Annotated in this window: 104 protein-coding genes, 1 tRNA gene and 1 pseudogene; 61 read left to right on the top strand and 45 right to left on the bottom strand. The window is 66.8% G+C overall.

Annotated elements, in window-relative coordinates; translation table 11 throughout:
- From ACP7AZ_RS15085 to ACP7AZ_RS15075, 3 genes are all read right to left on the bottom strand, one after another.
- Positions 1 to 117 (bottom strand): hypothetical protein (locus ACP7AZ_RS15085; RefSeq protein ID WP_426039459.1); only part of this gene is annotated, 117 nt, incomplete at its 3' end.
- A gap of 220 nt (positions 118 to 337) precedes the next feature.
- On the bottom strand, positions 338 to 910 hold the full coding sequence (locus tag ACP7AZ_RS15080; protein WP_426039456.1) for a cob(I)yrinic acid a,c-diamide adenosyltransferase: 573 nt from the start codon (positions 908 to 910) through the stop codon (positions 338 to 340).
- Positions 911 to 914: 4 nt separating this feature from the next.
- Positions 915 to 1,118 carry a twin transmembrane helix small protein gene (locus tag ACP7AZ_RS15075; protein ID WP_425991169.1) on the bottom strand — a complete coding sequence of 68 codons (204 nt, stop codon included), beginning with the start codon at positions 1,116 to 1,118 and terminating at the stop codon, positions 915 to 917.
- A gap of 138 nt (positions 1,119 to 1,256) precedes the next feature.
- Here ACP7AZ_RS15075 and ACP7AZ_RS15070 point away from each other — a divergent pair, with 138 nt between their 5' ends.
- A complete protein-coding gene (locus ACP7AZ_RS15070; RefSeq protein ID WP_426039455.1) occupies positions 1,257 to 2,381 on the top strand; it encodes a hypothetical protein in 1,125 nt (374 codons plus the stop codon).
- A gap of 174 nt (positions 2,382 to 2,555) precedes the next feature.
- On the opposite strand, the gene ahcY is transcribed toward ACP7AZ_RS15070, so the two are convergent.
- Positions 2,556 to 3,947 carry an adenosylhomocysteinase gene (gene ahcY / locus ACP7AZ_RS15065; protein WP_426039454.1) on the bottom strand — a complete coding sequence of 464 codons (1,392 nt, stop codon included), beginning with the start codon at positions 3,945 to 3,947 and terminating at the stop codon, positions 2,556 to 2,558.
- A gap of 193 nt (positions 3,948 to 4,140) precedes the next feature.
- Here ahcY and ACP7AZ_RS15060 point away from each other — a divergent pair, with 193 nt between their 5' ends.
- The 5 genes from ACP7AZ_RS15060 to ACP7AZ_RS15040 all read left to right on the top strand — a co-directional run bounded on the left by ACP7AZ_RS15060 (position 4,141) and on the right by ACP7AZ_RS15040 (position 9,018).
- Positions 4,141 to 5,475, top strand: coding sequence for an amidohydrolase family protein (locus ACP7AZ_RS15060; RefSeq protein ID WP_426039453.1), 1,335 nt, complete (start codon positions 4,141 to 4,143; stop codon positions 5,473 to 5,475).
- A 44-nt stretch (positions 5,476 to 5,519) separates the two neighbouring features.
- The gene (bioB, locus tag ACP7AZ_RS15055; RefSeq protein ID WP_426039452.1) at positions 5,520 to 6,512 is read left to right on the top strand and encodes a biotin synthase BioB; all 993 of its coding nucleotides are present in this window, start codon (positions 5,520 to 5,522) and stop codon (positions 6,510 to 6,512) included.
- A 201-nt stretch (positions 6,513 to 6,713) separates the two neighbouring features.
- Positions 6,714 to 7,103, top strand: a complete 390-nt coding sequence (locus ACP7AZ_RS15050; protein WP_426039451.1) for a Tat pathway signal protein — start codon at positions 6,714 to 6,716, stop codon at positions 7,101 to 7,103.
- 39 nt (positions 7,104 to 7,142) lie between these two features.
- The gene (locus ACP7AZ_RS15045) at positions 7,143 to 7,778 is read left to right on the top strand and encodes a DUF4893 domain-containing protein (RefSeq protein ID WP_426039450.1); all 636 of its coding nucleotides are present in this window, start codon (positions 7,143 to 7,145) and stop codon (positions 7,776 to 7,778) included.
- Position 7,779: 1 nt separating this feature from the next.
- Positions 7,780 to 9,018, top strand: coding sequence for an FAD-dependent oxidoreductase (locus ACP7AZ_RS15040; protein WP_426039449.1), 1,239 nt, complete (start codon positions 7,780 to 7,782; stop codon positions 9,016 to 9,018).
- 110 nt (positions 9,019 to 9,128) lie between these two features.
- Here the strand turns inward: ACP7AZ_RS15040 and pyrF are convergent, their stop codons facing one another.
- Positions 9,129 to 9,848, bottom strand: coding sequence for an orotidine-5'-phosphate decarboxylase (gene pyrF, locus ACP7AZ_RS15035; RefSeq protein ID WP_426039448.1), 720 nt, complete (start codon positions 9,846 to 9,848; stop codon positions 9,129 to 9,131).
- Positions 9,849 to 9,935: 87 nt separating this feature from the next.
- Between pyrF and ACP7AZ_RS15030 the strand changes: the two genes are divergently transcribed.
- On the top strand, positions 9,936 to 10,634 hold the full coding sequence (locus ACP7AZ_RS15030) for a MarC family protein (protein ID WP_426039447.1): 699 nt from the start codon (positions 9,936 to 9,938) through the stop codon (positions 10,632 to 10,634).
- Positions 10,635 to 10,746: 112 nt separating this feature from the next.
- On the opposite strand, the gene neuB is transcribed toward ACP7AZ_RS15030, so the two are convergent.
- The 4 genes from neuB to ACP7AZ_RS15010 all read right to left on the bottom strand — a co-directional run bounded on the left by neuB (position 10,747) and on the right by ACP7AZ_RS15010 (position 13,956).
- Complete coding sequence (gene neuB, locus ACP7AZ_RS15025) at positions 10,747 to 11,769, bottom strand: N-acetylneuraminate synthase (protein ID WP_426039446.1); 1,023 nt, start codon at positions 11,767 to 11,769, stop codon at positions 10,747 to 10,749.
- Positions 11,766 to 12,434, bottom strand: a complete 669-nt coding sequence (locus ACP7AZ_RS15020; RefSeq protein ID WP_426039445.1) for an acetyltransferase — start codon at positions 12,432 to 12,434, stop codon at positions 11,766 to 11,768. Before ACP7AZ_RS15020 ends, neuB begins: the two co-directional genes overlap by 4 nt.
- 45 nt (positions 12,435 to 12,479) lie before the next feature.
- Positions 12,480 to 13,277, bottom strand: coding sequence for an SDR family NAD(P)-dependent oxidoreductase (locus ACP7AZ_RS15015; protein ID WP_426039444.1), 798 nt, complete (start codon positions 13,275 to 13,277; stop codon positions 12,480 to 12,482).
- 184 nt (positions 13,278 to 13,461) lie between these two features.
- Positions 13,462 to 13,956 (bottom strand): Rrf2 family transcriptional regulator, encoded by a 495-nt coding sequence (locus ACP7AZ_RS15010; RefSeq protein WP_426039443.1) that lies wholly within the window; start codon positions 13,954 to 13,956, stop codon positions 13,462 to 13,464.
- A 179-nt stretch (positions 13,957 to 14,135) separates the two neighbouring features.
- On the opposite strand from ACP7AZ_RS15010, the gene ACP7AZ_RS15005 reads away from it, so the two are divergent.
- Positions 14,136 to 16,115: a potassium transporter Kup gene (locus tag ACP7AZ_RS15005; RefSeq protein ID WP_426039442.1), complete on the top strand. Its 1,980-nt coding sequence runs from the start codon at positions 14,136 to 14,138 to the stop codon at positions 16,113 to 16,115.
- On the top strand, positions 16,112 to 17,503 hold the full coding sequence (locus ACP7AZ_RS15000; RefSeq protein ID WP_426039441.1) for an RsmB/NOP family class I SAM-dependent RNA methyltransferase: 1,392 nt from the start codon (positions 16,112 to 16,114) through the stop codon (positions 17,501 to 17,503). Before ACP7AZ_RS15005 ends, ACP7AZ_RS15000 begins: the two co-directional genes overlap by 4 nt.
- Before the next feature lie 216 nt (positions 17,504 to 17,719).
- On the opposite strand, the gene ACP7AZ_RS14995 is transcribed toward ACP7AZ_RS15000, so the two are convergent.
- The 3 genes from ACP7AZ_RS14995 to ACP7AZ_RS14985 form a co-directional block, all read right to left on the bottom strand.
- Positions 17,720 to 18,829, bottom strand: coding sequence for a DUF4167 domain-containing protein (locus tag ACP7AZ_RS14995; RefSeq protein ID WP_426039440.1), 1,110 nt, complete (start codon positions 18,827 to 18,829; stop codon positions 17,720 to 17,722).
- Positions 18,830 to 19,162: 333 nt separating this feature from the next.
- Positions 19,163 to 20,047 (bottom strand): peptide chain release factor N(5)-glutamine methyltransferase, encoded by an 885-nt coding sequence (gene prmC, locus ACP7AZ_RS14990; RefSeq protein ID WP_426039439.1) that lies wholly within the window; start codon positions 20,045 to 20,047, stop codon positions 19,163 to 19,165.
- Positions 20,048 to 20,818 carry an MOSC domain-containing protein gene (locus ACP7AZ_RS14985; RefSeq protein ID WP_426039438.1) on the bottom strand — a complete coding sequence of 257 codons (771 nt, stop codon included), beginning with the start codon at positions 20,816 to 20,818 and terminating at the stop codon, positions 20,048 to 20,050. It lies immediately after the preceding gene.
- Between the two features lie 84 nt (positions 20,819 to 20,902).
- On the opposite strand from ACP7AZ_RS14985, the gene ACP7AZ_RS14980 reads away from it, so the two are divergent.
- The 6 genes from ACP7AZ_RS14980 to ACP7AZ_RS14955 all read left to right on the top strand — a co-directional run bounded on the left by ACP7AZ_RS14980 (position 20,903) and on the right by ACP7AZ_RS14955 (position 24,631).
- Positions 20,903 to 22,144 (top strand): YihY/virulence factor BrkB family protein, encoded by a 1,242-nt coding sequence (locus ACP7AZ_RS14980; RefSeq protein WP_426039437.1) that lies wholly within the window; start codon positions 20,903 to 20,905, stop codon positions 22,142 to 22,144.
- A gap of 42 nt (positions 22,145 to 22,186) precedes the next feature.
- Complete coding sequence (locus ACP7AZ_RS14975) at positions 22,187 to 22,456, top strand: hypothetical protein (protein ID WP_426039436.1); 270 nt, start codon at positions 22,187 to 22,189, stop codon at positions 22,454 to 22,456.
- A 184-nt stretch (positions 22,457 to 22,640) separates the two neighbouring features.
- Entirely contained in the window at positions 22,641 to 22,853 is a 213-nt protein-coding gene (locus tag ACP7AZ_RS14970) for a cold-shock protein (protein ID WP_298158945.1), read from the top strand.
- 254 nt (positions 22,854 to 23,107) lie between these two features.
- Positions 23,108 to 23,827: a heme ABC transporter permease gene (locus ACP7AZ_RS14965; RefSeq protein ID WP_426039435.1), complete on the top strand. Its 720-nt coding sequence runs from the start codon at positions 23,108 to 23,110 to the stop codon at positions 23,825 to 23,827.
- A 13-nt stretch (positions 23,828 to 23,840) separates the two neighbouring features.
- Positions 23,841 to 24,035 (top strand): heme exporter protein CcmD, encoded by a 195-nt coding sequence (ccmD, locus tag ACP7AZ_RS14960; RefSeq protein ID WP_426039434.1) that lies wholly within the window; start codon positions 23,841 to 23,843, stop codon positions 24,033 to 24,035.
- Complete coding sequence (locus ACP7AZ_RS14955) at positions 24,032 to 24,631, top strand: DsbE family thiol:disulfide interchange protein (RefSeq protein WP_426039433.1); 600 nt, start codon at positions 24,032 to 24,034, stop codon at positions 24,629 to 24,631. The genes ccmD and ACP7AZ_RS14955 overlap by 4 nt, the downstream gene beginning before the upstream one ends.
- Position 24,632: 1 nt before the next feature.
- On the opposite strand, the gene ACP7AZ_RS14950 is transcribed toward ACP7AZ_RS14955, so the two are convergent.
- Both ACP7AZ_RS14950 and ACP7AZ_RS14945 read right to left on the bottom strand, forming a co-directional pair.
- Positions 24,633 to 25,535: an ATP-grasp domain-containing protein gene (locus ACP7AZ_RS14950; RefSeq protein WP_426039432.1), complete on the bottom strand. Its 903-nt coding sequence runs from the start codon at positions 25,533 to 25,535 to the stop codon at positions 24,633 to 24,635.
- Positions 25,508 to 26,326: a hypothetical protein gene (locus tag ACP7AZ_RS14945; RefSeq protein ID WP_426039431.1), complete on the bottom strand. Its 819-nt coding sequence runs from the start codon at positions 26,324 to 26,326 to the stop codon at positions 25,508 to 25,510. Before ACP7AZ_RS14945 ends, ACP7AZ_RS14950 begins: the two co-directional genes overlap by 28 nt.
- On the opposite strand from ACP7AZ_RS14945, the gene ACP7AZ_RS14940 reads away from it, so the two are divergent.
- The gene (locus tag ACP7AZ_RS14940) at positions 26,325 to 27,335 is read left to right on the top strand and encodes an adenosine kinase (RefSeq protein WP_426039430.1); all 1,011 of its coding nucleotides are present in this window, start codon (positions 26,325 to 26,327) and stop codon (positions 27,333 to 27,335) included. The genes ACP7AZ_RS14945 and ACP7AZ_RS14940 overlap by 2 nt on opposite strands.
- Here ACP7AZ_RS14940 and ACP7AZ_RS14935 read toward each other — a convergent pair.
- The 4 genes from ACP7AZ_RS14935 to ACP7AZ_RS14920 all read right to left on the bottom strand — a co-directional run bounded on the left by ACP7AZ_RS14935 (position 27,332) and on the right by ACP7AZ_RS14920 (position 29,386).
- Entirely contained in the window at positions 27,332 to 27,817 is a 486-nt protein-coding gene (locus tag ACP7AZ_RS14935) for a hypothetical protein (protein WP_426039429.1), read from the bottom strand. The genes ACP7AZ_RS14940 and ACP7AZ_RS14935 overlap by 4 nt on opposite strands.
- Before the next feature lie 20 nt (positions 27,818 to 27,837).
- Positions 27,838 to 28,437 carry a Smr/MutS family protein gene (locus tag ACP7AZ_RS14930; RefSeq protein WP_426039428.1) on the bottom strand — a complete coding sequence of 200 codons (600 nt, stop codon included), beginning with the start codon at positions 28,435 to 28,437 and terminating at the stop codon, positions 27,838 to 27,840.
- Positions 28,438 to 28,441: 4 nt separating this feature from the next.
- The gene (locus ACP7AZ_RS14925; protein ID WP_303696232.1) at positions 28,442 to 28,681 is read right to left on the bottom strand and encodes a helix-turn-helix domain-containing protein; all 240 of its coding nucleotides are present in this window, start codon (positions 28,679 to 28,681) and stop codon (positions 28,442 to 28,444) included.
- 111 nt (positions 28,682 to 28,792) lie between these two features.
- Entirely contained in the window at positions 28,793 to 29,386 is a 594-nt protein-coding gene (locus tag ACP7AZ_RS14920) for a DUF2975 domain-containing protein (RefSeq protein ID WP_426039427.1), read from the bottom strand.
- Positions 29,387 to 29,982: 596 nt separating this feature from the next.
- Between ACP7AZ_RS14920 and rdgB the strand changes: the two genes are divergently transcribed.
- From rdgB to ACP7AZ_RS14875, 9 genes are all read left to right on the top strand, one after another.
- Positions 29,983 to 30,585 (top strand): RdgB/HAM1 family non-canonical purine NTP pyrophosphatase, encoded by a 603-nt coding sequence (gene rdgB / locus ACP7AZ_RS14915; RefSeq protein ID WP_426039426.1) that lies wholly within the window; start codon positions 29,983 to 29,985, stop codon positions 30,583 to 30,585.
- Positions 30,578 to 31,756: a radical SAM family heme chaperone HemW gene (gene hemW / locus ACP7AZ_RS14910; RefSeq protein ID WP_426039425.1), complete on the top strand. Its 1,179-nt coding sequence runs from the start codon at positions 30,578 to 30,580 to the stop codon at positions 31,754 to 31,756. The genes rdgB and hemW overlap by 8 nt, the downstream gene beginning before the upstream one ends.
- A 37-nt stretch (positions 31,757 to 31,793) precedes the next feature.
- Positions 31,794 to 32,669 (top strand): 16S rRNA (cytidine(1402)-2'-O)-methyltransferase, encoded by an 876-nt coding sequence (gene rsmI, locus ACP7AZ_RS14905; protein WP_426039424.1) that lies wholly within the window; start codon positions 31,794 to 31,796, stop codon positions 32,667 to 32,669.
- Entirely contained in the window at positions 32,666 to 33,070 is a 405-nt protein-coding gene (locus tag ACP7AZ_RS14900; RefSeq protein WP_426039423.1) for a YraN family protein, read from the top strand. Before rsmI ends, ACP7AZ_RS14900 begins: the two co-directional genes overlap by 4 nt.
- Before the next feature lie 41 nt (positions 33,071 to 33,111).
- Positions 33,112 to 33,927 (top strand): SirB1 family protein, encoded by an 816-nt coding sequence (locus ACP7AZ_RS14895; protein WP_426039422.1) that lies wholly within the window; start codon positions 33,112 to 33,114, stop codon positions 33,925 to 33,927.
- Between the two features lie 125 nt (positions 33,928 to 34,052).
- Positions 34,053 to 35,003 carry a glutathione synthase gene (gshB, locus tag ACP7AZ_RS14890; RefSeq protein WP_426039421.1) on the top strand — a complete coding sequence of 317 codons (951 nt, stop codon included), beginning with the start codon at positions 34,053 to 34,055 and terminating at the stop codon, positions 35,001 to 35,003.
- A gap of 88 nt (positions 35,004 to 35,091) precedes the next feature.
- The gene (locus ACP7AZ_RS14885) at positions 35,092 to 36,669 is read left to right on the top strand and encodes a YifB family Mg chelatase-like AAA ATPase (protein ID WP_426039420.1); all 1,578 of its coding nucleotides are present in this window, start codon (positions 35,092 to 35,094) and stop codon (positions 36,667 to 36,669) included.
- A gap of 68 nt (positions 36,670 to 36,737) precedes the next feature.
- Complete coding sequence (locus ACP7AZ_RS14880; RefSeq protein ID WP_426039419.1) at positions 36,738 to 38,294, top strand: response regulator; 1,557 nt, start codon at positions 36,738 to 36,740, stop codon at positions 38,292 to 38,294.
- A gap of 50 nt (positions 38,295 to 38,344) precedes the next feature.
- Entirely contained in the window at positions 38,345 to 40,036 is a 1,692-nt protein-coding gene (locus tag ACP7AZ_RS14875; protein ID WP_426039418.1) for an AmpG family muropeptide MFS transporter, read from the top strand.
- Here ACP7AZ_RS14875 and ACP7AZ_RS14870 read toward each other — a convergent pair whose 3' ends face one another.
- Both ACP7AZ_RS14870 and dapF read right to left on the bottom strand, forming a co-directional pair.
- Positions 40,037 to 42,400 (bottom strand): NADP-dependent malic enzyme, encoded by a 2,364-nt coding sequence (locus ACP7AZ_RS14870; RefSeq protein WP_426039417.1) that lies wholly within the window; start codon positions 42,398 to 42,400, stop codon positions 40,037 to 40,039.
- 80 nt (positions 42,401 to 42,480) lie between these two features.
- The gene (gene dapF / locus ACP7AZ_RS14865; RefSeq protein ID WP_426039416.1) at positions 42,481 to 43,344 is read right to left on the bottom strand and encodes a diaminopimelate epimerase; all 864 of its coding nucleotides are present in this window, start codon (positions 43,342 to 43,344) and stop codon (positions 42,481 to 42,483) included.
- 99 nt (positions 43,345 to 43,443) lie between these two features.
- Between dapF and ACP7AZ_RS14860 the strand changes: the two genes are divergently transcribed.
- The 6 genes from ACP7AZ_RS14860 (at position 43,444) to ACP7AZ_RS14835 (ending at position 51,029) form a co-directional block, all read left to right on the top strand.
- Entirely contained in the window at positions 43,444 to 43,842 is a 399-nt protein-coding gene (locus ACP7AZ_RS14860) for a host attachment family protein (protein WP_426039415.1), read from the top strand.
- A 72-nt stretch (positions 43,843 to 43,914) separates the two neighbouring features.
- The gene (locus tag ACP7AZ_RS14855; RefSeq protein ID WP_426039414.1) at positions 43,915 to 44,715 is read left to right on the top strand and encodes a potassium channel family protein; all 801 of its coding nucleotides are present in this window, start codon (positions 43,915 to 43,917) and stop codon (positions 44,713 to 44,715) included.
- Between the two features lie 103 nt (positions 44,716 to 44,818).
- A complete protein-coding gene (locus ACP7AZ_RS14850; protein WP_426039413.1) occupies positions 44,819 to 46,996 on the top strand; it encodes a prolyl oligopeptidase family serine peptidase in 2,178 nt (725 codons plus the stop codon).
- Positions 46,997 to 47,062: 66 nt separating this feature from the next.
- Positions 47,063 to 49,243 (top strand): prolyl oligopeptidase family serine peptidase, encoded by a 2,181-nt coding sequence (locus ACP7AZ_RS14845; RefSeq protein WP_426039412.1) that lies wholly within the window; start codon positions 47,063 to 47,065, stop codon positions 49,241 to 49,243.
- A gap of 218 nt (positions 49,244 to 49,461) precedes the next feature.
- Positions 49,462 to 50,208, top strand: a complete 747-nt coding sequence (locus tag ACP7AZ_RS14840; RefSeq protein WP_426039411.1) for a DUF1223 domain-containing protein — start codon at positions 49,462 to 49,464, stop codon at positions 50,206 to 50,208.
- A 128-nt stretch (positions 50,209 to 50,336) separates the two neighbouring features.
- Entirely contained in the window at positions 50,337 to 51,029 is a 693-nt protein-coding gene (locus tag ACP7AZ_RS14835; RefSeq protein ID WP_426039410.1) for a hypothetical protein, read from the top strand.
- A gap of 162 nt (positions 51,030 to 51,191) precedes the next feature.
- Here the strand turns inward: ACP7AZ_RS14835 and ACP7AZ_RS14830 are convergent, their stop codons facing one another.
- The gene (locus ACP7AZ_RS14830) at positions 51,192 to 52,268 is read right to left on the bottom strand and encodes a phosphotransferase family protein (protein ID WP_426039409.1); all 1,077 of its coding nucleotides are present in this window, start codon (positions 52,266 to 52,268) and stop codon (positions 51,192 to 51,194) included.
- Complete coding sequence (gene glpK, locus ACP7AZ_RS14825) at positions 52,265 to 53,758, bottom strand: glycerol kinase GlpK (protein ID WP_426039408.1); 1,494 nt, start codon at positions 53,756 to 53,758, stop codon at positions 52,265 to 52,267. The genes ACP7AZ_RS14830 and glpK overlap by 4 nt, the downstream gene beginning before the upstream one ends.
- 67 nt (positions 53,759 to 53,825) lie before the next feature.
- Between glpK and ACP7AZ_RS14820 the strand changes: the two genes are divergently transcribed.
- Together ACP7AZ_RS14820 and ACP7AZ_RS14815 are read left to right on the top strand one after the other, a co-directional pair.
- Complete coding sequence (locus tag ACP7AZ_RS14820) at positions 53,826 to 54,830, top strand: threonine ammonia-lyase (protein ID WP_426039407.1); 1,005 nt, start codon at positions 53,826 to 53,828, stop codon at positions 54,828 to 54,830.
- Positions 54,827 to 55,294 (top strand): MaoC family dehydratase, encoded by a 468-nt coding sequence (locus ACP7AZ_RS14815; RefSeq protein WP_426039406.1) that lies wholly within the window; start codon positions 54,827 to 54,829, stop codon positions 55,292 to 55,294. The genes ACP7AZ_RS14820 and ACP7AZ_RS14815 overlap by 4 nt, the downstream gene beginning before the upstream one ends.
- Here ACP7AZ_RS14815 and ACP7AZ_RS14810 read toward each other — a convergent pair.
- The 4 genes from ACP7AZ_RS14810 to ACP7AZ_RS14795 form a co-directional block, all read right to left on the bottom strand.
- Positions 55,291 to 56,685, bottom strand: a complete 1,395-nt coding sequence (locus ACP7AZ_RS14810) for an NAD-dependent succinate-semialdehyde dehydrogenase (RefSeq protein ID WP_426039405.1) — start codon at positions 56,683 to 56,685, stop codon at positions 55,291 to 55,293. The genes ACP7AZ_RS14815 and ACP7AZ_RS14810 overlap by 4 nt on opposite strands.
- Positions 56,686 to 56,784: 99 nt before the next feature.
- Positions 56,785 to 57,369 carry a GNAT family N-acetyltransferase gene (locus ACP7AZ_RS14805; protein ID WP_426039404.1) on the bottom strand — a complete coding sequence of 195 codons (585 nt, stop codon included), beginning with the start codon at positions 57,367 to 57,369 and terminating at the stop codon, positions 56,785 to 56,787.
- Positions 57,366 to 58,304 carry a Gfo/Idh/MocA family protein gene (locus ACP7AZ_RS14800; RefSeq protein ID WP_426039403.1) on the bottom strand — a complete coding sequence of 313 codons (939 nt, stop codon included), beginning with the start codon at positions 58,302 to 58,304 and terminating at the stop codon, positions 57,366 to 57,368. Before ACP7AZ_RS14800 ends, ACP7AZ_RS14805 begins: the two co-directional genes overlap by 4 nt.
- Before the next feature lie 4 nt (positions 58,305 to 58,308).
- Positions 58,309 to 59,469: a DegT/DnrJ/EryC1/StrS family aminotransferase gene (locus ACP7AZ_RS14795; RefSeq protein WP_426039402.1), complete on the bottom strand. Its 1,161-nt coding sequence runs from the start codon at positions 59,467 to 59,469 to the stop codon at positions 58,309 to 58,311.
- A gap of 146 nt (positions 59,470 to 59,615) precedes the next feature.
- Here ACP7AZ_RS14795 and ACP7AZ_RS14790 point away from each other — a divergent pair, with 146 nt between their 5' ends.
- Together ACP7AZ_RS14790 and ACP7AZ_RS14785 are read left to right on the top strand one after the other, a co-directional pair.
- A complete protein-coding gene (locus ACP7AZ_RS14790) occupies positions 59,616 to 60,167 on the top strand; it encodes a D-glycero-alpha-D-manno-heptose-1,7-bisphosphate 7-phosphatase (RefSeq protein WP_426039401.1) in 552 nt (183 codons plus the stop codon).
- Between the two features lie 83 nt (positions 60,168 to 60,250).
- Complete coding sequence (locus tag ACP7AZ_RS14785) at positions 60,251 to 61,132, top strand: alpha/beta fold hydrolase (RefSeq protein ID WP_426039400.1); 882 nt, start codon at positions 60,251 to 60,253, stop codon at positions 61,130 to 61,132.
- Between the two features lie 151 nt (positions 61,133 to 61,283).
- On the opposite strand, the gene ACP7AZ_RS14780 is transcribed toward ACP7AZ_RS14785, so the two are convergent.
- Positions 61,284 to 61,508 carry an alkylphosphonate utilization protein gene (locus ACP7AZ_RS14780; protein ID WP_426039399.1) on the bottom strand — a complete coding sequence of 75 codons (225 nt, stop codon included), beginning with the start codon at positions 61,506 to 61,508 and terminating at the stop codon, positions 61,284 to 61,286.
- Between the two features lie 9 nt (positions 61,509 to 61,517).
- Positions 61,518 to 63,563, bottom strand: coding sequence for an NAD(+) synthase (locus tag ACP7AZ_RS14775; RefSeq protein WP_426039398.1), 2,046 nt, complete (start codon positions 63,561 to 63,563; stop codon positions 61,518 to 61,520).
- Positions 63,564 to 63,749: 186 nt separating this feature from the next.
- Here ACP7AZ_RS14775 and ftsY point away from each other — a divergent pair, with 186 nt between their 5' ends.
- The 3 genes from ftsY (at position 63,750) to ACP7AZ_RS14760 (ending at position 66,136) form a co-directional block, all read left to right on the top strand.
- Entirely contained in the window at positions 63,750 to 64,703 is a 954-nt protein-coding gene (gene ftsY / locus ACP7AZ_RS14770) for a signal recognition particle-docking protein FtsY (protein WP_426039397.1), read from the top strand.
- A gap of 3 nt (positions 64,704 to 64,706) precedes the next feature.
- Positions 64,707 to 65,390, top strand: a complete 684-nt coding sequence (locus tag ACP7AZ_RS14765) for an inner membrane-spanning protein YciB (RefSeq protein ID WP_426039396.1) — start codon at positions 64,707 to 64,709, stop codon at positions 65,388 to 65,390.
- A gap of 137 nt (positions 65,391 to 65,527) precedes the next feature.
- Positions 65,528 to 66,136, top strand: coding sequence for a MarR family winged helix-turn-helix transcriptional regulator (locus tag ACP7AZ_RS14760; RefSeq protein WP_426039395.1), 609 nt, complete (start codon positions 65,528 to 65,530; stop codon positions 66,134 to 66,136).
- A gap of 6 nt (positions 66,137 to 66,142) precedes the next feature.
- Here the strand turns inward: ACP7AZ_RS14760 and ACP7AZ_RS14755 are convergent, their stop codons facing one another.
- From ACP7AZ_RS14755 to ACP7AZ_RS14740, 4 genes are all read right to left on the bottom strand, one after another.
- Positions 66,143 to 67,963 carry a heparinase II/III family protein gene (locus ACP7AZ_RS14755; protein WP_426039394.1) on the bottom strand — a complete coding sequence of 607 codons (1,821 nt, stop codon included), beginning with the start codon at positions 67,961 to 67,963 and terminating at the stop codon, positions 66,143 to 66,145.
- Positions 67,964 to 68,626, bottom strand: a complete 663-nt coding sequence (gene rpe, locus ACP7AZ_RS14750) for a ribulose-phosphate 3-epimerase (protein ID WP_426039393.1) — start codon at positions 68,624 to 68,626, stop codon at positions 67,964 to 67,966.
- 343 nt (positions 68,627 to 68,969) lie between these two features.
- Positions 68,970 to 69,665, bottom strand: coding sequence for an endonuclease III (gene nth, locus ACP7AZ_RS14745; protein ID WP_426039458.1), 696 nt, complete (start codon positions 69,663 to 69,665; stop codon positions 68,970 to 68,972).
- Between the two features lie 65 nt (positions 69,666 to 69,730).
- Positions 69,731 to 70,981: a flavin monoamine oxidase family protein gene (locus tag ACP7AZ_RS14740; RefSeq protein ID WP_426039392.1), complete on the bottom strand. Its 1,251-nt coding sequence runs from the start codon at positions 70,979 to 70,981 to the stop codon at positions 69,731 to 69,733.
- A 168-nt stretch (positions 70,982 to 71,149) separates the two neighbouring features.
- Between ACP7AZ_RS14740 and ACP7AZ_RS14735 the strand changes: the two genes are divergently transcribed.
- The 5 genes from ACP7AZ_RS14735 to ACP7AZ_RS14715 all read left to right on the top strand — a co-directional run bounded on the left by ACP7AZ_RS14735 (position 71,150) and on the right by ACP7AZ_RS14715 (position 75,825).
- On the top strand, positions 71,150 to 72,262 hold the full coding sequence (locus tag ACP7AZ_RS14735; RefSeq protein WP_426039391.1) for an HlyD family secretion protein: 1,113 nt from the start codon (positions 71,150 to 71,152) through the stop codon (positions 72,260 to 72,262).
- A complete protein-coding gene (locus tag ACP7AZ_RS14730; RefSeq protein ID WP_426039390.1) occupies positions 72,259 to 73,848 on the top strand; it encodes a DHA2 family efflux MFS transporter permease subunit in 1,590 nt (529 codons plus the stop codon). The genes ACP7AZ_RS14735 and ACP7AZ_RS14730 overlap by 4 nt, the downstream gene beginning before the upstream one ends.
- Positions 73,848 to 74,441 carry a TetR/AcrR family transcriptional regulator gene (locus ACP7AZ_RS14725; protein WP_426039389.1) on the top strand — a complete coding sequence of 198 codons (594 nt, stop codon included), beginning with the start codon at positions 73,848 to 73,850 and terminating at the stop codon, positions 74,439 to 74,441. The genes ACP7AZ_RS14730 and ACP7AZ_RS14725 overlap by 1 nt, the downstream gene beginning before the upstream one ends.
- 101 nt (positions 74,442 to 74,542) lie before the next feature.
- The gene (locus ACP7AZ_RS14720) at positions 74,543 to 75,298 is read left to right on the top strand and encodes a creatininase family protein (RefSeq protein ID WP_426039388.1); all 756 of its coding nucleotides are present in this window, start codon (positions 74,543 to 74,545) and stop codon (positions 75,296 to 75,298) included.
- A 23-nt stretch (positions 75,299 to 75,321) separates the two neighbouring features.
- Positions 75,322 to 75,825: a phasin family protein gene (locus ACP7AZ_RS14715; RefSeq protein WP_426039387.1), complete on the top strand. Its 504-nt coding sequence runs from the start codon at positions 75,322 to 75,324 to the stop codon at positions 75,823 to 75,825.
- Between the two features lie 80 nt (positions 75,826 to 75,905).
- Here the strand turns inward: ACP7AZ_RS14715 and ACP7AZ_RS14710 are convergent, their stop codons facing one another.
- The 3 genes from ACP7AZ_RS14710 to tsaD all read right to left on the bottom strand — a co-directional run bounded on the left by ACP7AZ_RS14710 (position 75,906) and on the right by tsaD (position 78,645).
- Positions 75,906 to 76,295 (bottom strand): Rieske (2Fe-2S) protein, encoded by a 390-nt coding sequence (locus tag ACP7AZ_RS14710; RefSeq protein WP_426039386.1) that lies wholly within the window; start codon positions 76,293 to 76,295, stop codon positions 75,906 to 75,908.
- 150 nt (positions 76,296 to 76,445) lie between these two features.
- Positions 76,446 to 77,444 carry an NAD(P)H-dependent glycerol-3-phosphate dehydrogenase gene (locus ACP7AZ_RS14705; protein WP_426039385.1) on the bottom strand — a complete coding sequence of 333 codons (999 nt, stop codon included), beginning with the start codon at positions 77,442 to 77,444 and terminating at the stop codon, positions 76,446 to 76,448.
- Positions 77,445 to 77,511: 67 nt separating this feature from the next.
- Positions 77,512 to 78,645 (bottom strand): tRNA (adenosine(37)-N6)-threonylcarbamoyltransferase complex transferase subunit TsaD, encoded by a 1,134-nt coding sequence (tsaD, locus tag ACP7AZ_RS14700; protein ID WP_426039384.1) that lies wholly within the window; start codon positions 78,643 to 78,645, stop codon positions 77,512 to 77,514.
- Positions 78,646 to 78,690: 45 nt separating this feature from the next.
- Between tsaD and hemC the strand changes: the two genes are divergently transcribed.
- The 5 genes from hemC (at position 78,691) to ACP7AZ_RS14675 (ending at position 83,490) form a co-directional block, all read left to right on the top strand.
- A complete protein-coding gene (hemC, locus tag ACP7AZ_RS14695; RefSeq protein ID WP_426039383.1) occupies positions 78,691 to 79,632 on the top strand; it encodes a hydroxymethylbilane synthase in 942 nt (313 codons plus the stop codon).
- On the top strand, positions 79,629 to 80,312 hold the full coding sequence (locus ACP7AZ_RS14690; protein ID WP_426039382.1) for a uroporphyrinogen-III synthase: 684 nt from the start codon (positions 79,629 to 79,631) through the stop codon (positions 80,310 to 80,312). Before hemC ends, ACP7AZ_RS14690 begins: the two co-directional genes overlap by 4 nt.
- Before the next feature lie 40 nt (positions 80,313 to 80,352).
- Positions 80,353 to 80,428, top strand: a tRNA-Thr gene (locus ACP7AZ_RS14685).
- 391 nt (positions 80,429 to 80,819) lie between these two features.
- Entirely contained in the window at positions 80,820 to 82,529 is a 1,710-nt protein-coding gene (locus ACP7AZ_RS14680; protein WP_426039381.1) for a DNA methyltransferase, read from the top strand.
- Positions 82,444 to 83,490, top strand: coding sequence for a tyrosine-type recombinase/integrase (locus tag ACP7AZ_RS14675; RefSeq protein ID WP_426039457.1), 1,047 nt, complete (start codon positions 82,444 to 82,446; stop codon positions 83,488 to 83,490). Before ACP7AZ_RS14680 ends, ACP7AZ_RS14675 begins: the two co-directional genes overlap by 86 nt.
- A gap of 106 nt (positions 83,491 to 83,596) precedes the next feature.
- Here the strand turns inward: ACP7AZ_RS14675 and ACP7AZ_RS14670 are convergent, their stop codons facing one another.
- Positions 83,597 to 84,103 (bottom strand): thermonuclease family protein, encoded by a 507-nt coding sequence (locus tag ACP7AZ_RS14670; RefSeq protein ID WP_426039380.1) that lies wholly within the window; start codon positions 84,101 to 84,103, stop codon positions 83,597 to 83,599.
- Between the two features lie 270 nt (positions 84,104 to 84,373).
- Here ACP7AZ_RS14670 and ACP7AZ_RS14665 point away from each other — a divergent pair, with 270 nt between their 5' ends.
- From ACP7AZ_RS14665 to ACP7AZ_RS14645, 5 genes are all read left to right on the top strand, one after another.
- Positions 84,374 to 84,562, top strand: coding sequence for a hypothetical protein (locus tag ACP7AZ_RS14665; protein ID WP_426039379.1), 189 nt, complete (start codon positions 84,374 to 84,376; stop codon positions 84,560 to 84,562).
- Positions 84,563 to 84,566: 4 nt separating this feature from the next.
- On the top strand, positions 84,567 to 84,842 hold the full coding sequence (locus ACP7AZ_RS14660) for a hypothetical protein (RefSeq protein ID WP_426039378.1): 276 nt from the start codon (positions 84,567 to 84,569) through the stop codon (positions 84,840 to 84,842).
- The gene (locus ACP7AZ_RS14655; RefSeq protein ID WP_426039377.1) at positions 84,842 to 85,240 is read left to right on the top strand and encodes a hypothetical protein; all 399 of its coding nucleotides are present in this window, start codon (positions 84,842 to 84,844) and stop codon (positions 85,238 to 85,240) included. Before ACP7AZ_RS14660 ends, ACP7AZ_RS14655 begins: the two co-directional genes overlap by 1 nt.
- Positions 85,241 to 85,341: 101 nt before the next feature.
- Entirely contained in the window at positions 85,342 to 86,085 is a 744-nt protein-coding gene (locus ACP7AZ_RS14650) for an SOS response-associated peptidase family protein (protein ID WP_426039376.1), read from the top strand.
- 45 nt (positions 86,086 to 86,130) lie between these two features.
- The gene (locus ACP7AZ_RS14645; RefSeq protein ID WP_426039375.1) at positions 86,131 to 86,313 is read left to right on the top strand and encodes a hypothetical protein; all 183 of its coding nucleotides are present in this window, start codon (positions 86,131 to 86,133) and stop codon (positions 86,311 to 86,313) included.
- A gap of 109 nt (positions 86,314 to 86,422) precedes the next feature.
- Here ACP7AZ_RS14645 and ACP7AZ_RS14640 read toward each other — a convergent pair whose 3' ends face one another.
- A complete protein-coding gene (locus tag ACP7AZ_RS14640) occupies positions 86,423 to 87,025 on the bottom strand; it encodes an IPTL-CTERM sorting domain-containing protein (protein WP_426039374.1) in 603 nt (200 codons plus the stop codon).
- Between the two features lie 168 nt (positions 87,026 to 87,193).
- Positions 87,194 to 88,036 carry a hypothetical protein gene (locus ACP7AZ_RS14635; protein ID WP_426039373.1) on the bottom strand — a complete coding sequence of 281 codons (843 nt, stop codon included), beginning with the start codon at positions 88,034 to 88,036 and terminating at the stop codon, positions 87,194 to 87,196.
- Between the two features lie 481 nt (positions 88,037 to 88,517).
- Here ACP7AZ_RS14635 and ACP7AZ_RS14630 point away from each other — a divergent pair, with 481 nt between their 5' ends.
- Positions 88,518 to 88,976, top strand: coding sequence for a hypothetical protein (locus ACP7AZ_RS14630; protein WP_426039372.1), 459 nt, complete (start codon positions 88,518 to 88,520; stop codon positions 88,974 to 88,976).
- Positions 88,977 to 89,190: 214 nt separating this feature from the next.
- On the top strand, positions 89,191 to 89,526 hold the full coding sequence (locus ACP7AZ_RS14625; RefSeq protein WP_426039371.1) for a hypothetical protein: 336 nt from the start codon (positions 89,191 to 89,193) through the stop codon (positions 89,524 to 89,526).
- Between the two features lie 57 nt (positions 89,527 to 89,583).
- Here the strand turns inward: ACP7AZ_RS14625 and ACP7AZ_RS14620 are convergent, their stop codons facing one another.
- Positions 89,584 to 90,393 (bottom strand): DUF4344 domain-containing metallopeptidase, encoded by an 810-nt coding sequence (locus ACP7AZ_RS14620; protein ID WP_426039370.1) that lies wholly within the window; start codon positions 90,391 to 90,393, stop codon positions 89,584 to 89,586.
- Here ACP7AZ_RS14620 and ACP7AZ_RS14615 point away from each other — a divergent pair.
- Both ACP7AZ_RS14615 and ACP7AZ_RS14610 read left to right on the top strand, forming a co-directional pair.
- A complete protein-coding gene (locus ACP7AZ_RS14615) occupies positions 90,392 to 90,925 on the top strand; it encodes a response regulator (RefSeq protein WP_426039369.1) in 534 nt (177 codons plus the stop codon). The two genes, ACP7AZ_RS14620 and ACP7AZ_RS14615, sit on opposite strands and share 2 nt — an antisense overlap.
- Before the next feature lie 388 nt (positions 90,926 to 91,313).
- Positions 91,314 to 91,880: pseudogene (locus ACP7AZ_RS14610) on the top strand (IS5 family transposase); the annotation flags it as partial.
- A 21-nt stretch (positions 91,881 to 91,901) separates the two neighbouring features.
- Here ACP7AZ_RS14610 and ACP7AZ_RS14605 read toward each other — a convergent pair.
- The 3 genes from ACP7AZ_RS14605 to ACP7AZ_RS14595 all read right to left on the bottom strand — a co-directional run bounded on the left by ACP7AZ_RS14605 (position 91,902) and on the right by ACP7AZ_RS14595 (position 93,858).
- Complete coding sequence (locus ACP7AZ_RS14605; protein ID WP_426039368.1) at positions 91,902 to 92,543, bottom strand: exosortase H-associated membrane protein; 642 nt, start codon at positions 92,541 to 92,543, stop codon at positions 91,902 to 91,904.
- Positions 92,540 to 93,073 carry an exosortase H gene (xrtH, locus tag ACP7AZ_RS14600; protein WP_426039367.1) on the bottom strand — a complete coding sequence of 178 codons (534 nt, stop codon included), beginning with the start codon at positions 93,071 to 93,073 and terminating at the stop codon, positions 92,540 to 92,542. The genes ACP7AZ_RS14605 and xrtH overlap by 4 nt, the downstream gene beginning before the upstream one ends.
- 242 nt (positions 93,074 to 93,315) lie before the next feature.
- Positions 93,316 to 93,858: an IPTL-CTERM sorting domain-containing protein gene (locus tag ACP7AZ_RS14595; protein WP_426039366.1), complete on the bottom strand. Its 543-nt coding sequence runs from the start codon at positions 93,856 to 93,858 to the stop codon at positions 93,316 to 93,318.
- 116 nt (positions 93,859 to 93,974) lie between these two features.
- Here ACP7AZ_RS14595 and ACP7AZ_RS14590 point away from each other — a divergent pair, with 116 nt between their 5' ends.
- On the top strand, positions 93,975 to 94,250 hold the full coding sequence (locus tag ACP7AZ_RS14590; protein WP_426039365.1) for a hypothetical protein: 276 nt from the start codon (positions 93,975 to 93,977) through the stop codon (positions 94,248 to 94,250).
- A 369-nt stretch (positions 94,251 to 94,619) separates the two neighbouring features.
- Here the strand turns inward: ACP7AZ_RS14590 and ACP7AZ_RS14585 are convergent, their stop codons facing one another.
- Both ACP7AZ_RS14585 and ACP7AZ_RS14580 read right to left on the bottom strand, forming a co-directional pair.
- On the bottom strand, positions 94,620 to 95,198 hold the full coding sequence (locus ACP7AZ_RS14585; RefSeq protein ID WP_426039364.1) for a fasciclin domain-containing protein: 579 nt from the start codon (positions 95,196 to 95,198) through the stop codon (positions 94,620 to 94,622).
- A gap of 362 nt (positions 95,199 to 95,560) precedes the next feature.
- Complete coding sequence (locus tag ACP7AZ_RS14580; protein WP_426039363.1) at positions 95,561 to 96,028, bottom strand: MucR family transcriptional regulator; 468 nt, start codon at positions 96,026 to 96,028, stop codon at positions 95,561 to 95,563.
- Between the two features lie 681 nt (positions 96,029 to 96,709).
- On the opposite strand from ACP7AZ_RS14580, the gene ACP7AZ_RS14575 reads away from it, so the two are divergent.
- The gene (locus ACP7AZ_RS14575; protein ID WP_426039362.1) at positions 96,710 to 97,660 is read left to right on the top strand and encodes a patatin-like phospholipase family protein; all 951 of its coding nucleotides are present in this window, start codon (positions 96,710 to 96,712) and stop codon (positions 97,658 to 97,660) included.
- A gap of 982 nt (positions 97,661 to 98,642) precedes the next feature.
- Here the strand turns inward: ACP7AZ_RS14575 and ACP7AZ_RS14570 are convergent.
- The gene (locus tag ACP7AZ_RS14570; protein ID WP_426039361.1) at positions 98,643 to 98,849 is read right to left on the bottom strand and encodes a DUF2805 domain-containing protein; all 207 of its coding nucleotides are present in this window, start codon (positions 98,847 to 98,849) and stop codon (positions 98,643 to 98,645) included.
- A gap of 159 nt (positions 98,850 to 99,008) precedes the next feature.
- Between ACP7AZ_RS14570 and ACP7AZ_RS14565 the strand changes: the two genes are divergently transcribed.
- Positions 99,009 to 99,410 carry a DUF4149 domain-containing protein gene (locus ACP7AZ_RS14565; RefSeq protein WP_426039360.1) on the top strand — a complete coding sequence of 134 codons (402 nt, stop codon included), beginning with the start codon at positions 99,009 to 99,011 and terminating at the stop codon, positions 99,408 to 99,410.
- 420 nt (positions 99,411 to 99,830) lie between these two features.
- On the top strand, positions 99,831 to 102,056 hold the full coding sequence (locus ACP7AZ_RS14560; RefSeq protein WP_426039359.1) for an ATP-binding protein: 2,226 nt from the start codon (positions 99,831 to 99,833) through the stop codon (positions 102,054 to 102,056).
- The last annotated feature ends 730 nt before the right edge of the window (positions 102,057 to 102,786 follow it).

Below are 102,786 nucleotides of genomic sequence, written 5' to 3'. Positions count from 1 at the left end.
CGAGGCCAGCTGCACCCGGGCCTGGACCTCGCCGGTGTTGGGGTTGAACACATCGGCGAACCGGCCCGAGGCGCCGGTGAAGGACGCGCCGTCGATGAAATGGTTGATGTCGCGCATGGCTGCGTTCCCTGAAGTCTGAGTGTTCTTGATTGGCGGGCGGTTTAGCGCGGTCGGGCGAGAAACCCAATGCTTCCCTCTCCCGGTGGGAGAGGGCTTGAGCGTCCAGGAGCGAAGCGATTGGAAACGCGAAAGGGTGAGGGTTGCGCCTTACCGGTGAGGCCGAAACCTCATCCGTCCGCTTCGCGGCCACCTTCTCCCACCGGGAGAAGGAAGAGGATTATCTGGTCCCGCCCGGCACCCATTTGACATCGCCCGCGCCATTGGCGTTGGCGCGGCGGGCGGCGACGAACAGGTGGTCGGAGAGACGGTTCAGATAGCGGACCGCCTCGGGGGTCACCGGAGTTCCGGTCTCGGCCAGACGGATGGCTTCGCGTTCGGCCCGGCGGGCCACCGTGCGGGCCAGATGCAAGTGGGCCGACAGGGGCGAGCCGCCCGGCAGGATGAAGCTGTCGAGCGACTTCAGGCTCTCGTTCATCCAGTCGATCTCGGCTTCCAGCCGGTCGATCTGGGACTGGACGATGCGCAGGGCCTCCCATTTCGGCGGCGGATCGAGCGGGGTGGCGAGGTCTGCGCCGAGGTCGAACAACTCGTTCTGGATCCGGCCCAGCATGGCGTCGATACGGTCGTTCTGGCCCGAATGCAGCCGGGCGACACCAATGACGGCGTTCAGTTCGTCAACTGTCCCGTAGGCCTCGACACGGGGATCGGACTTGGACACGCGGGCGCCGGACGCCAGGCCCGTGTCGCCGCCGTCGCCGGTGCGGGTGTAGATCTTGTTGAGGACGACCACGCCCTCAGCCCCCGTGCGTGGATTTCCACCACAGACCGGTCATCAGCAGCACGATGGCGGTCGCCTGCAGCGCCACCCTTAGCCGCATAAGCTTGTTGGAGTTGGACCGTGCGTAGTCGCCGCCGCGATACAGCGAATAGATGCCGAACCCGAGGGTGATGGCGACCGCACCGATGGCGATCAGGACGAGGATGTCGAAGACGTTCATGGCGCCAACCTAGGCCTCTCCAGACGCCTGCGCCAGCGACCGACGGCGCGACTCCTTACCGCTGTTCAGCTTCGGCTAACCCTGCTTCTCGGCGCGATCCTAACCTTTGCCCTGGACTGTAGCGGGTCAGGAGCCTGAATGACCGACCGCTCGATCCGCAATCTGGACAATCTGAGGGCCTCCGCGTCGACCGCGCGGGTGCTCAACCTGCTGCGGGTCAGTCATGAGCACGGTCGCACCGATAGCTGGCGCGCGGCCCCCCTGTTCCAGAACCCGACCCTGAACCGCAGCCTGATCATCAAGCACCGGTTGCGCAGGAACGAGATCGACGAGTTCCGGGTGCGCCGATACGTCGCCACCAAGATCATCCTGCCCATCGACGGTTCGGACCTGCGAGCCGGCGGCCGCTATCTGTTCGTGGATCAGGTCGGGTTCGACGGGATGCTGGAGCAGTCGTTCGGCATCCGGCCGTCGCATCCGGACCGCAGAATCCTGTCGCTGATCGACGAATTGCCGAGCCTGGACCCCTTCCTGCTGCGCGAGCAGCTGCGTCGCAACGGCCACATGCCGGCCCCCTGCTACTTCAACGTTTCCGAAGCCGACCTGATCCGGATGGCGGACTTCGTGGCCAGAGAGATCACGCCGCTCGTCGACCTTAGCCTGGGACCAGACATCGATCTCGCGGCTGACAATCCCGTGGCGCGCCTGACCGCCAAGATCATGTCGAACTCGGCCGGCGAAGACATGAGCGCGCTCGGCCAGACCTTGATGCTGGCGCCGGAGGAGTATGAGGAGGGCGTCTTCTGCTGGAAGGGCTTCCTCTATTACAAATGGGCGCTGCAGACGATCACCGGCGACATCGGCTGGGTGGTGGACAGCGTTCGCCGCGTCCGCCCCCGGGGCCGCGTGGGCGCCGAGCAGCACGCCGCGATCGACCGCGCGAAGGAACAGGTCCGCCGTCGCATCCATCTGACCTGCGAGGCCACGGCCGACATGCTGCGGGTCTATGACGACGCCTTCCGGGGGTTGACGCTGGAGGGCAAGCCGACCGCCTTCCGGGACTTCCTGCGGGATGCGCCGATCCTGTTCGCACGGCTGGGCGAACGTCTGGGCGCCATCCAGCACATCGTCAGCTTCTGGCGTTACCGGATGAGCGGCGACAAGTCAGCGCCGGGGGCGGAGGAACTGCTCGACCTGCTCGCGGACTTCGAAACCAGCCTGTCCGGCCGCGAACGACCGGACGTGCTCGCGCTGGCGGCTTGAAAAAGCGCGCCTCCTCCCCGCTCGCCGCTTGGCGAAGGGGGAGGAGGATGCGAGCCGCCTGCAAGCAGACGGAAGGGGTATTCGTGCGCGCAGAAAGATCCCCTCCGTCACTCCGCTACGCTGCGAGCCACCTCCCCGCGCCTGCGGCGCAGGGAGGATACCCGCTATCTTTCCTTAGTAGCGGTAGGCTTCCGGCTTGAACGGGCCTTCGGTCGGCACGCCGATGTAGGCGGCCTGTTCCTTGTTGAGGACGGTCAGCTTGGCGCCCAGCTTGGCCAGGTGGAGCATGGCGACCTTCTCGTCGAGGTGCTTGGGCAGGGTGTAGACCTGGTTCTCATAGGCCTTGATGTTGGTCCACAGTTCGATCTGGGCCAGGGTCTGGTTGGTGAAGGACGCCGACATCACGAACGAGGGGTGGCCCGTGGCGTTGCCCAGGTTCACCAGACGGCCTTCCGACAGCAGGATGATCTTCTTGCCGTCCGGGAACTCGACGTGGTGGACTTGCGGCTTGATCTCGTCCCACTTGAAGTTCTTCAGGCCGGCGACCTGAATCTCCGAATCGAAGTGACCGATGTTGCAGACGATGGCGTTGTTCTTCATCGCCCGCATGTGATCGACCGTCAGGACGTCCAGGTTGCCCGTGGCGGTGACGAAGATGTCGGCCTCATGGGCCACGTCCTCGACGGTGACGACCTCATAGCCTTCCATGGCGGCCTGAAGGGCGCAGATCGGATCGACCTCGGTGACCTTCACGCGGGCGCCGCCCTGGCGCAGCGAGGCGGCCGAGCCCTTGCCCACGTCGCCGTAGCCGCAGACCACGGCGACCTTGCCCGACAGCATGACGTCGGTGCCGCGACGGATCGCGTCGACCAGCGATTCACGGCAGCCGTACAGGTTGTCGAACTTCGACTTGGTGACGCTGTCATTGACGTTGATGGCGGGGAACGGCAGGTCGCCCTTCTTGGCCATTTCGTACAGGCGGTGGACGCCGGTGGTGGTCTCTTCCGACACGCCGCCGATGGCGTCGCGGATGGCCGAATAGAAGCCGGGCTTCTCGGCGATGTAACGCTTCATCACCTTGTAGAGGGCTTCCTCTTCCTCGTTCTGCGGATCGGACAGCAGCGACAGATCCTTCTCGGCCTTGGGGCCGAGCACGCAGAGCAGGGTGGCGTCGCCACCGTCGTCGAGGATCAGGTTGGGATAGCCGCCGTCGGCCCATTCGAAGATCTTGTGGGCATAGTCCCAGTATTCTTCCAGCGTCTCGCCTTTGGTGGCGAAGACCGGCGTGCCGTTGGCGGCGATGGCGGCTGCGGCGTGGTCCTGGGTCGAGAAGATGTTGCACGAGGCCCAGCGGACGTCGGCGCCCAGGGCTTCCAGCGTCTGGATCAGGACGGCGGTCTGGATCGTCATGTGCAGGCTGCCGGCAATGCGGGCGCCCTTGAGGATCTGTTGCGCGCCGAACTCTTCGCGCAGCGCCATCAGGCCCGGCATTTCGGTTTCGGCGATGGCGATCTCTTTATTGCCGAAGGGGGCGAGCGAGATGTCGCGGACGATATAGTCGGTCATGAAGGCGGCTCCTTGAGCGCGGCAGGGTTCGAAGATTGCGCGCGCCTATAGCCCGCGAAGGGACATAGGGCAAGAATCATATAAGGATGTCTTTATATGATCCATTTCTTCACCCGCGAGGGAGGAATAGGCTCCGCCCATTCCCCTTGTCGCCTCGGCATGCCTAAACTCGTTCAAACAGGGGAGTTCGTTCATGAAGGCTGTGATCGCGGGGGCCATTTTCGCCGTGCTGACGGGAACCGTGGCGGCGGCCCAGGACGGGACCACCGCTCCGGCCGCCGGCGCCGTCACCCTGGTCCAGGCGGGCCATCTTCTGGACCGTCCGGGGCAGGCGCCGCGCGGCGCCTCCACCGTCGTCATCCGCGACGGCAAGGTCGAGTCGGTCCGGGACGGCTTCGTCGGCGTCGAGGCCTATCCGGCTGCGACCGTCGTCGACCTGCGCGACCGGTTCGTCCTGCCCGGCCTGATCGACAGCCATGTGCACCTGACCTCCGACCGCGCCGGTCAACAAGGCTTGCTGGCGAACTTCACCGACAGCCTGCCCGCCCGCGCCTATGAGGCGGCCGGCAACGCGCGCGACACATTGATGGCCGGCTTCACCACCGTGCGGAACCTCGGCGACTCGGGCGGCGTCACCCTGGCCCTTCGCGACGCCACCGCCCGGCACGAGATCGCCGGCCCGCGCATCATCGACGCGGCCGAGTCTATCTCGACCACATCGGGCCATATGGACGGCCGCCTCAGCCTCGCCGACGACGTGCGCGAGATGATGGGCGATCAGGAGAACGTCTGTAACGGTGTCGAAAGCTGCCGTGAGGCCGTGCGCATCCAGGTCGGGCGCGGCGCTGACGTCATCAAGATCGCCACCACCGCCGGGGTGAACAGCCGCATCGGCGCCGGCCTCGGGGTGCAGATGTTCGAGGACGAGGCACGCGCCCTGATCGAGACGGCCCACCTGTACGGCAAGAAGGTCGCCGTCCACGCCCACGGCGCCGACGGCATCGACCTGGCCCTGCGGCTCGGCGCAGACTCCATCGAACACGGCACCATTTTCGACGAGGACACCATCCGGCTGTTCCGTGAGAGCGGCGCCTACTATGTGCCCACGCTCTCGACCGTGAACGGCTATCGCTCGCGCCTCGCCGCCGACCCCAATGCCTATCCACCCGAGGTCCTGCCCAAGATCCTGTGGCGTATCTCGATCACCGGCCAGTCGCTCCAGGTCGCCTATCCCGCCGGCGTCCGCATCGCCTTCGGCACCGATGCGGGCGTATCCCTGCACGGCCGCAACGCCGACGAGTTCGAACTGATGGTCCAGTACGGCATGACGCCCATGGCTGCGATCCAGGCCGCCACCGTCAACGCCGCCGACCTGCTGGGCCTGTCGACGGAGGTCGGCACGCTGGAGCCCGGCAAACGCGCCGACCTGATCGCGGTCGAGGGGGACCCACTGGCGGACGTCACCGTGCTGAAGTCGGTGGGGTTCGTAATGCGCGACGGGCGCGTTTACCGGAACGAGGAAAACTAGGCCCGGCCTTGCGTCCGGTCGCAGGCTGAGTCACGACCCCGCCCATGACCGATCTCAGCCCCCCCCGCCACGACTGGACCCTGACCGAAGTCGAGGCCCTGTTCGCCCGTCCGTTCATGGAACTGGTGTTCGAGGCCGCGACCGTTCATCGCCGCTGGTTCGATCCGTCGGAGGTGCAGAAGTCCCAACTGCTGTCGATCAAGACCGGCGGCTGCGCCGAGAACTGCGGCTACTGCTCGCAATCGGCCAGCTTCGACACCGGACTGAAGGCCGAAAAGCTGATGGACACGACCGCCGTCCTCGCCGAGGCCATGGCCGCGAAGGCGGGCGGCGCGTCGCGCTTCTGCATGGGCGCGGCCTGGCGCGAGCTGAAGGATCGCGACACGCCGAAACTCGCCGCCATGATCTCGGGCGTGAAGGCGCTCGGTCTGGAAACTTGCGCGACGCTCGGGATGCTCACCGCCGATCAGGCGAAGCAGCTGAAGGCGGCCGGGCTCGACTATTACAACCACAACCTCGACACCGGGCCGGAATACTACGCTCAGGTGGTGACGACCCGGACCTATCAGGATCGTCTCGACACCCTGGAGCACGTCCGCGACGCCGGGATGTCGACCTGCTGCGGCGGCATCGTCGGCATGGGCGAGAGCCGGCGGGACCGCGCAAGTCTGCTCCACGCCCTCGCGACGTTGCCAGCGCATCCTGACAGCCTGCCGGTCAACGCCCTGGTGCCGGTCACCGGCACGCCCCTGGGTGAGCGGGTCCTGAAAGAGGGCGAGATCGATCCGATCGAGTTCGTCCGCACGGTCGCCGTCGCCCGCCTGGTTTGCCCCCGCGCCATGGTCCGACTGTCGGCCGGACGCGAGACCATGAGCCCGGAAATGCAGGCGCTCTGCTTCCTCGCCGGCGCCAACTCCATCTTCGTCGGCGGCAAGCTGCTGACCACGCCCAACCCGGAACAGGACGAGGACGCCCGGCTGTTCTCCCTGCTGGATCTGAAGCCGATGGAGCCCGCGCGGGTCGAGGCGGCGGCTTAGACGAAATCTCCCTCCCACCCCGGGGAAGGATTTTCGCGCAACGACGCGGTGGGGAGGACCGTGCGATGGGGATGCAGGCCCGTGAGGTTTGCCTTGCCGCCCCACCCGGTCTTCGCTGCGCTTCGACCACCCCCCCCCAAACAGGGAGGGAGACATTTCACGCAAACCCGCCCTTAACCGCCTCCATGTGACGAGGGGCGCATGAAACGTCGCGCCCTTCTCGTCGCCCCGCTCGCGCTCGCCGCAACCCCCGCCCTTGCTTCGAGCGGCGGCGGTGGTGGATCAGGCGGCGGCTATGTCCGCTATCCCACCGTCACCGCCACCACGATGCGTGCCGACGGCCGCCGGGGCGTGATGACGGTAGAGACCGGGGTCGACGCCCCTGACGCCGCCCTGAAACTCCGCGCTGAACAGTCACAGCCACGCATGCGGGCGGTGTTCAACATCCTGGTCCAGCGCGAGGCCAACACCCTGCTGCCCGGCGGCGTACCGAACGTCGAACGCCTGGCCGCCCAGCTGCAATCGGCGACCAACATCATCATGGGCCGCCGGGGCTGCCACCTGCTGCTCGGCACGGTGATGATCGTCTGACGGCTTGACGTCAGCCAAGGCGTGAGGCCCCTTGCGGCGATGCGCATCCTCGCCCTTACGACGACACTAATTCTGGCGGCCTGCGCGAGTACGCCGCCCCCTCCCCCTCCACCGCCCTCGGGGCCCGGCGCCCCGGTCCTGCGGGACTGGCGCAGCATCATCACCGCCATCGACCGCGACCGCTATGCCCGCAGGGACGCCGCCTGGCGCCTGGCGCTGGAGCAGGCTCGCCGCCAGCCCGGTTCGGGCGATCTCTCCTCGCTGGGAGACCTGATCGAGAAGGACGCGGCGCGCAACAGCGTCGCGCCCCCGCCCGGTGACTACCGCTGCCGCACCGTCAAACTGGGCTCCCAGGGCGGAGAGACCGGCCTCGGCTTCGTCGTCTACGGCTGGTTCGACTGCCGCATCGAACAGACGCCGCGCGGCCTGAAATTCTCCAAGACCACCGGCTCCCAGCGCCCCTCCGGCCTGCTGTTCCCCGAGGACGCCCGCCAGATGGTCATGCTGGGCTCGATCGCCCTCGCCGCCGAGCCGCCCGCCAACTCCTATGGCCAGCGCCCGGACCGCGACATCGTTGCCGTGCTGGAGCGGATCGGCGAGGCGCGCTGGCGCCTCGTTCTCCCCTGGCCCCAGAACGAGTCCAACCTCGACCTGATCGAACTGGTCCCCAACTAAGGTGCCCGGGACCGTCGCCGTCGTCGGCGCCGGACCGACCGGTCTTGCCCTCGCCCTGATGCTGGCGCGTCAGGGCCGGCGCGTCGTGGTCCACGAGCGATTCGACGAACCGCGCCCGATCGGCGCCGGCTTCATGCTCCAGCCGACCGGCCTGCATGTGCTCGACCGCCTCGGCCTGACGAACAGGGTCAAGGCGCTCGGCCAGCCCCTCGAACACATCTTCGGCCGCGAGGCGCGTCGTCGCCGCGTCGTGCTCGACGTCAGCTACGCCGACCTGAAGTCGCCCCGCCCCGACGGCGTCAACGCCCTGGGCGTCCACCGCGCCGCCATCTTCCAGGTCCTTTACGAGGCCTGCCTGGCCGGGGGCGTCGCGTTCGAGACCCGCCGGGACATCGCCGCCGCGGCCGACGGCTGCCTGACCGAGGCCAGCGGCAAGACCGGTCCCGCCTTCGACCTGGTCGTAGACGCGTCGGGCGCCCGCTCCCCCGTCGCCCGCGACCTCCTGGCGAAACAGGGCGGACGGCGACAGGAACTCGAATGGGGCGCCCTGTGGGCCACCGTCCCCTGGCCCGGCGATCAGTTCGACGCCACGGCCCTGGAACAGGTCTATCGGGGCGCCTCGCGCATGATCGGCATCCTGCCCGTGGGCGCCCGCCCCGACAATCCCGACCGGCTCGCCACCTTCTTCTGGAGCCTGAAGCCCGCCGACCACGACTATTGGCTGCGCGCCGGGATGGAGCGGTGGAAGGCCGAGGTGCGCGGCCTGTGGCCCGAGGTCGCTGGCCTGCTGGAAACCATTCCCGATCCCGAGTCCCTGACCCTCGCCCGCTACGGCCACCACACCCTGCCGTTGCCTGTCGCCGACCGGCTCGCCGTCGTCGGCGACGCCGCCCATTCGACCAGCCCGCAGCTCGGACAAGGGGTGAACATGGGCTTGCTGGACGCCCTAACCCTGGCCGAGGCGCTGGCGACCCACGCCGAGCTGGACGAAGCGTTGCTGGCCTACGCCCGCATCCGTCGCTGGCATGTGCGCCTGTATCAGGGGCTGTCGATGGGCTTCACCCCCTTCTACCAGGCCGACGGCCAGGCCCTGCCCTGGGTCCGCGACCATGTACTGGGCAAGCTCGCCCGACTGCCGTTTGCGCCGCGGATCCTGGCCGCGACCGTGTCGGGGGTGCTGCTGGATCCGCGACAGAGCCCAGGCGAACGGGACGGCTACCCTATGGTCAAGGCTCCCTGACGTCAGCGCCGCCGCCGACACGGATCGCCGGGCGCCGCCGGTCTGGATCGAACAGCATCGGCCACTCGCTTCACCTCGGACCCGATCCACTTGACCTCGGGACTGAATATCTAGCGGACGGCGTCCATCTCGGCGGCGATAGTGGCCGCCGCCATTACCGGGTTCTCGGCCGCGATCACCGGTCGCGCCACCACCAGATGGGTCGCTCCGGCCCGGAGCGCGTCGGCGGGCGTCGCCACCCTCTGCTGGTCGCCCAGGTCGCCGCCGGCCGGGCGCACGCCGGGGGTCACGATCAGGAAGTCCGGACGCCCGGCCTCGATGGCGATCTCGCGCACGCGGGCGGCCTCCAGGGGGCTGGAGACCACCCCGTCAACGCCGCAGTCGAGGGCCTGACGCACCCGCGCCTCGACCAGGTCGGCGGCCCTGGCCGAATAGCCGATCTCCTTCAGGTCCTCATCCGAGAGGCTGGTCATGACGGTGACGGCGAGGATTTTCGTGGCATGGGCGCCCCGCCCCTTGACGGCCGCCCGCATCACCTGCGGCTCGGCGTGGACGGTCAGCAGGTCGCAGCCGCCCTCGGCGACCGAGCGCGCCGCGCCCTCCACCTGGGCCCCGATGTCATGCAGCTTCCAGTCCTGGAACACCGTCTTGCCCATGGCGCGCAGTTCGTGAGCGAAGGCGACGCCGCCCGGGCGCGCCAGAAGCGTCAGCCCGACCTTGTAGCTCTCGACCCCGTTGCCGATCCGCTGGACCAATTCACGGGCCGCTTCGAGCGACGGCAGATCCAGCCCGACGATCAGGCGCGGGTCGGACAGGAGAGGCGAGGTCATCGACGGGCTCCGCGTGACCGGCTAGACCCGGCGCACAGGGGTGCGTCGGCGGACCGGCGTTCAATGATGTAGGCTAGGAACAAGGCAATGGACGCGCTCGATCTGGGGGTCAACCTGTTCGTGGCCCTGTTCGCCCTGGTCGATCCCATCGGCAACATCCCCATCTTCGCCGCCGCCACGGCCGGCGCCAGCGCCCGCCAGCGGTTGTCGGTCTCGGCCCTGATCTGCCTGTTCATCGCCGCCTTCCTGGTCTTCTTCTTCTTCACCGGCCTGTGGCTGCTGCAGTTCTTCGGCATCTCGCTGGCGGCGTTCAGGATCGCGGGCGGCATCCTGTTGCTGCTGTTGGGTCTGGACATGACGCGCGGCGACTTCCTGACCATGTTCGCCGACAAGGACGCCCTGACCGATGCCCAGGACGTGCGCGGCTACGCCAGTCGCCGGTTCAAGCGACTGATCGTCCCCTTCGCCATTCCGCTGCTGATCGGACCGGGCGCCATCTCGACCATCATCATCCAGGCCGGCGAGGCGACCAAGCTGGGCTACGCCGGGACCATTGCGGGGCTTCTGGCCATCGGCGCGGCGGCACTCGCCACCTTCATCACCTTCGCCGCTACCGGACCGATCAGCCGGGTGCTGGGCGACGTCGGAATGGCGATCATCGTGCGGGTGCTGGGCCTGATCCTGTGCGCCCTGGCGATCCAGTTCATCCTCGCGGGTCTGGGCGAGGCCCTGCCGGGCATGTTCGCCATCGGAGTGACGGCGCCCTATCCGGCAGGCGGGCACTGACCCTGTCTCTCTCCCATTTATGGGGAGGGAGAAAGCCAGCACTAGAGCAGCGAGAGCCTGATCCACGCTTTCGACAGAAGCGCGCAGCGCTTCCGTCTCAAACGATCACTCTCTAGGTCAGGTCTGACGGCTTGAGCCTGGTCCCGGCAGCGATACGCCGCGTGGCCGTCTTCCCCACCACATCCCTCTGCTTCGCCGCCGAAATCCCGTCTCCCGGACGGAGCGCGATCAGGTCGTCGGCAGCCATCACCGCCCCCGCCGCGATGTCCCGCGCCGCGAACAGACTGCGGCGGGCGACAGTCATGATCTCGCGCTCGGCCTGCACCGGGCGTTTGACGCCGTCGCCAAGCGAGGCCTCGACCGAGCGGATACCGGCGATCAGGCGGGCGAGGCCGTCCGGGTCCATCGACATGGCGTGGTCGGGACCGGCCAGGTCGTTGTCGAGGGTGAAATGCTTCTCCACCACCGTCGCCCCGCGCGCCACTGCGGCCAGGGACACTGCGTCGCCGAGCGTATGATCCGACCAGCCGATCGGCCGTCCGAAGGCTTCTCGCAGAGTATCCATGGCCCGCAGGTTCGCGTCCTTCGCCGGGGCCGGATAGTTGGACACGCAGTGCAGGATGGTCAGGGGCGGATTTCCCGCCGCCTCGATCCAGCCGACCGCCTCGGCCACCTCGTCCAGGGTGCTCATGCCGGTGGACAGGATGACCGATCCGCCGTGGTCGGCCGCCAGCCTGGCCACGCCGCGCACGAAGGGTTCGTTGGTGATCTCGCCCGAGGCCAGCTTGAACTTCGTCATCCCGATCCCGGCCAGGAAGGCGGCGCTGTCGAGGTCGAAGGGCGAGGACATGAACTCGATGCCGAGGACGCGGCAGTGGTCAGCGATGCGGGCGAAATCGGCGTGGGGCAGCTCGAACCCCTTCAGCATCTCGACGGCCGACGGCGCCCCGGCGTTGGCCTTCTGGTATTCGGCCAGGGGGGCGTCGACGGCGATCACCTTTTCGGTCGTGAACGTCTGGAACTTGACCGCGTCGGCCCCGGCCCGGTGCGCGATCTCGACCAGCCGCAGAGCCAGGCCGAGGTCCCCGTTATGGTTCACTCCGGCCTCGGCGATGAAGAAGACAGGAGCAGTCATTTCGCCTCCAGCGGCCGGGCGGGATTGCCGACGACGGTGACGCCCGGCGCCACATCCTTCGTCACCACCGCCCCCATGCCAATGACGCAGCCGCGCCCCAGCACCAGCGGCTTGTCGGGCGTCCCCTGGCGGATCATCGCCCCCGTGCCGACATAGACGTGATCCTCGACCAGGACATTGCCGTTCAGACTGACCCGGGGCGCGAAGGTGACATAGTCTCCGATCACGCAGTCATGGGCGACATAGGCGTAGATGTTGCACTGGAACTGGCGCCCTATCCGGGCGTCGGCCGTCACCGTGCTGAAGGGCTGGAACACTGCACCGGGTCCGCAGTCGAGGTCCTCGGGGAGCAGGACATTGTCCGCCTGAATCGACAGGGGCAGGCATCCGGCCGCCTCCAGCCGTTCGGCGATCGTCTGGCGCACGGCCCCGTCGCCGATCGCGAGGGCGAAATGACGGTCGCCTTCCAGGGCCACGAACTCTGCTTCGGAGAGAACGGGAACCGCGTTGACGGACTCCCCGCCGTGGCGGTCGACGAAGACGATCCGGCCGGGCTCGATCTTCAGCTCGGAACGATGTCTGAGGAAGGCGCGGGCGACCGGCAGGAGTTCGCGCGCGAAACCGCCCGTGCCGATGATGCCGAACGTGGGGCCTGTATGCGCCATCCTCCGGTGTTCCGTTGATTTGCCGCCTGACTCAAGCGACGCGGCTCAAATCCGCTTCAGCCGACGCGCATGGCCCGCCACCATGTTGAGCGCCAGGCCATCCGGCAGCAGCTTGGCGAGCGCGGCGAGGACATTGTTCATCGCCCCGGGCGTCACCCTCGGCCGATCCGCCTCGCAGGCGTCGTAGGCGACCCGGGCCACATGCTCGGCCGTCTGCCACATCCATGGGGGATAGGCGGAGGACACCTGCTCGCGCGAACCGTTGACGTCGTGGAACTCCGTCAGGGTGTAGCCGGGACACAGGGCGGTGACGTGCACCCCGGTCCCGCGCGTCTCCAGCCAAAGGCCCTGGGACGCCTTGATCAGGAAGGATTTGATCGGGCCGTAGAGGGTGTCGCCGCCGGTCGCGGGCATCTGGCCGGCGAGAGAGGCGACGTTGATGATCCGCCCGAAGCCGCGCTCGACCATGCCCGGCAGCAGAAGCCTGGACAGAGCGACGGGCGCCGACAACATGACCTGGACCATGGCCGCATGCTGGGCCGGGTCGGTGGCGAGGAAGCCCGTCGTGCGCGAGAAGCCGGCGTTGTTGATCAGGCCGTCGACGACAAGGCCGCGCGCCGCGATGGCCTCGACAAGCCGGGCGGGCGCCTCGGGCTCGGCGAGGTCGGCGGTGATCACGGTCGAGGCGACGCCATATCGGGCGACGATGTCTGCGGCCAGCACCGTCAAGGCCGCCTCCCGGCGCGCGGTCAGGATCAGGTCCCAGCCCTTTTCGGCATAGACGCGAGCCAGGGCGGCGCCGATTCCTGCCGAAGCTCCCGTAATGAGGATGGCGCGCTTCATTTCCTTCGTCACCCTCCGGCGAAGCGCAGCAAAGACCGGAGGACCCGGCGGCGCGCGTGAGCGCGAAACTGTCGCACACTGCGGCGCAATAAATCTCGCGCGAAAACTTGCCTTCGGCGCCGCGGGTCCCCCGGTCTGCGCCGCGAAGTCGCGCCTTGCCGGAGGATGACGAAAGAAAGGTTCGCTAGGCCGCCACAGCGCCGGCGGCGCGGATCGCTTCAGCGCAGGCCGGGGGCTCTTCCAGACCATCGAGGGCTGTGGACTTCTCAGCCAGCAGATCGGCGATGGTGATCTTTCTCAGCGAGTCCGACGCGGCCTGGTCGGCCAGGGTCAGGACCTTGGCCACCTGACGCGGAATATGCTCCCCGATAGGGCAGCCTTTGGCGCCCAGGGGGGGCGACCCGAGGTGGGCGCAGCCGTTTACCGCTTTCAGAACTTCATCCAGCCGGATCTCTTCCGGCTGCCGCAGCAGCCAGGATCCGCCGGACGCGCCGGGACGGGTGGCGATCAGCCCGGCCTTGGACAACAGGGCGGTGACCCGGCGGATGACCACGGGATTGGTCGGCACCGAGGCCGCCAGAATAGCGCTGGGGCAGGCATGGGCGGCGTCATACGCGCCCTTGTGGGCCAGATAGGCCAGGGCGTGGGCGGCGACGGGAAAGCGTTGACTGTCTGACATTTTTGTCCGGTTCCAGTCCTCAAGGTAGGCGCCCGGGACGGGATTCACAAATCCCGGCCGATTGCCGGCCGAACACGGTGCAACTGAAACCGTTTCCATGCGATTGAACCGACCGCGGAATGAGCCTACAGGCCCTCCGCTTTGATGGGCCCGCCGACCGCGGCGCCCGGAGGATATTCATGGCAGGGGACGCATCCCCCGGTGACGGCGCTTCCCCCGCCCCGCCTGCTCCGTCGACCGCTTCCAGGTCCGCGCCCGAGAACGGCCATGCGGGCGCCCCCGCCGCGCACGGCGTGGGCAAGGCCGGCTTCTGGGGCCTGACCATCGGCGCCATCGGCGTGGTGTTCGGCGACATCGGCACCAGCCCCCTCTACGCCCTGCGCGAAGCGATCGGCCATGCCCAGCGGGGCATAGGCGGCGAACTGGCCGTGATCGGCGTCGTCTCCCTGGCCTTCTGGGCCCTGATGGTCGTGGTGACGTTCAAATACGTGCTGTTCCTGATGCGCGCCGACAACAAGGGCGAGGGCGGCACCCTGGCCCTGATGGCGCTCGCCACCCACGCGATCGGCCGGCGGTCGGCCTGGATCTTCATCCTCGGGGTCTGCGGCGCGGCGCTGTTCTATGGCGATGGCATCATTACGCCCGCCATCTCGGTGCTTTCGGCCATCGAAGGCGTGAAAGACGCTCCCGGCGTAGGCACGCGTCTGGACGCCTTCATCGTGCCGATCGCCGCCGCCATCCTGATCGGCCTGTTCATGGTCCAGTCGCGCGGCACGGCCAGCCTGTCGAAATATTTCGGCCCGCTGACGGCGATCTGGTTCCTGTCGCTGGGGGCGCTGGGTCTCTACCACATCTTCGACGACCTCTCGATCCTGCGCGCCCTGTCGCCCCACTACGGCGTCATGCTGCTGATTAACGACGGCCTTCTCGGCTTCATAATCCTGGGCAGCGTCTTCCTGGCCGTCACCGGGGCAGAGGCCCTCTACGCCGACATGGGCCATTTCGGAAAGGCGCCGATCCGCACGGGCTGGCTGTGTTTCGTCCTGCCCTGTCTGACCCTGAACTATCTGGGCCAAGGCGCCCTGATCCTCGCCGAGCCCGGTGCGGCGGAGAACCCCTTCTGGTCGATGGTGCCCGAGTTCGCCTACTGGCCGATGCTCGCCCTCGCGACCATCGCCACCGTTATCGCCTCACAGGCCGTCATCACCGGCGCCTTCTCGGTGACCCAGCAGGCGGTCCAGCTCGGACTCCTGCCCCGCATCGACATCCGCTTCACCTCCGAGACCCAGGCCGGCCAGATCTTCGTCCCGGCGGTAAACACCTTCCTGATGATCGGGGTGCTGGTGCTGCTGTTCGTGTTCCAGAGCTCGCACAACCTGACGGCGGCCTACGGCGTCGCGGTCACCGGGGTGATGCTGATCAACACCCTGATGAGCTATTCGGTCATCACCAAGAAGTGGAAATGGCCGCTGTGGGCGACCCTGGGCGCGCTCGTTCCGTTCGGCTTCATCGACAGCGTCTTCCTGACTTCCAACCTGCTGAAGATCCCCGACGGCGCCTGGCTGCCGCTGGTGCTCGGCGCAGTCCTGGTACTGATCATGTGGACCTGGACGCGGGGGTCCCAGATACTCTCGGCCAAGTCCAAGAAGGACAGCCTGCCTCTGACCGACCTGATCGAGATGCTGCGCGCCCGCCCGCCGCATCGTTCGCCGGGGACGGCCATCTTCCTGACCTCGGACCCCGATGTCGCGCCGGTCGCCCTGATGCACAATCTCAAGCACAACAAGGTGCTGCACGAGAAGAACGTCATCCTGACCGTGCGCACCACCGACCGGCCGCGCGTGCATGAGAGCGAGCGCGTGCTGATCGAACCGATCAACGACGACTTCAAGAAGATCACCCTGAGCTACGGCTTCATGGAGAGTCCGGTCGTGCCTCGCGCCCTGAGCCAGTGCCGCAAACAGGGGCTGAAGTTCGACATCATGTCGACCAGCTTCTTCCTCGGCCGCCGCTCGGTCGTGCCCTCGGCGACGCAGGGGATGCCCTTGTGGCAGGACAAGCTCTACATCTTCCTGATGCGCAATGCGGCCAACCCGACGGACTTCTTCCACATCCCGCCCGGGCGCGTGGTCGAGCTCGGCACACAGGTTTCGGTGTGAGCGGGGGAACGCCCAAGGGCAAGAACTCGGGCGCGCGCGGGCGCCGCATGGCCGACAAGGCGCGCGGGCCTCGCCGCGAGCCGATCGTTCGCACGGCAGAACCGGACGGCGCGGCCGATATCGGCGTCGAGGCGCGCATCGCCGCCGGCGTCCTGCTGAACGCCGCGCTCGAGCGCCGGAACGGGCTGGACGAGGCCATGGCCTTGCCGGAACTGAAGTCCCTGCCCGGTCCCGACCGCGCCTTCGCCCGCGCCGTCGCCATGGCCGCCCTGCGTCGCCTGGGTGAGATCGACGCCATCCTGAATCGACGCCTGCAGAAGTCGCCGCCCGAGGCCGTGCGCACCATCCTGCGCGTCTCGCTGGCGCAGACGCTGGTGCTGGAGACCCCGGCGTTCGCCGCCGTCTCCACAGCCGTGAAACTGGCCGAGCGCGACGCCAAGACCCGCCCCTACAAGGCGCTGGTCAACGCGGTCCTGCGCGGCATCGAGCGCGAAGGCCCTGGTCTGACCACGGCCGAATCCAACCTGCCCGACTGGATCGCGGCGCGCTGGAAACAGGCCTATGGCGCGGCGACCCTGGCTGCCATCGCGCTCGCCGCCCGCGACGAGCCGCCGACCGATCTCAGCCTGAAGCCCGGCGAAGACGCGCAGGCTCTCGCCGACGCCATCGAAGGAACCGTCCTGCCCGGCGGGACCGTGCGTTCGGGGGTGCGCGGCGATGTCGCGGCTTGGCCCGGCTACGAGACCGGCGGCTGGTGGGTTCAGGATGCCGCCGCCGCCGTGCCGGCCCGCCTGCTGGCCCCCAAGGCCGGCGAGACTGCTCTGGACATGTGTGCAGCCCCCGGCGGCAAGACGCTGCAGCTCGCAGCGTCCGGCGCGACCGTGACGGCGCTCGACAGGTCCGAACCGCGCCTGCGTCGTCTGCGCCAGAACCTGGAACGTACCGGACTGATCGCCGAGATCGTGGTCACGCCCGGCGAGGACTGGAAGGACCCGCGCACCTTCGACGCCGTCCTGCTGGACGCGCCGTGCACCGCCACAGGCACCCTGCGTCGCAATCCTGAAGTCCTGCGCGCCACCAAGCCCGCTGAGGTGGCGAAGCTTGCCGATGTCCAGCACCGGCTGCTCGACGCCGCAGCCGAGCGCGTCGCGCCGGGCGGTCGTCTGGTCTACTGCGTCTGCTCGCTGGAGCGGGAAGAGGGCGAGACCCAGGTCATCGCCTTCCTGCGCCGCAACCCGGCCTTCAGGACCACGCCCGCCGATCCGGCAGCCCTGGGCGCTCCGGCCGAGGCCCTGACGCCCGAAGGCTGGCTGCGCATCCTGCCCTCGATGTGGGCCGAGAACGGGAGCCTCGACGGCTTCTTCGTCGCCCGACTGGACCGACTCTAGGCCGCCGCCCTCGATCGATCATCCTCAACCGATCCCGGGGCGCGGAGGTCGATCGTCCTGCTGTGATGGTCGCGGCAGCCCGGGACACGCGGACTCTCGCGCGGTCAGCGCCACGGCGACGACAGGCAGAACGAAGCCCATGACGCATCCTCCGGAGCCGGAGGATGCGTCATGGACGGTGTCATCGTAATCTTGAGATTGTTGTTCGCAGAGAGACTACTCGCCTTCGGCGGGAGTCTCGGCCTTCTTTCGCGGGGCCCGACGCTTGGGCGCGGGCGTTTCGCCGTCGTCCGACGGGGCGGACGCCTGTGCGACGGGAGCAGCCGAACGGGTCAGGAAGCCGGGCAGGCTCTGTGTCGTATCGGCCTGCGCCTCGGCGCGCGGCGCACGGGTGCGACGAGCCGGACGTTCCGCCTGTTCCGGCGCGGCTTCCGCCGGAGCGGCGTCGACCGGCGGCGTATAGGTCACCGGTGCGGTGGAAGCGATGAAATCGCCGCCTTCGCGCGCGTTCTCCGAACGAGGGCCGTCGGTGCGGCCCTCATTGCGTCCGCCTTCGTAACGCCCGCCCTCGGAGCGACCGCCTTCGGCCTCTTCATAGGTGCGGGTGTCGGGCGTACCGCCTTCGGCTTCATAGCGGCGGTTGCGTTCCTCGCGACGACGCTCCCAGCGTTCGCGGCGGGTCTCACGGCGACCGCCTTCGCCCTGGACGTCGCCGTCGGCGCGCGGCTGGCCGCCGTCCTGGCTATCGCGGGGCTGGCTATCGCGGGTCTGGTTGTCGCGGGGAGGACGCGGGGTCCATTCGCGGTCGCGATTCTGGCCGTCACGGTTCTGGTTCTCGTCGCGAGGCGGACGCGGCGTCCACTCGCGTTGCTCGCGCGGCTGCTGCGCCCCCTGGGCGGCCTCGGCGTCGCGGGCGTCGCTCTGCTGCTGGATGCGGTCGGCGGCCTGTTGCGCGGCGAGGAAGGCGGCGGCCTGGGCCCCCGTCTCGTCCTCGAAATCGATGTCATAGCCCTGGTTGGACAGTTCGCGCGCGGCGATCTCGCTGACCGGCCTTTGCGGCTGCAGGGCGCGCAGGACGCGGAAATAATGTTCGGCGTGCTGGAGGTAGTTCTCGGCCAGAACCCGGTCACCCGACGAACCGGCGTCGCGGGCCAGTTGTTGGTAGCGCTCGTAGACGGTCTGGGCGTTGCCGCGGACCTTGATGTTCTCGGGACCCTGCGAGTCCCACGAACGGTTCGGGTTCGCCGCATTGGCATTGCCGCCACTGCCGCCACCGGGTTTCCGGTTGCGGCCGCGCTGGCGCTTCATGCCCTTGAAATCTCGCATCGAGGCTTACCGTGCTGGTTTGGCGTGTCCCTGCGCGACTGTGGCGAGGGGGTCAGGCCGGTTGTCTGTGGTTCCGGTTCGCTTGGGGGCCAATCCCCGGCGGCGATATTATCGGAAGGGTCTTCGTCGCCCGTCGTGGTCCGCAGGCGATGAACACCGCCGACCTTCACGCGCGTCCCGGCCGAGCGTCGCTGGACCTGAGACGGTTCAACGAGATGCGGAAGGGAGGGAGACAACCAAGGACTTAGCGCGCGCCGGGGAGGTTTCCAAGAGGTTTGTTTGCGGCCTCGCCTCCGCGTTCGCCGCTTCGCGAATGGGGAGGCGACATCAACCTCAGCCCTGACGGATCGGCGTCGTTCGCGGATCCGGACCGTTGGTCACCACACGGTGCCGGTCGCCCAGGTCCTTGACCACCTTGACACCCGTCAAACCGGCAGCCTCGAACAACGCCTTGACCGCCTCGCCCTGGTCCCAGCCGATCTCGACGGCGAAGACTCCGCCGGGCTTGAGGATTCGGGCGATCTCCGGCGCGAGGTCGCGATAGGCCTGCAACCCGTCCGGCCCGCCGTCCAGCGCCAGGACCGGATCGTGGTCGCGCACCTCGGGGTCCAGGGCGGGGATATCGTCGGACGGGATATAGGGCGGATTGGAGACGACCAGGTCGAAGCTGTGGTCGCCGAACCCTGCCGCCCATTCGGTGCGCAGGAAGGCCGCGCGGCCGTCGAGGTCGAGGTTGGCGGCGTTTTCCTTCGCCACGGCCAAAGCTTCCGACGAGATATCCGTCCCGACGCCATGCGCGCCCGGCCGGTCGCCCAGCACTGCGAGCAGGATAGCGCCTGACCCCGTCCCGAGATCGATGACGCTGAAGGCCTGGGCCGGTTCGAAGGCCAGCAGGGCGACGTCGAGGATGGTCTCGGTGTCCGGACGTGGGCTGAGCACGTCGGGGGTGACGTTCAGCATGATCTTCCAGAAGCCCTTGCGGCCCAGGATGCGCGATACCGGCTCGCGGCGTAGGCGGCGTTCGACATAGCCGGCCAGGGTCGCCGACTGGTCGGGCGTCAGCGGCCGGTGCGGATCGGTCAGGATGTCCAGCCGGCTGGCGCCGGTCGCGGCCTCCAGCAACAGGCGGGCATCGATGGCCGGGCTGTCGATGCGGGCGGCCTTCAACGCGCCTTGCGCACCCTTCCAGGCGGCGACGAGGGTGGTGGGTTCGGTCATTCAGCAAAGCTCCGCGCGGTCGCCGACGGTCAGCGCGCCGCTGGTTCCGACCGAAAGATAGAGGCCGCACCAGCGGTGGCCGTAAAGGTCATGGAGAGCGGACAGCACATCGATGTCCCGCGTTCCTGTTTCGGGGCCCACATGGGTGGCGACGCAGCGAACGATCGGCTTGATCACCGTCAGCCTCGCCCCGCCGAGCGCCAAGTCGCGCCCGACCCAGTCGTTCTCGGCCCAGGCGGGCCAGCCCTCGACCCAGACGTTGGCACGGAACCGCAGGGGGTCGACCGTGACGCCCAGCCGTGCGGACAGGTCGCGCACGCTGGCAAGGTTCAGCACCGAGACCGCCCCCGCGGGATCGTCCATGAACCGATGTCCGCCGCCGCCCAGGAGGCGCAGCGGCGCGGTCGCCGCCTCGCCGAGGAAATCGGTGAGCCAGTCCTCCAGCCGCCGGTCGTCCTCGGGGTCGCCGAGTTTCACCGACAGGTTTGGCGCGCCCTCGCTCGACACATGCAGGGTATCGGTCGTCTCGTCCCACCGTGTGCGAACCCGCGCGATCTCCGGCAGTCGCGCCAGCACAGTGAATCGCATCTTCGAGATATGAGCCGGAGCCCGCGGATCGAAGCCCGATGGCCCGACCTCGACGGCGCGCAACCGGTCGCCGGGAAAGGCCTGGCCGGCCGTCAGCATCGCCCGCTCCAGCGGCTCGGGCGTGAAACCCTTGACCGGATGGCGGCACAGGGCGGCGACAGATGCGGAAGAAGTCTCGGCCACGGCCGGTCAGTGCCCCAGCGAGCGAATTCAGGCAAGGTGAAGCTCAGCCGGAACACGGCCCGCCGCTGGACCGTTGACCCGCCGATGCAACTCCCCTCTCCGATCCGGCCTTCCCCGCCCCGCACCCTCATTTCCGGCCCCTGGGCCTTCGTTGGCGCGATCGTCGGGGGTCTCGCCGCCGGGGCCGGGGCCGCGCACCTCATCTATACCCAGGGTCACAAATACGGGGTCGAACTGAGGCCCCGCCGGCCCGAACCGACGCCGCCCCGGCCGCCGACGCCGGAAGATTGCGAGGCCCGCGAGCCCGGTCGCGGGCGCATGGCCGAACGGCCCCATCAGATCCCGCACAAGGGCTGGACCGACATCGCCTGGCGTGTCGGCGGCTCCTATTTCGGCGACCGCGTCGGATTCGTTTCGGGCGGGGTGACCTTTTTCATCCTGCTGTCGCTGTTCCCGGCGCTGGCGGCGTTCGTCACCATCTACGGCCTGTTCGCCGATCCGAACGACGCATCGGGGCGGATCGCCTTCCTCTATTCGGTGCTGCCCTCGAACGTCGCCCAGTTCATCAATGCCGAGCTGACGCGACTGGCGGCGGGCTCGACCGGCCAGCTGACCTTCACCCTGGTCTGGACCCTGGCCCTGTCGCTGTGGACGGCCAACAACGGCATCAAGACATTGTTCTACGGGCTCAATGTCGCCTACCACGAGGTCGAGCGGCGCAATATCGTCCAGTATAATCTGCTGGGGTTCGCCTTCACCCTGACGGGGCTGGCGGCGGTGCTGATGACCGCGGCCCTGGTCGTGGGCGTGCCGATCGCGCTGGGGGTCTTCGGCCTGGCGGACGAGTGGGAGAGACTGGCCCCCCTGCGCTGGCCGTTACTGTTCCTCGGCTACGTCGGGGCTCTGACGGTCATCTATCGCTTCGGCCCCTGCCGCCAGCGGGCCCGCTGGCGCTGGCTGACGCCAGGGGCGCTCTTCGCGGCGACCCTCAGCGTGATCGTGTCCTTCATCTTCAGCTGGTATCTGACGAACTTCGTGCGGCTGGACTCCTACGGTCCGCTGGCGACCGCCATGGGCTTCCTGCTGTGGACCTGGATTTCCGTTCAGGTGATTCTGATGGGCGCCGAGGTGAACGCCGAGATCGAGCACCAGACCGCCATCGACACCACCACCGGCTCGCCTGCGGCGATCGGAGAGCGCGGCGCGGTCATGGCCGACAGTATCGGTCCGCGTCGCGGCAGCCCCGCCGCCCTGACCTTCACCCTGAAGTACGCAGAGGCCCTGGCCGACCGCCTGTCGCGGCGGCGAAGCCGCCCGCGCCTCTGAGCGGAGTCGCAAAATCGGTCGGTTCGCCTTATCTCTCTGTCTATGAGCAACAACTTTCGCCCGACCACCCTCGAACGCGCCTACGAACTCGCCCGCAGCGGCGAGTGCCGCACAGTCGGCGACATCAAGACCCGCCTTCAGCAGGAGGGGCACGAGCGTGTCCAGGATCGCCTGTATGGCGGCTCGCTGACGTCCGCCCTGCGCAAGCTCTGCGTCGCCCATTACATCGCCCCGGAGGGAGGGGAGGAAGCGCCCGCGTCGGCTGATCCCGACCTCGAAGATGACGAGGAGGACGGCCCGGTTCCGGCCTGACGAATCGCCGAATCAAGACTCAGGTTGTGCACAGGGCGTTTTGCGTCCATATGAGCGCCGTCGATCTCTCTGCGTAACGCCCCTCTCTCTTTGCGAACGCACCGAGTTTCTGGCCGATCCCATTCAGACCCGACAGGCTTCAGGCGCTCTTGCCTGATGCAAACTGCTAACGGAGGTCCTTAAAATGGCTACCGGCACTGTCAAATGGTACAACTCCACTAAAGGCTACGGCTTCATCGAGCCCTCGGACGGCGGCAAGGACGTGTTCGTGCACGTTTCGGCCGTTGAAGGCGCAGGCATGAACGGCCTGAACGAAGGCCAGAAGGTCTCGTACGAAGTCGAACGCGACCGTCGCACCGGCAAGGAATCTGCTGGTCAGCTGAAGGCCGCTGAATAGTCCTTCACGGATTTTTCAAGTGACCAGAGCTTGATCGGCTGAGGAGAAATCGCTTCGCGATTTTACTGATGCCGTCGATCAAGCTCCAGAGTTTAGCGAGAGCATGATTCACGCTCTCGCCAAATCCGCTACGCGGATTTGTCTCAAACGATCATGCTGGAGCGGGGTCGGGGCGAAAGCCCCGGCCCCGTTTTCGTATCCGCGACCCGGCGTGCGCTTGCTCCATCCCGCCGTGGCGCGTAATCGCGCTGACGATGTTCGGCCTCGCCAATCCCGCCCGCTTCATGAGTTTCACCCGGCCGCTGACGCCGGTGCTCTGGGCGATCGCGGCCGTTCTGCTGCTGGTTGGCGTCTGGCTGAGCTTCGCGGCGCCCGGCGACTATCAGCAGGGCGACACCGTTCGGATCATGTTCGTGCATGTGCCGGCCTCAACGCTCGGCCTCGGCGCCTATGCGGCGCTCGGCGTTTCCAGCTTCTTCGCCCTGGTGTTCCGCCATCCGCTGGCCGACGCCGCCGCCCGCGCCGCCGCCCTGCCGGGCGCGGCCTTCACGGCGCTCGCCCTGATCACCGGTTCCCTGTGGGGCCAGCCGATGTGGGGAACCTGGTGGGTCTGGGATGCTCGCCTTACCTCGGTGCTGGTGCTGTTCCTCTTCTACCTCGGATACATGGCCCTCAGAGCCTCGATCGACGACGAACAGAAGGCCGCCCGCGCGGCCGCCGTCCTCGGTCTCGTCGGCCTGATCAACCTGCCGATCGTCAAGTTCTCGGTCGACTGGTGGAACACCCTGCATCAGCCGGCCTCGCTGCTGCGCGCGGGCGGATCGAGCCTCGACCCTGTCTTCCTCGCCCCGCTGCTGATCATGATGGCGGCTTATGGGGCCCTGTTCCTGGCCATCTGGCTGACCGCGATCCGCACCGAGATCACCCGCCGTCGGGTTCAGACCCTGCGCGCCCGACAGGCGTTGGAAGCATGAGGGAGCCAGCCTGATGCCAGATCTCGACATGAGCCCCTACGCCGCCTTCGTCTGGCCCGCCTGGGGCATCAGCGCCCTGGTGCTCGGCGCCGTCATCGCCGGGACCGTCTCGGCTTCGCGCAAATGGAAGGCCGAGCTGAAACGGCTTGAGGACGACGGCGAAGCCGTGGCTCAAGGGGCGCAAAGCGCGATAGGCGACCAAAAATGAGCCGATGGTTTTCGATTGTGCCGCTGGTCGTCCTCGCCTCGCTGGCGGCCCTGTTCATCGGCTGGTCGCTGAAGCGTGATCCCGCGTTCAAGCCGGACGCCCTGGTCGGCCAGACGGCGCCCGAGACCGTCCTGCCCATCCTTCAGGACGGCGTGGCCGGGCCCCAGAACGTCGACATCCGCACGGCCGGCGTCGGCAAGCCGATGATCGTCAACGTCTTCGCCAGCTGGTGCGCCCCCTGCCGCCTCGAGCATCCGCGCCTGCTGGCCCTGGAGGCGCAGGGGATCGCCATCGTCGGAGTCGCCTACAAGGACGAGCCCGAGGCGACCCAGGCCTTCCTCGACGAACTGGGCGACCCCTTCGCCATGGTCCTGGTCGACCGGGAAGGCCGCGCCGGCCTCGACCTCGGCGTTTCAGGCGTTCCGGAAAGCTTCGCCGTCGACGCCATGGGCCGCATCGTCGCCAAATCCTCCGGCCCTTTGCTGACCGACGAGGATGTCGAGCGCCTGACCTCGGCGCTGGTCGCCCCGTCCCGGCCGCTGCCGACGGCGACGACGCTCGATGAAGCGCAAGAGCGGCGCGACGCCGCGAACTAGACTAGGCGCCGCTGGACAGTCTCGCCTTCACGGATTCGGCGAACAGACGCCCGCCGTCCGGAGCCTGGGCCAGATAGAAGTCGGGTTCGACCAGTTCCGCCTCCATCAGGACCCACCCCGCAGGGGACTCGACCATGTCGATGCGGGCGTACAGCAGGGGCTCTTCGATCGCGGCCAGCACTCGCTCGGCCAGGGCGACGGCCCCGGCGGGCGGCTCGGCGACATATACATAGCTGCCGCCGTACTGCACCTGGACACGGAAATCACCCGCTGTGGCGCGCTTCATGACCGCATGGCTGAACCGTCCGCCGAAGAACAGCAGGGACAGCTCCCCGTTGGCCACCAGTTCGGGCAGGAAGGGCTGGATCATCGCCGCTGCGTCGGGGGCGTCGGTCAGGGTCTCGCCGCGGGAGACCTTCACCGTCTTCCATGCCCCGCCGGAGACGGTCGGTTTCACGACGAGGGTGTCGGTTCCGAACCGGCCGAAGGCGGCGTCAACCTCGGCTTGCGTGACTTGATCGCTCCAGGCCGTGGGCGGGATCGGGATCCCTGCGGTCTCCAGCCGACGCAGATAGGATTTGTCGGAGTTCCATCCCAGCACCGAGGCAGGATTGGCGATCCGCACCCCGGCCTTGCCCCACAGGGTCGTCGCCGCCAGCCAGTCGGCGTGCCGCTCATAGTAGCCCCAGGTCAGGACGCCGAGCACCAGCGGATAGCCGGTCAGGTCCGAGGCGTCCTCGACATGGTCGGTCCAAGCGGTCGGGACAGCGCTCACATCGGCCATCGCCAGGGCGGTCGACAGCCGCTCAAGCACGACGGGCCAGTGGCTCTTGTAGGCCGGGTCGTCGGCGGCGGGCGTCAGGATGGCGATTTGGGTCAGGGCGCGGTCTCCAGCGAGGAACAATCGCCGCCCAGGGCCTGCGATCCTTGCGCTGCCCGATAGCCCAATTCGCGGTTGCCCGAAGTGGAAATCAGATAGGTCAGGGTGCGGCCTGCCTCGGCGCCCGCCTCGACGACCCAGGCCTCGATCGGACCGTCGGAGGTGCGAACCGTCTCCGATCCGACGACCCGCACGGAGAAGGTCCCGAACCCCTTGTCGTACTGCCAGTAGGGCAGGGAGAACGTCGCGCCCTCGGCCAGCGGCAGGGCGGCGAAGGTCTGGCCGAACAGATTGCCCTCCCAGACCGGCCTGGTCAGGGGGACGTCGATCGGGGTGGAGACGCCGCCTTCGATCCTCACGCCTGTGATCCGGTCGGGCCCATAGGCCAGGCGCACATGGACCTGACCCTGGCGGGTGTTGATCAGGGAGATCGGCCGCAGGCTCGCGGCCTCCAGCAGAAACTCGTCTCGCATGTCGAAAGCGCCGCCATTGACCGACTGATGCACGACCACCCGCAGCACGGGATCGCCTTCGACGGTGTCGCGCTCGATCGTCTGCCAAGTCACGCCAATAGGCCGCGAGTCGCCGTCGCGGATCATGCTCAGGGTGAAGCATTTTCGCTCCTCGCTGATCCGCCCGCCATCCGGGACGACCATCGGCGCGGCGATCTGAAGGGCGAGGGCGGCGAGCAGGCTGAGCATGGCGATCTCCCGGAATGCGGCAGCGATCTTGCGAACCGCCCGTCGGGCGGCAAGTGAAGCTTCGGTAATCCGCCTCTGGCGCGTGACGATCCGGCCCGCTATGGGGCGCGCCATGACCCAGAACACCGCCACCTATGATGTCTGCGCCGTCGGCAACGCCATCGTCGACGTCCTGTCGCCGTGCGACGACGCCTTCCTGACCGCCCAGTCCCTGACACCCGGCTCGATGCAGCTGGTCGACGAGAGCCAGAGCGCGGCCCTGTACGCCGCCATGGCGGCGGGCGTGGAGGCCTCGGGCGGCTCGGCGGGCAATACGGTCGCGGGCATCGGTTCGTTCGGCGGCCGTGCGGCCTATGTCGGCAAGGTCGCGCCGGACACCCTGGGCGGCGTCTTCAGCCACGACATCCGCGCCTCGGGCGTCCACTTCGACACCCCCGTTCTGGACGGCGGCGCCGGCACCGGCCGCTGCCTGATCAACGTCACCCCGGACGGCCAGCGCACCATGTGCACCTTCCTGGGCGCGGCGAACCAGCTCGGGGTCGAGGACATTGATGCCGAGCTGATCGGGTCCAGCGCCATCATCTATCTGGAAGGCTATCTGTTCGACCCGGCCCCGGCCCGCGCCGCCTTCGAGGCCGCCGCCGCCGCCGCCCACAAGGCAGGCCGCAAGGTCGCCATCACCCTGTCGGACACTTTCGTCGTCGCCCGCTGGCGCGCCGAACTGCTGGCCTTCATCGAGACCTCGGCCGACATCGTCCTGGCCAACGAAGGCGAACTGGCGGCCCTGTTCGAGACGGATGACTTCGACGCCGCCGCCGCGAAACTGGCCTCGATGGTCGAGATCGCCGCCGTCACCCGCGGCGAGCACGGCTCGGTGATCCTCTCGGGCGACGAGCGGGTCTCGATCGCCGCCTATCCGGTGGCCAGGGTCCAGGACACCACGGGCGCCGGCGACCAGTACGCCGCCGGCTTCCTGCTGGGCGTCGCGCGCGGCCTGACGTTGGAACAGTCGGGCCAGCTCGGCTCGCTGGCCGCCTCGGAGGTGATCGCCCACTGGGGTCCGCGTCCGATGGTCAAGCTGGCCGATCTGGCCGCCGAGAACGGCCTGACGCTGACCGTCTAGTTCGCTGAGGGTTCCGCATCAAAGGCCTTGCGCCAGGCGCGCAGGCCTTCGTCGTCGACCAGATTCGCGACCGGAACGGTGGCGTCGATCGACAGCCCTGACGCGACGTAGCGACCATAGGTCACGAACCACTCACCCTCGCGGCCCGACAGGGCGTCGAGGAAGGGGATGGGTCCGCAACTGGTGAAGGTGGTGTGGCGGATGGTGATCCGCCCGGCCGGCAGATCGCCCTTTAGCGCCAGCGACGGGACGAGCATGGCGCTGAACCCGTTGCCCCCGGCCAGTTCGATGCGCTCGAAGGCGCTGGCCTCGGACAGGAAGATCACGTCGGACCGGGCCCAAAGCTCGGCCTGACGATTTCTGACACGCTCTGCAGCGGCGTCCGGAGAGGCGTCAGCCAGTGGCGAACAGGCCAGAGCCGGCGCGGCAACTGCGGTCAAGGCGACGGCGAAAACCCATATGGCGAGGCGGTTTGCGGTCATCGAGATCCTCCACCTTCGGGCTAGCGTTTCAATGTGACGTAAATCGCGCCGTCGCCGCCGTGGCGCCGGTGGGCCATGGCGAAGCCGGAGACGATTCCGCGCAGGGCGTGACCCTGGAGCCATTCGTGGATCGAGGCGCGGATGACGCCGCCGCCCCCTCCTTGCGAAAGACGGCGTCCCTGACCCGTGACGACGAGTACGGCGCGGAGGCCGCGCGCCCGGGACTGGGTGAGGAAGGCGCGCAGCTGGTCCTCGGCCTCGAACCGGCCAAAGCCGTGCAGGTCGATGGAGGCCTCGATCGGATCGCGCTCGCGCGACAGCCGGCGCTGGCGGCGGGGTTCCAGCTCCTCGGGCACGGACCGGGGCGCAGTCGTGGGCGCAGGCGTGGGCTTCGGGGCCGGAGCGGCGCCCCGGATTTTCGTTGACGTCTTCGGCTTGCCCAGATCGGGCAAGCGGGGCGCGGCCTTGATCGTCTCGGGCTTTAGCGGCTCGTCGGGCAGGATGGCGCCCGGCGTCACGCGTGCGGCCTTTCGGGTCTTCGGAGGCGTGACGGAGCCGGAGACCCGGGCCCAGATGCGGCGGTCCTCGGTCGTCAGGTCGGGAGGCGGTCGCCGCGCCACGGGATCAGGCGTCTTCGCCGTCGGCGTCCGGCTCCGGCGGACCGGGCTCAAAGACCAGCAGGTCGCCCGGCTGGCAGTCCAGTTCGCGGCACAGGGCGTAGAGGGTCGAGAACCGGACGGCCCGCGCCTTGCCGGTCTTCAGGATAGACAGATTGGCCAGGGTCACCCCCACGCGATCCGCCAGCTCGGTCAGCGACATGCGCCGCTCGACCAGGATTTTGTCCAGTTGAACCCGTATCGCCATTCTAGTGGCCCTTCGGGGCGCTACCGCTCGCCCCCCGGTCCGATCTTCGATCGGCCGGAGGACAGGCTAAGCGGTCGCTCGCTGCTTGAGCGCGCCGGCCGGCTCTGGCGGTCATATGGTCAACTCGGATTCCCGGCGCAGACGCGCGCCTTCCTTGAACACCTCGGCCAGGACGAAGACGACCAGGACCGAGAACACCGGGGTCAAGAGCTCGCCGACGCCCTGCGAATCCATCACGCCGGGCGCCAGGCGGGCGGCGACGAGCCCCTGGATCGACCAGACGCCGCCGGTGACGATGGCGAGGATCAGGCCGATCTGGCGCAGGCGGCGCACGTTCTCGGGGCGGAACGGATCCCCCACGGTCAGGGTGCGGAAGATCATCCGCAGATTTCTCAGAATCAGCAGGAACCCGCCGAAATAGGCGGTCAGGGCCCCCACGCCGAACAGTAGCAGGGGCCGGGTCAGCGGCTGCTGGCGGCCGCCGGATTCGTTGGAGACGGTGATGTTCAGATTGGCCAGTGGAATGAAGATCGAGGCCAGGAAGACCAGGAGCAGCACCGCGGTGATGACCATCAGAAGCACATAGGCCACGTCCAGCGCGATCTTCAGCAGGCTGGAAACAGAGCTGGGGCCCAGGGTCTTGAACGGCGCGCGGATGCCTCTGGGCATCTTCGGCAGGCGCAGCTCAGGCCGTGTGAGGGGCATCGACAGCTCGGAAAGGACACTGGACCGGAAATCTTGGCCGCGAGGACCGCGTGGGGTTCGGGAACACCCCTACGCGGTCTTATACATCGCGATCTTCTTCAACGGCGAAGCCTTCTTTTGTGTTGCTATCGCTCGGCTCGTGGAGCCTCGCTGCTTGAGCAACGAACGGGGGGTCTCTTCTCTTCGACGGTCGCTCAAGCAATGAGCCACCGCTTAGCCTGTCCTCCGGCCGATCGAAGATCGGACCGGGGAGCGAACGTTAGCGACCCAAGTTAGAAAGACTGCACCAGGATGGCGACCAGGGCGGTCGGCAGGGCGGCGAGCAGGGCGGCATTGATCAGCACCGCGCCGACCTTGTCCATCATCAGCGAGGCGTTCATCGTGTTCATCGTTCTATCCTTCGATCCTGAGGCGGGTCATTAATGCCCGCTTCTGTGCGCCACGGGGTTCGGATTTGCCCTTTTGGGTCTTTCCGGGGAACGTGTGGCCGCCGTTCTTGAGATCATAGATAGGCCGTGCGTACCGAGCAGTCACGTTACATATCGTTTAACGATATTAAACTTAGGCAATGAAATGTTTCAAGAGCGTGATCACGTATGAAGTTGAAGCTTATCAGAGGGATGCGGCTCGTGGCCGCCACTCACAACGCCGGAAAGGCGCGGGAAATCGACGCGCTTCTGGACGGACATTACACGGTGGTTACCGCCGGGGAGTTGAATCTGCCCGAACCAGCAGAAACCGAGACCACTTTTGTCGGCAACGCCATGCTGAAGGCGCGTCATGCCGCCCAGTTTTCGGGCGAAGTCAGCCTGGCCGACGATTCCGGCCTGTCAGTCGCGGCTCTGGACGGCGCCCCCGGCATCTTTTCGGCCCGCTGGGGCGGGCCGGAGCGGGACTTCGCCTCCGCCATGCGAAAGATCGAGACGCGGCTGGAGGAGCTGAGCGCGACGGATCGGTCCGCCTGGTTCACCTCGGCTCTGGCGGTGGCCTGGCCCGACGGCCCCTGTGTGGTGGTCGAGGGGCGGGTCGACGGGGTCGTCACCTTCCCGCCACGCGGCGAGCACGGCTTCGGCTACGATCCTCTGTTCATTCCGGATGGCCATGACCTGACCTTCGGCGAGATGATGCCGGAGCTGAAGGACAGCCTCAGCCACCGCACCCGCGCCTTCGAGATGCTGAAGGCGGCCCTGATTGACTGAGCCTCGCCCCGGCGCCGCCGCGCCGAAATCGGGGAATGGGGCCATCGCCGTCTACGTCCACTGGCCCTACTGCGCCCGTATCTGCCCCTATTGCGACTTCAACGTCGTACGTGACCGGGGCTGGCGCGAGGAACAGGCTGTGCTGGTCGAGGCCATCCTGTGCGATCTGGAGGCCCAGGCGGCGATGTTGAGACCGCGCCCGCTGGCCTCGATCTTCTTTGGAGGCGGCACCCCGTCGCTGATGCAGGTGGAGGACGTGGCGCGGGTTATCGAGCGAGCGCGGACGCTGTTCCCCGGCGGCGGGGTGGAGATCACGCTCGAGGCCAACCCCACCGACGCCGAAGCCGCCCATTTCGCCGCGCTGAGACAGGCGGGGGTTAATCGCCTGTCGCTGGGGGTCCAGTCGCTGGACGACGCGGCCCTGAAATTCCTCGGCCGCAACCACTCCGCCGACGAGGCGCGCCGGGCCATCGCCGTCGCCGCCGGCGTCTTCGGCCGGCTGTCGATCGACCTCATCTACGCCCTTCCGGGCCAGACGGTCGCCGCCTGGAACGCCGCCATGGCCGAGGCGCTGGCCATGGGGTTCGAGCACGTCTCCCCCTACCAATTGACCATCGCCGAGGGCACCGCCTTCGCCCGCGCGACCGAGCGGGGCTCGCTCGTGCCGCCCGACGAGGACACAGCCGCTGACCTCTACGAAGCCACCCAGACGGTCCTCGGGGTCGCCGGGTTCGAAGCCTATGAAGTGTCCAACCACGCCCGGGATGCCGCGGCCCGCTCCGCCCACAACCTGCATGTCTGGCGCGGCGGCGACTACGTCGGCGTCGGCCCCGGCGCCCACGGGCGGCTGACGCTGCAAGGCATCCGCACCGCCACGGTCGCCCACCGCCGCATCGCCACCTATGTCGAGGGCGTCGCCGCCGGAACGCCCTGGTCCGACCAGGACGTGCTGGACCCCCGCGCCGCCGCCGAGGAGCGTCTGTTGCTGGGGCTGCGCACCGTCGAGGGGGTCGCCCTGGCCGATCTGGCGGCGCTGGGACTGTCGCCTGCGGCCGATCCGGTCGCGGACCTGATCACCGACGGCTTCCTCGCGTCCGCCGACGGCCGCATCGCCGCGACCGCTCGGGGCCGCCCCGTCCTCGACGCTGTGCTGAAGGCGCTGCTCACCTGACCTTCGCTCAGGCTGCGGATTGTGGCACGGTCGGGCGATGAGCGAGCCTACCCCCTTTCCCCCGACCGCGCCGCCGCCCCGCCCCGTGTCGCCAGGGCTCTATCTGGTCGCCACCCCGATCGGGAACCTCAGGGACATGACGCTGAGGGCGCTTGACGTTCTCGCCGCCGCGGATCTGGTCCTGGCCGAGGACACCCGCGTCACCGGTAAATTGCTCGGCGCCTACGGGCTGAAGGCGAAGCTTGAACGCTGCGACGACCACGCCTCAGCCCATGCCGCCGAACTGGCCATCGAGCGGGTGCGCAACGGTCAGGTTGTGGCCCTGGTTTCCGACGCGGGCACGCCGGTGATCTCGGACCCCGGCTTCGTCGTCGCCCGCGCCTTCATCGCCGCCGGCCTGCCGGTTCATCCGATCCCCGGCGCCTCCAGCCTGCTGGCCGCCCTGTGCATCGCCGGCCAGCCGTCCGACCGGTTCCTGTTCGCCGGCTTCCTGCCGCCCAAGTCCGCCGCGCGGAAGACGGCGCTCGCCGAGGTCAAGGCGGCGCGCCAGACCCTGGTCTTCTTCGAGAGCGGCCCGCGTCTGGCCGCCAGCCTCGCCGACATGGCCGAGGTGCTGGGTCCGCGCCCCGCCGCAGTCACCCGCGAACTGACCAAACTCTATGAGGAGGCCGTGCGCGGCACCCTTGCCGAGCTCGCCGTCGACCCGCGCTGCGACAGCCCCAAGGGCGAGATCGTCATCGTCATCGGCCCCGGTGAGGTCAAGACCGCCAGCGCCGCCGATGCGGACGCGGCCCTGACCGAAGCCCTCGCGCGCCTGGCCCCCGGAGAGGCGGCGTCCGAGGTGTCCCGCGCCCTCGACCTCCCAAGAAAGGCCCTCTACCGCCGGGCGCTGGAGCTTCAGGGCAAGGGATGAGGCCGTCGAAGGTCCGCGCCGCGCTTCCCGCCAGGCCGAAAGCGGCATGGCGTCAGGCCCTGGGCGGGCAGGCGTTTCGCGAGGGTCACGGCGCCGAATGGCTGGCCGCCGCCTTCCTGATGCTGAAGGGCTATCAGGTGCTGGGTTTCCGTCTGAAGACCAAAGGCGTGGAGATCGACATTCTCGCCCGACAGGGGAAGACCGCCGTTGTGGTCGAGGTTAAACGCCGCGCCACGATCGAGGCCGCCCTGAACGCCGTGGATCCCCGACAGCTAGAGCGACTGCGTGCCGCCGGCGCCGCACTTTTGCGCCAAAGGCCCAGCTTGGCCGGTCTTGCGTTGCGGATCGATACCGTAGCGCTGGCGCCAGGACGAGTTCCGCGCCATCGTCGCAATCTATAGTTCCACCGGGGGGTGGGAACGGGTCGTCGGGGGACGGGGCTGTGACGCGCGAAGAGGCGGAAGTCGCACTGGAAGAGGCCGGTCGGGCCGACGACGACGCGTTCCCGCTGCTGGACGCGGCGATCGCCTGCGCCCTGCATGACTATCCGTTCCGAGACTCCTCGCCGGCCCGCGTCCTCGCAGACGCCGCCGCCGAACGGCTGGCCGAGCGCATCGGCGGCGAGAGCCCCGACGACGCTCTTGCCGAGACCATGGCCTCAGATCTGAGGTTGAACGGCGACCTGCTGCGCTATGCCGATCCGGCCAATACCGATGTGCTTGACGTCGCGGAGCGGAGGCGGGGGCTGTCGGCGGCGCTGGCCGTCTTCTACCTCGACGCCGCCCGCCGCGCGGGCGTGAAGGCCCAGGGCGTCGACTTTCCCAACCATTTCCTGCTGCGGGTCGAGACCCCCTCCGGTCCTGTCGCGCTGGATCCGTTCAGCCAGGGCCGCGTCGTCATGCCGTCGGAGCTGACCCGCCGCGCCCTGCGCGCCGGCCTGACGCCGCACGTCGCCGACCGTCTGGACGTGCTGATGGCCCCGGTCAGCGACCGTGAGTGCCTGATCCGGCTGCAGAACGTCCTGTTTAGCCGCGCCATCAAGGTGGGGGACTATCTCTGCGCCGAACGGTCGGCCGTCCGCCGCGCCCTCCTGGATCCCGAGGATTACCGGCCGTGGCTGGATGTCGCGGCGGCGCGCGAGAAACAGGGCGCCCTGACCGGAGCCCTCGAAGCCCTGCGTCGCGCCCGCGCCGTGGCGGGGCAGGACGATGAGATGCATCAGATGGCCGCCGACCGGCTGCGGATGCGGCTAAACTGACGCTTCTGCTTGGAACCGTCGCGCTTCGTACTACTTGAAAACTAGGCGCGAACGCGCTCAAGCAGCGAGGCGCCCCAACCTTCAAAGAGGGGCCGAGCGATAGCGCACCAAGGAAGTCCCTCTCCATGCTCAAAGTCGCCATCCAGATGGACCCGATCGAGGCGGTCAACATCGCCTCGGACACGACCTTCTTCCTGGCCATGGAGGCGCAGCAGCGCGGTCATCCGCTTTGGGTCTATGACTTCCGCACCCTGGCGCTGGAGGACGGCGCCCTGTTCTGTCGCGCGCGTCCAGCGGTGATCCGTCAGGTACATGGCGACCATGTCACCCTCGGCGACGAGGTGAAGCTCGATCTCGGCAAGGACGTCGACGTCATCCTCATGCGCCAGGATCCGCCCTTCGACATGGCCTATGTCACGGCCACCTATCTGCTGGAGACGGTCCATCCGCGCACCCTGGTGGTCAATGACCCTGCCGAGGTCCGGTCCGCGCCGGAGAAGCTGTTCGCCACCCGGTTCGAGGGTGTCCAGCCGCCGACCCTGATCTCGTCAGATCCCGTCGCCCTGGTCGATTTCCACGAGCGTCACGGCGATGTGGTGCTGAAGCCACTGCATGGCGCGGCGGGCTCGGGCGTCGTTCGCCTCAAGGCCGAGGATCCGAACCTGGAGGCCCTGATCGAAATCCATATGGCCGGATCGCGCGATCCGCTGGTGATCCAGAAATTCATCCCCGCCGTGTCCAGGGGCGACAAGCGCATCATCCTGATCGACGGCGAGCCGGTCGGCGCCATCAACCGCGTCCCGGCCGAGGGTCAGGTGCGGTCCAACCTGCGCGTCGGCGGCACGGCGGCGCCGGTCGAGCTGACGGCTCGCGACCTGGAGATCTGCGCCATCATCGGCCCGGAACTGAAGGCGCGCGGCCTGCTGTTCGTCGGCATCGACGTGATCGGCGACTACCTGACCGAGATCAACGTTACCTCGCCGACGGGCGCCGTGCAGCTTAAGGAATTCACCGGCATCGACGCCGCCGCAATCCTGTGGGACGTGATCGAGGCGAAACACGTTCCGAGCGCATAACGGCGCTCTTGCAATCTGAACAGGTTCATGGTTCGTTCTCCTCGCGCTCAAGCAGCGCGGCGCGCGCTAGCGCGGCAAGGAGAGCATCATGCTGGCCAGTATCGCGACGGTGGCGTTCGAGGGGGTCGAGGCGCGGCGCGTCGCCGTCGAGGTGCAGTTGGTCGGCAACGACGGCCCGACCATCTTCTCAATCGTCGGTCTGCCGGACAAGGCGGTGGCCGAAAGCCGGGAGCGGGTGCGCGGCGCCTTCGCAGGCATCGGCCTGGCCCTTCCGGCCAAGCGGATCATCGCCAACCTGGCCCCCGCCGACCTACCCAAGGAGGGCAGCCATTTCGACCTGCCGATAGCGCTTGCTCTGCTGGCCGCCCTGGGGGTGATCCAGCCGGACGCGCTGGACGGCTGGGCGGCGCTGGGCGAACTGGGGCTGGACGGCCGCATCCAGCCGGTGGGCGGAACCCTGCCCGCCGCTGTCGCGGTCGCCTCCATGGGGCTTGGCCTGATCTGTCCGGAGGCGAATGGGCCCGAGGCCGCTTGGGCCGGCGACGTCCGAATCCTCGCGCCGCGGTCGCTGATCGGCCTGATCAATCACTTCAAGGGTACGACCGTGTTGCGCGCGCCGGAGCCGGGGCCGGTGAAGATCGGCGCGAGCGCCGCCGACCTGCGCGACGTCAAGGGACAGGAGAGCGCCAAGCGGGCGCTGGAAGTGGCCGCTGCCGGGGGGCACAACATCCTGTTCGTGGGCCCGCCGGGCTCGGGCAAGTCGATGATGGCCCAGCGTTTGCCCGGCCTGCTGCCGCCGCTGACGCCGCAGGAACTGCTGGAGACCTCCATGGTCTGGTCGGTCGCCGGACTGATCGAGCGGGGCGCCCTGACGCGCGACCGGCCGTTCCGTTCGCCCCACCATTCCGCCTCCATGGCCGCCCTGACCGGCGGGGGCTTGCGCGCCAAGCCGGGCGAGGCGTCCCTGGCGCACAACGGCGTCCTGTTCCTGGACGAACTGCCCGAATATTCGGCCCAGGCGCTCGACAGTCTGCGGGCACCGCTGGAAACGGGCGAGATCGTGGTGGCGCGGGCCAACGCCCATGTGCGCTATCCGGCGCGGTTTCAGCTTGTCGCGGCCATGAACCCCTGCCGCTGCGGCATGGGCGGGGCGGGCAAGGGGGCGTGCGGCAAGGCCCCGCGCTGCCAGCGCGACTACCAGAACCGCATCTCCGGCCCGATGTTCGACCGCATCGACCTGACGGTGGAGACCCCGCCCGTGACCGCCGCCGACATGGCCCTGCCGAGCCCGGCCGAGGGCACGGCCGAGGCCGCCGCCCGCGTCGCCGTCGCCCGCGCCATGCAGGAAGAGCGGGTGAGCGAGGCTGGCCTCGACCCGCTTCAGGCGCTCAACGCCCGTTCGTCCGGCGATGTACTGGAACGGTTCGCCACGCCGGACGAGGCGGGGCGGGCTCTGCTGATGCGGGCCGGGGAGGCCGGGGGACTGACGGCGCGCGGCTGGACCCGGACCCTGCGTCTGGCCCGCACCATCGCCGACCTGGAGGGGTCGACCGGGGTGTTGCGCCGCCACATCGCCGAGGCCCTGATCTATCGCCGCACCACCGTCGGCGCCCAGGACCAGTTCGAACGGCAGCAGGACGTCCGGGCCAGTCTCCCGGCCTGGTAGCCTTCAGCACGCAGTTGAAGCGGCCTTAACGCCTGATCCTGCATGATCCTCCCGAAACGGAGAGCGGCATGACGCGACGGAAGACGGAGCAGGCGGGCGAAACCGGGCAGGCGATCCGCGCGGGCGGCGCCGATCCCTTCCTCCGGCTCATGAGCCACGAGATGCGCACGCCCCTGAACGGCGTCATCGGCATGATCGGCCTCCTGACCCGCACCCGGCTGGACGGGGCGCAGCGCGCCTATGCCGAGGCCGCGCGCGATTCCGCCGAACACCTGCTCGGCCTCGTCAACGACCTGCTCGACTACGCCCGGCTCGAGGCCGGGAAACTGGAATTCGATCCCGCGCCCGTCGAGCTGGAGGGTCTGGTGCGCGGCGTCGCCGAACTGCTCAGCCCCCGCGCCCACGACAAGGGGCTTGAGATTGTCTGGTCGGTCTCGCCCGACGCCCCCGATGTCCTCGCCGACCAGGGCCGTCTGCGTCAGGTCCTCTTCAATCTCGCGGGCAATGCGGTGAAGTTCACCGACGCCGGCGGCGTCCATATCTCGGTTGAACGCGCCGGGGGTTCCGATCATAGGCCGCGGCTGGCCTTCATCATCGACGACACCGGCCCCGGCGTGCCGGTCGAGGCCCGTGCCCGCATCTTCGAGGAGTTCGGCCACGTCGATGCCTCCGACGCCACCCGCCACGGCGGGGCCGGTCTGGGTCTCGCGGTGGTGCAGAAACTGGCCACGGCCATGGGCGGGGTGGTGCGGGTCCAGGATGCGCCGGGCGGCAAGACCGCTGACGGCTCCCGCTTCGTGTTCGAGGCCGCCTTCGCCGTCGCTCCGGGCGCCACACCCCGCGCCCGGCCCCTGACCGATCGGGCGGTCGCCGTCCGCACCCCCGACACTTTCGTCCGCGCCGCCGCAGAGGCCCAGATCACCGCGTCGGGCGGCTCGGTCTGGCCCGCCGGCGATCTGGCGCCCGTCACCCTCGTCGACCACGCCGAAGCTGCCGTATCGGGCCTGTCGCTGGCAGCCTTGCCCGAGGGCGGACGCGGCGTGATTCTGCTGAAGCCGTCGGAACGCGAGTTGATCGCCCGCTACAGGTCGGTCGGTTTCCACGGCTATCTGATCAAACCCCTGCGCCGGGCTTCGCTGGTCGAACGGGTGCTGGCCGCCGCCACGGCTGGAGAAACCGTCGGCGTCCCGCGCGGCCTGCCACCCGAGGACGACCGGGTTGTTCCCATCCGTTTCGCCGGCACCCGCATCCTGCTGGTCGAGGACAATCCGGTCGGCGCTCTCCTCGCCCGCACCCTTCTACGCCGCGAGGGTTGCGTGGTCGAAACCGCCGCAACGGGGGACGAGGCCCTCGCCGCCATGAAACGGGCCCGCTACGATCTCGTCTTCATGGACATGCGCATGCCCGGCATGGACGGCCCGGCCGCGACCCGGGCCATCCGAGCCGGCGGCGACCGCACCCCTATCGTCGCCCTGACCGCAAACGCCTTCGCCGAAGACCGTCAGGCCTGCCTCGCGGCGGGCATGAATGACCACCTCGTCAAGCCGCTGGAGATGGAGGCCCTGCGCGCTGCCCTGGCCCGCTGGACGAGCGGCGACATCCGCGCCAAGGTCGGCGTCGCATAGGGCGAACCGGCGATCAGATCGGAGACCCTTCGAGACAGAGGCTCCGTTCCATGACCGCTCCCGCCGCGCCCCCCACTGCGCCGACAGAGATCGACCTGAAGCCCAAGGGCCTGGCCGTTCTGAAGGTCGCCTTCCGCGAGCGGCGCACCCTGGCCATGCTGCTGCTGGGCTTCTCCGCCGGCCTGCCGTTCGCCATGCTGATCGGCACGCTGAACGCCTGGCTGACCGAGGAGAAGATCCCGGTCGCCACAATCGGCATCCTCTCCTGGATCGGCCTGTTCGGCGCCTTCCGCTTCCTGTGGTCCCCGGCCGTCAGCTGGACGCCGCCCGGCCTCGGCAAGCGGCTCGGCCGCCGCCGTAGCTGGCTCCTGGTGCTTCAGGTGATCATCGCCATCGCCCTGGGCCTCGTCGCCCTGTCGCATCCGAGCGCAGGCGTGCTGGGCCCGCTGGCCCTGGGCGCCGCGCTCGGCGCCTTCGCCTTCGCCACCCAGGATATCGTCATCGACGCCTGGCGGATCGAGGTGGCAGACGAGAAGACGCCCATCGACCTGCTCTCGACCGTCTATCAACTCGGCTATCGCACGGCCGCCCTCGTCGGCGGTGCAGGGTCCTTGCTGATGTCCGTGGTCATCGGCTGGCCCGGCGTCTTTATCACCGCCGCCCTGCTGATGGGGCTTGGCATCATCGGCACCCTGATCGCGCCCGAGCCCGTCCCGTCGTCCCGGACGGCGGTCGCGCGCGAGCGGCGCGGGTCGCCGCGTCTGCGGCTGATCGTGCTGGTCGCCACCCTGGCCGCCTGGGGCTGGGCCGCCTTCATGCTGGTCCGGTTCATGGTCATCGCCCTGACCACCTCGCCAGCGCCGAGCGCCGGGACCTTCACCAGCTCGTGGGGCCCCTGGATCGTGGGGGCCACCGTTGTTCTGCCGGCTGCTCTCGCGGGCGTGATCGTGTGGAAGGGCCGCGCCGCGACCGCCGCCGAGGCCACGGCGGCGCCGAAGCTGGCCGACACTCTCTATGATGCCATCCTGGCCCCGCTGGTCGAGCTGATGGGCCGTCTGGGCTGGGGCGCGGTGATTGTACTGGGACTGATCCTGACCTACCGCATCACCGACGGCGTCTGGGGTCCGTTCGCCTTCCCCTTCTACATGGGGGACACGGGCGGGGCGCTGGGTCACACGGCCGCCGAGGTCGCCCTGGCGTCCAAGACCTTCGGCGTCATCATGACCATCGTCGGCATTGGGCTCGGCGGCTGGGCGTTGCTGGTCATCGGCCGGATGTGGAGCCTGCTGCTCGGCGCCATCCTGTCGGCGGCCACCAACCTCCTGATGATGGACCTGGCGCTCGGCGCCCCAAGCATCGGGCCCTTCATGTCGGCGACCGGCCTCTATTCCGTGTTCGGATCGATCGGCGTGGGCGAGCCCCTGTCACGTCTGATGCTGGCCATCGCGGGCGAGAACATCGCCGGCGGCTTCGCGGGCGCAGCCTTCGTTGCCTATCTGTCGGCCCTGTCGAACAAGACCTTCGGCGCGGTCCAGTTCGCCGTCTTCATCTCTCTGGCCCTGCTCATCGGCACGCTCGGGCGCGGCGCGCTCGGTGAGCTCATCGATGCCCAGGGCTATGCGCCGATGTTCGTCATCGCCGCCTGGATGGGGGTGATCGCCATCGTCTTCGTCCTGATCGAATGGGTCCGGCTGGGGTTCGAGGCCCGCAAGCTGGCCCGGACCGGAGCCTCGACGGTCTGATCAGACCGTCGGCGGCACCGCCGTCATCGACCGTTCGGCCGCGGCGCTCGGGTGCGGCGTGGCGTCCTCGTCCTCGGGCTCGAACTCGACGCTGACGCCCTGCTCGTAGGCGGCGAAGGTGGCGGCGGTGATGATCTCCGAGACCTGGGCGCCGAGCGAGACGATCTGCACCGACTTCTCCAGACCCACCAGCAGCGGACCGATCACTGTCGCCCCGCCCAGGGCCTGGATGAGCTGGGTCGAGATGGCGGCCGAATGCAGGGCCGGCATGACCAGCACATTGGCCTCGCGGCTCAACCGCATGAACGGATAGTTGGTCCGCAGGTCCGGATCGAGCGCCAGTTCCGGCGGCATCTCACCCTCGTACTCGAAATCGACGCCCTTGTTGTCGAGGATGCGGATGGCCTCTCGCACCTTCTCGCCGCGCTCTCCGGGCGGGTTGCCGAAGGTGGAATAGCTCAGGAAGGCCACGCGCGGCATGCGACCCAGTTTTTTCACCGTCGCGGCGGCCTGGATGGCGATATCGGCCAGTTCCTCGGCCGAGGGCAGTTCGTGGATGGAGGTGTCGGCGACGAAGATGGTGCGGCCCTTGGCCAGGACGATCGACAGGCCTATCAGGCTGTCGCCCTCGACGTCCAGCACGCGCCGGACCTCCTTCAGCACCATGTTGAAGTTGCGGGTCGTGCCCGTGACCATAGCGTCCGCCTGGCCGCGCGCCAGCATGGCGGCTGCGAAATAGTTGCGGTCCTGGTTAATCATGCGCTGCACGTCGCGGCGCAGGTAACCGCGTCGTTGCAGCTTTTCGTACAGGAAGTCGGTGTACTCGACGTTGCGCTCCGAAACCCGGGCGTTGACGATCTCGATACCCATGGCGTCGAAGTCGAGGCCCGCCTCGGCGGCGTTCCTGCGGACCAGATCCTCGCGCCCGATCAGGATCGGAGTACCAAGCTCGGCCTGTTTGAAGGCCCAGGCGGCGCGGATGACGGTCGATTCCTCGCCCTCGGCGAATACCACGCGCTTGTTCGGCGCGGCGCGCACGGCGGACGAGATCTTTTGCATCAGGGCGGCGGACGGATCGACCCGTCCGCGCAGCCGGGCGCGATAGTCGTCCATGTCGTCGATGCTGACGCGCGAGACGCCGGTGTCCATCGCCGCCTGAGCGACGAAGGGCGGGATGTACCAGATCAGGCGCGGATCGAACGGCGTCGGGATGATGTAGTCGGGGCCGAACTTCAGCTTGCGACCGCGATAGGCCACGGCCACCTCGTCCGGCACGTCCTCGCGCGCCAGTTGGGCCAGGGCGTGGGCGCAGGCGATCTTCATCTCGTGATTGATGCGTCGGGCCCGGACGTCCAGGGCGCCGCGGAACAGATAGGGGAAGGCCAGGACGTTGTTGACCTGGTTCACATAGTCCGAGCGGCCGGTGGCGATGATGGCGTCCTTGCGCACGGCCAGCACTTCTTCAGGAGTGATCTCCGGATCCGGGTTGGCCATGGCGAAGATGATCGGGCGCGGGGCCATGGAGGCGACCATCTCGGGCGTGATCGCGCCCTTGGCCGACAGGCCCAGGACGACGTCGGCTCCCCGCATGGCTTCGGCCAGGGTGCGTTTGTCGGTGTCGATGGCGTGCACCGACTTCCACTGGTCCATGCCCTCGGTACGGCCGCGATAGATGACGCCGTGCAGGTCGACGACGGTGGCGTTCTCGGGCTTGACGCCCAGCGACTTCATCAGGCTCAGCGACGACAGTCCGGCTGCGCCCGCACCGACCAGGACCATCTTCACGTCCTCGAACTTGCGCCCGGTGACGTGGCAGGCGTTGATCAGGCCGGCGGTGGAGATGATGGCTGTGCCGTGCTGGTCGTCATGGAAGACGGGAATGTCCAGCAGGTCCTGCAGCTCGCTCTCGATGACGAAGCATTCCGGGGACTTGATGTCCTCCAGGTTGATGCCGCCCCAGCTGTCGCCGATGTTCTTGACGACGGTGATGAACTCGTCGGGATCGGTGGCCTTCACCTCGATGTCGAAGCTGTCGACGTCGGCGAAGCGTTTGAACAGGACAGCCTTGCCCTCCATCACCGGCTTGGACGCCAGGTGGCCGAGGTTTCCCATGCCCAGGATGGCCGTGCCGTTCGAGATGACGGCGACCAGATTGCCCTTTGAGGTGTAGTCGTAGGCCTTGTCCGGATCCTCGGCGATGGCGCGCACCGGCACGGCGACGCCGGGCGAATAGGCCAGGGACAGGTCGCGCTGGGTCGCCATGGGCTTGGTCGGTGCCATGGAGATCTTGCCAGGGTGCGGCAGACGATGGAAATCGAGCGCTTCTTCGTCGGAGAAGGTCTGCTTGTCGGTCTGGTCGGGCATTTGGGTCTCTGACGGTTGGGCCCGTCCGGTCTAGCGGCGCCCTTCCCCCGGGACAACCGCCGACGCCCGGGCGGCGAGGATCAGAGGTCCAGGGCGCCCGTGCGCTCGACCTCCACCGGGCCGGTCATGAAGACATGGTCGGTGGCCTCATCCCAGTCGATGACCAGTTCGCCGCCGTCGACGACGACCGTGGCCTTCCTCACCGTCAGCCCGCGCCGCGCGCAGGCGACCAGGGCCGCGCAGGCGCCTGTGCCGCAGGCCCTGGTCAGGCCGGCGCCGCGCTCGAACACCCTCAGGCGGATGCGGTCGGGGGCCAGGACGCTGGCGAACCCGACATTGACCCCCTCCGGGAACAGGGGGTGGTGCTCGATCAGGGAGCCCGCGGCCACAACGAAGTCATCGTCGAGCCGATCGGTGAAGAAGACGACATGCGGGTTGCCCATGGAGACGGCGCCGGGCGTGTGCACAACCGGATCGTCAATGGGCCCGACCTGAAGCTCGATGCCGCGGGTGTCCATTTCCTCGGCCAGGGGAATGTCGCGCCAGTGAAGTCGGGGCGGACCCATGTCGACGGTGATCCGGTCTCCATCCGGGCCCTTGCCTGCACGCCTCGCCACGGTCTTTCCGCCCAGGGTGTCGATGGTGACCTCGTCCGAGCCGTTGGCCTGCATCAGCATCCAGCCGACGCAGCGCAGGGCGTTGCCGCAGGTCTCGACCGTGCCGCCGTCGGCGTTCCACACCCGCATGAAGGCGTCGGCCGTGTCCGAAGGCTCGATGGCGATCAGCTGGTCGAAGCCCTCGCCGGTCTTGCGATCGCCGAGCGCGCGCACGGCGTCGGGGCCCGGCGTGAAGGGCCGGTCCAGCGCATTGACGACGACGAAGTCGTTGCCGGCGCCGTTCATCTTGACGAAGGGTCTGGAGGGCGCGCCGCTCATGGACGCCATATAGACACGTCGGACGAAGGCCCCAAGGTCGCAGTCACGCAACGCCCCCGGCCGCGACTCGTTAGTCTCTTCTCTGAAACGGACGACGAGGCCTTACCAATGAATCTTCCCAATGGCGCGATGGTGGCAGTGGTGGACGGCGAGAAGCTGGTCCTGTTCAAGAACACTGGCCACAACGACGTCGCCCTGACCGCCCTGTCGAATCCGGAAATCGAGGAGCGGGCCTCGGGCTCGGCCGGTCGCGGCTCCAGCGAGGCCAATCCGGACAACGACACCCAGGCCGAGGACGGTTTCGCCATGGGCGTGGCCGAGGTGCTCAACAAATGGGCCCTGGGCGGCAAGTTCGACAAGATTCTGGTGATCGCGGCGCCCAAGACCCTGGGCGAGTTGCGCAAGCATTGGCACAAGGAACTGTCTTCGCGCCTCGTCGGCGAGATCGCCAAGGATCTGACCGGACACTCCACCGACCAGATCGCCGCTGCGATCGAGAAGGCCTGATCGTCTGCGCCACGGTCCGGCCTGCAGGCTGGACCGTGGCGTTCGGACGACAGCGTGGCTAGAGGGATGCCCATGACAGCCACCGACCGGCTCCCGCATCGCGGCCTCCGCATCCGGGCACGCCTCCGCGCCCTCTACCACGGAGCCTCCAGGACGGCGGTTAGATTCAGACTGGCCGTGCTTGCGATCGACCTGATCATCGTCGCCTTCTTCATCGCCGCGCCGTTGCTCAGGCATGTCGGCCTGGCCTTCTACGTCGTGGACTACCTGGTGGCGGCCATCCTCGCGTGCGACCTCGCCGCGCGGGCGCTGGCCTATTCCAACATCAGGGACTGGCTGAAGCGACCCATCGTCTGGGTGGATCTGTTTATCCTGGCGACCCTGCTGTTTCCGGCGTGGCTGTTCAACCTTGGTTTCCTGCGGGTTATCCGGCTGTGGACCCTGGTCAGCTCCGACTTCTTCTGGCGCACCGTCGGCCGCAAATACGATGACACCCGGGTCGAGGACACCACCAAGGCTGTCGTCGCCCTGGTCACCTTCGTCTTCGTCGCTACGGGCTTCGTCTACACCGGCTTCATGGGCCGCTATGAAGGCATCAGCGGCTGGGTCGACGCCCTGTATTTCACGGTCACCAGCCTGACGACCACGGGCTACGGCGATATCCTGCTGCCGGGCATCTGGGGGCGGCTCGTGTCGATCGTCATCATGCTGGTCGGCGTCACCCTGTTTGTGCGACTGGGCCAAACCCTGCTCCGGCCGCACAAGGTCCGCTATCCGTGCGAGAAGTGCGGCCTTCAGGTCCATGACCCCGACGCCGTCCACTGCAAGGCCTGCGGCAACCTTCTTTGCATACCCGACGAGGGCGCCGTCTGATTCGCCAGGGTCGGTCCCACGTGACAAAACGGTAAGGTTCTCCGCCTTGCCGCCCGCCCCCTCGCGACTAAGGTGCGCCATCCTTATTTCGGAGCGCCCCTGCATGCGTCGTTCGCTGAGCCTCACGGCCGCCCTCCTCGCCTCCTCCATTCTTGGAACTTCCGCCCTGGCCCAGACCCACACCCCGCCCAACCCGCCGCTGGTCGAGGGGGGCTTCGCCACCACCGATGCAACCGATCCTTATCTCTGGCTGGAAGAGGTCGACGGCGCCCGCGCCATGGCATGGGTCGAGGAGCACAACACCCGCTCGCTTGGCGTGCTCCAGGGCGATCCGCGCTACGAAGGCCTGCACGAACAGGCCCTGGCCCTGGTCCAGGCCCGCGACCGCATTCCGTCACCGGGCTTCACCCATGACGGCCAAATCGACAATTTCTGGCAGGACGCGACGCATGTGCGCGGCATCTGGCGGCGCACGACGATCGCCAGCTATCGCACCGATGCACCGCAGTGGGAGACGATCCTAGACCTCGACGCCCTGTCGGCGGCCGAGGGCAAGAACTGGGTCTACAAGGGCTCGTCCTGCCTGCCGCCTCAAGAGCGGCTGTGCCTGATCTCCCTGTCCGACGGCGGCAAGGACGCCGTCGTCGTCCGCGAGTTCGACTCCGAGAGCCGCACCTTCGTCGACGGCGGCTTCGAACTGCCGGAATCCAAGGGCGGCGTGACCTGGGTCGACGCCGATACCCTGCTGATCGCCCGCGACTTCGGCCCCGGCACCATGACCTCCTCTGGCTATCCGATGATCGTCAAACGGCTGAAGCGCGGCCAGACCATCGATCAGGCGGAAACCCTCTTCACCGGCCAGCCCTCGGATGTTTCGGTCGGCGGCGGCGCCTTGCGAAACGCCGACGGCGTGATCCAGGCGGTGATCATCAATCGCGGCGTGAACTTCTACGAGAGCGAGACCCATCTGCTGAACGCGGACGGGACCACGACCCGGCTGCAACTGCCCGCCAAGTCCGACATCGACGCCTTGGTCCAGGGCCAGTTGGTCGTGACAATCAAGGAAGACTGGACCGCGCCGTCCGGGCAGGCCTTCAAGACCGGTGATGTCGTCGCCTGGAACCTCGACGCCTGGCTGGCCGATCAGGCCGCGCCGGCCCAGCTGCTCATCCGCCCTGGCGCGCGCGAGTCGGTCGAATCCGTCACCGCCACCCGCAACAAGCTGGTCGTGGCCCTGTACGAAAATGTGCGCGGCGCCGCCTATGTCTACACGCCTAACCCGTCCGGCCAATGGTCGCGCTCCCGTCTCGACCTGCCCGCCAACTCGACCGTCGGTCTGGGCTCGGCCTCGGAACAGGACGACCGCATCTTCGTCAGCGTCGCCGGCTACCTGAGCCCCTCGACCCTGTCGCTGGTTGACGCGGCGACCGGCGAGATGGCCCAGGTCAAGTCGATCCCGGCCAAGTTCGACGCCTCGGGCATGACTGTGGAACAGTTCGAGGCCCGCTCGGCCGACGGCACGATGATCCCCTATTTCGTGGTGCATAAGACAGACATGGCGCTCGACGGCTCCAACCCGACGCTGCTGTACGGCTACGGCGGCTTCCAGGTGTCGCAACTGCCCGGCTATTCGCCCACAGTCGGCAAGCTGTGGCTGGAGCGGGGCGGCGTCTATGTCGTCGCCAATGTCCGTGGCGGCGGCGAGTTCGGCCCCAACTGGCACGAGGCGGCCCTGCAGCAGAACCGCCAGCGCGCCCACGAGGACTTCCAGGCCGTGGCCATGGACCTCGAGGCCCGCAACATCACCTCACAGCCGCGCCTCGGCATCATGGGCGGATCGCAGGGCGGGCTGTTCATGGGGGCTATGCTGACCCAGCGCCCGGACCTGATCAACGCGGCGGTCATCCAGGTGCCCCTGTTCGACATGTTCCGCTTCCACCGCCTGCTCGCTGGCGCCTCGTGGCGGGCGGAATACGGCGACCCCGACATCCCGGAACAACGCGCCTGGATCGGCGAATACTCGCCCTACCAGAACCTGCGCGCGGGCCAGCCCTACCCGGAGGTCTTCATCCACACCTCGACCAAGGACGACCGCGTCCACCCGGGCCACGCCCGCAAGGCGGCGGCGCGTCTGGAGGAGCTGGGCTATCCGGTCCTATTCTACGAGAACACCGACGGCGGTCACGCGGCGGGCGCCAACCTGCGCGAAACGGCCCGCCGCATCGCGCTGGAATACACCTACCTGTCGCGCCGCCTGATGGACGCGCCGGCGCAGGACTAGGTTTCGGCATCCGCTCATCCCCGCGAAAGCGGGGACCCCGTGCTTTCGCGAATCAAGGTCGTTCCCATGTTGCGTTCTCTCCTATTCGGCGTCGCCGCCATCGCCATCTCGGCCCCCGCCCTAGCCCAGACGCCACCGCCCCACTTCCCCGCCGACCTGTCGCCGGCCGGCGTGCGCGCCGCCGACGATCATCTGGCGCTGGAGGAGGTCGAGGGGACCGAGGCCATGGCCTTCGTCCGGGCCGAGAACGAGCGGTCACTGGCCGCCCTGACCGGTGACCGGCGCTACGAGACCTTCCGCGCCGAGGCCTTTGACATCCTGTCGTCGACCGCCCGGATTCCGGGGCCGAGCTTCCTCGGCGACGGCATCGGCAATTTCTGGCAGGATGCGACCAATCCCAAGGGTCTATGGCGGCGCACGACGCTGGACAGCTACGGCACCGAAACACCCGAATGGGAGACCCTGATCGACGTCGACGCCCTGTCCCGCGCCGAGGGCAAGGACTGGGTGTGGAAGGGCGCGCGCTGCCTGGCTCCGGACGAGACCCGTTGCCTCGTTTCTCTCTCGGAGGGTGGCAAGGACGCCGTGGTCGTGCGTGAGTTCGACACCACGACCAAGGCCTTCGTCGAGGACGGCTTCATCCTGCCGGAGGGCAAGCACCGGCTCGAATGGTTCGATATCGACACGCTTCTGGTCGCCACCGATTTTGGCCCCCAGAACGGCCAGCCCACCCTGACCGAGAGCGGCTATCCCTTCATCGTCAAGCGCCTGAAGCGCGGCCAGACCCTGGCCGAGGGAATCGAGATTTATCGCGGCGACATCTCCGACGGCGGCTATGGCGTCAGCCCCGGCGTCTATCGAAATGGCGCGGGCGAGGTTCTGGCCACCATCATCTCCCGCCCGCTCGACACCTATCGCGCAGAGACCTGGCGGCTGAACGGCGGCGTCGCCATCCGCCTGAATTTGCCGGAACGCGTCGCCATCCACGGAGTCCAGAACGGCCGACTGATCGTCGGGCTGGACGAGGCATGGGATCGCGGCGGCTTCCCCGTCCCCGAGGGAACGTTGCTGTCCCTGTCGCTCGACGACCTGGCCCAACCGACCATGCCGCAGCCGTCGCCCGACGGCGATACCGAGACCATCTTCAAGCCGACCGCCCGCCAGTCGGTGCAGGATGTCGCCGTCCTGGAGGACGGTCTGGTGGTCGGCGTCTCCGACAACGTCGTGGGCACGCTGCGCCGGTTCGCCTTCGGTCAGGGCGGCCGCGCGGCCTGGAGCTCGAGCCCGATCGCCGCGCCCGCCAACAGCGCGGTCGGCATCGGCGACGTGTCGCGCGGTTCGGGCCGGATGTTCGTCTCGACCCAGGGCTTCCTGACGCCGCCCACCCTCAGCCTGCTGGCGGCGAATGCCGACGAACTGACGACGCTCAAGTCCGGCCCGGCCATGTTCGACGCCTCCACCCACGTGGTCGAGCAGTTCGAGGCGACATCTACGGACGGAACGAAAATCCCCTACTTCCTCGTCCGGGCGACAAACGCCCCGATGGACGGCTCCACCCCGACCATCATGTTCGGCTACGGCGGCTTCCAGGTCTCCTTCCCGCCCGCCTACAAGCCGGAGCTGGGCAAGCTGTGGCTCGAGAACGGCGGCGCCTATGTGGTGGCCAATATCCGCGGCGGCGGCGAGTTCGGTCCGGCCTGGCATCAGGCGGCCCTGCGCGAGAACCGCCAGCGCGCCTTCGACGATTTCGCCGCCGTGGCTCGCGATCTGGAGACGCGCGGGGCGACCTCACCGCGCCGCCTCGGCATCTACGGCCGTTCGAACGGCGGGGTCCTGACCTCGGTCTCGATCACCCAGCATCCAGAACTCTACAACGCCGCCGTGATCGAGAGCCCCCTGATCGACATGCTGCGCTATCAGGACCTGCCGGCCGGCGCGTCGTGGATCGGCGAATACGGCGACCCGCGCATCCCCGGCGACGCCGCCTTCATCAGCCAGTATTCGGCCTACCAGCAACTGCGTCCAGAGGCGGAGTATCCGCGCCTCTACATTACCACCAACACCCGCGACGACCGCGTTCACCCCGGGCATGCCCGTAAATTCGCCGCCCGCCTGGGCGACCAGGGCCACGACCACCTCTATTACGAGGAGACCTCGGGCGGTCACTCCAACGACGCCGACCCGGTCGCCAACGCGCGGCGGTGGGCGCGCCACTATGTCTATCTCAGCCAGCAGTTGATGGACTGACACACGCTGTCTCCTCCCTGCGCCAAAGGCGCGGGGACGTGGCTCGTAGCGAAGCGAAGAGACGGAGGGGTTCTTTCCGCGCGCACCAAGAACCCCTCCGTCTGCTCGCGAAGAGCTCGCATCCACCTCTCCATGCGCAAGCGCGCACAGGGAGGAGCCACTCCCTTCACGCGATTATGAGGCGCGCGCGCGCGCCGCTCCCGCTAGGACTCCAGCCCATGAAGGCAAGGGGCATCATCGTCGCGGGCGTCGCCGCCCTGGGTCTGCTCGGCGCGGTTGGTTCGACCGCCCAGCCGGCGGGCGCGCGTCCCGTTCGCCTGTCGGAGACGACCGCCGAGCCGGTGGTGATTGAGTTGTTCACCGCCCAGGGCTGTTCCGGCTGTCCCGCCGCCAACCAGGTGGTCGAGGGTCTGGCCGAGGAGCCGGGCGTCATCGCCCTGACCTATGCCGTCGACTACTGGGACTACCTCGGCTGGCCGGACACCTTCGCCAAGCCCGAGTTCGCCCAGCGCCAGCGCGCCTATCAGGCCGCCATGCGTTTGAGGAACGTCTATACGCCCCAGATCGTGATCGACGGGCGTCGACAGGTCTCGGGCGCGCAAGGGGAGGCGATCCAGATCGCCGTCAACGAAGAAGCCGCCCGGCGCAACTTCCCGCCGCAGGTCCAGTTCCGCGAGAGCGGCGACGCGGTCGGGGTCGGCTCGGGCCGCGCGCCCTCCGGCGGCGCCGACGTCTGGGCTGTCGTCTATCGTCCCGGACTGCAGACCGTGACTGTGGCCGGGGGCGACAACCGGGGCCGCGACGTCCGCCACATCAATGTCGTCCAGAGCCTGACCCGGCTCGGCGACTGGACCGGTCGTCCGATCCTGCTCGACCTGCCCGAGGCCGTCGATCCCCAGGACAAGGTTGTCGTGATGGTTCAGTCGCGCGCCGATCGCCGGATTCTCAGCGCCGCCGCGCGTTGACGCCTTCCGTTTTCCGCGACAGCCAAACCCTTGGCGCCCCTATCAGTTTCGGTCACTGTCCGCCGTGAAACGTTCGTCGCTATTGACGATCCGTCGCCATCCGATGGCGGTGCTCTGGGGGAGCGAAGATGATTGAGCGCGCGAGTCGGGTCGTCGGGGGACGCACCCCTATCGCCGCCGCGCTCGCCATCGTCGCAGCCGTCGCGGCCATGGCCCTGACGGCGGCGCCGGCCGGGTCGCAAAGCCGTCCGGCGCCAACTCCCAACCCCGATCTCGAGGCCCGCGCCATCACCCGGATGGTCACTGCCGCCGAAGTGGCCGACTGGGCGCGTGAACGGCGCGACGCCCCGGCCATGATCGTTGCGGCTCGTATGCTGGGCGACATCCCGACCCGACGCGAGAACGGCGACGAACCCTTCCTGACCCATGCCGCCCTGTTGAACGAGGCCGAGACCTTCGCCGGGGGCGACCGCTTCCTGCTGGACCAGATTTCGCGCGAACGGTCGCCGGACAAGGGTGTGCGCGCCTCGCCTTTCGGCGCCGGTCCGATCGTTGTGGTGCGCCGCCTGCGCGCGCGCGAGACCTATAGTTTCACCATCGAGGCGCGTCGCAACGAAGTGCTCCGGGTGGCCGCCATCGGCGACGGCGACACCAATATCGACCTCGCGCTGCGGGACCAGAACGGCGCCGTTGTCTGCTCCGACGGTTCACTCGACCACTACCCGGTCTGCACCGTCGCCCGCCCGCAGGCCGGCCCGATCCGCATCGAGATCGTCAACCGCGGCGAGGTCTGGTCGCGGGTGCAGATCTTGACGAACTGATCAACCGGCCTCCTCCCCGTGCGCCCTTGCGCATGGGGATGCGGATGCCAGCCCTTGCGAGCAGACGAAGGGGTTCTTCGTGCACGCGGAAAGACCCCCTCCGTCTCCCCGCTCCGGGCCACCTCCGCGTTCGCCAAGCGGCGAACAGGGAGGAGACCTGATTTAAGCCCCCGCCTTCACAGCGAAGCCCCACGCCGCCCTGGCCAGCGGGACCACCTGTTTCGCCGTCTCGATGGCATGGGCCGAGGCCGCCGTCCCGTCGCGCACCCGCCCGGCGATGCCCTGACAGATCGCCGCCAGCCGGAACAGGTTGTAGGCCATCAGCCAGTCGAGGTTCTCCGGCGGCCGCAGCCCGCTGCGCGCCACATAGCGTTCGATCGTCTCCTCGACCGTAGGAATGCCCAGCGCCGGCAGGTCCAGCCCCGCCAGGCCGTTACGCACCGTCGGTGGCAAGACCCAGCCGATCAGCAGATATGAGAAGTCTGCCATCGGGTCGCCGAGCGTCGACAGTTCCCAGTCCAGCACCGCCCGCACTTCGGCGGCGTCCGATGCCATCATCAGATTGTCGAGGCGGAAGTCGCCGTGGACGATCCGCGCCGGTCCCTCGGCCGGCAGACCCTGTGGGAGCCAGTCGATCAGCCGGTCCATCTCCGGGATCGGATCGATCTCGGAGGCGCGGTACTGTTTGGTCCAGCGCCCGACCTGACGCGCGAAATAGTTGCCCGGCTTGCCGTAGTCGGCGAGCCCGATCGCGGCGGGATCGAATTTGTGCAAGTCGGCGAGCGCGTCGGTCTGGGCCTCGAAGATGGCGCGACGTTCGGCCGGCTCCATCCCCGGCAGCTTCAGGTCCCACAGCACCCGGCCCTCGACCTTGTCCATGACGTAGAACATCGATCCGATCACGACATCATCCGTGCACAGAGCATAGGGCCGCGCGACCGGATAGCCCTGCTTGTACAGAGCCGAGGTCACCGCGAACTCCCGATCCACGGCATGGGCCGAGGGCAGCAGCACGCCGGGTGGCTTGCGACGCAGCACATAGGCCGCGCCCTGCGTGCTTAGCTCATAGGTCGGGTTGGACTGGCCGCCCTTGAACTGGCGGATCGTCAGGGGCCCGGAATAGCCCTGGACGTTGGCGGCCATCCAGGTGTCCAGCGCGGCCTCGTCAAGTCGGTAGCGAGGGTCGACCTCCCGTGTTCCGGAAAAGGCGGCCTGGGGATCTGTGGAACTGTCGGTCATTGCGTGGCGACAATGGCGGCCTTGACCGCGCGATGCCAGCCCCCCAGCAGCGCTTCACGCCGTTCCGCCGACATCCGCGGTTTCCACACGGCCGGCGCCTCCTCGTTGCGGGGCTCCAGATCGTCGATCAGCCCGACGCCGAGCGCCGCCAGTCTTGCAGCGCCCAGCGCCGTCATCTCCTGAAACGCCGGGCGCTCGACTGTGACCTCGCAGATGTCGGCCACGAACTGCATGGCGAAGGCGTTGGCCGTAACCCCGCCGTCGACCTTCAGCACGCTGAATCTCGGTGCGCCGTCCTTCGCCAGTGCGTCCAGCAGGTCGCGCGTCTGATAGGCCAGGGCCTCCAGCGCCGCCCGCACGAAATGCGCCGGCTTCGTATCCCGCGTCAGGCCGATCACCGCGCCGCGCGCATCCGGCTCCCACCACGGCGCCCCCAGGCCGGTGAATCCGGGAACCAGATAGACCCCGCCATTGTCCTCAAGTCCCTGGGCCACCGCCTCGGACTGGCGGCTGTCGGAGATCATCCCGACCCCGTCCCTGAGCCACTGGATCGCCGACCCGGCCGAGAAGATCGACCCCTCCAGCGCCCAGGCGACCGTCTCCCCGACCTGGTAGCCGAGCGTGCCCAGCAGCCGGCTCGACGAGGCCACCGGCTCGGCGCCGACATTGGCGACCAGGAAGGCGCCGGTGCCGTAGGTGATCTTTGCATCGCCGGGCTTCAGCGCCCCATGCCCGACCAGGGCCGCCTGCTGGTCCCCCGCAGAGCCGGCGATCGGCAGGGCGCGCCCGAACAGGCCGGGATCGGTCTCGCCCAAGACCTCGGCGCAGCCGACGATCCGGGGCAGGGCGACTTTCGGAACCTGGAACAGTTCGCACAGGTCGTCGCGCCACTCGCGCGTCCTGAGGTCCATCAAGGAGGTGCGGCTGGCGTTGGTCGCATCGGTGACGTGGCGCGCGCCGTTCGTCAGCTTCCAGACCAGCCAACTGTCGATCGTCCCCAGCTTGACCTCGCGCTTTGCGGCCCGCTCCCGCGCCCCCGGCACGGCGTCCAGCAGCCAGGCGAACTTGGTCGCCGAGAAATAGGGATCGAGGATCAGGCCGGTCGCCGCCTGGACCATGGCCTCATGCCCCTCGGCCGCCATGCGCGCCGAGACGTCCGCCGTCCTTCGGTCCTGCCAGACGATGGCCCTGTGCAGCGGCTCGCCGGTTGCGGCGTCCCACAGCACCGCGGTCTCCCTCTGGTTGGTGATGCCGATGGCCGCGAACCGGCCGACACCACCGGCCTTCTTGATGACCTCGCGGCAGGTCTGCAGCGTCGCGGCCCAGATCTCGGCGGCGTCGTGCTCGACCCAGCCCGAGCGGGGGAAATGCTGTTCCAGCTCGATCTGGCTGACGGCGACCGGATGAAGCCCCTTGTCCTCCCGCAACTCGAAGGCGATGGCCCGGGTCGAGGTCGTGCCCTGATCGATGGCGAGGATGCAGATGGTCATGGTTCTAAGCGTTTCCCTCGTTTTCGCCACCTTACCCGGACGAACCGGATCGGGTTAAGTGCCTCGCATGTCCGACCGCACCGCTTCCTACGAAGGCGTCCTCGACGCCGCCCGCCAGATCGCCCCGGAGGCGGTCCGCACCCCCCTGATCGAGAGCGCCGCCCTCAACGAACGGATGGGCGGCCGCGTCCTGCTCAAGGCCGAGACGATGCAGGTCGCCGGCGCCTTCAAGTTCCGGGGCGCCTACAACCGGATCAGCCGCTTCAGCGCCGCCGAACTGGCCGCAGGCGTCGTCGCTTTCTCCTCCGGCAACCATGCACAGGGCGTGGCGGCGGCGGCGAGGCTCATGGGAACCAGAGCGGTCATCGTCATGCCGGCCGACAGCCCCGCCATAAAGATCGCCGGGGTGAAGTCCTTCGGCGGCGAGGTCCGCCTCTATGATCGATGGACCGAGAGCCGCGAGGAGATCGGCGCCCAGGTCGCCAGGGAGCGCGGCTCCGTCCTCGTCCCCCCGTTTGACGACCCCTATGTGATCGAAGGCCAGGGCACGACGGCGCTGGAACTGCTGGACCAGGCCGAGGGCCCGATCGACCAGCTGCTGTGCTGCTGCTCCGGCGGCGGACTGATGGCCGGCATCAATTTGGTCATGGAGGCCCGCAGTCCGCAGACGAAGACCTGGGCCGTAGAGCCCGAGGCCTATGACGACACCGCCCGCTCGCTGGCCGCCGGTGAACGGACGGGCCACCCGCAGGGCCCGCCCTCGATCTGCGATTCGCTCCAGACCCCCTTCCCCGGCGTCCTGACCTTCCCGATCAACCAGCGAGTCCTCTCCGGCGTCCTGACGATCAGCGACATGGAGGCGGCCGAGGCCGTCGCCTACGCCTTCCGCGCCCTCAAGCTGGTGGTCGAACCCGGCGGCGCCGCGGCCCTCGCCGCCGTCCTCGCCGGCAAGATCGAGACGAAGGGACGGACCACCGCCGTCATTCTCTCCGGGGGCAATATCGACCCCGGCCTGTTTGCCGATATCATCGAAGGCCGGTTCGTTCCGGCCGCTCAAGGAGCCGCCGCATGACCAAACCCTCTGACCTCCAGTCGCTGATCGGCACGGAGATCGGCGTCTCGAAATGGATCCTCGTCGACCAGGCCCGCATCGACGCCTTCGCCGAGATCACCGAGGATCGCCAGTTCATCCACATCGACCCGGTCGCCGCCAAACAGACCCCTTTCGGCGGCACGATCGCCCACGGCTTCCTGACCCTCAGCCTCGCCTCGGCCATGTCCTATGATGCGGTCAAGCCGCTGGACGGCGTGGTGATGGGCGTCAACTACGGCTTCGACAAACTCCGCTTCCTCGCCCCCGTCCCTGCCGGCTCCAGAATCCGCGGACGCTTCAAGCTGCTCTCGGCCGAGGACAAGGGCGCCAATGGGGGCGTCACCCGCTGGCTGCTGAAGCACGAACTGACCGTCGAGATCGAAGGCGCCGACAAGCCCGCCCTGATCGCCGAATGGTTGGGAATGCAGATGGTCGGCGGCTAGCCCACCGTCTGCGCCGTCTTGCCCGACGACACGACGACCAGTTTCCGGTTCACGAACTCCTTGATGCCGACGTCGCCCAGTTCGCGGCCGTAGCCTGAGCGTTTGACGCCGCCGAACGGCAGTTCGGGCATGCTGGTCGTGGCGGTGTTGATGAACACCATCCCGGTCTCGATCCGGGTCGCCAGGGCGCGCGCCCGGTCGGTGTCGCCCGCGAAGATCGAGCCGCCGAGGCCATAGCGGGAATCGTTGGCGAGGCGCACGATGTCATCGTCGTCCTTGGCCACATGGACCATGGCGACCGGGCCGAAGAACTCCTGGAAATAGGCGGGGTTGTCGCGGTCGATGTCGGTCAGGATGGTGGGCTCGAAGAAGAAGCCCGTCCGCTCGGGCCGCTTGCCGCCGATGACCACCGTGGCCCCGGCTGCGACCGCCGCGTCCACCTGTTTCGTCAGCCCCTCCAGCGCGTCCCCGGACGACAGCGGGCCCAGGGTCGTCGTGGCGTCCAGCGGATCGCCCAGCACGGCCGCGGCCATGTTCGCCTTGAAGGCCGCCAGGAAGGCGTCGGCGATCTTTTCGTGCAGGATGAACCGCTTGGCGGCGGTGCAGACCTGGCCTGCGTTGGCCAGTCGCGCCTGGGTCCCGACCTCGGCCGCAGCCTGGATGTCGGCGTCGTCCAGCACCACGAAGACGTCGGCCCCGCCCAGTTCCAGCGTCGACTTCTTCAGCTTCTCGGAGGCTCTGGACGCCACCTTGCTGCCGGCCTCCTCGGATCCGGTCAGGGCGACGCCCTGGATCCGATCGTCGCCGATCAGCTCGGCCACCGTGTCTGAGGAGACATAGAGGTTGGTGACCGCCCCCTCCGGCGCGCCCGCGTCCCGGACCAGCTGTTCGAACAGTTCGGCGCAGTGGGGCACGATGCCGGCGTGCTTGAACATCACCGGATTACCGACCGCGATGGCCGGGGCTATGACGCGGATCAGCTGATAGACCGGGAAGTTCCACGGCTCGACGGCCAGCAGCACCCCGATCGGGTGGTGCTGGACCCAGGCCTCGCCGAGGTCGCTCTCGACCCATTCGGGTTTCAGGAATTCCGCGGCGTTTGCAGCGTAATAGGCCGCGATCCCGGCGCACAGTTCAATCTCGCCGGCTCCCTGTCCGACCAGCTCGCCCATCTCGGTCGCCATGGCCTGGGCCAGGACGTCGGACCGCTCCGTCAGCAGCGCCGACATTCGCGACAGGACCTTCAGCCGAGGCGCGATGTCGCCTTGCGACCAGTCCGAACGGAACAGGGCGTCGGCCGTGGCCAGCGCCGCCTCGACCTGGGCATCGGTGTGCTCGGGATAGTCCTTGCCCCGCTCTTCGGTGAAGGGGTTCAGGGTTCTGTAGGCCATGGGGAGGGTTTTCTGTGTCGCGGAGACAATCCCAACGTCGCCCGGCCAACAGGGTTCAGATCATCCGCGACAGCGTGGCTCACGAAACCGGCAAGGCCTTCAGCCGAACGCCGCCAGCCGCTGGTCCAGCGTCGCCCGCACCGCCGGCCATTCCTCTGCCAGGATGGAGAAGATCACCGAGCTCCGCACCCGCCCGGTCCAGGTGATCTTGTCGTTGCGCATGACGCCCTCGCGAACCGCGCCGAGTTTCGCCATCGCCGCCTGACTGCGCAGATTGATCTGGTCGACCTGAAACGCCACCCGCTGCACCCCGCAGGCGAAGGCGTGCTCCAGCAACAGCCGCTTGGCCGCCGGGTTCACCACCCCGCCGCGCGCCTCGGGCCGATAGTAGGTCGTGCCGATCTCCACCGAGCGATCGGCCCGCAGGATGTTGATGAAGGTCGACAGGCCGACGACCTCGCCCTCGCGGACCACCGCGAACGGAATCCGCGTCCGGGCCGCCTGCTGGTCCCGCATGGCCTGCCAGCCGCCGTCGAACCGGTCGCCGCCGAGGGAGGTGTAATAGAAGGTCGGCCACAGCTCCGGATCGGCGTCGCAGGCCAGACGCAGCGTCTCCCTGTGCCGATCCTCGAACGGCTCCAGCCGGACGAAGTCGTTCTCCAGAGCCTCCGACCGGAGGATCATTCCCCCAGGCACCTCAGGGCGACCTCGAGGTTCCGCAGGCCGTCTTCGCCCGTCACCGCAGGCGTCTCGCCGGTGCGGATCGCGTGGGCGAAGGCTTCCAGCTCCTTCTTCAGCGGCTCGTTCGGCCAGCTCATCACGCCGCGCGTGGAATAGGAGCCGTCCGGCTGCTGGCCGAAATATTCGGTGACCTGTCGCGTCATCAGGTCGGCCACGACGAACTTGGTCTGCGTCGCGACCTGCAGGGTGCGGGTCTTGTAGGGGGTGACCCAATTGGTGGTGATGTGGGCGATCACCCCGTTCTCCAGCCGGAACTGAAGCAGGGCCGTATCCTCGCGGTCGGCGCGGGTGCGGGCGAGCTGCGGCTGGACCTCGACAATCTCGGAGCCCGTCAGGTGACGGATGATGTCGATGTCGTGCACGGCCAGATCGATGACCACGCCCACCTCGCCCATGCGCGGCGGGAAGGGGCCGACGCGGGTGATCTGGATGGAGATGACGTCCTCGCCCTCGATGGCGCGCTTGACCGCCTCCACCGCCGGGTTGAACCGCTCGACCTGACCGACCATCAGAACCCGGTCGTTGGCCTTGGCGGCGTCGATCATCCGCTGGGCGTCTGCCACGGTCGCGGCGATCGGTTTTTCGACCAGCACATGGACGCCCGATTCGAGCAGGGCGACGCCGAGGTCGGCGTGATGGCGGTTCGGCGTGGCGATGACGGCGGCTTCCAGCCCGCCCGCGACGAACGCTGCGGCTGTGGTCACAGCCTGCGCCCCATAGGCCGAGGCGACGCCCTCGGCGACCACGGCGTCGGGATCGAAGACCAGGGCCAGGTCGATCTCGCGCATCTCGGACAGGACGCGGGCGTGGTTGCGCCCCATGACGCCAGCGCCGGCGACGCCGGTGCGGATCGGCGCGTGCAGATGGGTCGGGTTCATGTGCTTAGCCCTTGTAGCTGGCGACGGCGTCGACGATCCGGTCCTGGGTCGCCTCGTCCAGATCAGCGTGCATCGGCAGGCTGATGACCACCTTCATCCTGGCCTCGGTCACCGGCAATCCCTGAGGGCCGCGCGGGTGCATGTCATAGGCTGGCTGCAGATGCAGCGGGATCGGATAGTAGACCGCCGACGGCACGCCCTGGTCGCGCAGGTGGGCCGCCAGACCGTCACGGTCCGGATGTTCGATCGTGTACTGGGCCCAGTTCGAGACGTTGCCCGCGGGCAGATAAGGCACGGCCGCGACGTGCGGCGCCAGCAGTTCGTTGTAGCGGGCGGCGATCCGCGTGCGCCATTCGATCTCCTGGGGGAAGACCTTCAGCTTCTCGATCAGGACGGCGGCCTGCACTGTATCCAGACGCGAGTTCATCCCGACCCGCATGTTCAGATATTTGGTGTCGTGCTCAAAGGTCCGGCCGACCAGATCCTTGGCCACCGCCTTGCCGTGCACGCGGTAGCTGTCGATCTCCTGGGCCAGATCATCGTCGTCGGTGAGAACCGCGCCGCCGTCGCCGTAGCAACCCAGCGGCTTGGCCGGGAAGAAGCTGGTCGTCGTCACGTCGGCCCATTTCAGGGGGTGGTCGCCGTCGATGGTGCATCCGAATCCCTGGGCCGAATCCGCGATCAGCTTCAGCCCGTGCCGGTCGCAGATCGCCTTGATGGCCGGATAGTCGGCGGGCTGGCCGAACAGGTCGACGGCGATCACCACGCGGGGCCTCAGCCTGCCCTCGGCGATCGTCGCCTCGATGGCCGCCTCCAGGTGGCCGGGGTCGATGTTGTAGGTGCGGGGGTCGATATCGATAAAGACGGGCGTCGCGCCCAGCCACGGCACGACCTCGGCCGTGGCGCAGAAGGTGAAGCTGGGCACAAAGACAGCATCTCCCGGCCGAAGGCCCCAGGCCATCAGCGGCAGCGCCAGGGCCTCGGTCCCGTTGGCGCAGCCCAGCGCATGTTTCGCGCCGCCGAACGCGGCCAGGGCCGTCTCGAACTCGCGCACCGGCGGGCCCATGACATAGGCCCCGCTCTCGACAGCGGCCATCATGGCGGCCTCGATCTTGCCGCCCAGACGGCGGCGCTGGGCCTGCAGGTCGATGAAGGCAATGCTCATGGGGAACCTCTCTCGAAACGGGGCGGCGCAGAACCCGGATCAGGGGTCGACCTTCGAAGGTGGGGCCGTCTAACCCGCCGGGCGCCGCAACGCCAAACACAAGGGGGTCACTTCGCGTTGCGCCTTGCAACGGTCCTGCCTATTCCATGCACCGTCCGAATCCGGAGCCCGCCGCCTTGAACACTGCCCCCACGACCCATCCCGCCGTCTTCCTCGACCGCGACGGTGTCCTGATCACCGACAGCGGCTATCCGCACCTCGAAGAGCATCTGGTCCTGATCCCCGGCGCGGCCGACGCTGTCCGTCGCCTGAACGCCCTCGGCTATCTGGTCGTCATCGTCACCAACCAGTCCGGCGTGGCGCGGGGCCTGTTCAGCTTCGAACAGATGGAGGGGTTCAATGCCCTTCTGGTCCGTCGCCTGGCCGGCAAGGGCGCCCGCATCGGCGCCGTCTATGCCTGCCCGTTCCACAATGAAGCGGAGGATCCCAGGTGGCTCCACCCCGACCATCCGGACCGCAAGCCCAACCCCGGCATGATCCTGCGCGCCATTGCCGACCATGACATCGACCCGGCCCGCTCTTTCCTGATCGGCGACCGTCAGAGTGATCTGGACGCCGCCCGTCGCGCCGGCCTGCCCGGCTTCCTGTTCGAGGGCGGCAATCTCGATCATTTCGTCCGCGACCTGCTCGGCGGGTGATCGCAATTCGCTGGCCTGTTCACCGGGGGATGAAATAAGCTCCGGCCGACGCGGGGGGCGTCCTGGCTTGGGAGTGCGCCGCAATGGCCGAATCGACCCTGTATTCCGAGCGTCGCTGGACCTCGTCCGACGGGCTCAGCCTGTTCGCCCGCGACTATCCGGGCGCGGACGGTCCGGCGAAATTGCCGGTCATCGCCATCCACGGCCTGACGCGCAACTCCGCCGACTTTGACGCCATAGCCGCCTTGATCGCGCGTGGCGGTCGTCGCGTTCTGGCGGTGGATGTGCGCGGGCGCGGCCAGTCCGATCGCGCCACCGACCCGATGACCTACCAGCCGCCGGTCTATGCCAAGGACGTGCTGGGTCTGCTCGAGGCCGCCGGCATCGAGCGGGCCGTCTTCCTCGGCACCTCGATGGGCGGGCTGATCACCATGGCGATCACGGCGCTGAAGAGCCGCGTCGTCGCCGCTGCCATTCTCAACGACATCGGCCCTCAAGTGTCGCCGGAGGGCCTGGCCCGCATCGCCGCCTATTCCGGCCAGCCCGTCGACACCCCGACCTGGGCCGCGGCCGCCGCCTATGCGAAGCGGATCAACGAAGTCGCCCTGCCCCATTACACCGACGCCGACTGGGACGCCTTCGCCCGGCGGGTCTTCAGGGACGGCACCGAGGGTTCGCCGGTCCTCGACTACGACCCCGACATCGCCGTCCCGATCCGCGCGGCCGGGGCCAAGGCCCTGGCCCCGAACCTGTGGCCCTATTTCCGCAAGCTGGCCCGCAAACGCCCGACCCTGCTGATCCGGGGCGGAACCTCCGACCTGCTGGGCGCCGATATCGCGGCGAAGATGCAGAAGGCCGCGCCCGAGATGCGCTACGCCGAGATCCCCGACATCGGCCACGCCCCGATGCTGGACGAACCGGAGTCGAAAGCCGCGATCTTCGAGTTCCTGCGGGACGTTCCGTAGAACGTCTCCTCCCTGTTCGCCTCTTGGCGAATGGGGAGGTGGCGGCGAGCCCTTGGCGAGCTGACGGAGGGGTTCTGAACGGCGGGAACCCCTCCGTCTCTTCGCTTCGCTCCGAGCCACCTCCCCATCCTTCGGACGGGGAGGAGACGCCCTACGCCTTCCGCACGAACTCCGTTCGCAGCACCAGGCCGCGCACCTTGTCGACATTGGCCTCGATCGCGTCGGTGTCGTCGGTCAGGCGGATGTTCTTGACCAGGGCGCCGCGCTTCAGCGTCACCCCGCCCGATCCCTTGACCTTCAGATCCTTGATCAGGGTCACGCTGTCGCCGTCCAACAGGATGTTGCCGTTGGAGTCTTTGGTGGGGGCTTCGGTCATCCCGGTCCTCTAGGCGTCCGGGACGTTCGCGTCCAACTCATCCAGCCAGACCCGCGCATTCCCGTCCGACGGCGCCCGCCAGTCGCCGCGCGGCGACAGCGACCCGCCCGTCACCACCTTCGGCCCGTTCGGCAGGGCCGATCGTTTGAACTGGCTGGTCTGGAAGAACCGCACGAGGAATTTCCGCAGCCAGAACTTGATCGTGGCCAGATCATAGGCGACCCGGTCGCCATGCGGATGATGCGCCGGCCACTGGCCGCGCGCCGCGTCCCCCCACGCCTGATGGCATAACCAGGCGACCTTCGACGGCGTCATGCCGAAGCGGGTGATGTGGAACAGGAAGAAGTCGTTCAGCGCATAGGGACCGACCGTCCCCTCCGTCGACTGGATCTTCCCGTCCGTCCCCGCCGGCACCAGCTCCGGCGAAATCTCCGTGTCCAGAATGGCATTCAGCACGTCGGCCGCCCCGGTCATGTCGTCCCGCCCCGCGACCCAGCGGATCAGGTGCCGGATCAGGGTCTTCGCTACCCCGCCGTTGACGTTGTAGTGGCTCATATGGTCGCCGACGCCATAGGTGGCCCAGCCGAGCGCCAGTTCCGACAGGTCGCCGGTGCCCAGGACGAAGGCGCGGTTCTGGTTCGCCAGCCGGAACAGATAGTCGGTCCTGAGGCCGGCCTGGACATTCTCGAAGGTGATGTCGTGGACGGGCTGGCCGTCCGCATAGGGATGTTTGATGTCGGCCAGCATCCGCTCCGCCGCGGGCCGGATGTCGATTTCCTCGCCCGTCACCCCCAGCGCCGTCATCAGGGCCCAGGCGTTGCCCCTGGTCCCGTCCGAGGTCGCGAATCCCGGCAGGGTGTAGGCGAGGATACTGGTCCTTGGCAGTTTCAGCCGATCGAAGGCCCCGCAGGCGACCAGCAGGGCCTGGGTCGAATCGAGCCCGCCCGACACGCCGATGCACAGCCTTTCGGCACCGGTCGCCGTCATCCGCCGCATCAGCCCCTGCACCTGGATGTTGAAGGCCTCGTAGCAGTCCTGGTCGAGCCGCCGGGGATCGTCCGGCACGAAGGGGAAGCGGTCGAGGGAGCGGATCAGCCTGCCCGTCTCCCGCTCCTCCGCCGCCTCGAACGGAATCACCGTCGCCGCCTCGCCCTCGATCCGCGCACAGTCGGCGAAAGTCCCGTTCCTCAGCCGGTCCATGCCGATCCGGTCCACGTCGACATCCGCCACGGTCAGGTGAGCCGTCATCGCGAACCGCTGCCCTTCGGCCAATTTCGCGCCCAGTTCGTGGATCGTCGCCTGTCCGTCCCAGGCCAGGTCGGTGGTGCTTTCGCCCCAGCCCGAGGCGGCGAAGGCATAGGCCGACAGCGTCCGCGCCGACTGGCTGGCGCACAACACGGCCCGCTCGTCGGCCTTGCCGATGACGATGTTGGAGGCCGACAGGTTCAGCAGGATCCGTGCGCCCGCCAGCGCCGCCCGCGTCGACGGCGGCAAGGGCGCCCAGAAGTCCTCGCAGATCTCGACCGCGAACACGAAGCCCGGCCGATTGGTCGCCTCAAAGATCAGGCCCGGCGCGAAATCCACGCTCTCGCCGCCCAGGATGACCGCATCCTCGCTCCGCGACGCCGCCGGCGCGAACCAGCGCTTCTCGTAATATTCGCGGTAGTTCGGCAGATAGGTCTTGGGCACGACCCCCAGCACCGCCCCGCCGCCCAGCACCACCGCGCAGTTGAACAGGGCGTCCCCGTTGCGGATCGGCGCCCCGACCACGGCGACCAGCCCGGCCTCATCGGCGGCCTCTGCGATGACGTCGACCTGCCGCTTCACCTCATCCAGCAGCGCCGCCTGCATGTGCAGGTCGTCGATGGCGTAACCACTCAGCGACAGTTCGGGGAAGACGATCAGGTCCACGCCCTGCTCGCCGGCCTCCCGGATCAGGGCCAGATGCTCCTCCGCATTCGCTTTAGGGTCGGCGATGTGGACCACCGGTGTCGCCGCCGCGACCCGGACGAAGCCGTGCGTGCGAGGCGAATGGAAGGGGTCGGTCTTGGCCATCATCTATTCCGTGCATCCCCGCGAAGGCGGGGACCCAGTGCTTTTGTAAGGTACGGCGCCCGGGATTGCCATTTTACCTCTGCATCCGAAATCGATCGCCCAAAGCACTGGGTCCCCTCCTTCGCGGGGATGAGCGGATGTATGTGGACACGTGACGCGGCTTCACTCCCCCGCTAAAGCCCTCCCATGACCGACACGCCCAAGAAGGGCTGGTTCCAGCGCCTCAGCCAGGGACTGGCCCGCTCCAGCCAGCAGATGACCGAACAGGTCGTCTCCGCCTTCGTGAAGGAGCCCCTGTCGGAGGCCGCTCTCGAAGGCCTCGAGGAGCATCTGCTGGAAAGCGACCTCGGCCCCGCCGCCACCGACCGGATCGTCGCCCGCTTCCGCGAGCTGCGCTTCGGCGGCGCCTCTTCCGAGCGCGAGGTCAAGGAGGCCCTGGCCGAGGCCGTCGCCGCCGAACTCCTGCCGCGTCAGGCGACCTTCGATCCGCTGGGCCCCGTCGGCGTGGCCGGAGGGATCAAGCCGTTCGTCGTCCTGTTCGTCGGCGTGAACGGATCTGGCAAGACCACCACCCTCGGCAAGATCGCGGCCGACCTGACCGGCAAGGGCGCAAAGGTGATGATCGTCGCCGGCGACACCTTCCGCGCCGCCGCCCGCGAACAGCTGAAGGTCTGGGCCGAGCGCGCCGGGGCTCATTTCGAGAGCCGCCGCGACGGCGCCGATCCCGCCGGTCTCGCCTTCGACGCCTATACCCGGGCCCGGGCCGAGAACTACGACATCGTCCTGATCGACACCGCCGGCCGTCTCCAGAACAAGTCCGCCCTGATGGACGAACTGCTCAAGATCGTGCGCGTTCTGAAGAAGATCGATCCGGACGCCCCGCACGAGACCCTGCTGGTGCTGGACGCCACCGTGGGCAGGAACGCCCTGGCCCAGGAACAGATCTTCGGCCGCACCGCCTTCGTCTCCGGCCTGGTCATGACCAAGCTGGACGGCACGGCACGTGGCGGCGTTCTGGTCCCCGTCGCCCAGGCCTCCGACGCCCCCATCAAGCTGATCGGCGTGGGCGAGGGGATCGACGACCTGCAGCCCTTCGACGCCCGCGCCTTCTCCCGCTCGCTCGTCGGCCTCGAGGACTAGACCATGACTGACATGCCCGAGCCCAAGCGGGGTCCGCCGACCTGGATCCGTCAGGTCGTCGATTTTGGCGCCCTCGCCGCATTCGCCGCGACCTTCATCTTCTTCCGCGTGCGCGGCCTCCCGGGCGACGAGGCCCTTGTCCACGCCACCTGGGGCCTCGTGGCCGGTTCGGGCGTCGCCGTGGCCGTCGGGCTGCTGGTCGAGAAGCGTCTCGCCCTCATGCCTTTGCTGGTCGGTGGTTTCGCCCTGGTCTTCGGCGTCCTGACCCTCGTCTTCAACGACGACCTGTTCGTGAAGCTGAAGGTGACGGTGCTCAACGCCTCGCTGGCCATCGCGCTGCTGGGCGGCCTCTACCTCCGCAAACAGCCGCTGAAGGCCCTCCTCGGCACGGTCATCCCGGTCAACGACGCCGCCTGGCGCACCCTGACCTTCCGCTACGGCCTGTATTTCGCCGCCGTCGCCGTGGTCAACGAACTGGTCCGGTCCGAGGCCCTGGTCGCCTGGGCCGCCGCCCGCCTGGGCCACACTGCGGTCGACCCGGCCGACGTCTGGGTCAGTTTCCGCGGCGTCCTGTGGATCGCCTCATCCATCTTCGGCCTGTCGCAGGTGCCGCTGATCATGAAGAACCTGGTCTCGGAAGACCCCGTCGATGCTTCAGCGCCCGCGAGGCCGGACACCGCACCCTGAACTCTTGTCTCCGTGCACCCCGGCGAAGGCCGGGGTGCACGGAGAGAGGTTGGGCATGCCTGCCCGTTGACGCATCACTGTCGTTAAATCGTAAAGGCTCGCTGATAACCCTCCGCATACGGCAGAGGGATACGGCCATGGTGAAATCCGGCAAACAGGCGCGGCGGTCCGGTACGCTCGCCGATTCCCCAAGTCATCTGATGCATCGAGCGCTCCAGCTCGCGCTCGATATCTATTCCGAAGAGGCTGGCGAGGGCGGCCCGACCCAGCGGCAGTTCGCCGTCATGGAGGCCGTCTCCGTCAAGGAGGGCCTGACCCAGACCGACCTGGTCCGCGCCACAGGCATCGACCGCTCGACCCTGGCCGACCTCGTCGCCCGCATGACCACCAAGGGGCTGCTGTCGCGGGAACGCTCGACGATCGACGCCCGCGCCAAGGCCGTGCGCCTGTCGGAAGAAGGTCAGGCCTTGCTGAATCAGGCCCGGCCTCGCGTCGAGGCCGCCGACAAGCGGATCATGGGCCTCTTGCCTAAGGCCAAGCGCGACGGTTTCCTCGACATGCTGGCCGAGATCGCCGCAGCCGCAGACGCCGCGCCCGATGCCGAGAAGGCCGAGGCCAAGGCCCTGAAGAAGGCCACCAAGGAGGCCCGCAAGGCCGAAAAAGCGGCGGAGAAGGCGGCCAAACCGAAGAAGACCCCCAAGACGCCTAAACCGAAAAAGCCCAAGGCCGTCACACCGGTCGCCTGAAGCGGTCTAGCTTGGATCCCCCGCCGCGCCCGCCGGGCTCAACTTCCAGCGGATCTTGGTCTCAGCATCCGTGCGCGCCGAGCCCCGCACCACGACCTGCAACGAGCGTCGCGTCAGCCCCTCTTCCACGTGCACGGACGGTTCGATGGCGACATCCGGACCATCGGTGCGGAACCACCAGCCCCGCCCGGAATGTCCGCGCAGCAGGATCGACCGGCGATCTCGCGCCAGGGACGCCTGCACCCCCGGCTCCAGATGAAAACGCACGGCATAGGGGGCGGCGATGATCCGGACCACGTCGCGATTTCCGGCCGCCGGGTGCAGCCGCTCCTCGGCCCGCAATTCGTCCAGCCTCTGGTCCAGATACAGCCGGCGCTGGTGCATCAGGCCGAACGGCTGGGCCCAGGCGTCGTGCTCGACCTCTAGCCACACCGCCCCGTCGCCGTCCCGGCGTTCCGACGTCGCGTGATAGGGCCGCCCATACAGGCGCGGTCCCAGCAACTCGCCCTTCCATCCGCCCAGCGGTTCGGCGAACGACTGTTCGCCCAGGGTCAGCGTCGAATGACCGGGCGTCAGACGCAGGCCCTGGCGGTCGGCCGCACGAGGAGTCCAGCCGCACCCGGTGACGATCCGGTCCTTGCCGCAGACGATCTCGAGCGCCAACGGCTGGGCGCAGGCCGCCTCGGACCAGGCGCCTTTCCCGGGAGCTCCCGCGTCCGTGACGATGGTCAGCAGCGGCGAGCGGATACGCGATAACCCGCCGACCGAGCCCACTGCGGACGCGGTCGCCTCAGCATGTTCGTCATGGGCGCGCGCGGCCGCGACCCGGGCCGCAGTCGACGGACCGCCGCCCTGGAAGCCCGCCAGCCGGCCGTCCGGCAGCACCTGCAGCCGCAGTGCTGTGGTCAGGCGAATAATTGCCCCGCCCACGGCCTCCGGCGCCGCTTCCGATAGCTGCGACAGGGCGTCGTCCAGGGTTAGGAGATCGAGCAACAGCTCCATTCCGGCCTCGGGCGAACGCGAGGCGTGGCCGCCGTCGCCCGCCACCGTGACCCTCAGCGCCCCGGGCAGGCGTCCCAGCGCCGCCTTCCTCAACCGCGATCCCGCCTGCCCCGCCAGCACGCATCCGGCCACGGCCGCCGCGACCAGCCGTTCGGCCTTGCCCGCCAGTCCGCCCGGCGGCCGTAGCAACTGCCGCGCCTGACGCCCCAGGGTATCAGCCAGCCTTAGCCTGTCGGTCTCGGACGCGACGGCGCCCATCTTCCGGGCGGCGCAGGCCAGGTTGTAGACCCGGCGCGCCAGGATCCGCGGTTCCCAGGCGAAGGGCGACCAGCGCGAAAAGGTGTTGGCCCAGGCCAGGGTCAGCCGCAGCGCCTCGCGCGCCCCGCGTTCGCCCTGAAGCATCAGCCCGGGCATCCAGGCGAAGGCGTGCAGGTCGACGGCAAAGGCCTTCGAAGGGCTCGGCCGGTTCCACGGATCGACGGGCGCCTCGGCCTCCAGGTTCGATCCGGCGAGGGGGAAACGCCCGCCCATCACGGCCTTGCCCAGGTTGATGTCGGCGGGTCGGAAATCGCGCGCCGTGGCGGCGAAGGCCGTGGCCTTCCCCGCCGACAGCGTCATCGCATAGCCGGGCAGGCCATAAAGCTCGATCCACATCTGGCGGGTCAGCACCCGTCCGGCGACGGCGGGCCACAGGGCCGGGCCGGTGGTCACCCCGCTGGACCGTACCGGCGTCCTGACCGGCGCCCCGCGCAGGCCCGGAATGGCGCCCTCGCCGACGTTCGGCGTGGACGGACTACGGTCGGCGAAGGGCCCGATCAAGTTCACCTATGCGGCCTTGATGGCGGCGATATTGGCCGCATAGGCATCCGGCCCGCCCTTGAACACGGCGGTCCCGGCCACGAGGGCATCCGCCCCGGCGGCGATGCAGGCCCCCGCGTTGGCGGCCGTCACCCCTCCGTCGATCTGCAGGTGGGCCTTCGAGCCAGCCGCATCGAGCATGGCCCGGGTCCGTTCGATCTTCTTCAGCGTCGACGGAATGAAGGACTGTCCGCCGAAGCCCGGATTGACCGACATCAGCAGCACCAGATCGACCAGATCGATCACATCCTCCAGCACCGACAACGGCGTGCCGGGGTTCAGCACCACGCCGGCCCTGGCCCCTAGCTGCCGGATCCGCCCCAGGGTCCGGTGCAGGTGCGGCCCGCTCTCGGGATGGACGGTCAGGATGTCTGCCCCCGCCTCGCGGTAGGCCTCCAGCCACGGATCAACCGGGGCGACCATCAGGTGCACGTCGAATGGCAGGGTGGTGTGGGGCCTTAACGCCTTCACCACATCCGGGCCGAGGGTGATGTTGGGCACGAAATGGCCGTCCATCACGTCGACATGGATCCAGTCGGCGCCGGCGGCCTCCAGCGCTCTGACTTCCTCGCCCAGTTTGGCGAAGTCCGAGGCCAGGATGGACGGGCAGATCAGGGGCGTCTTGGGCATGATCCGGGGATACGGCGGGATGACGTCACGGGCAAGGCGCGCGGGCCAAAAGGCCCTGCCCACGACCCCGACATTCACCTGGAGGTCGCCATGCTGATTGGCGCCTGATGTGTGATCCCGACCTGCGACCTTTCGGTCAAACGGCTCAAACGACAGCGTCTGACCCAACTCTGCGCTTTACGACGTCCGCCTTGGAGCAGCAGGCCAGGCTCAGGCGGCATTTGGAAGTCCCAGACATTCATGGGACACCGCCAGCTGTTCTGGTCGCGGCACTGGCGTCGGTCTCATAAGGCGCGCCAGCAGATAGACCACCGCGACCACCCTCTCGTCGGCATCAGATGGCTCAGGTAGCGTTCAACGGAACCTGGAGCCCCGCCATCAGCCCGCGCGAGGGACACAGGTCGCTGATCACACACCCCTCGCACCTGGGCTTTCGCGCCGTGCAGGTGTAGCGGCCGTGCAGGATCAGCCAGTGGTGGGCCTTGGACAGGAAGGCCTCGGGGACGACGCGGTGGAGCTGGTCCTCGACCTTGTCCGGCGTCGCGGCATTGGCGAGGCCCAACCGGTGCGAGACGCGGAAAACGTGGGTGTCGACGGCGATGGCCGGTTCGATGCCCAGTTCGTTCAGGACCACGCTGGCCGTCTTGCGTCCCACCCCGGGCAGGGCCTGAAGGTCCGCGCGGTTCAGCGGCACGACGCCGCCGTGCTGTTCCAGGACGATCCGGCTGAGGGCGATGACATTCCTCGCCTTGTTCCGATAGAGGCCGATCGAGGCGATGAAGGGGACCAGCCCCTCCTCGCCCAGTTCCAGCAACTTCTCCGGCGTATCGGCGACGGCGAACAGTCGGTCGGTGGCCTTGTTGACAGCGACGTCGGTCGCCTGGGCCGACAGGGCGACCGCGACGATCAGGGTGAAGGGATCGGTGAAGTTCAGCTCGGTCTTCGGTTCCGGCATGACGCGGGCCAGACGAGTGAAGATGTCCTCGACCCGATCCTCGTCCGGCGGAAAGGCGAAGATCGGGATCGGCGCGCCGGTCATGACGCTGCCGGGCTTGCGGGCGAGACCGGTCGGCTTGCCGGTAACCCTTGTCCGCTTCGCCACTCTCAGCGCGCCTCGGGATCGGACAGGCGCGGGTCCAGCCCCAGGGCCGTGATCGCCTCGATGGCCGCACGCTCACCCTCCATCCAGGCGCCGTGGGCCGTGCCGTAGAAGCCCTGCGACGTCGCCTCGCCGGCGATGAAGATACGGTCCTCGATCGGCCGCGCCAGACGCGCCCGCGCGCCGGTCTCGCGATCGCCCAGCCCCGGCAGGACGTGGGAATAGGCGCCCATCGACCAAGGCTCGGCGCCCCACATCGAGGTCGACAGAGGGCGGATGCGTTTGCGGAAACTCGACCCCAGCAGGTTCGACAGTTCGCTCTCGGCGAAGTCGAAGAAGGCCGCCTCGCCTTCGGCCTCCAGTCCCCAGGCGAGATCGCCGCCGAAATAGCCCTCGATGAGCGGCCGCCCGAACGGACGCAGGTGATAGCCGCCGGTCTGGGCCGTGTCGGTGCGGCCCCACAGCTGGCTGTCCTCGGGGAACTCCTCCGCTCCATCGACCGCCAGATGCAGTTTGGACGCCAGGCCCAGGGGCGCGCCGGCCGCCGCCTCGATCAGGTCCGGCAGGGGCGGATCGAACCGCACGGCCTCTGACGCCAACACCGAGGTCGGCAGGGTCAGGATCACGGACCTGGCCTCGATCACCCCGCGCGCTGTCTCGATCGTCAGCCGGGCTCCCGACCGGTCAATCCGCTCGATCGGGCAGTTCAGCACCACCGGCACGTCTTCGCCCAGTGCAGCGATCAAAGACCCGTAACCCTCGACCACCCGATAATTGACGCCCGTGTCCTCATAGGCGTCGTAGTCCAGGGTCGAGACCTCGGCAAACTTCGCCCCGTTCAGGGCTCCGGAGATGGCGTCCATCCGCTCGTTCCAGCGCTCGCCCGGAATGAACAGATTGGAGGCCGCGCGGTCGTCGCCCGCCTTGGCCGCCTTGGCCGCCCGCTCGTCGAAGGCGTTGAAGGCCTCTGCGAACTCGGCCTGTTCGGCCGGCGTCAGGCCCAGGTTGAAGGCCTGCTGACGCCACGGCGGCGGGGTCTCGTCGATGGTGAACCCGACCTCGCGCCCGATCTTTTCCAGCACATTGGCGTCGGCCGAGTGCAGCCAGCCGCAGCCGAGGTCGACCGGCATCCCCTCGTGGGTCGCCGTAAACGCCCGCCCGCCGATCCGGTCGCGGGCCTCCAGAACCACGACAGCGACACCCGCCCTCGCGAGACGACGCGCGGCCGAAAGCCCGGCGGACCCGGCGCCGATCACGGCGACATCGATGGAGGAGGGGAGGGAAATCGGGAGACTCAAAGGGGCGTGGGGAACAGCGCGAAACATGACGTGTTCACGCCGCGTCGCAAGGGGATTGATTTATGGACGATTGGGTCCATTTTACAGCCGTCCTCCCTGACGCCCCATCCTTAGAGACCCGACCGTATGGCCCTCGCTCCCGCATTGAAGAAACGCCTCCCGCTGATCGTCGGAGGCGTCGTCGCCATCGGCCTGATCATCGGCGGCGCCGTCTGGTGGCAGAACAAGCAGCGGTGGGAAACCACCGACAACGCCTTCGTCCAGGCCGACGTCACCCTGGTCAGTCCCCAGATTGAGGGCTATGTCGCCGAGGTGCTGGTGACCGACAACCAGCGGGTCCAGGCGGGACAGATCCTGGTCCGTCTCGATGACGCCGACGCCAGGGCCGAGCTCGCGGCGGCCGAGGCCAATCTCGCGGCCCTGCTGGCCGCCGTGGACAATGTCGACGCCCGCGCGGCCCAGGAACAGGCCATGATCGCCTCGCGCGCCGCCGGCGTCGCCCAGGCCCGCGCCCAGGCCGATCTCGCCCAGGCCCAGGTCAATCGCTACACCGCCCTTCAACGTCAGGGCTGGGTTTCCGAGCAACGTATCGAAACCGAAACGGCCGGAGCCCAGACCGCCGCAGCTTCCGTCGCCCAGGCCCAGGCTGCCCTGGTCGCCGAACAGCGTACCGCCGGCGTCCTCGGCTCGACCCGCCAGCAGAGCCTGGCCGCCGTCGATCAGGCCCGCTCGGCCGTCGAGCAGGCCCGCATCAACCTGGACCGCACCGTGATCCGCGCCCCCGCCGCCGGCGTCGTCGGCGCACGCGGCGTCCGGGCCGGTCAGTATGTCCGCCCCGGGGGCCAGTTGCTGTCGCTCGTGCCCCTGGGCGACACCTATATCGTCGCCAACTTCAAGGAGACCCAACTGGGTCGCCTGCGTCTGGGCCAGACCGTGCACATCGAGGCCGACGCCTTCCCCGGTGTGGACCTGACCGGCCGTATCGACAGTTTCGCCCCCGCGACAGGCTCAGAGTTCGCCCTGATCCCGATCGAGAACGCCACCGGCAACTTCACCAAGATCACCCAGCGGGTGCCCGTGCGCATCCTGGTCAATCGCGCCGAAGGCGGCGCGGCCCTGCGGCCCGGCCTTTCGGTCGAGGTCAGGGTCGACCTGAAGAGCGAAGGCGGCGCCTCCTTCGCCGAAGCCGCTACGGGCCAGACGCGCCTCGCCGACGCCGGAACCACGAGCGCGCAATGACCGCGGCCGTCATCGGCGGCGCGGCTCCGACGGCCGTCGAGCCGAAGATCAACTGGACCTTCCTGATCCTCGGCTTCGCCGGGATGGTCATCGGCCAGTTCATGGCCATCCTCGACATCCAGATCGTCGCCGCCTCCCTGCCCCAGATCCAGTCGGGCGTCGGCGCCTCGGCCGACGAGATCAGCTGGATCCAGACCGCCTATCTGATCCCCGAGGTCGTGATGATACCCCTGTCGGGATATCTGTCGCGGCTGTGGGGCACCCAGAAGGTCTTCCTGTTCAGCTGCGGCGGCTTCGTCCTGATGAGCATCGCCGTGGGCCTGTCGTCCTCGGTCGAGGTGATGATCTTCTTCCGGGCCATCCAGGGCTTTGTCGGCGGGGCCATGATCCCGACCGTGTTCGCCGTGGCCTTCACCGCCTTCCCACCGTCCAAACGCGTCACCGCCTCGGTCTTCATTGGCCTGATCGTCACTCTGGCCCCGACCGTCGGTCCGACGCTGGGCGGTCACCTGACCGAGATGCTGAGCTGGCGCTGGCTGTTCTTCATCAATGTCCCGTTCGGCCTGCTGTCCTTCTTCCTGGTCTGGCGCTACGCCAATTTCGACAAGGGCGACCCCTCGCTGTCCAAGGGTTTCGACTGGCTGGGCCTGGGCTTGATGGCCGCCTTCCTGATGAGCATGCAGTTCGTGCTGGAGGAAGGGTCGAAGAACGACTGGTTCGCCGATGACCAGATCCTGCTGCTGTCGGTGATCGCCGGCCTGTGCGGCCCCGCCTTCATCTGGCGCTCGCTGGTCTACTGGAATCCGGTCGTCGAGCTGCGGGCCTTCAACAATCGCAACTTCCTGGTGGGGGTAATCATGACCTTCACGGTCGGCGCGGCCCTGTTCGGCGGCACCTTCCTGTTGCCGCTGTTCCTGGCGCGGGTGCGCGACTATTCGCCGGCCGAGGTGGGCACGACGATGGTCGTCTCGGGCCTCGCCATGTTCCTGACGGGTCCGCTCGCGGGGCGGCTGGTGCGGATTCTCGACCTGCGGATCCTGATGTTCGGCGGCTTCATGCTGTGCGCCTGGGGCATGTGGGAGGCCCACGCTGTGACCACCGAATGGGGCTTCTGGGAGTTCGCGGGAGTCCAGGCCCTGCGTGGCGTCGGCGTCATGCTGGCCATGATCGCGGCCCAGCAGGTCACGATGTCGACCTTGCCGCCACACATGGTCAAGAACGCCTCCGGCCTGGTGAACCTGTTCCGCAATGTCGGCGGCGCCTTCGGGCTCGCCTTCCTGAACACCTCCCTGACCACCAACACCGCCCTGCACATGAGCGAACTGACCCAGGCCATTCCGCAGACCTCGATCCAGATGCAGGACATGCTGACCGGCATGGCCACCATGATGTCAGGCTCCATCGATCCCGAAGGCGCAGCGATGAAGGCGGTCTATGGGATGCTGCAGCGACAGGCGACCACGCTCGCATTCGGCGACGCCTTCGCCATGCTGGCCCTCGGCTGCGCGGCCTGCGCCTTCCTGACACTGCTGGCCCGACCGGTGAAGCAGGGCACGGGAACGCAGCCACCCATGGATGCGCACTGATGCCCCGAGTGATGGGCCAGATCGACGAAAAGAAGTCGGAGGCCATCCTGGAGGCCGCCATGGCCCTTTTCGCCGAGAAGGGCGGCGCCGCCTCGATGGCGCAGATCGCGCGCCGGGCCGGGGTGTCGAAGCAGACTCTCTACAACCGCTACGCCTCCAAGGTGGAGATCGGCCGGGCCATGGCCGAGCGCCGCTCCGAGGCGATCACCGCCCCACTCCGGGCCGGCGGGGAGCCTGTCGAGGTTCTGGCCGCCCTGGGCCAGGCCATGCTCGACAAGCTGTGCACGGCCGAGGGGCGTTCGGCCATGCGCGGGGTCGCCCTGATCTCGCCCCAGGCGCCGGACCTGGCCCAGGCCGTCTATCACGCCGGGCCGGGCGAGAGCCTGCGTCGGCTGTCGACGTGGCTGGCCGAACAGGACGCCAAAGGCGCCCTACGGGTCCCCGATCCGACCGCGGCGGCGGAGATGTTCACAGGCATGACCATGGGCCACGGCTATCTGCGCGGCATCCTGGGCGTCGACGAGCCCGACATCGACCAAAGCCGGCGCGCCCGCGAGACCGCCGAGCGCTTCGTCAGGGCTTTCGCGCCCTGACCGACCGAGCGTAAGGACGGGGCAGTTCCCGCTTCCGCTTGCCGCGCTCAATTAGCGACCGACCGTGTCGCAAGCGTAGCGCCAAAACAGAGAGTGCCGCCATGCTGATCGCCTGTTCCTCCTGGCCAGAGATCGACGCGCGCCTGAAGAGCGGCGCACGCACCGTCATCGTGCCCATCGGCTCGAACGAGCAGCATGGCCCGACCGGCCTTCTGGGCACCGACTGGATGTGTCCCGAGATCATCGCCCATGCGGCGGAGAAGGCCGACGACGGCCTGGTGATCGCCCCGACCTTCAACATCGGCATGGCGCAGCACCATCTGGCCTTCCCGGGCACGATCAGCCTGCGCCCCTCGACCTTCATGGCCGCGATCACCGACTGGGTTTCGTCGCTGAGCCGCCACGGGTTCGAGCGGATCTATTTCCTCAACGGCCACGGCGGCAATGTCGCCACCATCGAGGCGACCTTCTCCGAACTCTACGCTGAATGGTCGTTCCTGGAGGAGCCCTGCCCCTATGTCCTGAAGCTGAAGAACTGGTGGGACCTGCCGGGCGTCCACAGCCTGTGCAACCAGATCTTCCCGACCGGCCATGGCATGCACGCCACACCGTCCGAGATCGCGGTGACCCAGGCCGCCTATCCCGACCGCATCAAGACGGCGGAATACTCGCCAAAGATTGCGCCGAACGGCCCGATCCGCGACGCCCTGGACTACCGCGCTCGCTTCCCAGACGGCCGCATCGGTTCCGATCCAGGCCAGGCGAGCCCGGAGAAAGGCCAGCGCATCATCGACGCCGCCGTGCCCGCCCTGATCCGCGACGTGGCCGCCTTCGCCGATGAAGTCTTGCCCGGCTGAAGAAACCGGCCCAAGCCCGTCACATGACCATGCTCGACAAGACGATCCGCGACGGCAAGCGCGCGGTTAAGAACGCCCAATCGGCCGCGACCGCCGCCGCCAACAGCGGCGAGATGATGCGCGCGGCCTCCGACGTCATCGCCGCCCGGCTGAACATCATGGCCGAAGGCCTGGCCAATCCGATGAAGGCCGACATGGCCGAAATGCATCTGATGAGCTCGGAAAAGGTCGAGGCCATGAGCGCCTCTGCCGCCGCCATCGCCGGCAATCTGGGCGACCTCGCCGCCCGCGTATCGAAGTCCGCCATGGACGAGGTCGCTCACGCCCAACGCGCCGCCTCGGCGATCGCCGGAGCCGGTTCGCCCCAAGCCGCCGCGACCGCTCACTACAACTATGCGGTCGCCTGGTGGAGCCGGGCGGCGGGCCAGATGCTGACCCTGAACACCGAACTTCTGAAGGCCCAGGCCGACGCGCTGAAGCCGATCCATTCGGCGGCCGTGGCCAACGCGAAACGCCTGAAACGCTAGAGCGTTCGACGGGTGAGTTGCCGCGCCCTTGGAGCGCGGACCTCCAGGTCCGATCCTCGGCGACGAAAAGGGCTGAAATGTCAGTCGGGGGCGGCGGTTCGTATGATGCCGCCCTCGGCCTTCACCGGCCACGGCGTCAGCTTGCCGCCCGCGCACGGTCCGCCGACGCAGGCGCCCGACAGCGGCTCGAACACGGCCCCGTGCCAGCCGCACAGGATCAGCGACCCGTCCGGCGTCAGATAGCGGTCCATCTCGATGGCGATCGGAAAGCCCTGATGCGGGCAGCGATCGACCCAGCCCGCGACCTCGCCCTCCTTCCTCACCACGAAACCGTGGAAGAAAGCCTCGCCGATCTGCAGCACGAAGCCTCGCGAGCCGGGCTCCCTGATGTCCTCGAGCGCACACAGGGCCACGTTCGGCGGTGTGGACCAGACCCGTTTGCGTTCTTGGCTGACCTCGACCTCAGCCACCCCAAACTCCGTGCATCCCAGCGAAGGCGGGGACCCAGTGCTTTTGCGAGACACGGCGCATGGGATGATTGTTTGGAGTCCCAACGGACAATCCGGGTGCCCGCAGAACTGGGTCCCCGCCTTCGCGAGGATGTACGGAAACTCTAGAACTCATTCCCGTTCGGCCTTGAGCGGTCGTGAAAGCAGTCCCTCGATCATTGCATCGACCGTGGTCTCGCCGGCCAGCAGGGCCGCCGTGGCCTCGCAGATCGGCATTTCCACGCCCATCTTGCGCGCCAGTTCGCGCACGGCTGGCGCGCTCTCGTAGCCCTCGGCCACTGATCGCTTGCCAGCCAACGCCTGCGCGAGGGTCTGGCCCTCGCCGAGCGCCAGACCCAGGCTCATGTTGCGCGACTGCGGACTGGAGCAGGTCAGGACAAGGTCGCCGAGCCCGCACAGGCCCGCGACCGTCTCCGGCTCGCCGCCCAGGGCCACGCCCAGCCGCGTCATCTCCGCGAAGCCGCGCGTAATCAGGGCTGCGTGTGCCGACTTGCCGAGCCGACGCCCCTCCGACAGGCCGCAGGCGATGGCGAGGACATTCTTGATCGCCCCGCCGACCTCGGCGCCGATCAGGTCGGTCGCCAGATAGGGCCGGAAGGCGGGTCCCGACAGGGTCTCCATCAGCGCCTCACCCAGCACGACGTCCGCGCAGGCCAGGGTCACCGCAGTCGGCAGCCCCTTCGACACATCGGCAGCAAAACTCGGTCCCGACAGGACGGCGGCAGGCGCATCGGGGATCGTCTCCGCCAGCACCTCGGTCATCAGTTTCAGCGACCCGCGCTCGATCCCCTTGGAGCACAGGACGATAGGCGCGCCTGCCTTGTGGTGGGGCGCATAGGCGGCCAGCGTCGAGCGCATGAACTGGGCCGGCGGCACTGCCAGCACCAGATCGCACTCCGACAGACCCGACAGCTCGGCCGTCACCGAGATCCGGTCGTCCAGCACCACGCCCGGCAGGAAGGCCTCGTTGACCCGGCGGTTGGTGATGCTCTCGACCACCTCGGGCTCGCGCGCCTGCAGGATGACGTCCAGGCCGGCGCGGGCGCAGACCAGGGCCAGGGCCGTGCCCCAGGCCCCTGCGCCGATGACTCCTGCGGTGCGAAACTGCATGCATTCTCCTTGGCCTAACGCCCCGCTCGCGGAGCTCGGCTACTTGAGGCCGTTCTGGCGTACCAGCCTAAGCCTTCGCGCCCTTCCGCCCGGACGGATGGACAGGATCGGCCAGGGCGCGCGCCTCGTCCAGCGGCCATCGCGGACGGGCGGGCGCATCGATATCCGAAACCAGCCCCAGCTGAAGCCGTTCCGCCCCCGCCAGGGCGATCATCGCCGCGTTGTCGGTGCAATAGGCCAGTGGCGGGGCGAGGAAGGCGAACCCGCGTTTCGCCGCCGTCGCCTCCAGCACCCGCCGCACGGTCCTGTTGGCCGCCACCCCGCCGGCCACGACGAACAGCCGGTGATCGTGCTTGTCGGCGTAAGCCGCCATGGCCCGATCCGACCGCTCCGAGAGTTGCCGGGCGATGGCATTCTGGACCGCATCGGCCAGATCGGCCCGGTCCCGATCGGTCTCGCAGGTCTGGGCCAGCCGCGACGCCGCCGTTTTCAGCCCCGAGAAGGAGAAGTCGCAATCCTTCCGCCCCAGCAAGGCTCTCGGCAGGTCGAAGCGGGCGCCGTTCCCGCTCGCGGCCATCGCCTCCAGCGCCGGACCGCCCGGATAGCCGAGCCCCAGGGCCTTGGCGATCTTGTCGAAGGCCTCGCCGGCTGCGTCGTCAATGGTGGTCCCCAGTCGGCTCATGTCGCCGATGCCGCGCACCTCCAGAAGCTGGCAATGACCGCCCGAGACCAGCAGCAGCAGGAAGGGATAGGCCACCCTGGCCCCCAGCCTCGCCGACACCGCATGGCCCTCCAGGTGATTGACCGCCACCATCGGCAGGCCGCGCGCCAGAGCCACGGCCTTACCGAACCCCAGCCCCACCATGACCCCGCCGACCAGACCCGGCCCCGCCGTCGCCGCCACCCCGTCCAGCTCGCCATAACCCAGACCCGCATCGGCCATGGCGCGACGCACGACGCCGTCGATCATCTCCACATGGCTGCGGGCCGCGATCTCGGGCACCACGCCGCCGAAGGCTGCATGATCGTCGATCTGGGAGTGGACCACCGAGGAGAGCACTGTCGCGGTCCCGTCAGGCGTCAGTCGCACCACCGAGGCCGCCGTCTCGTCGCAGCTGGTCTCGATACCCAGCACCGTCAGGTCGCCGCCCTTCGCCGGATTGGTTGCCGCCCCGATCTCGCTGCTATAATCCGCCACCATGCTCATCGGGTCGAGGTAGCGACCCCGCCGGACCCGCGCAACTCAATGGCCCACCTGATCCGCATCGGCACCCGTCGCTCCGCCCTGGCCCTGGCCCAGTCCGGCATGATGCAGCGCGCCATCGCCGCCGCCATGGGCCTGCCGCTGGACCAGGTCGTGCTGGTCGAGATTGTCACCACCGGCGACCGCATCCAGGATCGGCGCCTGATGGAGGTGGGCGGCAAGGCGCTGTTCACCAAGGAGATCGAGGAGGCCCTGCTCGACGGTCGCATCGACATCGCCATCCATTCGATGAAGGACGTCCCCGCCGAACAGCCGCCCGGCCTGACGATCGCCGCCATCCCCGAGCGCGAGGATGCCCGCGACGCCTTCATCAGCCGCCATTTCGACAGCTTCGACGCCCTGCCCCACGCCGCCCGCCTCGGCACCGCCTCGCTCCGCCGACAGGCCCAGGCCCTGTCCCTGCGCCCCGACCTTCAGATCGAGATGCTGCGCGGAAACATCGACACCCGTCTGCGTCGCGCGGCCGAGGGCGAGTTCGACGCCATCCTTCTGGCCGCCGCCGGGCTGAACCGGCTGGGCCGGACCGAGGCAGTTCGGGAATATCTCTCGCTCGACGCTTTCCTGCCCGCTCCGGGCCAGGGCGCCCTCGCCCTGCAAACCCGCGAGCACGACACCGACTACGCCTGGGTCTCCGACCTGAACCACCGGCCCACCGCTCTCTGCATCGCCGCCGAGCGCGGCGCCATGGTGGCGCTGGAGGGCTCCTGCCGTACGGCCGTCGGCGCCCACGCGGTCATCGCTGACGGCCATCTGACCCTGACCACCGAGATGCTGGCCCCCGACGGCACGGCCCGCTGGCGCCGGGCGGGCGGGATGGCTGTGACACAGGGCGACCTGACCGCCGAGGCCCGGGCCATGGGCGAACACCTCGGGCATCAGGTCCATATGGCCGCCGGCGATCAGAGCCTGCCGGTCGAATCTTGAGCGCGATCCGCCCCGTCTGGGTCACCCGCGCCCGTCCTGGCGCCGATCGCACCGCGAGGCGACTGTCTGCGGAAGGATTTGAGCCGCTGGTCGCGCCGCTTCTCCAGATCCACGCCTTGCCCGCGGCGCTTGACCTGAGCGGCGTCCAGGCCCTGGCCTTCACCAGCGCGAACGGCGTCGCCGCCTTCGCCGCCCTGTCCGACACGCGGACCCTGCCGGTCCTGGCCGTCGGCGAGGCCACCGCCCGCGCGGCGAGAGAGGCCGGTTTCACGATCATCAGGTCCGCCGACGGCGACCTCGCCGACCTCGCGGCCATGATCCGCGCCGAGGCGCGAGGCCTGACGATCGTGCACGCCTGCGCCGCCGAACCCGCCGGAGACCTGCGCGCCGCCGTCGGCGACGCCGCCCGAATCCGAACCCTGCCCGTCTATGAGGCGCGCGAAACCGGCGTGGCCGCGCCCTGGGCCTGGGACGCCGTCCTGATCCATTCCCCCCGCGCCGGCCGCGCCCTGGCTGGGAGCGTGTCGCCGAAGGCGTCCGAGGGGCGTGTCGCCGTCGCCATCTCGCCCGCCGCCGCCGCTCCGCTGGAACGCCTGCCTTTCGCCGAGGTCCGCGTCGCCGCCGCGCCCACCGAAGACGCCCTGCTCGCAGCGCTTGGCAAGCCGGGGGTCAGCGTATAAAGAGCCGCTTCCGTCGCCGAGGCCCAGCCTCAGCCGACAGGCCGCTTTAGCTCAGCTGGTAGAGCATCGCATTCGTAATGCGGGGGTCAGGTGTTCGAGTCACCTAAGCGGCACCACCCTTCCCATAGGACATAGACGCGACCTAAGGCGGACGTGCCTTCCGGTTGGGTGCGGTGGTGGGTCCTGACTGGGAGGCCTTCCGGAAGGATGGTCGTGCTGCCGGCGGCTCGTCCACGGTCCGAAAATGGGCCGGGGGCCAATGACGCTTGTCGACCCGAAACGGAAGTTCAGCCCGGTCGATTGGACGCCGCGCCGTCCAGCACTGCCCCACCGGCTGCAGATTCTAGATCCGATACCTCGATTTGCTGCGCTCGGGGTGCCGGTGATTATGGGATCTGCAACTAGCGCCACAGGTAGTGTCTGAGTTCTAATCTAGGCTGTGCAAATCAATCCTGCCCGCGATACGGTCCGCTCTCAGACCCCCAAGCCATCCCGGGTGCCCACCGTATGTCCGACAGCCTCACCGACCTTATCCTGTCCCTCACGCCGGAAGACGGGTCGTCCATGGGCAATGGGGCTATGGTGGCGCTGTTGCGCGAAAAGGTACCCGGCCTGTCTGACGAGGACTATGCGAGCGCCCGTGATGCGCTCGTCGATCAAGGCGTCTTGGGGCGCGGACGCGGGCGGGGTGGTTCAATCTACCGGGCGGATGTCGCTGATCTCACGCTTGAGATGGACGACGACAACGAAGCCTCCCAACCTTCCGGCAGGCCGGCGCGCAAGGTCAAAAACACGACGGCACGCCGGTCTGGCGAACCCATTCTGGTCCTGTCCTATCGGCACGGCGAGACGCGGGTGAACAACCCGGAGGTGGGCATGGTCCATGCCGGGACCGACCCGGACGGCGCGCGCACCCGCTGGGCCTATGATCCGCATCTGGATCCTGTGTTGAACTTCGACAGCGCCCGCGCCGGGGTGGAAAAGCTGATCGACGACGCCCTGGCCAGCAGTGATCCGCAGGCGATGAAGGACGCGCTGATCGAGCTAAAGCGGCTGCAAGCGCCCTATCTGACCTGGACCGGCAAGGCCGAGCGGACATCGTTCGAGGTCGATACCGTCAGCCTACACGTCCATGAGCGTGTGGACCCGGCGACGATCCTTGCCCACGCGGCCAAGCGTTTGAAGGGCAAGGACGCAGGTTCACAGTGGCGTCAGGCCGATCTGTTCGCTGCTCCGTTCGAGAACCTGCCGCTACGCCAGGCGCTCGATTTCTACTCTCATGAAAAGGGCTGGTCGAACCGCTTGGTGGCCGGCGACAGCCAGTTGGTGATGAACTCGCTGCTGACCAAGGAGAGCATGGGCGGCAAGGTGCAGATGATCTACATCGACCCACCCTATGGCATCAAATACGGGTCGAATTTTCAGCCCTTCACCAACAAGCGCGACGTGAAGGACCGATCAGACGAAGATTTGACGCAAGAACCTGAGATGATCAAGGCGTTCCGGGACACGTGGGAACTTGGCATCCATTCGTACCTGACCTATCTCCGCGACCGGTTGTTTCTAGCGAGGGAGTTGCTCCACGAAAGTGGATCGGTGTTTGTTCAGATTTCGGACGAGAATCTGCACCATGTGCGGGAGGTTATGGACGAAGTATTTGGCGCAGAAAACTTCGTTTCTATAATCACATACACAACAACTAGCGCCCAGACCAGTCGTTTGATTGCCAATCCTACTGACTACATAATTTGGTTCTCAAAAGCCGTCGAGAAAATGAAGTGGAAACAACTCTTCACTCCGAAGAAAGGCTTCTCCGATGAGGGCACAGCCTACAACCGCGTCCAGTTTGAGAACGGCCTTCGGCGAACACTGAATGCAGTAGAGCGATCAAGAGAGGACTCTTTACCTGACAAAGCCAAGGTGTTTTCGCCTGGTGACATGACCTCGCAGAGACAAGGGCGCGAGTCTGGGCCGGGTTCTGCGATGTGGTTCCCGGTCGATTTTCGTGGCGAGAACTTCACGCCATCGGGAGGGCGTGGATGGTCTTCGACTGAGAGTGGCCTTGCGCGCGTGATTAGGGGCGGGCGAGCAGAGAATCTCGGAAAGAACCTAGACCGTCACCGGCTTCGTCCTGGAATGCCGCTCCACCGGCGGCAAGACCTACTACCTCCGCTATGCCGACGCCGCCGGCCGTCAACGCCAGTTCAAGATCGGTAAGGTGGACGACCTGACCTTTGCGGCGGCCAAGAAGCGGGCGCAGCAGCTGCGGTCGGAGGTCGTCATGGGCGGCGATCCCGGAGCAGCCAAGGCCGTCAAGCGTGCCACCCCTCTCTACAAGGAACTGGCGGAACAGCACGTCGAACACGCCCGCCTGAACCTGAAGTCGTTTCTGGACGTCGAAGCCATAGTGCGCCTACACCTGCTTCCAACGCTTGCACGGCGGCCAGTCAACGAGATCGATAGCCGAGTCGTCGGTCAGTTGCTCGCATCCAAGCGGGCCGCAGGCCTGGCACCGGCAACGGTCGAGAAGATCAGGGTGACCCTAGGGCGCTCATTCGAGCTCGGTATGCAATGGTCCGTGCCTGGAACTGAGAAAAACCCAACCAGAGGTCTCGGCAAGCCGGTTCAAAACGCTAGAGATCGCTTCTTGACACCGGAAGAATCGGAGCGACTAAGACGGGCTGCAGCTAAGTCGGATAACCCCCAACTTCAGCATATCGTCGGCCTGCTACTGCTAACTGGGGCCAGAAAACGTGAGTTGCTGGACGCCCAGTGGTCACATTTTGATCTAGATCGGCGTAGTTGGTTGGTCCCGCTCAGTAAGAGCGGGAAGTCTAGACGCATTCCACTCTCCAGCGCCGCTTTAGGAATAATACAACAGCTACCACGAATCAAAGGCTGTCCATGGGTGGTCGCAAACTTAAAAACTCGCAAGCCATTTGTGACGCTTAAGACTGGCTGGTCGCGTGCAATCCGCGATGCACGTCTACCAGGCCTCAGAATTCATGATCTCCGTCATAGTGCGGCGAGCTTCATGATATCAAGTGGTGTTCCAATCTATACAGTCGGTCAGGTGTTAGGACATGCGAGTGTGTCTAGTACGGCCAGATACAGCCACGTCGGAAACTTGGACTTACTGAATGCCGTGGAAGCGGGTGCCGCCAAACAGCTGATTTAACATTCTCCGCCTCGCGCGCTGGCTTCGGCTGGTTCGCGGGGCGGGGACCTCTTTTTTTTTCGGTGGAATTTTGACTTCTGCCGCCCCTCCTCCAAGCACGCTCTGGTCAGGCTCGGCAGATGGGATCTTGTCGATTGAAGCGGTCCCATATGACTGTCGCGCCGCTCCGCACCATGGCGCAGTTCACCTCGACCCCGCGCGGATCCCAGCAGATCGCGGTCACGCGACCATAGCTTTGTCCGATCGGCTGGCACTGTAGCCGTCTACCCTGCACGAGCCTGCGCAGTTCCGCCGTTGCCGAAGCCCCCGACGCCGCAGGGCACGGATGGCCGACGGAGCACGTCTCGTCCGTTTCTCGCGCCGCTACGGCATGAAGCCTGATCCTCTCGCCACCCGCGCAGCGGAACGTGTCCCCGTCGGTGACCGATGTGACCTGGCAGGAGAAGCGCAGACCTTCGCTGGGGAAGCTGCTGGTCTCGGGCCTGGAGTCGGTGGGCTCCCCGCGCTGGGTGTCCGTCGCGGTGTCGGATGCGGCGAGCGTCGGCAGCATGGTGATAGGAGACTCGGTCGTGAGCTCGGGCCACCAGTAGGTCAGTCCGAACGCGCCGAGCATGGTGGCCACCACCGCGACCAGGAAGCTTGGTCGTCTGGTCCGACGATGTCTCGACCACTGGGCTGTCACACCCCTCTATGGTCGGTTCGCGCTTAAGGGCGGGTTGATCGACATGGCTACCGGCCGGCGAAGTTGATCTCTCCTCACAGCGGCAGGATCAGCGTGATGCCAAACGACCTGGGGACAACGGAACATAACCAGAACATTTACTTGCTTGTCGCCGTCTGGCGGAGTCACAAGTGCCCCGGGTCGGCAACCTGGAGAGAGTGAATGAACGACCGATCCCTGGCCTGCTTGCTCGCCGAGCTGGACGCTGAACTCGCCCGCAAGACCGACCCTGTTCTCGCCGCTGGAGAGATGCTCGACCGTATTGAGGCGCGGGTTCCCGGCGCTATTCTGCGATCCGCCGCCGGCATCCAACTTCGGAGCCTGGGCTGCTCCACCACCATCGCTGGCTGATGTCATGCCCGACCTCAATCGCCATCGCATCGCACGTGAAGACGTCGCGCCAGAACACGGCCGCCGACTGGTGGTCCAGTGCGACCGCCCGGAGTGTGGCCGCGCCGTCCTGATGGACCCTCGCCCCCTGTTCGGCTCGGCGCGGTTCTGGCCGGTCGAGGGACGATCCAGCCGCTTCCGGTGCACCTGCGGCAGTCGGGTCGCCCGCGTGTCCTACACCCGCAATGAATCCCAGATCGACGGGCCGATCGCACCTGCAGCGCTCGCCCTCTGGTTCTGATGAGCTACGTCAAGCTGGAGAACCGACCGGTCTCGTGGTGGCGCTGCCGCGCGGCGACGATCGGCCAGATGATCGATCAGGGCTGGGTTGTCTGGTCCGTCTGCAACGCCTGCTTTCTGGTGATGCCGGCAGACCTGGACTGGTTCGCTTTCAGGCTGGGGGACGAAGAGACGCTATGGAACCGTCATCCCTCCTGTCGCCGCCTCGGCTGTAAGGGAACGATCACCTTCCACGGCACGCCTCCTACGATCAATCGTTGCATGGAACTGAGGGCGGAGTGGCCGCCGGAGTGGGCCGAAACGACGCCAACCGTCCCGCCCAGACTGCCGCCTGAGCAGCGAGAGCAACCCTTGCCGGACCCGGCCCAGCCTGAGGCCAGCCGACGGTTCAGACCCTAGCGGAGGGCGCGCAACTGTCCCGACCGATGAAAAGCGGACCCTGACCGCTTGAACGGTGTTTGCAGCGCCTCCAAGGCCAGTGCCACGGACTTAACAGCCTCATGGGCGCATGGCAGGGTCTGGGGATGTGCAACCTCTACCGCGCCAAATCCGGGCCAGGCGACATCCTCGCCATGACGCGTGCAATGCTCAGCGACGTCGGCAACCTCGAACCGCGCGACATTTATCCGGACTATGAAGCCCCGATCGTGCGCCTGGACGACGACGGCGAGCGCATTCTGATCAAGGCCCGTTGGGGGATGCCGACCTCGAAGAAGGCGCTGATCGAAGCGACCGGAAAGCGCGTCGATAAGCTGCGCGCCAAAGGTCAGGTGATCGATGACGAGGCGTTCAAGCGGTATCTGGAGGTCGAGCCAGACAAGGGCGTGACCAACGTCCGCAACACCATGAACGCGGCCGGAAAAATGAACGCCCATTGGGCTCCTTGGCTCGGAGCGGCGAACCGCTGCCTCGTCCCCTTCAACGCCTTCAGCGAGCCGGATCAGGACTTCCAGGGCACGAGGAAAAACGTCTGGTTCGCCCTGTCAGAGGAGCAGCCGCTCGCCTTCTTCGCCGGGGTCCACGCTCTGCGGTGGTCCGGCGTGCGCAAGATAAAGACCGGCCCTGAGACCTGCGACCTGTTCGCTTTCCTGACGACGGATTCCGCCGAGCCGGTGAAGACCTACCACCGCAAGGCCATGCCGGTGATCCTGACGACAGAGGAGGAGCGCGACGTCTGGATGCGCGCGCCATGGGACAGGCGAAGGCGCTTCAGCGGCCGATGGCGGCAGACACCCTTGCAGTGATCTGATTTGGGGTGCCGGCCGATGAATTAGGTGTCACGAACACAGATGCTTTGGTCGCCAGACATCGACATCATCGCAGGCGGTCTGGGGATGAGCTTCGCCCTTTGGAGCATTCGCCGCCGGCAGCTCGGCAAGCCGGTCCATCCAGACGCCGCAAAGGTCGATGGATGGCTACTGGTGTTTGCTGCCGCGCTCGTCTGCCTCGGCGTTGCCCGTTGGCCGGGATAGCGGCAACCCGAAAGCGGACGTCCTGGACGTCTGTTCAGGGTGGATACCAGACATGAGAACGGCCCCACCGTCGCCAGCGGGGCCGGTCCAAACCGGAGAGAGACGTCGCTTAGGCGATCAACTTCCGCCGCTGGATGTAGAGCGCGGCCCCACCCGCCAGGATCGTGCCAAACAGGATCATCGCCCATTCGGTCATGGTCGGAACGGGAGTGGGTGCGACGCCAAACGTGTAGGTCGGAGCTGGTGCGGGAGCGTCGACCGTTGCACCAGTGGATTGCGCTGTCCGGATGTTGGCCGAATAAGTTCCCGCCGTTGGCCCGGTCGAAACCCGCGTGTTGGGGATGAAGACGCTGACGTTGGAACCTGCAGGCACGGTGACGCCCGCAGGGAGCGAAATCTGAATAGAGTTAACGCTGAAGAGGACGCAGATCTGGAATGCGCCGACGATGGGTGTGCCGCCTACTGACACTGTAACCTCACCATTGGTGCAGGTACCATTCACGAACGCTAGGCCTGGGTAGGTGGCGATCAGGATGTTGCTATTACCACCACCCATTGCCGTTTCAATCGTATAGGCGGTGGTGACTGTTGACGGCGACGAGACGCTGGAACTGGAGAGCGTCACGCTCGTGTTGGTCAGAGTACCGGCAGAGGCGGCGGAGGCGACAACTGAAGCGGCGATAGCGGCAAAACCGGCGAGACGAAAATTCACTGAGCACCCCATGTTTTCAACTAAAGTATTTGATGAGCGTGGATCGCCTTGGCAACCGCGCGTTGAGAGGGTGTGCATCCCATTCCCAAGCACCAAAGTTAAGCCTCCCAGCGCCCCACTGTGAAAATTGTTATTCAAAACATAGACGTAAAGGTGACGACTCGTGCTTCAACCTGCGCAGTCGGCCAGTCGCCGTCTAATGTATTGCAACATCGGAACTGCCCATCGGCGGGATTCCGGCGTCGCGGCGAACACGTCCCCGATACGATATCCCGCGCCGTCTCGTTTCAGGGCGCCTCTCTGCTCCAGCCGTCTCGCGGATCGCCAGACCGATGACGCCGGAAATCCGTGCCAGCTTGAGACCTGCTTGAGCGTGACCGGCATCGTGAGCGAGTGGGGCGGCAGAGTGTCCGGCGAGGAATAGCGGTTGGCGAGTTCGCGGCAGTGGGTCACGCGAGACATCTCCATGATCGAGACCCCGACGAGCAGGTAGAGCTCCCGACACTCGCTCAAGGACAGCATGTTGAAGTCGAAGATCGTGAGGTAGATATCCAGCGCTGCGATCAGCCGGGCGTCCGGGGAGGCCTTGCGGGCATCATGCCGTGGCAAAACGCCCGTCGGTGCCAGCCCGTCGATGAAATGACCGAAATGGCGCAGGATCTCCTGCGACATCTCCTCACGTAGCCTCGCCGAAACACTCGACCCCGAAAGGCTCCAGCCATCCTCCGCACGCTCGGCCAAGCCTACGGCCTGCAGATCCAGCATCGCGCGGCGGATGGTTTCGCGAGGGTGTCTAAACGAAGCGGCAATGCTGCTTATGCTGACGCCCCGAGGCTGATTTCTTAAGCGATCCGCCCGCAACAGCATGAGAGCGGGAACAGATCGATCGAACCGCAATCCGACCGTCGGGATCAGCACGTTTCCCGCAAAAAACTGGAACTCGTTAAGCAGGCGGAGCGCCTGCCGATACTCGAGAAACGGCGTTTCGGCGGAAATGTCTGAAGGTGCCATTCACGCTACCACTTTAACAGGTGGACCAAAGGGTCCGTCGCAGGACTGCGCAACATCGCGATTCATGGGTCCGCGTCAACGTCGTGAAACACGCACCGGTCCCGCCTCACTTGCGGCGTGAAGGGGCTGGCCGAATAGAGGTCTGTTTAGGGTCGGACCACGACATTGGCATCAGGCCTGAAACCGGACATTCACCGCCCTGTCCCGGAAGCAGACCTTCCCCAGGGCTGTTAAGGGTGGACAGCGGACCTTGCGTCCAGATCGCAGACAGAACCCTGTTCCCGCGCCTCGGCCCAACACAAGCCGCCGCCGAGCCATTCTGCCCAACATTGTTCTGTTAAGATTGCTACGCCGATGCAATGATCGCATCCTGCGGTGAAGCTCAGCATCGACGATCAGACAGTGCGAAACGACTTTTGAAAATGATCAACCGACTATCTCCCATCGGCCGTGGACCCGGCACGCCTCGTCGCCACGCCAAATGCCCTTCAAAATGATGGTGAAGTCTGATTTTCGGCCGTGGTGGGCGATCGTCGCTGTTGGCCTGATCGCAATAGTTTCGGCAGGTGCGACGACGGCTCTCAGCTACTCTGCCCATCTTTTCATCATCCAGGACGACGCCATGGCCCAGAGCTCTGCTGCCGGCGCCGTCTTCATTGCCGCTTTCGTCGTCGCCACTCCGCTGATCGCTGCAGGTTTGATCGTTTGGGGTCTTCCGGTCTGGTTTGTGCTGAGAAAGATCCGGCTGGACTCGTTATTCAACTCGGTCCTCGCCGGAAGCCTCTCAAGCCTGTTCCTGGTCGGGGCATGGTACTCGGTCAGCTATCCCGGCGAGTCCATACGCCTCGATGTCGCGTCGGTTTCGCTGCTTCCGATGTGCATCCTGCCCGGCGGGGTTTGCGCCTGGATCGTTCGAAGGTTCGCGTACCGGCAGATATGAAAGCCAGCTGAAGAGTTGGCCCGCGTCCCATCCATTCTGGAGTAAAAGCCGAAGCCCGGCGAACATCGCCGATCTTGCCTCCACGCTTTTGCAACGCCGGACACTGGTCCGACTGAGCGTCGCGGTTCTGCTCGCATCGGCGCTGACAGGCTGTGCGACGACCTCGCCAGAGCCGCAGCCATGGCCCAAAGTATCGGAAATCAGCCTACCGTGGATGGTCTGGGGAGAGGTTCAAGAAGAATTTACCGTACCGGCCGGCGGACAGGCCCGGTGGCTCAGACAAGGCAGTGGCGAGGCAGATTTCCCGGTCACCCAAGCCGAGTTCGAGCGCGTTCGTGATCAGGTTCGCGACTTCGAAGGCATTCCGTTCAGTTGCGACCGGGTCATGACGGACATGCCAACCGGACGACTGGAATGGTCCCGGCGGGGGGAACCGATCCAGACCCTGGATTTCGATTTGGGCTGTGTCAGCGGCGATGCGGACGGACTGTTCGACAAGGTCGATGCGGCCGCCGGGTTACTGGCTGAGATGAGGGACCGCGACCGGTGAAACCGGCTCCGGCTCTTTGCGGGCCAAAGCGTCTTCCGAGTTCACAAGCCGCCGCTGCTAGCCTTTCAGGTGCGGTCCCAGAAGCGCGTACCAGCTCGTCGACAAACGCTGGAAGTCATAGGGGCACCGCTCGGCACGCTCGGCTGTCAGCCACCCTTCTTCGATGAGGTTTGCGTAGCCCTCGGGGTTGGACCCGTAGACCAGACACGCCAGAATATAATAGCGTTGCTGGCCGAGCGAGTGTTCGGTCGCATACTGGCTGTCGTCGATCTCTCCAGCCTGTGCCGGGTCCACGTAGAAGCTGAGCGCGCCCGAAATCGCGGATTCGTCCCCGCCGTCACCGTCGAGCAGCCACCAGGCCGCGAGACTATCGACGGTGTCTTCCTCCCGGCCAGTGATCGGGATTTCCAGCACGTCGACGAGGGCGTGCCCGACTTCGTGGAAGACGGTGAACAGGAATGATCCGTTGACCGCGCCCTCGATCTCTTCCTCGGTTTCGTAATAGGCGGCGAAAACCTCACGCTCGCCCTCAAAGAGTTCGAGACACATGAGGACTTCACGCTCGTTCGGGTCGTAGAAGGCGTTACTCTGACCGCATTCAGCGAAGCGCATTCCGATATCGACGGGGAGAATGAGCCACGCATTCAGGCCGTCGGCGATATCTTCCAGCAAGCGTTCTTCGCTGAGCTGTTGCGCCAGCTCGACGTAAGTGTCGCTTTCCAGCTTCGCTGGTCGCACGACGAAATCACCCAGATCCTCGCCCGCCCCGGAGAGGGCTGAGGCCCTGCTGTCATGGCTTTGAACCATTGAGCCGGCGAGCAGGAGGGCGAAGATGAGAGGCCGCGTCCCGCGAAAGAATGAGAACATGAACGGTTCCGTGTTGGTAGCAGGACAACGTAACGGCGGTCGTCCAGAGCGGCAAGAGACGGTTTGCGGCGTTTGTCCCGCCACCCCGCCACCCCGCCTCGACGCCGAGGCGCCCGCGCTCAGCGCAGAATCCGCCCGTGCCAGGGATGGCGAGGTCATTCTCGTGGTCGAGGACGATGAAAAGATCCGGTTCCTGTCGGTCGAGGCTCTGCGTGATTTCGGCTATACCGTCGTACAGGCCGGCGACGCCTCCCAGGCCCTGGCCGTGCTCGCCGTGCAGCCACGCGTCGACCTGCTGTTCACTGACATCGTCATGCCCGACGTGAATGGCCGTCAGCTCGCCGACAAAGCGCGCGAGTCACGTCCCGACCTGAAGGTCTTCTACACGAGCGGCTTCACGAAGAACGCCGTGGTCCACAACGGGGTCTTGGATCTCGGCATGGCCCTCATCTCCAAGCCCTTCACCATCGACGATCTCGCCATCAAGGTGCGGCTAGTGCTTGACGGCGGGGGGATCAATCGAGAGCGATAGGCGACCGCTATGGGTCGAGGTTGTGGAAACACGCGCGAAAGAAAACCGCCCGCAATATTCATCCCAAGTTCGATCGGTTGATAGGTGCGCTTTGCAGTCGCCGGTCGTCACCATGACGACGCTGGCGGCTTTCGACGCCCAACAGATTTGCGAGGCATAGGGCGTTGCACCAATTCGGCATTGATCAACGGAGGTGGGTCAGATCGCACTGCGTCGGGGATTGAACTCCCTTGTGATCCGTGGCGGCTGGCGCCGCCCTCATTGTCCCACCTCGACAGCGCCCTTTGGCGCAGCTGGGAAGGGTCTGAGAGGCTGACCGGAAATGAAGTTGGGTGAAATCAGTCGTTTGTGATTCTATTGAAGGTGCGAGCCATCAACGGATATCGACATGTGGACTGAGATCACCCGGCGTAAGCATGCCCGAAAGGGGCTGCGCTATTCAAGCGATCTGACGGATGCGGAATGGGTGGTGCTGGAGCCGTTGCTGCCGGCGCGGTCTCGTCTGGGGCGTCCGGCGAAATGGTCGTTGCGCACGATCACTAACGCGCTGCTGTATATTCTGCGCAGCGGTCAGCCCTGGCGGATGCTGGCGGGGGACTTTCCTCCGATGACGACGGTGCAGGGGTATTTCTACGCCTGGCGCGACACCGGGGTGTGGAGCACGACGAATCACCTGCTGCTGATGGAGTGCCGCGAGGCTGTTGGGCGCGAGGCCTCGCCCAGCGCCGGGGTGATCGACAGCCAGAGCGTCAAGACCACGGAAAGCGGCGGCCCAACGGGCTATGACGCGGGCAAGAAGATCAAGGGCAGGAAGCGTCACATCCTGACCGATACCAGCGGTCTGCCGCTATGGGTCGGACACGGCGGTTCTCACCATGTCCGAAAGCAGACATTGGGCAGGCGAGCCGGAATCGGACTTCGCCAAGGTCGGTTCGGGGTGGTGAGCCGACATCGTGACTGGGCCGCCAAGCCGACATCAGTCTTTTATCTCGGCGACCAAGGTCTGGAGGCCGGCAGGATTGAGCCAGGCCCAGAGCAGAAGGGCCGTCAGCAGAGGCGCGATCGACTGGGCGACATAGCGGCCGACGATGACTATCTGGGCGGCAACGGGGTGGAGTGGGGCCTGATCGAACCGGTCGGTGATGACCATGCCGGCTCCGGCGAGGTCCGGGTTCAGCATTGGGGCCAGTCCACCCCAGACGGTCATGGCGATCGAGATGGCGAAGACCACGCTGAGAACGACAAACGAGATCGCCACCGCGCGCCAGGGCCTGGGCGCGCGGGGCGGCGCGATCAGAAAGGCGGCGAGAAGCGGGAAGCCCAGCAGGAGGCGACGCAAGTTCTCTTTCTCCATCAGCTGATCGACGGCCTGGCCCCTCTGCGTCAGACGCGTGCCGATCGCCCAGTCGCCTCCCTCCACGACCGCGATCCGACCCGTGAGGCCGAAAAGCCCCAGGATCGCGCCCACCAGGGGACGCAGCAGGGCCGCGACCCCATCGGCCCCCCACATCCACCACAGAGGCAGGAAGATCACGAGCGACGCGGCGGCCCACAGACCGAAGCGGCGGCGGGCCGCCTCTTCCGGCGTGCGAGCGGCGAGGCGGGACGTCAGGCTCATGCCGGCAACTCTGCGGGCGCGGCGGGAGACCCATGTTCCTGACGCGTCTGCCAGCGGGTCCAGAAGAAGAAGATGAGGAGACCCTCCAGCCCGATCATCGCGTCCCACACATAGTTGTGGAAGAACTCGAACATCTCCTGCGAGCCGCGCGACAGGTAAAGAAGGGAGATGATGCGCAGCAGGTTGATCGCCTGGAGCGCGACGATCCCGGCGACCGCGCCGATCAGCCCGTAGCGAAGCTTGCCCGGGAAGGCGAGGATCGCCGCGCTGAGCAGGGCGCAGACCTCGACGGCGTTACAGCCCGCCAGAACCTCGACCGCCCCGCGACCATCCGTGAACCTGAGGACGGCTTCCAGGGCTTCGACGCGAGCATCGAACAGCCCGATCAGAAAGGCGCAGGCATGGACGAGAGCGCTCGTGAACGGCGCGACGAACAGACGCTCGGCCCAAGGCGTGGCCAGGACGCTGAACATCGCCACGGTCAGGATCAGGAACAGGCCCAGGTAACGGACGGCGGGGGATTTGAGCACAGGCAGGGTTACTCGGTGATCGGGAAGGACACGGTTGCGGCTTCTTGCTTGTCTGTCATGTGAAACGCACCCCGGCCAGTTCCATAAGGACAGTTCTTGTGTAATGCCGCAGGCAGGGAGCGGCTGTCAAAAAGGCGCACCCCATAAGCGGACGTCACCACCGTCAGCACAGGGTGGATACCAGACATGAAAGCGACCCCGCCGTCGCCAGCGAGGCCGTTCCAAACCGGGGGTGACTTCGCCTAGGCGATGATCTGTCGCCGTTGGATGTATAGCGCCGCGCCACCCGCCAGCATCAGGCCGAACAGGATCATGGCCCATTCCGACAGGGTCGGCACGGCTGCCGGGGCCACGCCAACGAAAGTGCCCGCTGTGATATGTCTCCCGGCGGTCAAAGTGCCGCTCGTGCAGGCCCCTAGGCACGTGTACAGGCCGCCGGCCCCTGCGCCCGTGTTGATCGTCAACGTGCCGCCTGCGTTCGTCTTGCCGCTGGTTACAAGAACGACACCATTCTGCCCGATTCCCGCAGGCGTCTGGATAAAGAACGTCTGTGTTGAGCTGGACCCGGGTCCGGTAGCGATTGCCGTGAACGGCCCCACGCCTCCGGTCGAGGTAATGTTTATGGCGCTGTATGTGTTGGTGTCAGAGTCATAGGTGAACGAGCCGGTAACCGTTTGCCCGTCCGCAGTCGTGACGCCGTTTAGTGTCCAAACGACAGGAGCCGCCAAGGCTGCGCCAGCGAACATCGACGCCGCAATCGCGACGACAAGAGCCAAGAGTTTCATGGTTCCCCCTAATGAACTTCGGCATTTCACCGATATCGGAAAGAGCGTCAATGTTTATCGCCAAGCTGGGGAGTAAACTGGAACGCACAGCGTCGAGGTTCCCGCTGTGAGACGATATGTCGGTCATGGGTCGAGAGCGGAAGGTTGCCAAGGCGAAAAAACCGGTCACTTTCGCCCTACGCTACGAGGTCGCCATGAAAGTCCTCGGAATTGCTCTGATCATTATCGGCGCAGCCATCGCGGCTTCTTCCTTGCCGACCGTTTTCCAGAACGAAGGAGCCAACGTCGAAACGGGATGGGGACAGGTAGCATTCGCCTTGGCGATGTCCTTGATCACTCTCGGCGCACTACTGACATTCCTTGCTTTCAGAGGCGGAAAGCCAAAACGCTAAAGGTCCGCTATGGGTCGGACTCAGCGGTTGGCTGTCAGCCCCAAAACAGACATTGGGGCTACCGCCGCAAACCGGACCCGCCGAAGGGCTGTTCGGGGTGGACAGCGGACACTGCCCGGTGCCCAAGATCAGAGCCCAGTCGAGCCTCGTCCAGCGGTCTGAAGAGGTATATGGCCCTCGGGTTGCGCGGAGACAGGTGAACGTCGGTCGGCGTTTGGTTTTACAGCAGCGGTGCGGAAAAAAGAAAAAGGCCGCAGCTTGACGCTGCGACCCTTCCTTAAAACAGGCGCTCGCAGGGAGAGCCTGATCCATTAGTTTGCGGCTTGCGCGTCCAAGGAGACAGCAAATCGCACAAATTTTCTATCGCGATTATGCGCTCGGCATAACGACGGTGTCGATGACGTGCACGACACCGTTGGAGGCGCTCACGTCTGCGGCGATGACCTTGGAAGTGCCGCCCTTGGCGTCCGTCAGCCTTACGGTGCCGTCGGCACCGATCGAGGCCGTCAGGGTGCCGCCCTGGACTGTCGTCAGGACGGCAGAGCCGCCACCGGCCTGGATCTGCTGCGTCAGCGCGGCTGCATCTACGCGGCCGGACACAACGTGATAGGTCAGGATGCCCGTCAGGGCGGCCTTCTGGGCCGGTTCGAGCAGGCTGGTCAGGGTCTCGGCCGGGATTTTGGCGAAGGCTGCGTTGCTGGGCGCGAAGACGGTGAATGGGCCGGGGCCGTTCAGCGTATCGACTAGTTCGGCGGCGGTTACAGCCGAGACCAGCGTCGAGAGGTCCGTATTGCCCTGGGCGACGCTCACAATGGTCCCGGCAGCGGCCGGCGTTTCCGTGGCTGCGACTTCGGTGGCGGGGGCTTCGGTCTCGGTGCCGCTGTTGCAGGCGGCCAAGCCGAGCATCACGGCGGAAGCCACCGAGAGGGAAAGCATGCGGTTCATCATTGGTGTCGTCTCCTGAGCTCACCGCCTCGCGCGGCACAGCGCATAAGGACCGATCCGGGCGACAAAAGATGCATAGTCATCACGTTTTCCGGCGCGACACGTCATCACACGCGTCGCGCAGCGAACTGTTGGCGGATCCGCCCCCATTCTCTGGAGCATCCGGAGCTGGAGTTTCCCGGAGCTGGAGTTTCCCGGCCCGATTCGGGGTGACAGGCTGGCTGTTTCACCCGACGACGGCGGCTGCCTTAGGACCGCTATGGGTCGACATCAGTCGTAGGGATCGGGCCGAAAAGCCGACGTTCGCCAACACGATGGAGAAGACCGCGAGAATTCCTTCAGCGGTCAGTCTGATTTACACGTCGTCAGGACTTCGGGGTCTTGGCCTTCCGCGCCGGTTTCGCCGCGATCTCAGCTTTCTTCGGCTGACGCCCTCCCTGCCCCAAGCCCATCGACTTCGCCAACGCCGACCGTTGAGCGGCATACTCGGGGCTCACCATGGGGAAGTCCTTCGGCAGGGAAAAATGCGCCCGATAGCTTTTCGGGGTGTAGCCCTGGAGCGAGAGATGTCGCTTCATCGACTTGAACTTCCGTCCATCGATCAGGCTGACGATGCCATCAGGTTGAATGAGCTTCCGGATCGCGGCTGGCGTCAGTCGCGCGGGGGCTTCTGCTTCCTCTGGCTCTGGATCGCCACCTAGGCGGCTGAGCGATCCGTGCACCATCGCGACCAACCCGGGCAGTTCATCAGGGCTGACCCGATTGTTGGCCACGAAGTTGGCGATGATGCCCGTGGTCATGGCCAGAAGCGCGGATTGATCGGTGTCGGCCATGCGGGCCTCCGGTTGGAGAGAATAGTCTTGATACGCCTGAAATCGTCGTGGCGACAAACGCTCAACCACCGCTCAGAACGGCGGGCCCATTGGGTGGCTGAGATGGTCGAGGGCCGACTGCGGCACCCCGCCGATACGCCACCTGAACCCCCACCTGCCGATCGAGTTTGCAGGTATAGCGCAGGTCGGAATTCCGGTCTCGCCCACCGGAAGGCGCCGCAGCTCAGGAGAGTTGGAAACACCCCCTCCATCCAGACTGGGAAGGGGGTGGGTCGGCCGACTTTCGAAGCCGCTGTTGGCCCCTCAAACCCATGCCAACACTGGGTTTGACCGGTCGGCTTGACTGGATTTCGTAATGCGGGGGTCAGGTGTTCGAGTCACCTAAGCGGCACCATCCTTCCCGTAGGGCCTAGGCGCGACGTAAGGCGGAGGTGCCTTCCGGCTGGGCGCGGTGGTGGGTCCCATGTGGGAAGGCCTTCCGGAAGGACACGCCACGCGATGAAGGACGCTGCCTTCTCAGCCTCTGACGTCAGGTTTGCGCCCATAGGCCAGAGACGGCTTCCGACCCGCCTCTGAGGGGAGTTCGTGTGGTTGCGAAGCTGCTGCGAAGCACAACCGTTCCCTGTGGGTAGTTGGGCCCGCTCGCTTGAAAATAACGCCGTCATCTCCACTCTATGACGCGTGACAGACCGCAACGCTCCCTCGCCGAATACCCCGTTCCGTGTGCTCAGCCTCGATGGCGGAGGCGCGAAGGGCTTCTATTCGCTGGGGGTCCTACGATCCGTTGAAGCCCTCGTCGGCAAACCGTTGTGTGAGGCGTTTGACCTTGTGTTCGGGACAAGCACCGGAGCGATCATCGCTGCGCTGATTTCTCTCGGCTTCACCGTGGACCAGATTCACGATCTCTACCGCGAACACGTCCCTCGCATCATGAAGGCGAAGAGCAAGGAGGCCAAATCCGCCGCGCTGGCCGAACTGGCCGGGGAGGTGTTCGGCGACCGGATGTTCACCGACGTCAGAACCGGCGTCGGGATCGTCACCACAAAATGGGTTACCGAGAAGCCGATGATCTTCAAAGCCAGTGCCGTACAGGCGCACGGCGGTGTGCCTACTTTTGTCCCAGGGTTTGGCGTCAAGATCAGCGATGCCGTTCAGGCCTCGTGCTCCGCCTACCCGTTCTTCGACCGGAAGATGGTCCGCACATCAACCGGCGACGACGTGGAGCTTATCGACGGCGGCTACTGCGCCAACAACCCGACCCTGTACGCAATCGCCGACGCGACGCGCGCGTTCGGCATCCCACTAAGCAGGCTACGCGTGCTGAGCGTTGGTGTCGGTATTTACCCGCCGCCCTCAGTCCCGTTCTGGAAGACCGCGTTCTGGATCAACCAACTCCTGAGCGTCCAGCTGCTTCAGAAGACGCTTGAGATCAACACTGCGTCGATGGAGCAACTGCGCGCCGTCCTGTTCAAGGATGCGCGAACTGTCCGGGTGAACGATGCCTTCGAGCGTCCCGAAATGGCGACCGACCTATTCGAGCACAACCTCGCCAAACTCAACGTCCTTCGACAGCGCGGCGCGGAGTCCTATGCGGCGCGCGAAGCTGAAATCACAGAGCTCATGACTACCTGATGGCAATCCCGGAATCCCAACTCGACACATGGTCTTCGCAGGGCTCCGTCACGCAGTCACAGACGACCTACGCGACGATCAAGAACGCGCTTGAGAGCGCGGAAGCGCCCTATGCGGGCAAGGACTGTGGATCGGCGTCGCAGTTGGAGCCCATCGAACGGGCCTTAAGTAGCTGAACCAGCACAAGACAGGCGCGTTTGCGCGCAAGTGGATCGGCATTCTTGGGACCCCGCATCCCCCCCGAAATTGGGCTAATTCAATAAGTTAGTTTGAGCTCGGTAGGGTCCCGTGTTGAGCGCCGATCCACAGCCTACGTCAGCGCAATCGTAGTGCTAGGGAATGGCGAAAAGCCCTGAGCGCGCCCAAGCGAGTTGGACCCGATCCGCGTTCTACGTACGGGCCAGCAACGTGTGAACGGCCGCATCAACAGGCCGGACGCGCGGCAGCACCTAATTGCGCGCCAGGTGATCGAAAAACTGCTTGGATCCGAAGGGGCGGCCGCACGCGCCATTCCGCCGAATGAGGAAGGTAGTTAGCTGACTGCCACCACTCGCGGGACTTGTATTCAGCCGCGAAACAAAAACTCGACTAACCCTGTCATACTCACTGCAAGAACCACGACGACCGCCATTACGACCGAACGTTGATTGAGCAGCGGAGATAGTGGTTTTGTCGAGGGAGAAGTGAGTTGAGATTTACGCTGCATCGGTTTGGCCTCGGTTAGAGGCATTAAAACGATTTATCTTTTTAGTTGTTCCGTCCCCAGCCCAAGCGACCGCAGGCCCGGTCCGGCCTCGACCACGTTTTCTGAGCGGTAGGCGAACGGTGGATCGATCGCCGGCGAGAAGCGGCTGAAGGTGGACGTGCGCGAACCGCGCTGAGAGTCGCGTCAGCTGAAGCATTCGCTCGCATACCACTCTGACAGAAACGTCCGCTACCCACGGTGGGCTCAACCGGTGACCGCAAGCGTGCACCTCTTGCGTCATTTGTAGACCGCCCTGCGGTCGCTGAACCGTCTAACTCGCTTGCGCCAAGCGCGGTAGCTGCCTGCCTTGAGGCGCGTTCGCATCAGCGTTTGAACCTGTTCGGCCCCCAAGCCATAAAGATCGCGTATCGCGTCAAAGCTGACGTGATCGCTGAGCGCCATCTCGATGATCTCGCTTTCTGCTGATGGATCGAGGGCCGGCATGGCTGTTTCGCTTCGAGATTAACGACCGCGCTATGGCCGCGAAGCGGTTCTACTACAGCCGGCGGATGCTGGAGCGGACCTCGACGCGGGCGAGGTGTCGCATTGGACCCCCTTCCCAGCAGCTCTAGGCCGACACATCTGATGTTGGAGATCTGACCGGTGACGACAGCTGCGCTTCTCGTGACGGCCCTCTTGTTTGGGGGAATGGTGCTCTATTCGTTCGGCTTCGCGGCCTTTCTGTTCACAGCGCTGCCAGCCGAAACGGCAGGACCGACCATCCGCCTCGCCTTTCCTCATTTCTATCTGTTCGTATTTGCAACGGCCGTTCTAGGTGCCGCCCTGAGCTGGCCGGTCGATCGGTCGATGTCGTTCGGTTTAGCTGCGATCGGTTTGACCGTCTTGCCGACGCGTCAGCTGCTTATGCCGGCGATCAATCGCGCGACCGACACGGGTTCGAAAGCACGCTTTCAATGGCTGCATGGTCTGTCTGTTGTGATCACGCTTGCGCACATCGCGATAGCAGCTTGGGTCCTGTCTCAGTTTCTCAGCATCAACGGCTAACGGCGGCATCGACGGGGCAATGGCTGACGTGACCCGCTAAAGGTCCTCCGGGAATAGCCAAAGTCCGGCCCTCGAAAGGACGGACAGATGAAGCGATCACGGGTCATGGAAAAGCAGATCAGCGTAGATCAGCACTGTTGATCGGCGTGCAAAGCGGGACCCCATCCGTTGTTCCCCGTCCATCCAATGAAACTTCTCTCCTGACAGGCCTGAGAGCTGGAAAGCCGAGCGTCTATCCCGCACCGTCATCACCGAGGTCTCATTTGGGTCGGGATCGGTCAAAGCCTATCAAGCGGAAAGCGGACATTGGAGCAGCGCGCCGGAAGCGGACTTCGCCAAGGTCGGTTCGGGTGGTGAGCAGACATTGGAGCAGATCACCGCCACTCCCTCGGGACGATTTGATGTCTCCGTTAATCAGAAATGAGAAGACCGAGTGCTTGGGTCATCTCGATGAACGACGGTCGGAGAACTATTTTGGATTCTGGGTCAGAAAAACCAACCGTCCACTCGCCCCTGTCCGCGGAGTGGTCTTCGCTGGACGTCCGTGGGCTGGATCTGTCTCTGTCGGGATCACTCGAGGCGATGGTCAGGCTTGCCGAGCGAACTCATCCTGGCTGCGTGGCCAGCATCACGCTCGTGGACTCGGCCGGGGAGCGTCTTCTTCTAGGGGCGGCTCCAAGTCTGCCGGACATCTACAACCAGACGATCAGCGGGTCCGCCGTCGGCCCGGACGCCAACCCATGCGGCACGGCGGCCTTCGGCAACTACCTGGTCGTTGTCGAGGATATTCAGTCTGACCCGCTGTGGGCCAAGTTCAAATCCTTCGCGGCAGAGTTGGGTCTGCGGGCGTGTTGGTCGCAACCCATCCGGGGCCAGGCTGGGCAAGTCCTGGGGGTAATCGCGTTCTATCACTGTGATGCTCGCTTGCCGACAGGCGAGCAGATTCGATCCATTCAGGACTTCTCGGTCCTGGCGGCAACCGTCATCGAAAAGCACGCCGAAAAAGCAGCGAAGGTCGAGGTTGAGCAGCGCCTGTCAAAAACGTGTTTGCGCCTAAGCGAGCTGGAGGATCACGCCCAAGCGTACCAGCGTTCGGTCGCGAAGAGAGAAGAGTTCTACGGGGCGATCATGGAAATGATGCCGGCCCTGCTAGTCGTGAAGGAGGCCCGCACGGGCAAGTTTGTCCTCATCAATCGAGCGGCTGAGGTCGCCACGGGCCTGTCGTCGGCCGAGGCCCTAGGCAAGACAGTTCATGACCTATTTCCCGCCGAAGAGGCGAAACGATCCTGGGACGAGGATCGGGAGGTCATTCTCAGCAAAGAGGTAAAGGTCGAGCAGGGCGCGCTGGTCACAACCCGGGATCGGGGCGAGCGCTATTGGACGACGAGGAAGACAGCGACCTTCGAGAACGGTGAACCGGCCTATGTCGTCACCGTCAGCGAGGACGTAACCGAGCAGCACCAGCTGAATCTTGCACTCGAGGCCGCCTTGTGCGCCGCCGAGGCCGCCGGGCGTGCAAAATCGGCGTTCCTGGCGAACATGAGCCACGAGCTTCGTACGCCCCTGAATGGGATTGTGGCGGCCTCGGACATTCTGACCCGAAAATGCAATCGCCGTGACCAGCTTGAACTGCTGAACATCATTCGTTCATCCGGCGAAACGCTGACGGCCTTGCTGGCCGATTTGTTGGACACAGCCAAGATCGAAGCCGGCGAACTCAAGATCAACAAGGAGGCTTTTGATCTACGACAACTAGCGGAATTCAAGCACAAAAAATTCAAACTGCAGAACACAAATGCGGGCGTAAGCTATGAACTCGCTATCGAAGAAAGCGTTGGCAGATTTTATTACGGAGATCCGCTGAGACTCCGTCAGGTCCTGGGTAATCTTCTCAGCAACTCCGCCAAGTTCACATCAGCGGGAAAAATTGTCCTTTCGGTTGGAAAATCCGAAAGCGGGCTGATGCGGTTCTCCGTATCGGACACGGGGATTGGCTTTCCGCCGGAATTCCGGGACCGGCTGTTCAGCAGGTTTCAACAGGCGGATGAGACGATCACCCGCAAGTTCGGTGGAACCGGACTTGGCCTGTCCATCTGTCGGAGTCTGGCGGAAGCCATGGATGGCACTTTGGATTGCGAGAGCGAACCGGGACGGGGGTCGACCTTCTGGTTCGAGCTTCCGCTGGAGTCCGTCAGTGCTCCGGAACAGGCAGGCTCGATGGCTACGACCGTTGCATCCCCGGATCGCCCACTGCGGGTGCTCATCGCCGATGACCACCCGACGAACCGTAAGGTGGCCGAGTTGATGTTGTCTGGAATGGCCCACGTCGTGAGTGTGGTCGATGGACAAGAGGCTGTGGACGCCGCCTTGGCTTCGCACTTCGATATCATTCTAATGGACATGCAGATGCCGGTCATGGACGGCCTCACCGCCGTGCAGAAGATCCGAGCGTCTTCATCAACCTGCCGGGACGTTCCGATCGTAATGATGACAGCAAATGCGATGCGGGAACATGTCGAGGCCAGCCGGACTGCGGGCGCTGACGTTCACCTCGCCAAGCCGATCACCGCCGAGACCCTATTTGCTGCGATGAACGAGGCCATGGAGAAGGTTGTCCCCGATCAGCAGAACGCGAGTCACGGTTGAAAGCCGGCCCCAATATGGCTGGGGGCGGAATTGAGAAGAGTGAGGCCTCAGCCCGGTTTTCCGAGCGTCGGTAACGGGTCGGGATCAGTCAGAGGGATCGGGCCGAACATCGGACATTCTCGACAGTGGTCGAGGGTTGGACAACCGCCTGGACACCACTCCGATACACCGCCTCGAAGCCCCGCCTTCGATCGCGTTTGCAGGTATAGCGCAGGTCGGAATTCCGGACGCGCCCACCGGAAGGCGCCGCAGCTCAGGAGCGTTGGAAACACCCCTTCCATCCGGACTGGGAAGGGGGTGGGTCGGCCGACTTTCGAAGCCGCCGGTGGCCCCTCAAACCCATGCCAACACTGGGTTTGACCGGTCGGCTTGACTGGATTTCGTAATGCGGGGGTCAGGTGTTCGAGTCACCTAAGCGGCACCATCCTTCCCATAGGGGCTAAGCTCGACGTAAGGCGGAGGTGCCTTCCGGCTGGGCGCGGTAGCGGGTCCCACGTGGGAAGTCCTTCCGCAAGGACAGGTCCGGGCGGCTTCTAGCGACGCCTACGGGCTGCTCGCGACAGTTCCAGTGGTCTGCATCCGTCAAATCTCACTAATGCACGCTGGATCACCCGTGATCCTCCCTCGTTTCAGTGGACACCCATGCTAGCTTTTCGGAGCTGGAGAGGAGTGTCTGATGAGTGTTCAACGCCGGGTGTTTCCGGAATCGTTCAAGCGGGAGGCCGTTGAT

This window comes from Brevundimonas sp. DC300-4 (genome assembly GCF_049897365.1).
Lineage (GTDB): Bacteria > Pseudomonadota > Alphaproteobacteria > Caulobacterales > Caulobacteraceae > Brevundimonas.
Note: the sequence above shows the minus strand (reverse complement) of the source record. Positions and strands in the feature narration are given on the sequence as shown.

Excerpts from the sequence above, each read along its gene's own strand:
- ACP7AZ_RS15075 (WP_425991169.1), bottom strand. The coding sequence starts at position 1,118 with ATGAACGTCTTCGACATCCTCGTCCTGATCGCCATCGGTGCGGTCGCC.
- ACP7AZ_RS15070 (WP_426039455.1), top strand. The coding sequence starts at position 1,257 with ATGACCGACCGCTCGATCCGCAATCTGGACAATCTGAGGGCCTCCGCG.
- ahcY (WP_426039454.1), bottom strand. The coding sequence starts at position 3,947 with ATGACCGACTATATCGTCCGCGACATCTCGCTCGCCCCCTTCGGCAAT.
- ACP7AZ_RS15060 (WP_426039453.1), top strand. The coding sequence starts at position 4,141 with ATGAAGGCTGTGATCGCGGGGGCCATTTTCGCCGTGCTGACGGGAACC.
- bioB (WP_426039452.1), top strand. The coding sequence starts at position 5,520 with ATGACCGATCTCAGCCCCCCCCGCCACGACTGGACCCTGACCGAAGTC.
- ACP7AZ_RS15050 (WP_426039451.1), top strand. The coding sequence starts at position 6,714 with ATGAAACGTCGCGCCCTTCTCGTCGCCCCGCTCGCGCTCGCCGCAACC.
- ACP7AZ_RS15045 (WP_426039450.1), top strand. The coding sequence starts at position 7,143 with ATGCGCATCCTCGCCCTTACGACGACACTAATTCTGGCGGCCTGCGCG.
- pyrF (WP_426039448.1), bottom strand. The coding sequence starts at position 9,848 with ATGACCTCGCCTCTCCTGTCCGACCCGCGCCTGATCGTCGGGCTGGAT.
- ACP7AZ_RS15030 (WP_426039447.1), top strand. The coding sequence starts at position 9,936 with ATGGACGCGCTCGATCTGGGGGTCAACCTGTTCGTGGCCCTGTTCGCC.
- neuB (WP_426039446.1), bottom strand. The coding sequence starts at position 11,769 with ATGACTGCTCCTGTCTTCTTCATCGCCGAGGCCGGAGTGAACCATAAC.
- ACP7AZ_RS15020 (WP_426039445.1), bottom strand. The coding sequence starts at position 12,434 with ATGGCGCATACAGGCCCCACGTTCGGCATCATCGGCACGGGCGGTTTC.
- ACP7AZ_RS15015 (WP_426039444.1), bottom strand. The coding sequence starts at position 13,277 with ATGAAGCGCGCCATCCTCATTACGGGAGCTTCGGCAGGAATCGGCGCC.
- ACP7AZ_RS15010 (WP_426039443.1), bottom strand. The coding sequence starts at position 13,956 with ATGTCAGACAGTCAACGCTTTCCCGTCGCCGCCCACGCCCTGGCCTAT.
- ACP7AZ_RS15005 (WP_426039442.1), top strand. The coding sequence starts at position 14,136 with ATGGCAGGGGACGCATCCCCCGGTGACGGCGCTTCCCCCGCCCCGCCT.
- ACP7AZ_RS14995 (WP_426039440.1), bottom strand. The coding sequence starts at position 18,829 with ATGCGAGATTTCAAGGGCATGAAGCGCCAGCGCGGCCGCAACCGGAAA.
- prmC (WP_426039439.1), bottom strand. The coding sequence starts at position 20,047 with ATGACCGAACCCACCACCCTCGTCGCCGCCTGGAAGGGTGCGCAAGGC.
- ACP7AZ_RS14980 (WP_426039437.1), top strand. The coding sequence starts at position 20,903 with ATGCAACTCCCCTCTCCGATCCGGCCTTCCCCGCCCCGCACCCTCATT.
- ACP7AZ_RS14975 (WP_426039436.1), top strand. The coding sequence starts at position 22,187 with ATGAGCAACAACTTTCGCCCGACCACCCTCGAACGCGCCTACGAACTC.
- ACP7AZ_RS14970 (WP_298158945.1), top strand. The coding sequence starts at position 22,641 with ATGGCTACCGGCACTGTCAAATGGTACAACTCCACTAAAGGCTACGGC.
- ACP7AZ_RS14965 (WP_426039435.1), top strand. The coding sequence starts at position 23,108 with ATGTTCGGCCTCGCCAATCCCGCCCGCTTCATGAGTTTCACCCGGCCG.
- ccmD (WP_426039434.1), top strand. The coding sequence starts at position 23,841 with ATGCCAGATCTCGACATGAGCCCCTACGCCGCCTTCGTCTGGCCCGCC.
- ACP7AZ_RS14955 (WP_426039433.1), top strand. The coding sequence starts at position 24,032 with ATGAGCCGATGGTTTTCGATTGTGCCGCTGGTCGTCCTCGCCTCGCTG.
- ACP7AZ_RS14940 (WP_426039430.1), top strand. The coding sequence starts at position 26,325 with ATGACCCAGAACACCGCCACCTATGATGTCTGCGCCGTCGGCAACGCC.
- ACP7AZ_RS14945 (WP_426039431.1), bottom strand. The coding sequence starts at position 26,326 with ATGGCGCGCCCCATAGCGGGCCGGATCGTCACGCGCCAGAGGCGGATT.
- ACP7AZ_RS14935 (WP_426039429.1), bottom strand. The coding sequence starts at position 27,817 with ATGACCGCAAACCGCCTCGCCATATGGGTTTTCGCCGTCGCCTTGACC.
- ACP7AZ_RS14925 (WP_303696232.1), bottom strand. The coding sequence starts at position 28,681 with ATGGCGATACGGGTTCAACTGGACAAAATCCTGGTCGAGCGGCGCATG.
- ACP7AZ_RS14920 (WP_426039427.1), bottom strand. The coding sequence starts at position 29,386 with ATGCCCCTCACACGGCCTGAGCTGCGCCTGCCGAAGATGCCCAGAGGC.
- rdgB (WP_426039426.1), top strand. The coding sequence starts at position 29,983 with ATGAAGTTGAAGCTTATCAGAGGGATGCGGCTCGTGGCCGCCACTCAC.
- rsmI (WP_426039424.1), top strand. The coding sequence starts at position 31,794 with ATGAGCGAGCCTACCCCCTTTCCCCCGACCGCGCCGCCGCCCCGCCCC.
- ACP7AZ_RS14900 (WP_426039423.1), top strand. The coding sequence starts at position 32,666 with ATGAGGCCGTCGAAGGTCCGCGCCGCGCTTCCCGCCAGGCCGAAAGCG.
- gshB (WP_426039421.1), top strand. The coding sequence starts at position 34,053 with ATGCTCAAAGTCGCCATCCAGATGGACCCGATCGAGGCGGTCAACATC.
- ACP7AZ_RS14885 (WP_426039420.1), top strand. The coding sequence starts at position 35,092 with ATGCTGGCCAGTATCGCGACGGTGGCGTTCGAGGGGGTCGAGGCGCGG.
- ACP7AZ_RS14880 (WP_426039419.1), top strand. The coding sequence starts at position 36,738 with ATGACGCGACGGAAGACGGAGCAGGCGGGCGAAACCGGGCAGGCGATC.
- ACP7AZ_RS14875 (WP_426039418.1), top strand. The coding sequence starts at position 38,345 with ATGACCGCTCCCGCCGCGCCCCCCACTGCGCCGACAGAGATCGACCTG.
- ACP7AZ_RS14870 (WP_426039417.1), bottom strand. The coding sequence starts at position 42,400 with ATGCCCGACCAGACCGACAAGCAGACCTTCTCCGACGAAGAAGCGCTC.
- dapF (WP_426039416.1), bottom strand. The coding sequence starts at position 43,344 with ATGGCGTCCATGAGCGGCGCGCCCTCCAGACCCTTCGTCAAGATGAAC.
- ACP7AZ_RS14860 (WP_426039415.1), top strand. The coding sequence starts at position 43,444 with ATGAATCTTCCCAATGGCGCGATGGTGGCAGTGGTGGACGGCGAGAAG.
- ACP7AZ_RS14855 (WP_426039414.1), top strand. The coding sequence starts at position 43,915 with ATGACAGCCACCGACCGGCTCCCGCATCGCGGCCTCCGCATCCGGGCA.
- ACP7AZ_RS14850 (WP_426039413.1), top strand. The coding sequence starts at position 44,819 with ATGCGTCGTTCGCTGAGCCTCACGGCCGCCCTCCTCGCCTCCTCCATT.
- ACP7AZ_RS14845 (WP_426039412.1), top strand. The coding sequence starts at position 47,063 with ATGTTGCGTTCTCTCCTATTCGGCGTCGCCGCCATCGCCATCTCGGCC.
- ACP7AZ_RS14840 (WP_426039411.1), top strand. The coding sequence starts at position 49,462 with ATGAAGGCAAGGGGCATCATCGTCGCGGGCGTCGCCGCCCTGGGTCTG.
- ACP7AZ_RS14835 (WP_426039410.1), top strand. The coding sequence starts at position 50,337 with ATGATTGAGCGCGCGAGTCGGGTCGTCGGGGGACGCACCCCTATCGCC.
- ACP7AZ_RS14830 (WP_426039409.1), bottom strand. The coding sequence starts at position 52,268 with ATGACCGACAGTTCCACAGATCCCCAGGCCGCCTTTTCCGGAACACGG.
- glpK (WP_426039408.1), bottom strand. The coding sequence starts at position 53,758 with ATGACCATCTGCATCCTCGCCATCGATCAGGGCACGACCTCGACCCGG.
- ACP7AZ_RS14820 (WP_426039407.1), top strand. The coding sequence starts at position 53,826 with ATGTCCGACCGCACCGCTTCCTACGAAGGCGTCCTCGACGCCGCCCGC.
- ACP7AZ_RS14815 (WP_426039406.1), top strand. The coding sequence starts at position 54,827 with ATGACCAAACCCTCTGACCTCCAGTCGCTGATCGGCACGGAGATCGGC.
- ACP7AZ_RS14810 (WP_426039405.1), bottom strand. The coding sequence starts at position 56,685 with ATGGCCTACAGAACCCTGAACCCCTTCACCGAAGAGCGGGGCAAGGAC.
- ACP7AZ_RS14805 (WP_426039404.1), bottom strand. The coding sequence starts at position 57,369 with ATGATCCTCCGGTCGGAGGCTCTGGAGAACGACTTCGTCCGGCTGGAG.
- ACP7AZ_RS14800 (WP_426039403.1), bottom strand. The coding sequence starts at position 58,304 with ATGAACCCGACCCATCTGCACGCGCCGATCCGCACCGGCGTCGCCGGC.
- ACP7AZ_RS14795 (WP_426039402.1), bottom strand. The coding sequence starts at position 59,469 with ATGAGCATTGCCTTCATCGACCTGCAGGCCCAGCGCCGCCGTCTGGGC.
- ACP7AZ_RS14790 (WP_426039401.1), top strand. The coding sequence starts at position 59,616 with ATGCACCGTCCGAATCCGGAGCCCGCCGCCTTGAACACTGCCCCCACG.
- ACP7AZ_RS14785 (WP_426039400.1), top strand. The coding sequence starts at position 60,251 with ATGGCCGAATCGACCCTGTATTCCGAGCGTCGCTGGACCTCGTCCGAC.
- ACP7AZ_RS14780 (WP_426039399.1), bottom strand. The coding sequence starts at position 61,508 with ATGACCGAAGCCCCCACCAAAGACTCCAACGGCAACATCCTGTTGGAC.
- ACP7AZ_RS14775 (WP_426039398.1), bottom strand. The coding sequence starts at position 63,563 with ATGGCCAAGACCGACCCCTTCCATTCGCCTCGCACGCACGGCTTCGTC.
- ftsY (WP_426039397.1), top strand. The coding sequence starts at position 63,750 with ATGACCGACACGCCCAAGAAGGGCTGGTTCCAGCGCCTCAGCCAGGGA.
- ACP7AZ_RS14765 (WP_426039396.1), top strand. The coding sequence starts at position 64,707 with ATGACTGACATGCCCGAGCCCAAGCGGGGTCCGCCGACCTGGATCCGT.
- ACP7AZ_RS14760 (WP_426039395.1), top strand. The coding sequence starts at position 65,528 with ATGGTGAAATCCGGCAAACAGGCGCGGCGGTCCGGTACGCTCGCCGAT.
- rpe (WP_426039393.1), bottom strand. The coding sequence starts at position 68,626 with ATGCCCAAGACGCCCCTGATCTGCCCGTCCATCCTGGCCTCGGACTTC.
- nth (WP_426039458.1), bottom strand. The coding sequence starts at position 69,665 with ATGACCGGCGCGCCGATCCCGATCTTCGCCTTTCCGCCGGACGAGGAT.
- ACP7AZ_RS14735 (WP_426039391.1), top strand. The coding sequence starts at position 71,150 with ATGGCCCTCGCTCCCGCATTGAAGAAACGCCTCCCGCTGATCGTCGGA.
- ACP7AZ_RS14730 (WP_426039390.1), top strand. The coding sequence starts at position 72,259 with ATGACCGCGGCCGTCATCGGCGGCGCGGCTCCGACGGCCGTCGAGCCG.
- ACP7AZ_RS14725 (WP_426039389.1), top strand. The coding sequence starts at position 73,848 with ATGCCCCGAGTGATGGGCCAGATCGACGAAAAGAAGTCGGAGGCCATC.
- ACP7AZ_RS14720 (WP_426039388.1), top strand. The coding sequence starts at position 74,543 with ATGCTGATCGCCTGTTCCTCCTGGCCAGAGATCGACGCGCGCCTGAAG.
- ACP7AZ_RS14715 (WP_426039387.1), top strand. The coding sequence starts at position 75,322 with ATGACCATGCTCGACAAGACGATCCGCGACGGCAAGCGCGCGGTTAAG.
- ACP7AZ_RS14705 (WP_426039385.1), bottom strand. The coding sequence starts at position 77,444 with ATGCAGTTTCGCACCGCAGGAGTCATCGGCGCAGGGGCCTGGGGCACG.
- tsaD (WP_426039384.1), bottom strand. The coding sequence starts at position 78,645 with ATGGTGGCGGATTATAGCAGCGAGATCGGGGCGGCAACCAATCCGGCG.
- hemC (WP_426039383.1), top strand. The coding sequence starts at position 78,691 with ATGGCCCACCTGATCCGCATCGGCACCCGTCGCTCCGCCCTGGCCCTG.
- ACP7AZ_RS14680 (WP_426039381.1), top strand. The coding sequence starts at position 80,820 with ATGTCCGACAGCCTCACCGACCTTATCCTGTCCCTCACGCCGGAAGAC.
- ACP7AZ_RS14670 (WP_426039380.1), bottom strand. The coding sequence starts at position 84,103 with ATGCTCGGCGCGTTCGGACTGACCTACTGGTGGCCCGAGCTCACGACC.
- ACP7AZ_RS14665 (WP_426039379.1), top strand. The coding sequence starts at position 84,374 with ATGAACGACCGATCCCTGGCCTGCTTGCTCGCCGAGCTGGACGCTGAA.
- ACP7AZ_RS14660 (WP_426039378.1), top strand. The coding sequence starts at position 84,567 with ATGCCCGACCTCAATCGCCATCGCATCGCACGTGAAGACGTCGCGCCA.
- ACP7AZ_RS14655 (WP_426039377.1), top strand. The coding sequence starts at position 84,842 with ATGAGCTACGTCAAGCTGGAGAACCGACCGGTCTCGTGGTGGCGCTGC.
- ACP7AZ_RS14650 (WP_426039376.1), top strand. The coding sequence starts at position 85,342 with ATGGGCGCATGGCAGGGTCTGGGGATGTGCAACCTCTACCGCGCCAAA.
- ACP7AZ_RS14645 (WP_426039375.1), top strand. The coding sequence starts at position 86,131 with ATGCTTTGGTCGCCAGACATCGACATCATCGCAGGCGGTCTGGGGATG.
- ACP7AZ_RS14635 (WP_426039373.1), bottom strand. The coding sequence starts at position 88,036 with ATGGCACCTTCAGACATTTCCGCCGAAACGCCGTTTCTCGAGTATCGG.
- ACP7AZ_RS14630 (WP_426039372.1), top strand. The coding sequence starts at position 88,518 with ATGCCCTTCAAAATGATGGTGAAGTCTGATTTTCGGCCGTGGTGGGCG.
- ACP7AZ_RS14625 (WP_426039371.1), top strand. The coding sequence starts at position 89,191 with ATGGTCTGGGGAGAGGTTCAAGAAGAATTTACCGTACCGGCCGGCGGA.
- ACP7AZ_RS14615 (WP_426039369.1), top strand. The coding sequence starts at position 90,392 with ATGAACGGTTCCGTGTTGGTAGCAGGACAACGTAACGGCGGTCGTCCA.
- ACP7AZ_RS14620 (WP_426039370.1), bottom strand. The coding sequence starts at position 90,393 with ATGTTCTCATTCTTTCGCGGGACGCGGCCTCTCATCTTCGCCCTCCTG.
- ACP7AZ_RS14605 (WP_426039368.1), bottom strand. The coding sequence starts at position 92,543 with ATGAGCCTGACGTCCCGCCTCGCCGCTCGCACGCCGGAAGAGGCGGCC.
- ACP7AZ_RS14595 (WP_426039366.1), bottom strand. The coding sequence starts at position 93,858 with ATGAAACTCTTGGCTCTTGTCGTCGCGATTGCGGCGTCGATGTTCGCT.
- ACP7AZ_RS14590 (WP_426039365.1), top strand. The coding sequence starts at position 93,975 with ATGTCGGTCATGGGTCGAGAGCGGAAGGTTGCCAAGGCGAAAAAACCG.
- ACP7AZ_RS14585 (WP_426039364.1), bottom strand. The coding sequence starts at position 95,198 with ATGATGAACCGCATGCTTTCCCTCTCGGTGGCTTCCGCCGTGATGCTC.
- ACP7AZ_RS14580 (WP_426039363.1), bottom strand. The coding sequence starts at position 96,028 with ATGGCCGACACCGATCAATCCGCGCTTCTGGCCATGACCACGGGCATC.
- ACP7AZ_RS14570 (WP_426039361.1), bottom strand. The coding sequence starts at position 98,849 with ATGCCGGCCCTCGATCCATCAGCAGAAAGCGAGATCATCGAGATGGCG.
- ACP7AZ_RS14560 (WP_426039359.1), top strand. The coding sequence starts at position 99,831 with ATGAGAAGACCGAGTGCTTGGGTCATCTCGATGAACGACGGTCGGAGA.